Raw genomic sequence first — 111,086 nt, forward strand, 5'->3', positions numbered from 1 at the left:
CGCCGGCGCATCACCGTGCCGCTGCTGATGAAGCTCGCCGGCTATTTCGGCATCGAGCCGGGCGAGCTGGTGGAGAATGACGAGTCCCGTCTCGTCGGCGACCTGATGGAGCTGTTCAGCGACGAGGTGTTCGCCGAGCACGCCCTCACCAATCAGGACATACGCGACCTCGCCGCCTCCAACCCGACGGTCGGGCGTGCCGTGGTGCGCCTTTTCGACCAGTACAAGACGCTGCGCGACGCCCGCCGCACCGGTGCGCCGGCGGTCGAGGACGAGGAGACCGGCTATCACCCGGCGACCGACGCGGTGTCCGACTTCATCCAGGAGAACGGCAACTATTTCCCGACGCTGGAGGCGGCGGCCGAGCGGGTGCGCCACGACATCGACAGCGCCTCGGATTCCTTCGAGTACGGGCTGAAGACCTATCTCTTCAACGTGTTCGGCCTGAACTGGCACGCCGCCTCGCTGCCGGCGGGGATCGCCCGGCGCCACGACGCCAATGGGCGCGAGCTGATAACCGCCGAAGTGCTGCCGCCCGAATCCGCGCTCTTCGCCGTCGCCCACCAGCTCGGCCTGCTCGCCGCCTCGCGCGAGATCGAGCAGCTGATCGAGAGCGGCAACCTGTCGGCCGACGCGCCGGTGCTCACCCGCAACGCGCTGGCGAGCTACTTCGCCGCCGCGCTGGTGATGCCCTACGAGCCGTTCCTGCGCGCCTGCCAGGAGACGCGCTACGACATCGAGCGCATCCAGCGCCGCTTCCGCACCAGCTTCGAGCAGGTGTGCCACCGCATGACCACGTTGCAGCGCCCCGGGCTGAGCGGCGTTCCGCTGCACCTGGTCCGCACGGACATCGCCGGCAACATCTCCAAGCGCTTCTCGCTGTCGGGGATCCACATCTCGCGCCATTCCGGCGCCTGCCCGCGCTGGAACGTCTACTCGGCGTTCCTGCATCCCGAACGCATCAACGTGCAGATCAGCCAGATGCCCGAGGGCCAGCGTTATTTCTGCATCGCGCGTTCGATCACCAAGGGCGGATACCGCTACAACGCGCCGCGCCGGCACCTCTCCATCGGGCTCGGCTGCCACATCAGCCATGCCGGGGCGATGATCTATTCGGACGGAATGGACCTGTCGGACCCCTCGCAGGCGGTGCCGATCGGCGTGGGCTGCCGCATCTGCCCGCGGCTCGACTGCGGCCAGCGCGCCCAGCCGCCGACCGACCACCATTTCACGCTGAACGAGACCGACATGTCGGAGAGCTTCTACGCGCCAGCTCGGCGGGGTCTGTGAGGATGGGCGAAGTGTGAACGGTCGGACCGCCCGCCAAGGAGGCGTTCCTGCGCTGAATTCACATCATAAAAATGATATTTGACTTCTTATCCGAATGAATGTTGTGATACTGGCAATCCGCTGCGCTCGGAGTGCGGTCTGCGGATTTTGGTGACATTTCTACGGGCGGCTGCGGCGCATGTGCGAGGCAGAGGCTCGTCGGACCACGACGAAGTGTGAAGGCATGGACGTCCCCCTGACTGACGGCAAATCGCTGGACAGCCTCGTGCAGCTGGCGCTCGCGGCCGGACGGGTGGTGCTGGAGGTCTACGCCACCGACTTCGCCGCCTTCACGAAGGCGGATTCCTCTCCCGTGACCGAGGCCGACAGGTGCGCCGAGGCGGTCATCCTCGCGGGGCTCGCGACTCTCTGGCCGGATGTGCCGGTGATCGCCGAGGAAGAATGCGCGGCCGGGCGCATGCCGGCGACGGGGCGCACCTTCTTCCTGGTCGACCCGCTCGACGGCACCAAGGAATTCCTCGCCCGCAACGACGAGTTCACGGTGAACATCGCACTGATTGCCGATGGCGTGCCGGTGATGGGGGTCGTCTACGCTCCCGCGCTCGGCGTGCTCTATGCCGGCGGCCTGGAGGGGGCGTCCAAGGCGCGCGTCGTCGACGGCGAACTCGCGGAAGAGGCGCGGATCGACGTGCGCGACGCGCCGCCGGCGCTGAAGGCGGTGGGCAGCCGCTCGCACGGCTCGCAGGAGACCGTCGCCTGGCTCGCGCGCTTTCCGCAGGTTTCCTTCATCTCGGCCGGCTCCTCGCTGAAGTTTTGCCTGCTGGCGGAGGGCGCGGCCGACATCTATCCGCGCTTCGGCCGCACCATGGAGTGGGACACGGCGGCGGGCGACGCGGTGCTGCGCGCCGCCGGCGGGCTGGTGACCACCTGCGACGGCCGGCCCCTGACCTACAACAAGCGCGAGCAGGCGCACGACGCGCCCTTCGCAAACCCGCATTTCCTGGCCTTCGGCGACCGCCGGCTGATCGAGGCGGCGGTGGCGCCGGCGTCGCGAGCGGCGACGCTCTGAGAGCCCGCGTCCCCGCGACATTCACATAAGAGGCAGTCCCGTGTCGTCTGATCGTATGAGCCATCTCCGTCGTCTGGAGGCGGAGTCCATCTTCATCATCCGCGAGGTGGCCGCCGAGTTCAAAAAGCCGGTGATGCTGTATTCCATCGGCAAGGACTCCGCCGTGATGCTGCATCTGGCGATGAAGGCGTTCTATCCGTCCAAGCCGCCCTTCCCGTTGATGCACATCGACACGACGTGGAAGTTCCGGCAGATGATCGAGTTCCGCAACGAGATGGCGAAGAAGCTCGGCTTCGAGCTCATCGTGCACACCAATCAGGAAGGCGTCGCGCAGGGCATCAACCCGTTCGACCACGGCTCCTCCTTCTATACCAATGTGATGAAGACCGAGGCGCTGAAGGAGGCGCTGACGCTGCACGGCTTCGATGCCGCCTTCGGCGGGGCGCGCCGCGACGAGGAGAAGAGCCGCGCCAAGGAGCGCATCTTCTCCTTCCGCACCGAGACCCATGCCTGGGACCCCAAGAACCAGCGCCCCGAGCTGTGGAACCTCTACAATACGCGGGTGAAGCCGGGTGAATCGATCCGCGTCTTCCCGCTGTCCAACTGGACCGAGCTCGACATCTGGCAGTACATCCTGGCCGAGGACATCCCGATCGTGCCGCTCTACTTCGCCGCCAAGCGCCCGGTGGTGTGGCGCGACGGGCAGATGATCATGGTGGACGACGACCGCATTCCGCTGCATCCGGGCGAGACGCCGGAGGAGCGGGTGGTGCGCTTTCGCACGCTGGGCTGCTATCCGCTCACCGCCGCGATCGACAGCGACGCCGACACGCTGGAAGCGATCGTCCGCGAGATGCTGATCGCGCGCACCTCCGAGCGCGCCGGCCGCCTGATCGACCATGACGAGGCGGCCTCGATGGAGAAGAAGAAGCGCGAGGGATATTTCTGATGAGCCTCCCGGCCGAGATCGACACCTTCGCGGACTATCTTGCCGCGCACGAGAACAAGAGCCTGCTGCGCTTCCTCACCTGCGGCAGCGTGGACGACGGCAAGTCGACGCTGATCGGGCGTCTGCTGTTCGACACCAAGCTGCTGTTTGAGGACCAGCTCGCCACGCTGTCGAACGATTCCCGCAAGCATGGCACGGTGGGCGAGGACCTCGACTTCGCGCTGCTGGTGGACGGCCTCGCCGCCGAGCGCGAGCAGGGCATCACCATCGATGTCGCCTACCGCTTCTTCGCCACCGACAAGCGCAAGTTCATCGTCGCCGACACGCCCGGCCACGAGCAGTACACGCGCAACATGGCGACGGGCGCCTCCAACTCCGACCTCGCGGTGATCCTGGTCGACGCGCGCCAGGGCATCCTCACCCAGACCCGCCGGCACTCCTTCATCGTCTCGCTGCTCGGCATCCGCCACGTGGTGCTGGCGGTGAACAAGATCGACCTGGTCGACTTCTCGCAGGAGGTCTTCGACGCGATCGTGGCGGATTATACCGCTTTCGCGAAGGATCTCGGCTTTGAGACCCTGGTCCCGGTGCCGCTCTCCGCGCGCTTCGGCGACAACATGCTGGAGCGCAGCGAGCGCACCCCCTGGTACACCGGCCCGACGCTGGTCGAGCACCTCGAGAACGTGCCGGTGGCGGACGATGCGCTGGCGCGTCCGTTCCGCATGCCGGTGCAGTGGGTGAACCGGCCCAACCTCGATTTCCGCGGCTTCTCCGGCACGGTGGTCAGCGGCTCGGTCCGCCCGGGCGACCCGATCGTGGTCGCCGGCTCCGGCCGCACCTCGACCGTTAAGTCGATCGTCACCCAGGACGGCCTGCTCGCCAGGGCGGATGCTGGCGAGGCGGTGACCATCACGCTCGACGATGAGGTCGACATCTCGCGCGGCGACATCATCGCGGCGGCGGGCGCGCGCCCCGAGGTCGCGGACCAGTTCGCCGCGCATCTGATCTGGATGCATGACGACCACCTGCTGCCGGGCCGCTCCTACCTGATCAAGATCGGCACCCGCACGGTCAGCGCCAGCGTGACCGAGATCAAGCACAAGGTCGACGTCAACTCGTTCCAGAAGCTCGCGGCCAAGCAGCTCGGGCTGAACGAGGTGGGCGTGGTCAACTTCGCCACCCAGTATGCCGTCGCCTTCGATCCGTTCGCGCAGGTGCCGCAGACCGGCGCCTTCATCGTCATCGACCGGATGAGCAACCTCACCGTCGGCGCCGGCATGATCGACTTCGGGCTGAGGCGGGCGACCAACGTCCACTGGCAGGCGCTGGAGGTCGACAAGGCCTCGCGCGCGGCGATGAAGTTCCAGAAGCCGGTGGTGCTGTGGTTCACCGGCCTGTCGGGCGCCGGCAAGTCGACGGTCGCCAACATCGTCGAGAAGAAGCTGCAGGCGCTCACGCGCCACACCTACATGCTCGATGGCGACAATGTCCGCCACGGGCTGAACAAGGACCTGGGCTTCACCGAGGCCGATCGCGTGGAGAACATCCGGCGCGTGATCGAGGTGTCGAAGCTGTTCGTCGATGCCGGCATCATCGTGCTGACCTCGTTCATCTCGCCCTTCCGGGCCGAGCGGCGCCAGGCGCGCGACAGCTTCGAGGACGGCGAGTTCGTCGAGATCTTCGTAGACACGCCGCTCGCCGTCGCCGAGGAGCGCGATCCCAAGGGGCTCTACAAGCGCGCCCGCGAGGGCCTGATCAAGAACTTCACCGGCATCGACAGCCCCTATGAGCCGCCGGAGCAGGCCGAGATCCACCTCCAGGCCGGCACCGCGACGCCGGAGGAGATGGCCGAGGAGATCGTCTCCTACCTCACCGCCAACGGCTATCTGGAATAGCGGCATCGGCCGGGCGGCGCTTTGCCGGCGCCCGGCCGCACCGTCTCACAGCGGGGTCAGGCCGCCATAGGTCTTGCCGCGGAAGAACACCAGCGGGTCGCCCTCGCCGGCGGCATGCGCGCCGGCCACCCGGCCGATGATGATCGAGATGCTGCCGCGCTCGATCACGTCCTCCACCACGCAGTCGAACACGCCGAGCGCCGCCTTGAAGGTCGGCGCGCCGGTGGCGATCTCGCCCCATTCGCCTTCCTTGAAGCGGTCGGCGCCGGACAGGCCGGCCTTGCCGGAGAAGGCGTCCGCCACATGGGTCGCGCTCGCGGGCAGGTAGTTCACCGCGAAATGACGGCTGGCGAGGATGGCGGGCAGGGCGCTGGTCTTGGCGTCGACCGAAACCAGCATCGTCGCCGGATCGGCGGTGATGTGCGCGGCGGAGAGGCCGAGGAAGCCGGCCGGGCCGTCGGCGCCGCGGGCGGTGACCACCGTCATGCCGGTGGCGCGTTCGCCCAGCGTGCGCCAGAAGGTCTTCGCGTCGATCGCGGTGTCGCTCGTGCTCATCCTGTCCCCATCCGATCTGATTAAGCCGATTAGCTAGCCAGCAATAAGAGCTCGGCCCGCACAGGCCAAGCCGGCGCGGAGGTCTTTTCGCCCGCGCGCGGGACGCCTTCGCCGCCGGGGGACGGCGGGCCGCCCGTCAATGGTTGTCGCGCGGCAGCCCACGGCGCTGGGCGATGCGCTGGTACTTCACCGCCGGCTCCAGCACCGCGCCGGTCTCGAGCTGGCCGACCACGCCGCGCTGAAGCTCCTGCCAGGGCGTCTGGCTGGCCGGGTAGCGATAGCCCCCGTCCTCTTCGAGCGCGCGCCCGCGCGCCGCCAGCTCGTCCTCGGGCACCAGCATGTCGGCGGTGCCACGCTTCAGGTCGATGCGCACGCGGTCGCCGGTGCGCAGCAAGGCGAGCCCGCCGCCCGCCGCCGCCTCCGGCGAGGCGTTGAGGATGGAGGGCGAGCCGGAGGTGCCGGACTGGCGCCCGTCGCCGATGCAGGGCAGGGCGTGGATGCCGGCGCGGATCAGGTAGTCGGGCGCGCGCATGTTCACCACCTCGGCGGCGCCGGGATAGCCGACCGGGCCGGCGCCGCGCATGAACAGCACGGTGGTCCCGTCGATGGCGAGGGCGGGGTCGTCGATGCGGGCGTGGTAGTCCTCCGGCCCGTCGAACACGACCGCGGGCCCCTCGAAGGCATCGGGATCGTCCGGGTTGGAGAGATAGCGTTCGCGGAATTCGGGGCTGATGACGCTCAGCTTCATGATCGCGGTGTCGAACAGGTTGCCGCGCAGCACGCGGAAGCCGGCCTTCTCCTTGAGCGGGCGCTCGAAGGGGCGGATGACCGCCTCGTCGAGGATCGCCGCGTCGCGGCAGTTCTCGCCGAGTGTGCGCCCGTTGGCGGTCAGCGCGTCCTCGGCGATCAGGCCCTGCTTCATCAGCTCGGCGACCACCGCCGGCACGCCGCCGGCGCGGTAATAATCCTCGCCGAGATACTCGCCCGCGGGCTGCAGGTTCACCAGCAGCGGGATCTCCTCGCCATGGGCCTGCCAGTCGTCGAGGTCGAGCTCGACGCCGATATGGCGGGCGAGGGCGTTGAGGTGGATCGGCGCGTTGGTCGAGCCGCCGATGGCCGAATTGACGCGGATGGCGTTGAGGAAGGCGTCGCGGGTGAGGATGTCGGAGGGCTTGAGGTCCTCATGCACCATGCCGACGATGCGCAGCCCGGTGCGGTAGGCCATCTCCTGCCGGTCGCGATAGGGCGCGGGAATGGCGGCGGAGCCGGGAAGCTGCATGCCCAGCGCCTCGGCCAGCGAGTTCATGGTCGTCGCCGTGCCCATGGTATTGCAGAAGCCGGTGGAGGGGGCGGAGGAGGCGACCAGCTTCACGAAGCCGGCCTCGTCGATCTCGCCCGCCGCCAGCATCTCGCGGGCCTTCCACACGATGGTGCCCGAGCCGGTGCGCTCGCCGCGGAACCAGCCATTGAGCATCGGCCCGACCGAGAGCGCGATGGCGGGGATGTTCACCGTCGCCGCCGCCATCAGGCAGGCGGGGGTGGTCTTGTCGCAGCCTATGGTGAGTACGACGCCGTCGAGCGGATAGCCGTACAGCACCTCGACGAGGCCGAGATAGGCGAGGTTGCGGTCGAGCCCGGCGGTGGGGCGCTTGCCGGTCTCCTGGATCGGGTGGACCGGGAACTCGATGGCGATGCCGCCGGCCTCGCGTATGCCCTCGCGCACCCGTTTGGCGAGGTCGAGATGGTGGCGGTTGCAGGGAGAGAGGTCCGAGCCGGTCTGGGCGATGCCGATGATCGGCCGGCCGGACTGCAGCTCCTCCTGGCTGAGGCCGAAATTGAGGTAGCGCTCGAGATAGAGCGCGGTCATGTCGACATTGGCGGGGTTGTCGAACCAGGCGCGGGAGCGGAGCCGGCGGTTGGATGTGGGGGCGTTGCCGTGCATGGCGGGCTCCTGCGTGCGGGGTCGGAGGCGGGGTCAGATCGTGGAGAAGCGGTAGAGCGAGACGTGGCGGTAGGTCTCGCCCGGGTCGAGCCGCACGCCGGGATAGTCCGGGCGGTTCGGGGCGTCGGGCCAGCCCTGCGGTTCGAGGCAGAAGGCATCGGACTGGCGGTGCAGCCGGCCCGACTTTCCCGCCCCGGCGCCGTCGAGGAAGTTGCCGGAATAGAACTGCAGCCCCGGCTGGTCGGTCAGCAGCTCCATCATCCGGCCGGAGCCGGGATGCTCGACCCGCGCGGCGAGCCGGGGCGCCTCCGCCCGCCCGCCGGGCAGGCAGTAATTGTGATCGTAGCCGTGGCCGAGGCTAAGCTGCTCGTGCGGATCGCGGATGCGTGCGCCGATCGCCGCGCCGGCGCGGAAGTCGAACGGCGTGCCGTCGACCGGGGCCGGGCCGTCGAGCGGGATCGAGGCGGTGTCGACCGGCAGATACTGCTCTGCGTGCAGCGTGAGGTGATGGTCGAGCACGCTGCCGCCCGCCGCGACGCCGGCGAGATTGAAGAAGCCGTGATGGGTGAGGTTGGCGATGGTCGGCCGGTCCGTGGTCGCCTCGAAGGCGATGGAGAGCGTGCCCGGCGCCGGGAGCGCGTAGGTGAGGCGGACCTGCAGGTTGCCGGGAAAGCCCTCCTCGCCGTCCGGGCTGACATAGGACAGGCCGGCGCGCGGCACGGGGTCCTCTTCTGCCGCCTCGACCCGCCAGAGCCGGCGGTCGAAGCCCTGGAACCCGCCATGCAGGGCGTTGGCGCCCTCATTGGCGGGGACGCGGTAGGTCACGCCGTCGAGGGCGAAGGTGCCGTCGGCGATGCGGTTGGCGTAGCGCCCGATGGCGGCGCCGAAATAGCGCCGATGCGCGAGGTAGGGCGCGAGCGTGTCATGACCCAGCACCACGTCCGCCACCGCGCCGGCGCGGTCGGGCACGTGCAGCGCCTGTACCGCCGCGCCATAGGTGATGATCGCCGCCTCGAAGCCGCCTTCGCCGACGAGGCGCAGCCGTTCGACCGGCCGCCCGTCGGGCAGCGCGCCGAAGCTCTCGCGGATCAGCCGTCCGGTCATTGTGTCCATCCCTCGAATGCTGTCGCCACCCGATGGTCCCCGGCATGAAGACGCGCGCGGCAACGGGACTTGGCCGCAAGACGCGCACGACATCAAGCCCGGCACCGCCCGCGCGCGGACCATAGCATCGCCGGTTGGCGGCACGGCGACGTCTGCCGCAGGGCTTTTCGAAGGCGGCACGGGGCGTGCATCGTGCCTTCCACGGCCGCGGCGCGGATGCCGGTACGGCCCGACGAGGAGAATGGATGTGGACGAGCCGCGCGACGAGACCAACGAGCATGTCGGCTTCGACTTCCGCGCACTCGGCGAGCGCGAGCGCTACAAGCTGATGATCGGCACCATCGTGCCGCGGCCCATTGCGCTGGTGACGACGGTCGACCCGCAGGGGCGGGTCAACGCCGCCCCGTTCCGCTTCTTCAACTGCCTCTCCGCCGACCCGCCGATCCTCGCGCTGGGGGTCGAGAACCATGCCGACATGTCGTTCAAGGACACGGCGCTCAACATCCGCCTCACCGAGGTGTTCACGGTGAACATCGTCTCCCACTCCATCGCCGAGGCGATGCATGTGTGCGGGGTCGCCTTTCCGCCCGGCACGGACGAACTCGCCGCGGCGGGCCTCACCGCCCTGCCGGGTATCAAGGTCGCCGCGCCCTTCATCCGCGAGGCGCCGGCCGCGTTCGAGTGCCGCCGGCACCTCACGCTGGAGCTCGGCCGGTCGCGCCAGATCATCCTCGGCGAGATCGTCTATGCCCATTACCGCGCCGAGGTGGTGGACGCGGAGCGGCTGCGGATCGATCCGGCCCGGCTCGACGCCATCGCCCGGCTCGGCGGCTCGACCTGCGCCACCATTCGCGACCGCTTCGACATGCCGACGCCGACGCTGGCCGACATGCAGGCGGCGCTCGGCGACGTCGCTGAATGAGGAGGTGCGGAATGAGGAGGCTTGCCGCCCCCTTCGCGCGCTCTATTCTCGGGGAAAGCGCGCCGGACCGGACTGTCGGCGACGGGCGCGGTTCGAGAAAGGGCACAGCGATGCCTCAGCTCGTGCGTTTCCTGATCCGCCATGCCGCGATCGGCATCGGTGTCGCCGCCCTGTTCGTAGGCACGCTGCTCCTGCTCGACGTGGCCCGACTCGGCACGCTGGTGTGGGAATCGCCCTCGGGCTTCGTCGCGGTGGCGGCGCTCACCGCCGCGCTCGGCGTCACCTTCGGCAGCGTGCAGATGGGCTTCGCGGTCATGCTGCTCGGCCAGGAGGCGGATGGGTCCGGCGGTGGCACTCCGCGCCCGGCGCTGGGCCCGGTGCCGGTGCGGGTCGCTTCGCGTGCCGGCCGGCGCCCGACCCGGCATGACCACCGCTTCCAGGATACGCGCCGACCCTTCGACTGGGACTGACGGGCGTACCCTCGCGCACCGTCCCCTGCGCTCTCGTGCGCCCGGGCTTGCAGCGGGGGCGGGTTTCGCGCGGCTTCTGAATCAAGGCTTTCACAGCCGTTCCTCGCCGCCGCAGAGTCACGCCATTATCGTTCATCATAAACGAATGAAATGTCCGATATTTTGATCTGGATCGAATGTTTACATTCGTGGGATCAAGGGCCGTCACCCAAGGAGAGACGGCCATGGCGTCGCAGGCGGAGTCGGTTCAGCAGTCGGTTCACGAGCATCACACGGCGCTCGAGCGCTTCGGCATCCTGCCGGGCGTGGCGCTGACCGCGGCCATCGCGGCGGCGGCCTTCGGCCTGCGCCAGCTTCCCATGGTCGGGCTGCTCAGCCCGATGATCCTCGCCATCATGATCGGCATCGCCCTGCACAATCTGGTGGGCACCCCGCTCCGGGCGAAGCCGGGCGTCACCTTCTCGCTGCGCCGCATCTTGCGCTTCGCCATCATCCTGCTCGGCCTCCAGCTTACCGCCGCGCAGGTGGCGGAGGTCGGGGCGACGGGCGTCGGCGTCATCAGCCTCACCCTGGTCGCGACCTTCCTCTTCACCATCGGGCTCGGCCGGGTGATGGGGGTCGAGGGCAAGCTCGCTGAGCTGATCGCCGCCGGCACCTCGATCTGCGGCGCTTCGGCGGTGATCGCCACCAACACGGTGACGCGCGCCTCCGACGAGGATGTCGCCTATGCGGTGGCCTGCGTCACCGTCTTCGGCTCGATCGCCATGTTCCTCTACCCGCTGCTGCCCGGCGTGCTGGGGCTCGACGCCCATGCCTACGGGCTGTGGACCGGCTCCTCGGTGCACGAGATCGCGCAGGTGGTCGCGGCGGCCTACCAGCAGGGCCAGTCGGCCGGCGAGTTCGGCACCATCGCCAAGCTCTCCCGCGTGATGATGCTGGCGCCGGTGGTGATCGCGCTCGGCCTCGTCGCCACCCGCCGCGCCTCGCACCACGCCCATCACGGCGCGGCCCGGGCCAAGCCGCCGCTGCCCTGGTTCGTGCTCGGCTTCATCGCCCTGGTCGGCGTGAACAGCGTCATGACGGTGCCGCCGGAGGCCAAGAGCGTGATCGTGCTCGCCACCACCTTCATGCTTTCCATGGCGCTGGCGGCGATGGGGCTGGAGACCGACATCGCCAAGCTGCGCGCAAAGGGCGTGAAGCCCTTCATCCTCGGTCTCGCCGCCTTTGTGTTCATCGCCTCTTTCAGCCTAATGCTGGTGAAGATGACCACATGAGGCCCTGCTGAGGCCCGGCGACGAGGTGCCATGACACTCGAGCAGCTTCGCATCTTCGTCGCCGTCGCGGAACGCGAGCACCTCACCCGGGCGGCCGAGGCGCTCAACCTGACACCCTCGGCAACGAGCGCCGCCGTCGCGGCGCTCGAAGCGCGTCACGCCACCCGGCTGTTCGACCGCGTCGGCCGGCGCATCGCGCTCACCGAGGCGGGGCGCCTGTTCCTGGTCGAGGCCCGCGCCGTGCTGGCGCAGGCCGCCGCCGCCGAGCAGGTGCTGCTCGACCTCGCCGGGCTGGAGCGCGGAAGGCTTGAGCTGGCGGGCAGCCAGACCGTCGGCAATTACTGGCTGCCGGGCGTGATCGCCCGTTTCCGCGCGCTCTATCCCGGCATCACCGTGCGGGTGGAGATCGGCAATACCGACTTCGTCGCCGGAAGGGTGCAGGAGGGCGCGGCCGATCTCGGCTTCGTCGAGGGCGAGCTCGACGAGCCGGCGCTGGCGAAGCAGGCCGTCGCGCGCGACGAGATGGTGCTGGTGGCGCCGGTCACCCACCCCTGGACCTGGCGCCCCCCGCGCGCGGTCGAGGAGCTGAAAGCCGGCCCCTGGGTGCTGCGCGAGACCGGCTCGGGCACGCGGGCGATGCTGGAGGCGTTCGTCGGCGCGCGCGGGCTGGCGCCGGAGACTCTGAACGTGGTGCTGGAATATCCCTCCAACGAGGCGATCCGCGTCGCGGTCGAGGCCGGCAGCGGGGTGACGGTGATCTCGCGCCGCGTGGTCGACGGCGCCATCCGCGCCGGCACGCTGGCGCTGGTCGACTATGCGCTACCCGCCCGCGAGTTCCTCGCGCTCCGGCACAAGGAGCGCTACACGACCCGCGCCGCGCAGGCCTTCCTCGCCCTCGCCGGGCAGGAGTGAGGCGCGCGCGACCCGCCGCGTTCCGCGTCACGCCACCATCCGCCCGTCCTCGAAATGGACGATGCGGTCGAACAGGTCGGTCGAGCGCGGGTCGTGCGTGACCACGGCGATCGCCGCGCCCTGGGTGGCGGCGATGCGGCGGAACAGCTCCATCACCTGCCGCCCGCGCACGCTGTCGAGCGCGGCGGTCGGCTCGTCGGCGAGGATCAGCGGCGGGCCGTTGGCGAGCGCCCGCGCCACCGCGACCCGCTGCTGCTCGCCGCCCGACAGCCGGGTCGGCAGGTTGTCGGCGCGATGGGCGAGGTCGAGCGCCGCCAGCAGGCGCCGCGCATGGGCCATCGCGTCCGCCCCCGCGACATCGGCGATCTCGAGGCTGAGCGCGACGTTCTCGCTGGCGGAGAGGAACGGGATGAGGTTGGCGCGCTGGAACACGAAGCCGATCTGGCGCCGGCGCACCTCGCGCAGCCCGTCGACATCGGTGCCGGCATGGGAGACACGCTGCCCGGCGAGCCAGACCTCGCCGGCGGTCGGCGCCTCGAGCAGGCCGGCCATCATCAGGAAGGTGCTCTTGCCCGACCCGCTCGGCCCGAAGATGCCGACCAGCTCTCCCGCCGCGATCTCCAGCGAGACGTCGTCGAGCGCCCGCACCAGTCCGCTCGGGCTCGCATAATGGCGCGTCAGGCCGCGCACGCTGAGCACCGGGCCGCTCACGAGAGCACCTCGCGCGCGCTCACCTTGGAGGCACGGGCGATGCCCACCCAGGCCGCGACCGCGCAGATCAGCGCCAGCGCCAGGCCGAGCGCGGCGAGGTCGGGCGGGTCCATCACCACCCGGCGCGGGAACAGCGGGAACACCAGCCGCGCGATCAGCAGCGAGAGCGCGAAGCCGGCGAGGCCGATCATGCCGGCCTGCTGGCCGATCATCCCCGCCACCACGCTTTCGCGCGCGCCCATGAGCTTGAGCAGCGCGATCTCGTGCAGCTTCTCGATGGTCATGGTGTAGATGATCAGCGAGACCACGATGGCGGTGATGATCAGGATCAGCCCGGTGAAGGCGAGGATCTGCAGCCGCAGCTTCCACAGCCGCGCGTTGAGCATCAGGTCGCGCTGCTGGGCGGTGGTGAGCACGCGCACGTCGCCCCAGCGCTCCATCGCCGCGATCACCCGTGCGGGGTCCGCCGCCGGGTCGAGACGCACCAGCACCGCGGCGATCTTGCTCTCCTGCGCCACCGAGCTGCCGTCCGGCGAGGCGGCAAGCTCGCCATGGGCAGCGCGGGCGAGGTGGACCTCCTCCGAGGTGCGGCGCTGGGCGATGGCGGTGGCGTCGTTGATCGACACGAACATCAGCCCGTCGCCGGCGGAATCGACCATGTTCCGGGTCAGGCCGACGATGTCGTAATCGTCGAGCCCGAGCCGCACCCGGTCGCCGACATGAAGGCCGGTGCTGGCGTCGGCGATAGCCTCGTAGCGCCCGGCATGGAGCCAGCGCCCGGCTGTGAGCGAGAGCCAGTGCCCGTCGTCGCGGGGCACGTCGACGCCGGTGACGGTGGCCCGCCGCGTCGCGCCGTCGAAGGCGAATTGCTGGCTGAACTGGGTGAAGCGGCGCACATCGGCGACGCCGGGCACGCCCTCCACGCGCCGGTCCATGTCCTGCGCGACGGCGGAGCCTTCCGCGAACGGGCCGGCGCGCTCGCCCTGCACCACCCACAGATCGGCGTCGATGCGCTCGATGATCAGCAGCGCGTCCTCGACCACGCCGCGATAGAGCCCGGTCATGCCGATCATCGCCGTCATCAGGAAGGCGACCCCGAAGGCGGTGAGCGCGAAGCGGGTGGGGGAGTGGATGGCGTCCTTCAGCGCGAGGTTCATGGGCGGGTCTCCTCGACCCGTACCCGCATGCCGGCGAACACGCCGCCCGGGGCCAGCACCGTGTCGCCTGCCGCGAGGCCGCGCGTGACCTCGACCCGGCTCGCGCCGGCGGCGCCGAGGCCGACGTCGCGCCAGTGGGCGCGCCCGTTCCGCGCGACCCACAGGCCGGGCGTGCCGTCCCGCCGGGCGATGAAGGATTTCGGCACGGTCAGCACGCCGGTCCGGGTCTCGACCGCGAGCCGGGCGATGCCGCGCTGGCCCAGCGCCCAGTTCACCGGCAGCGTGTCGAGCGCGATGTCGAGCTCGAACTCGCGGGTTTCTTCGTCCACCTCGCGGTCGAGCCGCAGCACATGGCCGGTGATCGGCGTCTGAGCGGGACCGAAGGTAATGGTCGCCGTCTGTCCGGCCTGCACGGCGGCGATGGTGCTCTCGTCGAGCCGCGTGGTGAGGACGAGGCTTTTCGGGTCGACGATGTGCAGGAGCTCGGTGCCGGGCGTGAGCACCTCGCCGAGATAATGCGCGCGCGAGACCACCACGCCGTCGATCGGCGCGCGGATCACGCTGTCGTCGAGCTGGGCGCGGGCGACGGCGACGCGGGCCTTCGCGGCGTCGCGCTCGGCCTCCGCCTGCTCGATCGCCCGCTTGGTGCGCACGAGCTCGGCCTCGGCCTGGCGGCGGGCGGAGAGGGCGTCGTCCAGCGTCGCCTCGCTCACCACGCCCTTGGCGATCAGCGTCACCTGCCGCTCATGGGTCGCGCGCGCCTGCTCGAGCGCCGCGGCGGCGCGGTCGCGCTCGGCCTCGGCGGTGGCGACCGCGCGTCCGGAGGCATCGGCGCTCGCCTGCGCCGAGGTAAGCTCGCCGGCGAGGTCGTCGAAGCCGAGGCGGGCGAGAACCTCGCCCTTCGTCACCCTATCGTTGCGATCGACGGCAAGGCTGTCGATGCGGCCCTGGATCCGGCTGCCCACGCTCGCCTCCGAGAGCGCGGCGAGCGTGCCGGGACCCCGGAGCTCGACCGTGAGGCTGCCCGGGCGCACCGTCTCGCCCGCGACGGCGTGGGGATAGAGATAGCGCCCGCCGAGCAAGGCGGCGGCGAGCAGGGCGAGCGCCAGCCCGGCCAACCGCAGCCTGCCGCGCGGCCGCGCGCGCGGCGCCGGCGGACGCAGCGACTGGAACTGGTCGAGGTCGGGCTGGACGTTCATCGAAAGCGCGCCGGCCCGCCGTCACTGCGCCTGCGCGGCGCGGGCGGAGAGCAGCGCATCCTTGCAGGGCTGCGAGATCTTGTCCGGGTTGGCCTTCATGCATTCGAGGATGCGTCCGCCGCCCGGCTGGATGCCGGCGCAGGCCGAGCGGATGTCGGCCTCGCAGGCGGCGCGGATCGCCTGCCGCTGCGCCGTCGACAGGTTCTGCGCCATCGCCGGCGTCTGCGCGAAGGCGCTCCCGGTGAGGACGACACCGGCGATGCCGGCCAGGGCGAGCACGAGGGCGGCGCGAAGGTTCAGTCTGCGGATCATGGGATTCCATCCAGTGTGAAGGGGAGACGCGCGGCTGGCACGGCGTGCCGCTCCGCGGATCGGGCATGAAGCGATTGGGCATGGAGCCCGCCCAGTGGGGGCGGTCGGTGGACGGGCTCCATCGCCCCGGCCGGCCGCGAACGGCCCGCCTGCCGAGAGGACCGGGGTGTGGTGCGTCTCGGTACAGGGCGAGGATGGGCGCGCCGCTTTGCGCCGATGTCTCGGAAAGCCGGTTTTTCGTAACAGTTTGTATCGAGGCACCGGTCGCGGCTTGCCTCGCGGGCCGGCCGCTGTCATGCCGCTTCCATGACGGCGGAACGGCTACTCCTGGTCGAGGACGACCGAGACATACGCGGCCTGCTTTCCGATTTTCTCGGCGGCGAGGGCTATGCGGTCGAGGCGGTCGAGAGCGGCGCGCTGATGGACCGCGCGCTGATGCGCGGCATGCCGGATCTCGTCATTCTCGACATCATGCTGCCGGGCGAGGACGGGCTGTCGATCTGCCGGCGCCTGCGGGCGCGCTCGCGCGTGCCGATCCTCATGCTCACCGCCCGGCACGACGACATAGACCGCATCGTCGGGCTGGAGATCGGCGCCGACGACTATCTCGGCAAGCCGTTCAACCCGCGCGAATTGCTGGCCCGCATCCGCGCCCTGCTGCGCCGCTCGACCGGGGCGCTCTCGGCGGGGGCGCCCGAGCGCCGGCGCAAGCGCTTCGCCCGGCTGGTGGCCGATCTCGACGCCCGCGTGATCGAGGACGATGGCGGGCAGCGGGTGAACCTGACCACGGCGGAGTTCGACCTGCTCACCTGCTTCCTCGAGCGGCCGGGCCGCGTGCTCTCGCGCGACCAGCTCCTCGACTGGACGCGCGGGCGCTCGGCCGACCCGTTCGACCGGACCATCGACGTCACCGTCTCGCGGCTGCGCGCCAAGCTCGCCCAGTGCTTGCCGGAGGAAGAGCAGATCATCACCACTGTGCGCAATGCCGGCTATCTGTTCTCCGCCGACGTGCGCGACGCGTGAGGCGGCGATGCGCCTCGGCCTGCTCGCGCGCATCATCCTCATCGTGGCGATGGCGCTGCTCGCCATCCAGCTTCTGGCGCTGCTGTTCTATTTCGGCCTGAGCGACGGGCGCAGCCTGCTGGGCGAGGCCTCGCCCGCCCTGCCACGCCAGGTGGTCTCGCTGGTGCGCCTGGTCGAGCGGGCGCCGCCCGCGCTGCGGCCGGACCTGTTCACCGCGCTGTCCGAGAACGGGCGCAACGTCTCGCTGGTCGCCGCGCCGCCGGCGGACGCTGCCGGCTCCACCTCGCTGCACCGGGTGGAGCTCTCGATCCGCGCGGCGCTCGAGGCCTCGGGCGAATCCGGGCGCCGGGTGCTGGCGCGCTTCGACCCGCGCGACAAGGCGCATCCGGGCGAGACGTTCCGCGTCTATGTCCAGCTCGCCACCGGCGACTATCTCGTCCTCGACGTGAAGGACCGGGTGACCGTGCGCCTGCTCGGCATTCCCATCGGCTTCTTCGCGGGCGTGTTCGGCGTGCTGGTGGCGGTCGCCGCGCTCGCCGCCGTGGCGCGCGAGATGAAGCCGCTGACCCGGCTCGCCCGCGAGGTCGACCGCATCGGCGGCCAGCTCGACCCGGTGGCGATCCCCGAGAAGGGTGCGCCGGAGCTGCGCGCGCTGATCCGCGCCGTCAACGCCATGCAGGAACGCATCGCGACGCTGGTGAGGAACCGCACCCTTACCCTCGGGGCGATCTCGCACGACCTGCGCACCTATCTCACGCGGCTGCGGCTGCGGGTGGAGATGATGCCGGAGAGCCGACACCGCGCCGGCGCCGTCGCCGATGTCGAGGCGATGCAGGCGCTGGTGGAGGACACGCTCGACTTCGCGCAGAGCTCGTTCTCGTCCGCCGAGCCGGCGGTCGCGGATCTTGGCGCCGTGCTCACGCGCTTCCGCGCCGGCCATGCCGCGCCGGAGCCGATCCGTCTCGACCTGCCCGGCGAGCCCGCCCGGGTCGCGGTGGGCGAGAAGACGCTGGAGCGGCTATGCGCGAACCTCGTCGGCAACGCGCTGCGCTACGGCCATTGCGCGTTTCTCAGCGTGCGGGCGGAGGGGCCGCGCGTCATCCTGCAGGTGGAGGATGACGGCCCCGGCATTCCGCCCGACGAGCGCGCCCATGTGTTCGAGCCGTTCTACCGGATCGACGCTTCGCGCAACCGCGACAGCGGCGGCGCGGGGCTCGGCCTCACCATCGTCCGGCGCATCGTCGACCTGCATGGCGGCACGATCGAGCTCGGCGACAGCGCGCATGGCGGGCTGCGCGTCACGGTGGCGCTGCCCGCTGCCTGAGGCGCGGGGGCACTGAAACAAATCGACATGCGCGCGTAGGCCGGGGGAGACATTGCCGTCCCAGGGTGCGGTCCTCCTCAACGGCAAAGGATGACTGCCATGAGACTGCTTTCGGGAAAGGCACCGCTGCGGACCGTGCTTGGCGGGACGCTGGCCGCCGGCGCGCTCGCCGCCCTCGCGCTGCCCGCGCTCGGCGTCGTGCACCTGCGCGCCGACCCGCTCGACGGGGGCTTCCAGGAGGTCGGGCCTTGCGACGTGCCGGCTTTCGGGCCGGGCATGCCGGCCTTCGACGGAACGATGGCGCGCCTCGTCGCCGGCGCGCTGCTGTCGGCGCAGGAGACCGCGCTCGGCATCACGCCGGACCAGATGGAGGCCTGGCGGGCCTATACGGGCGCGCTGATCGCCTTCATCCCGACCGGCGAGCGTGTCGGGCGCTGGACCGACAGGAAGACGCGCGAGGAGGCCGCCGCCTTCGACCTCGTGGACGACATCACCTCGAGCGCCATCGAACGCGCCGACAAGGCGAAGACGCTGCAGGCGGCGGCGGACGCGCTGAAGGCCAAGCTCACGCCGGGCCAGCTCGACATGGTCAAGCAGATGCAGTCGCGGCTGGTCGAGCGCGTCGTCCGCTTCGTGGAATGGCGCCGCGGCGAGGGCCTGGGAGCGCCGCTCTGAACCGGCGGCATTCCGACGTGAAGAAGGCCGGGAGCGCGCTCCCGGCCTTTTCGTTTGCCCGGCGTGGCGGCGGCGCTACCAGCGGCTGAAGCTGCGCGTGCCGCCGAAGGTTCGTCCGCCGCCGGTCACGCCCGAGCGCGTCGCGGAGCAGCCGGAGCCATAGGCGCAGGAGCGGGTGCGGGTGGCGCTGCCGCCATAGGGCCCTTCGGTGTTGCGGGTCGAGCTGCAGCTTCCGTCGGCGCAGCTGCGGGTCTGCGAGGTCGAGCCGCCATAGCGGCCGGTGGTGCCGCTGGTGCCGGTGCACGAGCCGTTGGCGCAGGTCACGTCGCGGCTGTGCGAGGTGACGCGCGGCGCCGGATAGGGCCCATAGGCGCGCGGAGGCGGGTAGGCGGCCCAGCGGCCGTACCAGGGATAGGCGGTGTAGTAGCGATCCCAATAGGCGCGGTTGAAGGCGACCACGCCGATGCCGACCGCCGCCGCGACCGGCGCGGTTAGCACCACCGGCGCGCCGCCATAGACGAGCTGGATGTAGCTCGCCGCCACCCAGCCGCGATAGCCGGCGAAGGCGATGTCGCACCAGCTATAGCCGCTGACGCAGCCGAAGGTGGTGATCGGCGTGCCGGCGGGTACGACGGTCACGGCCGGATAGGCGGTCGAGGGCCCGGCCCGCAGATTGACGTTGGCGGTGGAGACGGCGGCCGTGGCGGCGTTGCCCGACGCGGTGCCGGCTAGCGTGGCGCCGGCGATCAGCGCGGCGGCGACGAAGAGCTTCTTCAGCATGCCAAATTCCCCCTGGCAGGATGACGGCACCCCGCCGCGAACCGGTGCGGACGGTATGCCCTGACCTTCTTGCTAGCTGCCGGGGATCACCAGCCTGTCTCGGCCGTGTTTCAATTTGTGACAGCACGCCGGTCGCCGGGGAGACGCAACGGCAACGAAGGACGGGGTCAGTCGAGCCGCTCGCCGGTGAGCTCGCTCAGCCGGCGGCCCATCTCGTCGCTGTAGCGCTTCACCGCGTGGGCTTCGCTGAGGATGCCGACGATGCGCCGCTCCGGCGTGGTCACGGCCAGCGCGTCGGCCTCGGCATGGGCGAAGGCCGAGAGCGCCTTGCGGATCGTCATCGACGGACGCAGCGTGTCGTCGACTTGGCGCAGCAGCGCGCGCACCGTGGCGGGCGGGGCGCCCGCGTCCTCCTCGCTCTCGCGCGCCTCGTAGAGCGCGGCGGGCGGTACCATGCCGGCATAGAAGCCCTCGGGCGTCGTCGCCACCAGATAGCTGGTGGAGCCGGGCGGATAGGCCCTGCGCGCCTCCTCGATCGTCATGTCGGCGCTGACCTGCGGCACCTCGCGGCGCATCATGGTCTCGACGGTGAGGTCGCGCACCCAGCCCACGTCATGGGCGCCGCGGATGTTCTCGCCGCGCAGGTGGAAGCGCCATGTGGTGAAGGAGAAGCCGAACAGGCGCCGCGTGATCAGCGAGGCCGCCGCCGCCGCCGCCAGCACCGCCAGCGTCAGGGTCAGGTCGTCGGTCATCTCCAGCGCCAGCAGCGTCATGGTCATCGGCCCGCCGACCACCGCCACCGCCAGCGCGCTCATGCCGATCAGCGCGTAGAGCGCGTGCGATTCCGCGACGCCCGGCACGAAGAGGTCGAGCCCGGCCGCATAGGCGCGCCCGGCGAGCACCCCCATCAGCACCGAGGCGAAGAACAGGCCGCCGCGGAACCCGGCGCCGATCGACACCGCCGAGGCGATCACCTTGGCGCCGAGCAGTATCAGCAGGAAGGTGAGCGTCGCGTCGGCGCCGATATAGTAGTAGACGGCGCCGTGCCCGGCCGACAAAACCGCCGGGCTCCACAGAGCCAGCGCCCCGACGATCAGCCCGCCGATCATCGGGCGCAGCGCCGCCGGCAGCGCCGAGCGCCGGAAGCCGGCCTCGACCAGCGTCACCCCGCGCATGATGACGATGCCGATCAGGGCGCACAGAATGCCCAGTAGCAGGATGGCGGGCAGGTCGCTCATCTGCGGCGCGCCGAGCGCGGGCAAGGGCGGGGGCATGTCCGGCAGCAGGGTCTGTCGCGTCAGCGTGGCGGTGAAGCTCGCCGTCATCATCGGCACGAAGGCCGGGATCGCATAGGTGCCGAGGATCAGCTCGAAACCGTAGAACGCGCCCATCAGCGGGGCGTTGAAGGCGGCGCCGATCGCCGCCCCGGCGCCGCAGCCGACCATCAGCCTGAGGTCGGCGCGGCGCAGATGGAAGATTTGCCCGAGGCGCGAGGCGACGCCGCTCGCTGCCTGGGTGTAGCCGGCCTCGAGCCCGACTGAGGCGCCCACCCCGCTGGAGGCGATGGTCTGCGCGCCGACGATCAGGCTGTCCTTCAGCGACATCCGCCCGCCATGCAGCGCATTGGCCTCGATCGGGTCGACCGGCTGGCCGAAGCCGCGCCGGCGCAGCAGCGCCGAGACGAGGCCGAAGGCGAGCCCGCCCAGCGCCGGGGCAAGCAGCACCAGCATCGCCGGCAGCCCGGTTGCGATCGAGAGATGGCCGTGCGGGTCGATGCCGAAGATCAGCACGTGCAGGCCCTGCATGGCCGAGCTCATGGCCACGACCACCAGCCCGGACAGCACGCCGACCACGGCGGCGGCGAGCACGAGCCCAAGCTCGCTCGCGCGGGCAAGCCGGCGCACCCGGTGCCAGAGGGTCTCCTGTTCCGAAGTCGAGCCGGTTGTCACGTCACGCCCGCCGCATGCTTTCCCGCGTGACTAGGCGCCCGCGCGCCCGTGTGCAAGCGCGATGGCGCCCGGGGGCCCTCATACGCATTAATACTTTCATAAAAACGATTGCATTTTTTTGAAATCAAATTAATTAAACAAATGGCAGGGACGAACCTGCCGCGCTCAAGGGGTGAGGACATGACCCGCAATATCGGACGCATCGACAGCGTGCTGCGCATCATCGTCGGTCTGGCGCTGCTGTCGCTGATCCTCCTGCTGCACGGGGCCGCGCGCTGGGTGGGGCTGGTCGGCCTTGTGCCGCTGCTCACCGGCATCGTCGGCACCTGCCCGCTCTATTCGATCCTCGGCATCTCCACCTGCCCGCTCGGCGCGCGCAGGTGAGCGCCGCAACGTCAGCCAGCAAGTCAAGGCGGAAGAGAAATGACCCAGAAACCCGAAGTGACCGGCTTCTTCGATCCGCGCACCTGGTCGGTCCAGTACGTCGTCGCCGACCCGGCGACGAAGAAGTGCGCCATCGTCGACCCGGTCTATGATTTCGACGAGAAGTCCGGCCAGACCGCCTCGCGCAATGCCGACCGCATTCTCGATTTCGTGCGGCAGAAGGGCTACGCGGTCGAGTGGATCCTCGACACCCATCCCCATGCCGACCATTTCTCGGCCGCCTTCTATCTCAAGCAGAAGACCGGCGCGCCCACCGCGATCGGCGAGAAGGTGAAGGACGTGCAGAAGCTCTGGAAGGGCTTCTACAACTGGCCGGACTTCCCCGCCGACGGCTCACAATGGGACCGGCTGTTCGCCGATGGCGACACCTTCAAGGTCGGTGACATCGACGCGAAGGTGATGTTCTCGCCCGGCCACACGCTGGCCTCGATCACCTATGTGATCGGCGACGCCGCCTTCGTGCACGACACGCTGTTCATGCCGGACAGCGGCACGGCGCGGGCGGATTTTCCCGGCGGCAGCGCCAGGGTGCTGTGGGAATCGATCAAGGCCATTCTCGCCCTGCCGGACGAGACCCGCATCTTCACCGGCCACGACTACCAGCCGGGCGGGCGCCAGCCGCTGTGGGAATCCACCGTCGCCGAGCAGAAGGCGGCCAACATCCACATGGCCAAGTGCAAGAGCGAAGCCGAGTTCGTCGCAATACGTGAGGCGCGCGACCGCTCCCTTCCCATGCCGAAGCTGATCCTGCATTCCTTGCAGATCAACACCAACGGAGGACGGCTGCCGGAGCCGGAATCGAACGGGACGCGTTATCTGAAGATCCCGCTCGATCTGCTCAAGGGCGCCAACTGGGGCTGAATATGGTCGATATGCTCTCCTGCGAGGCCATGGGAATGAAGGAAAGGGTCGGAGAAGCCTCCGCCTTCCTCAAGACCATGGCCAATCCCGACCGGCTGCTGGTCGCCTGCGCCCTCGTGGACGGCGAACGCTCGGTGCGCGAGCTGGAAGAGCTTCTCGGCATCCGGCAGCCCGGGCTGTCGCAGCAGATCGCGGGATTGCGCGAGGCGGGCCTGATCGCCGGTCGCAAGGAAGGCAAGCAGGTCTTCTACCGCCTCGCCGACCCACGGGTGCAGACCTTCATCTCCACCATGCACGCGCTGTTCTGCGCACCCGGCGCGTCCGGGGAGCGGCAGACGGCCGGACAGGAAGATCATGACTGAATTCACCCCCGTCGCCTCGCTCGTCGGCGGCATGCTGATCGGGCTCAGCGCCGTGCTGATGATGCTGCTGGAAGGGCGCATAGCCGGCATCAGCGGGATCGCGAGCCGGCTGTTCCCGCCCTATGGCGACGGCGGCCTCGCCGGCCGGCTGGCCTTCGTCGCCGGCCTCGTCGCCGCGCCGTTCGTCGTTGCCGCCACCGGCGCGCCGGTGATGCAGACGGTCTCCTCCAACCTCGCGCTGATGGTCGCCGCCGGGCTGCTGGTCGGCTTCGGCTCGGTGTGGGGCTCGGGTTGCACCTCGGGCCACGGCGTGTGCGGGCTGGCGCGGCTCTCGCGCCGCTCCTTCGTCGCCACCGGCGTATTCATGGCGACGGGCTTCGCGACCGTCTTCGTGATGCGCCACCTGATCGGAGGCTGAGAAGATGTCCGGCAAGTTCGTCTCCATAGCCGTCAATCTCGGCCTCGGCCTCCTGTTCGGCGTCGGTCTCGTCGTCTCCGGCATGAGCAATCCGGCCAAGGTGCTGAATTTCCTCGACCTGTTCGGCACCTTCGACCCCTCGCTCGCCTTCGTCATGGGCGGCGCGGTGGTGGTGGCCTTCTTCGGCTTCCGCCTCGCCACCGCCCGGCCGGCGCCGCTCCTCGCCGAGCGGTTCCGCATGCCGACCCGCACCGACGTCGACGCCCGGCTGATCGTCGGGCCGGCGCTGTTCGGCATCGGCTGGGGATTGGGCGGTTTCTGCCCCGGCCCCGCCTTGACCGCGATCGGCCTCGCCGCGCCGGGCACGCTCGCCTTCGTCCCCGCCATGCTCGCGGGCATGTGGGCGGCGCGCTCCCTCGCCGCCCGGCAGGGCTGAGAAAGCCGGCGTCGTCAAGGTTTCGCGGCCGCTCCGGCCGCCGCAGGGCGTTCGGAAAATCGGCGCGGTTGACGTCGCGCGATACGGGAAGAGCCGGATTTGTAGCCGCTCAGAATGGCGTACAGCCGAACTCGGATTTCAGGAATTTCTGAAATTACCGTAGGGAAAGACGCCGTGAACCTGCCGCCGCTCATCCAGTCCTTCGTGCTGCATTTCGGCGAGATGGGAAGCCGCTGGGGCATCAACCGCACGGTCGGCCAGATCTACGCGCTGCTCTACGTCTCGCCCGAGCCGCTCTGCGCGGAGGACATCGTCGAGGCGCTCGGCCTGTCGCGCTCCAACGTCTCGATGGGGCTGCGCGAACTGCAGGCGTGGAACCTCGTCGTGCACAAGCATCTGCCGGACGACCGGCGCGACTTCTTCACCACCCCGGACGATGTGTGGCAGATCCTTCGCACGCTCGCCGAGGAGCGCAAGAAGCGCGAGGTCGACCCCACGCTCTCGGTGCTGCGCGAGATCCTGATGCAGCCGGCGGGCAGCGACGAAGAACGCTTCGCCCAGGGCCGCATTGCCGAGATGCACGGCCTGATCGACCAGCTCACCACCTGGTATGACGACGTGAAGCGGCTGGAGACCGAGCGTCTCGCCAATCTGCTGAGCCTCGGCGCCAAGATCACCCGACTGCTGGAAGCCAAGGACCGTGTCGTCACGCTCGGCTGCCGCCGGCCGAAGGCCGCGCGCGAGGCCGGGGACACTCGGACCGACGTGGCCCGGGCGGGGGGCGAGTGAGATGGGCCTCGCCACCGCCATACGCACCGCTCCCGGCGCCGTCCCCGCTTCCGAATCTGCTGTTCCCGACGCCCCCCGCGGCGCGAAGGCCCGCTCCGCCGCCGGGGCCCGCGCGCTTCGCCCGGCGATTGCGCTCCAGATCGCCGGCGCCCTGCTGTGGCTGCCGCAAGCCGGCCTTCTCGCGCTTGCCGTCGCCGGGCTGGTGCGGGGCGAGGGGCTGGCCGACATGGTTCTGCCCGCCGGCGGTTTCGCGCTGCTCGGCGTCGTCCGCGCGCTCCTGGAGGCGGCCGGCTCGCGCCTTGCCTTCCGTGCCGCGCGGGGCGAGCTGACGCGGCTGCGTGCGGCGGCCGCCGAGGCGCTCGCGCTCGGCTCGCCACTCGACACGCGCCGGCCCGCCTCCGGCCTCGTCGCCAGCGCGCTGGCCGAGCAGGCGGAGGCGGTGGTACCCTATCTCTCCCGCTTCGTCCCGGCGCGCCGGCGCGCGACCTTGGTGCCGCTCGCCATTCTCGCCTGCGTGCTGCCCTTCTCCTGGGTGGCGGCGCTCATCCTCGCCGTCGCCGCGCCGCTAATCCCGCTCTTCATGGCGCTGATCGGCTGGCGCGCCAAGGCGGCGAGCGAGGCCCAGCACGTCGAGCTGGGCGGCATGAACGCCTTCCTGCTCGACCGGCTGCGCGGACTGTCGACCATCCGCTCCTTCGGCGCGGTGGAGGCGACGGCGACCCGGCTGAGGGCGGACGCGGAGAGCCTGCGCCAGCGCACCATGGCGGTGCTGCGCATCGCCTTCCTCTCCTCGGCGGTGCTGGAGCTGTTCTCGGCGCTCGGCGTCGCCATGGTGGCGGTCTATGTCGGCTTCCACCTGCTCGGCACCATCGGCTTCGGAAGCTGGGGCCGGGATTTCGGCCTCGGCGAGGGGCTGTTCATCCTTCTGGTGGCGCCCGCCTTCTTCGAGCCGCTGCGCGAGCTCTCCGCCGCCTGGCACGACCGCGCGGCCGGGCAGGCGGCGCTGGAGGCGATCGAGGCGCTTGCCGGCGACGGGGCGCGGATCGTCGGCACCGACGCGGCCGTGCCGGCCCGCGGCGGGCATGCCCCGGCGGTGCGGCTGGACCATGTGCGCTTCCGCCATGCCGGCCAGCCGGCGCTGCTGTTCGACGACCTCTCGCTCGACATCGCGCCCGGCGAGCATGTGGCGCTGTTCGCCCCGAGCGGGGCCGGCAAGTCGAGCGTGCTGGCGCTCATCGCCGGGCTCGTCGCGCACGAGGGCGGGCGGGTGAGCGTCGATGGCGCGGCGATGGATGCGGGCAGCGCGGCGCGGCTGCGCGCGCCCATGGCCTATATCGGCCAGCAGCCGCACATCTTCGCCGGCACGCTGCGCAGCAATGTGAGCCTCGGCCGCGCCGGGGTGGACGCCGGCGCGGCCGGTCGCGCGCTTGTCGCCGCCCGGCTCGGCAAGGTGGCGGGCGTGCGCGGCCCGGCGCCGATCGGCGAGGGCGGGCGTGGCCTGTCCGGGGGGGAGGCGCTGCGCCTCGCTCTGGCGCGGCTTGCCGCGACGCCGCAGGCCCGCCTCGTGCTGGCAGACGAGCCGACCGCGCATCTCGACAGCGGCACCGCGCGCGAGGTCGGCGACGCGCTGATCGAGCTGGCGCAGGGGCGCACGCTGATCGTCGCCACCCATGATCCTGCGCTGGCGGCGCGCATGGACCGCGTCATCCGCCTCGACCACGCTGCACAACAGCAGGACGTGCAGGAGCAGGACGCATGAGCACCGGCCCGCACGTCACCCCCCATATCGGCCCCTCCCGTCATGCGGAGCCGCGCGGCGGCCTTGCGCGCGACCTCAGGGCGATGGGCGCGATCCTGCGCCTGTTCCTCGCCGAGCGGCGGGGCGCCTTCTTCGCCGGTGCGGCGCTGGCGGCGCTGACGCTGCTCGCCGGGGCGTGCCTGCTGGCGCTCTCGGGCTGGTTCATCACCGCGACCGCGATCGCAGGCATGTCGGTGACGGCGGCGCTCGCCTTCGACGTGTTCGCCCCCTCCGCCGGCATCCGGCTCGCCGCGCTGACCCGCACCGCGGCGCGCTATGGCGAGCGGCTGGTGACGCATGACGCGGCGCTCGCCGTGCTGGCCGGGCTGCGCGAACGGCTGTTCCGCGGCTGGGCCGCGCCCGAGGCGGCGGGGCGGCTCGCCGACCGGCCGGCCCGCCTGCTGTTCCGCCTGACGCTCGACATCGACGCGCTGGATTCGCTCTATCTGCGGGTGCTGGTCCCCGTCATCGCGGCGCTGGCGACGACGCTCGGCGTGGCGTTCCTGATCGGCCTCTTCGACGCCCGCCTCGCGCTCGCCTTCGCGTTTATCGTGCTCGGCGTCGGCTCGCTCGTTCCGCTCATCGCGCTGCGGGCCGCGCGGCGGCCGTCACGGCGCCGCGCCCATGCGCTGGAGGTGCTGCGCGCCCGCGCGGTCGACCTCGTCGCCGGGCAGACCGAACTCATCATGACCGGCCGTCTCGCCGCTGCCCGCGAGGGGCTCGCCGCCGCCGACCGGCGCCTCGCCGAGGCGGACGACGCGCTCAACCGGGTCGAGACCCGCATCTCCGCCGGCTTCGCGATGGCCGGCACGCTGCTGCTGGCGCTGGCGCTGCTGGCGGTGGCGGCGCTGAACGGGGCCGGCACGATCGACGCGCCGGCCGCCGCTCTGGTGCTGCTGCTGGCGCTCGCCGCCTTCGATCCCTTCGCTGCGCTGCGTCGCGGGGTGGTGGAGCTGGAGCGTGCGCTGATCGCCGCCCGCCGCGTCGCCCCGCGCCTTGCGCCCGCCGCCGCGCCTCCCGCCATTCCCCGGGCGACGCCCGGCGCGGGCGAGGCGGTGCGGCTGCGGGATGTCGAGGTCCGGCGCGAGGGCGCGCCGCTGCCGGCGCTCACGGATATCGACCTCGCCATCGCCCTGGGCGAGCGCATCGCACTGGTCGGCATGAGCGGGGCGGGCAAGTCGACCCTGCTCGCCGCCATCGCCGGCGAGATCCGGCCCGCGCGCGGCGAGGTCGCTGCCCTGCCGTCCGTGCTGCTCACCCAACGCACCGAACTCTTCCGCGACACGCTGCGCGGCAACCTGTTGATCGCCGATCCCGAGGCTGACGATGAACGCCTGCTGGCGGCGCTGGAGGCGGCCGGGCTCGGCGCGGTCGTGGCCAGCCTTCCCGGCGGGCTCGACACCCGGCTCGGCGAAGGCGGCCTCGGCCTTTCCGGCGGGCAGGCGCGCCGGCTGGCGCTCGCCCGGCTGGTGCTCGCCCCCGCGCCGCTGTGGCTGCTCGACGAGCCGACCGAAGGGCTCGACGGGGCGACCGCGCGCGATGTGCTGGCAAAGCTGGCGCAGGCGGCGGGCCCGCGCAGCCTCGTCCTCGCCACCCATCTGCGGCGCGAGGCGGAAATCGCCGACCGCCTGATCGTGATTGCCGAAGGTCGCGTGACCGGCACCAGCCGGCGCGGCGATCCCGGCTTCGCAGCGGCGCTCGAGGCGCTGCGACCTGACTGAGACGACCCCCGGCGTCGCCCCGGCGGCGCGTCAAAAGGAGACCGGACGCAACCGGAACCGACCATGACACTCGATGTTGTCGACCTTTCGCGCCTGCAATTCGCAATGACGGCGCTCTACCACTTCCTGTTCGTGCCGCTCACGCTGGGGCTCTCCGTGCTCCTCGCCATCATGGAGACGGTCTACGTCATGACCGGGCGGCGGATCTGGCGCCAGATGACCAAGTTCTGGGGCACGCTGTTCGGCATCAACTTCGTGCTCGGCGTCGCCACCGGCATCGTCATGGAGTTCCAGTTCGGCATGAACTGGAGCTACTACAGCCACTATGTCGGCGACATCTTCGGCGCCCCGCTGGCGATCGAAGGGCTGATGGCCTTCTTCCTGGAGGCGACCTTCGTCGGCCTGTTCTTCTTCGGCTGGGACAAGCTTTCCAAGGTCGGGCACCTCGTCACCACCTGGGCGGTGGCGCTGGGCTCGAACCTGTCGGCGCTGTGGATCCTGGTCGCGAACGGCTGGATGCAGAACCCGACCGGCGCGGCCTTCAACCCGCAGACCATGCGCATGGAGATCACCGACTTCTTCGAGGTGGTCACAAACCCGGTGGCGCAGGCGAAGTTCGTGCACACGGTCTCGGCCGGCTACGTCACGGCCTCGGTCTTCGTGCTCGGCGTCGCCGCCTGGTACCTGCTGAAGGGCCGGCACATCGAGATCGCCAAGCGCTCGATGACGGTCGCCGCCTCGTTCGGCCTAGCCGCCTCGCTGTCGGTCGTCGTGCTGGGCGACGAGAGCGGCTACCTCACCACCGAGCATCAGAAGATGAAGCTCGCCGCCATGGAGGCGATGTGGGAGACCGAGCCAGCGCCGGCCGCCTTCACCCTGTTCGGCCTGCCGAGCCAGACCGACCGCGAGACCCATTTCGCGGTGCGCGTTCCCTGGGTGCTGGGCCTGATCGCCACCCGCTCGCTCGACACGGTGGTGCCGGGCATCAACGAGCTCGTCGGCCATGCGCAGGACCGGATCAAGAGCGGGGTGATCGCCTTCGATGCGCTGCAGAAGATCCGCGCCGCCGGCTCGGACGCCGCCATCCCGCCGGATGTGCGCCAGGCCTTCGAGGACCACGGCACCGACCTCGGCTACGCGCTGCTGCTCAAGCGCTACGTCGACGATCCGCGCGCCGCGACGCCCGAGCAGATCGCGCAGGCGGCCTGGGACACGGTGCCGAGCGTGCCGACCCTGTTCTGGTCGTTCCGCATCATGGTCGGCCTCGGCCTGTCCTTCATCGCGCTGACCTCGGTGTTCTTCTTCCTGTCGGCGCGGCGGATGCTGGACCGCTACCGGCCGCTGCTGTGGGTGGCGGTGATCGCAATCCCGCTGCCCTGGGTCGCCGTCGAGCTCGGCTGGGTGGTGGCGGAATTCGGCCGCCAGCCCTGGATCATCGAGGGCGTGCTGCCCACCGCCGCCGCGGTGTCGAGCCTCGGCGCGGCGACCGTGCTCACCACGATCGTCGGCTTCGCGCTGATCTACACCGTGCTGATCATCATCGAGATGACGCTGATGGTGCGCGCCATCCGACAGGGACCGGAGCCGGACGACGAGCCTGACGCCGAACTCATCCCCGCTCACCTCGTCGCCGCGGAGTAGGAACCATGATCCTCCACACGCTCATCGACTACGACGTCCTGCGCGTCATCTGGTGGCTGCTGCTCGGCGTGCTGCTGATCGGCTTCGCCGTCATGGACGGCTTCGACCTCGGCACCGACATCCTGTTGCCCTTCGTCGCGCAGACCGACCTCGAACGGCGCGTCGTCATCAACGCCATCGGCCCGACCTGGGAAGGCAACCAGGTGTGGCTGATCCTCGGCGGCGGCGCGATCTTCGCCGCCTGGCCGCCGCTCTACGCGGTGTCCTTCTCCGGCTTCTACCTCGCCATGTTCGCGATCCTGTTCGCGCTCATCCTGCGCCCGGTCGGCTTCAAGTACCGCTCGAAGCGCGAGGGCTCGATGTGGCGCACGGCGTGGGACTGGGCGCTGTTCGTCGGCGGGCTGGTGCCGGCGCTGGTGATGGGGGTCGCGGTCGGCAACGTGCTGCAGGGCGTGCCCTTCCACCTGAACGGCGACCTGCGCATCTTCTATGACGGCACCACGCTGTTCGAGCTGCTGAACCCCTACGGCCTGCTGTGCGGCCTGCTCTCGGTGGCGATGGTGGTGATGCACGGTGCCGGCTGGCTGGCGCTGAAGACGCAGGGCAATGTCGACCGTCGCGCGCGGGCCATCGGCAGCTACGCGGCGCTGGCGACGCTGGTGCTGTTCGTGCTCGGCGGGCTTTGGCTCTATTTCGGCGTCGACGGCTACCGCATCACCAGCGCGCTCGTCCCCGACGGCCCGTCCAACCCGCTGGCCAAGACGGTGGAGATCGCGCCGGGCGCATGGTTCGCCAACTACGCTGCCCATCCCTGGATGATGGCGGGGCCTGCGCTCGGCATCCTCGGCGCGCTGGCGAGCCTGATCCTGCTGCGCACCCGGGCCGAGTTCACAGCGCTGCTGGCGAGCACGGTGTCGATCTTCGGCATCATCTCGACGGTGGGGGTGTCGATGTTCCCCTTCATCCTGCCCTCGACAGTCGACCCGCGCTCCAGCCTCACCGTGTGGGACGCCTCGTCGAGCCATCTCACCCTGTTCATCATGCTGGTCTGCACCGTGATCTTCATGCCGATCATCATCGCCTACACCACCTGGGTCTACCGGGTGCTGTGGGGCAAGGTCGATACGGCCGAGATCCAGCGCGACAACAGCCACGCCTACTGAGAAGGAGACCGATCATGTGGTACTTCGCCTGGCTGCTCGGCCTGCCGCTGGCCGCCGCCTTCGCGGTGCTCAACGCCATGTGGTACGAGCTGATGGACGACGTCGCCCGCACCAAGGCGCAGCCCGCGCCGGTGCCGGTGCGCGGCCGGCACTGACGTCGCCGCCGCACCTCTCGCGGCGTCGGCCCTGCTTGACAGGCCCGTGCCCTTGGGTGCGTGCTGAGGGCGTGCATGGTGTCCGGGCGGGGTGACTCGCCCGGATGAAACGGGAACGGGGAAGGGCGAGAGCGCCGCAAGGCCGATCGCCCCAGCCCCGACCGCCCCCGCGACTGTGAGCGGCGAGCGGCCTTCCACGATGCCACTGGATGCCATCCGCGAGGATGGCTCCGGGAAGGCGGAAGGCAGCCGTGACCCGCGAGTCAGGAGACCGGCCATGCATGAGCGTCCACCCTCACGCCGCCGGGAGAGGCGGCAAAGGAGCATCCCATGCATATCGAACCCGGCCTCGTCGCCGAAGGAAAGATCTGGCTCAGCTACGTGACCGCCGCCGGCGCGGGCACCTATGCGCTCAAGACCGCCTATGAGGCGGTGCGCGAGCGCGGCCTGGGCTCGCTGCTGGTGCGCAGCGCGGCGACTACCGCGCTCGTATTCTCGTTCTTCGAGATTCTGCCGCATTATCCGGTCGGCGTGTCCGAGGTGCACCTCATCCTCGGCTCGACGCTGTTCCTGATCTTCGGTCTTGCGCCGGCCGCGATCGGCCTCGCGCTCGGCCTGCTGATCCAGGGGCTGTTCTTCGCCCCGTTCGACCTGCCGCAATACGGCATGAACGTCACTACGCTGCTGGTGCCGCTGTTCGCGCTGACCGGGCTCGCGCATCGCATCATCGCGCCGGGCACGCCCTATGTGGAGCTGAAGTACCGGCAGGCGCTGGCGCTCTCCACCACCTACCAGGCGGGCATTGTCGTCTGGGTGGCGTTCTGGGCCTTCTACGGCCAGGGTTTCACGCTCGCCAACGCGGCCTCGATTGCCTCCTTCGGCGGCGCCTATATGCTGGTGATCATCATCGAGCCGCTGGTCGACCTCGCCGTGCTCGCCGGCGCCAAGGCGCTCAACGGTCTGAAGGGTAGCGCGCTGCTCGAGCGCCGGCTCTACGACCCGGCCTGACGGCCGGCCCATCTGCGGTGCGGTTCGAGCCCGGGAGCCTTGCGGCCTCCCGGGCTTTTTCATGCGCGCGGACTCAGCCCGCCAGCCAGCCGGGCAGAGCGGTGTCGAATATCCCGGTAGAGGCCGCCTCCACGCATTGGGTGAGGCTTCCCAGCATCACGCGGCGCCCGGAAAGGCCGGGGCCGTAATGGGCGTATTTGCCCGAGCTGGTGAGGATGGCGCGAGCCGCAGGCGGGATGACCGGCTCGCCGATCATGCACCAGCAGGTGTCGTTGACGAAGGAGACGCCGAAGCGCTCAAGCGCCGCCGTCAGCCCCGCCGCCTGCGCGCGGGCAAAAACGTCCCGTCCGCAGGTGACGACGAGCGCAACATCAGCCGCTTTCCGCCGGCCGGCGCATAGGGCCGCGAGGCGTTCGATCTCGGTGAAGGAAAAATGCGGGTTGCCGAGCGCGACGAGGTCGATGCGGGCCGCGCCCTCCTCGCCCGCACCCTCCTCGCCATTGATGCGCCGCCAGCTTTCGGCAAGGTCTGCGCGCGAGACCGAGAGCCTCGGCAGCGTTTCCGCCAGCGCGTGCGCGGCGGCGATTTCCCGCGCTTCGGGTGTGATGCCGGCGATGTGGAACATCGGCGCGCCCGAGGTGGTGGCGAAGGCGGCGGCGAAGGCCTTGAGGTCGTCGTCCGTCATCGCCGCGTCCTCCAGCCCGAGCACAAGCGGGATCGCCTCCGGCGACATTTCGCCCAGATGATGGCCGAGCAGCGCGAAGAAGGCATCGTTGGGCGCCGAAATAGGCGCCACCTCGATCGCCACGGCGGGGCGCCTTCCGGCGTCGAGATGGCAGCCCGCCAGCGGCGCCCGGCCGGTGATGGCGACGCATATGTCGAGATAGTCGGGATATTTCATCGTCCGCGCGCCGAGCACGCTGTTCGCATAGGCGACGGCGTTGGATTCGGCCCAGACGATCTGCTCGCCGAGGGCGGGCGGCGCGTCGAGCAGATAGGGCGCGCAGGTGAAGCTCGTCCGCGCGCCCATGGCGAGATAGGCCTCGGCCAGCCGCCAGGCCGGTTCGCCGAGGCTGGCGTCGACCCCCAGTGCGCGCCAGCGCCGCCCGTCGACCGAGACGGCGTTCAGCGTCGTCGGCACGCGCACCCGTGCGCCGAGATCGCGCAGCCTTTCGGCGAAGCGCAGGCTCGCCTCGCCCGTGTAGATGCAGCCGTCGATATGGGCGCGGGTGACGTCGATCAGCTCGCGCGCGCCGTAGAGCCCCGCCATCTCCACCACCACCTCCATGGCGAAGCGGGTGGCCTCCCCGTGCTCGCCGCGCAGCATGGCGCGGTCGGCGGGGCTCAGCGCCGTCGCCGCGCGTCCCGCCGGGGCGTCACGATGCGCGGCGGCGGGCGCGCCTTCGGCGATGAGCGTGTCGCCGGAAATCTCGGCCCGTCCGGCCTCGGCGAGCCGCGCCATGTCGTCGCCGGCGAGCCGCAGCACCGGCACCGAAACCCCGAACATCCTGCGGGCGATGATGACGCCGAGGGTGACGATCTCCTCTTCCTCGGTGAAGACGAAGGCCGCCGGCGCACGCCCGTTCATGAGGAGCTGCAACGCGACGCTGCTGCCCGTGCACGAGCCCCGGCTGCCGGGCATGACGAGCACGGTGCCGGCGAGGCTGCGGCCGTGCAGCGGGTGGTAGCGGTCGACCACGATGCCGGTCTGCGGGTCGACGCCGCCCCAGAACGACAGCGGCACGGGCGCGGCGACGACCGGCCCGCCGGCATGGCCCTCGACGATCTGTCTGCCCGTCAGTCGCACTTTGGAATCCTTCGATATTTCAAATCACTATAGTGCTTCATCGCGTCGCATCGCCTGAAAATCGCCGCCGATCGGTATTATGTTCGCGGGCATGATGAAGGCCGCCTTTCCCCTCGCCGTCGCGACCTCCATGCTCGCGGGCCTGCTGGCGGTCGCGGGTGCGCAGGACCGTTCGGCCGACGCGCCCGGTCTGGAGAAGCTCGGCGAGACGCTGTTCTTCGACACCGACCTCTCGCGCGAGCGCACGCAGTCCTGCGCCACCTGCCACGACCCTTCGACCGGCTTCGCCGATCCGCGCGGCGGGCCGGTCTCGATCGGCGACGACGGCACCTCGCTTGGCGTGCGCAATGCGCCCACGGTCAGCTATGCCACCTTCAGCCCGCGCTTCGGCAAGGACAGCGAAGGGCATTATGTCGGCGGCCAGTTCCATGACGGGCGCGCCGACACGCTGGAGGACCAGGCCGGCCAGCCGCTGCTCAACCCGATCGAGATGGCGATGCCCGACCGGGCGAGCGTGGTCGCCCGGCTGAAGGAGAAGCCGGCCTATCTCGAGGCCTTCCGCAAGCAGTTCGGGCCGGACGTGTTCGACAGCGACGAGCGCGCCTTCGCCGCCCTGACCGAGGCGCTGGCGGCCTATGAGCGCAGCCCCGCCGTCTCGCCCTTCGATTCCAGATATGACCGCTACCTGCGCGGCGAATACAAGATGACCCCGCAGGAAGAACTCGGCCGGGTGCTGTTCTTCTCCAACCAGTTCACGAGTTGCGGCCAGTGCCACAAGCTGCACCCTTCCGGCGGCAGGGACGAGACCTTCACCGATTATCGCTTCCACAATATCGGCGTGCCGCGCAATCCCGAGCTGGAGGCTCCGCTCGACCACGGCCTGCTGGCGCGCGAGGACGTGACGGACCCGGCCCATGATGGCCAGTTCAAGGTGCCGACCCTGCGCAACGTGGCGGTGACGGCGCCCTACATGCACAATGGCGTCTTCAAGGACCTGAGGACCGTCATCCTCTTCTACAACAAGTACAATTCCTCCTCTCCCAAGCGGCAGATCGACCCCGAGACGGGACGCGAGTGGGACCCGCCGGAGGTCGCCGGCACGCTGTCGATGAAGGAGCTGGAGACCGGCCCGGCGCTCGACGACCGGCGCATCAACGCGCTGGTCGCCTTCCTCAAGACGCTGACCGACGCGCGCTACGAGCCGCTGCTCGGCGAGTAGCGAGGCGGCGCCGGCCGGACGCTCGCCCGCACACCGAGCCGTGACACGCGGGCCGCCTGTAACGATGTAACCTTGCGACGCGTAGAGGAGGGGAGCGCCTCCCGTGACCCGGGTGGCGATGCCCCTTCAGCGGAGCACGCGCATGATGACACGACGTCTCCTCACATTCTCCGGCCTCGCCGCGCTCGGCGCTCTCGCGCTGCGCTACGGGCAAGGCGCGCGGGCGGAGACGGCCAAGGCGCCGTTTCCGGTGACCCACACCGATGCCGAATGGCGCCAGCGTCTGACCCCTTCGCAATATGCGGTGCTGCGGCGCGCGGCCACCGAGCGGCCCTTCTCCAGCCCGCTCAACGACGAGCACCGGCCCGGCGTCTTCGCCTGCGCCGGCTGCGAAAGCGACCTGTTCTCCTCCGACACCAAGTTCGACAGCGGCACCGGCTGGCCGAGCTTCTGGAAGCCGCTGGACGGCGCGGTCAGCGAGCGCCGCGACTTCTCCTTCGCCATGCTGCGCACGGAGGTGCTCTGCGCGCATTGCGGCGGGCATCTCGGCCACGTGTTCGAGGACGGGCCGAAGCCCACGGGCCTGCGCTACTGCATGAACGGGGTCGCCATGACCTTCAAGCCGATGGTCGGGTGAGGGGGCGATGCCTCCCGCCCCTTCGTCGCATCCGAATCCCGGAGAAACCCGATGAAATCCGCTCCCCTCGTCCTGGCCGGCGCGGCGCTGCTCGCCCTTGCCGCCTTCGCCTTCGATTCCTCGTCCTCCTCGGCGCAGGAGGGTATCGCCATTCCCGCGCCGGCGGTCGACGAGGCCGCCGCCTCCAGTCGCGAGGTCGCCGTGCTCGCGGGTGGCTGCTTCTGGGGCGTGCAGGGCGTGTTCCAGCATGTCGACGGCGTGACCAGCGCGGTCTCCGGCTATGCCGGCGGCTCGGCGCCCAGCGCCAGCTACGAGACCGTGAGCAGCGGCAGCACCGGCCACGCGGAGTCCGTGCAGGTGACCTTCGACCCGCACCGCATCTCCTATGGCCGGATCCTGCAGATCTACTTCTCCGTCGCCCATGATCCGACCCAGCTCAACCGGCAGGGGCCGGACCACGGCACGCAGTACCGCTCGGCCGTGTTCCCGACCAGCGACGAGCAGGCGCGCATCGCCAAGGCCTATATCGTCCAGCTCGACGCGGCGAAGGTCTATGACCGGCCGATCGCCACCAGGATCGAGCCCGGCCGCGCCTTCTACCCGGCGGAGGGGTACCATCAGGACTTCCTGACCCGGAATCCGACCTATCCCTACATCGTCATCAACGACCTGCCGAAGATCGAGAATCTGAAGCGGCTCTACCCTCAAGCCTATCGCGCCAAGCCCGTGCTGGTGGCCGAGAGCGGGCTCGGCCAGTAGCGGCGCGGCGCGTTCCTGCCGGCGACGGGCGGAGGCGCCGTCACGTCGTTGCGCGGCCGGGTTGTGCGGGCCTGCCCCTGATGCGAGAAGATGAACGGACCCGATGAACCGCCGGCGGGACGCGACGGGAAATGGCCGTTCTTTCGATCCGCATTGACCTCGAGCCGAAGGGCCGCGTCGGCCCCGGCAAGATCGAGCTGCTCGAGGCCATCGCCCGCACCGGCTCGATCTCGGCCGCCGGGCGGGCGCTGAAGATGTCCTATCGCCGGGCCTGGGATCTCGTCGACGAGCTCGGGCGGATCTTCGGCCAGCCGGTGGTCGTCTCGCAGACCGGCGGCCGGCATGGGGGAGGGGCGAAGCTCACTCCCTTCGGCCAGGAACTGGTCGCGCGCTATCGCCTCATCGAGGAGATCACCGCCGCCACCGCGAGGCCCCATCTCGACGCGCTGCAGGCGCGAGCCGCGGAACGGCCGGCGGAGGGCGAATGACCCCGGCTGGCGGCGCCCGTCACGCATCGACGAGCGCCAGCGCTCACCCGTAATCGACGGCGAAGCTCAGCTCCGGGTCCCGGTGCAGATCCCAGTAGGCCTCCCAGATGGTGCGCGTGACCGGCCCGACCTGCCCGCCGCCGACTGGTGCGCCGTCGAGCCGGGTGACCGGCATGACGCCGCCCGCCGTGGTGCAGAAGAACATCTCGTCGCACGAATAGGCGAGCTCGACCGGCACCGGTGCGAGCCGGACCTCGATTCCCCTCGCGGCGGCGATCTCCATCACCGTCCGGCGCGTCACGCCTTCGAGCACGCCGCGATCGGGCGTGTGCAGCACGCCATCCTTGATCAGCACGATGTTGTAGCCGGCGCCCTCGGTGATGTTGCCGTCGCCGTCCGGCAGGATCGGGTAGACCGCGTCGCGCTCGCGCGCCTCGAACAGGCCGCGGATGAAGTCACCCCATTGCAGGTTCTTCACCGTCGGGTCGATGGCGCCGGGCGGCACGCGCCGCACCGTGCGGGTGACCACCGCGCTCGCGCCGGTCTTCTGCATCTCCGGTGGCACCACCCAAACATAGGGTACGAGATACATGTAGAGGCAGTTGACGAGGTCCTCGGCCCGGTTGCCGCGGACATATTTCAGGCCGCGCGTCACGATGATGCAGACATAGGCGTCGCGTATGCCGCTTCGCGCCGCCATCTCCACCAGCGTCGCGGTGAGCGTCGCCCGGTCGAGCGGGCAGTGCAGCTTCAGCCGGGCGCAGCCCCTCTCCAGCCGGTCGAGATGGTCGTCGAGGCGGAAGAAGCGCCCGTCCCAGATCGCCGGCACGTCATAGGTCAGGTCGGAGTGCAGGAAGCCCTGGTCCATCAGCGGGATGCGGGCCTCGGCCACCGGCACCAGCTCGCCGCCGACATAGGCGATACCCTCGGCGAACGGGCCGGGGCTGGACTTCAGCGCTTCGAGGCGCCGCTCGTAACCCTCGAAGACGCAGCTCATGGCACTCACCGGACGGCTCCTTGCGGCGTGGGTCGGTTGGGTCGGGCGGGCGGTCACGCCAGCCGGTGGAAGCGGCGGTCGAAATAGACCAGCCCCTGCGCGGCGGCGCCCTCGCCGGAGGAACCCTCATGCAGCGCCAGCACCTCGCAGATCAGCACGTCATGCGTGCCGACCTCGTGAAACGCCTTGACCCGGCAGTCGAAGGCGACGGCTGCGTCAGCGAGGACAGGGGCGCCGGTCGCGAGCGTGGTCCATTCGCCGTGGCGGAAGCGCTCGGCCATGCTGGCCGTGCTGGCCCCGCCGGCGAAGGCCATGGACAGCTCCTCATGCGGGCCGGACAGCGTGTTCACGCACAGGATGCGGCTCGCGGCGATGACGGGATGGGTGCGGTTGGTCCGGTTCACGCAGACGAGCAGCGTGGGCGGCGTGTCGGTGACGCTGCACACGGCCGAGGCAGTGAAGCCGTAGGGCTCGCCGTCGCGGATGGTGGTGATGATGTTTACGGCGGCCGCGAGCCGCGCCATGCCGTTCCTGAAGCTTCGGGCGTCGAGATCGGCGAGCGCGGGGGCGGGGATCATGCGGGTCGTCGGCTGGTGCATGCGGGGATTTCCGGGTCAGTCGTCGGCGATGGTGACCGCCATGGTCGCGTCCCATCCGACATCCACGCTGCTGCCGGGCGCGAGCAGCTCGATGCCGGGATGGGAGGGCACGCGCACGGTGAGCACGCTGTCGCTGCCGGGCAGGCGCACGCGGTAGCGCAGCGAGCCGGTGGTGAAGACGGCCTCCTCGACCACGCCGAGGAAGTGGTTGTCGCGCTCGCGCGCCGCCGGGCCGAGGACGATGTTCTCCGGCCGCAGGCACACCGCGCGGCGCTCGCTCACCCGGCTTGGCGCCAGCGCGCGGATGACGAGCCCGCCGGGCGTGCGCACCCGCACCTCGCGCCCGTCGCGGGCGAGCAATTCCTCCACCGGCAGCAGGCTCGCCTCGCCGAGGAAGCTGGCGACGAAATGGGTGCCGGGCATCTCGTAGAGCTGGCGCGGCGTGCCGATCTGCTCGAGCATGCCCGCGCGCATCACCGCCAGCCGGTCGGCGAGGAAGGCGGCCTCCTGCTGGTCGTGGGTGACGTAGATCACCGTCGCGCCGAGCGCGCGCTGGAGGCGCTTGATCTCCTCCTGCATCTCCTCGCGCAGATTCTTGTCGAGCGCGCCGAGCGGCTCGTCCATCAGCAGCAGGCGCGGGTCGTAGACGGCGGCGCGGGCGAGGGCGACGCGCTGCTGCTGGCCGCCCGAGAGCTGGGCGGGACGGCGCTCGCCCATGGAGTCGAGCCGCACCATGGCGAGCGCCCGCTTCACCCGCTCGGCGATCTCGCCCCGCGAGCAGCCGCGCATCTTCAGGGGAAAGCCGATGTTCTCGGCGACGCTCATATGCGGGAACAGCGCGTAGTTCTGGAACACCATGCCGATGTTGCGCCGGTAGGGCGGCACGGCGACGATGTCGGTGCCGTCGACGCGGATCGCGCCGTAGCTCGGCGGCACGAAGCCCGCGAGCATGCCGAGCAGGGTCGACTTGCCCGAGCCCGACGGGCCGATCATCGCGAACAGCTCGCCCGGCTCGATCCGCAGCGAGGTCTCGTGCAGCACGGTGAGGTCGCCGTAATCCTTGCTGATGTGGTCGAACTCGACCGCCGCCCCGCGCCCGGCCGGCGCGGCGTGCAGGCTTCCATGGAAGTCCGGGTTCGACATGTTCACGGCTGCACTCCCTTGGCGCCGCCGGACAGATGGCGGGAGCGGGTGGCGGCGAAGGCGGCGAGGCACAGGAGCGCGATGGTCGCGCCGAGCAGCACCACGGTGGCGGCGGCGATGATCGGGGTCATCTGGTAGTTCAGCTGCTCCCACAGCAGGCGCGGCACGGTGCGCGTGGTCGGGCTGGTCAGGAACATGGCCAGGATCAGCTCGTCGAAGGAGAAGGTCAGCGCGAAGATGAAGCCGACCACGACGCCCGCCCGGATCATCGGGAAGGTGACGTGGACGAAGGTGCGCCAGGGATTGGCACCGAGCGTCATCGCCGCCAGCTCGAAGGAGGGCGTGTAGGTCCTCAGCGCCGCCGAGACGGTGATGAAGACGAGCGGCATCGTCACCACGGCGTGGGCGAGCACGATGCCCGGATAGGTGCCTACCAGCCCGACCTTGGCCATCAGCGGGAACAGGCCGATCGCCAGCACGATCTGCGGCAGGATCAGCGGGGCGATGAGCAGGGCCGCGAGCGTGCGCCGGAAGGGAACCGCGCCGCGCACCACGGCGAGCGCCGCCATCACCCCGCAGACCGTGGCGAGCGCGGCGGCGGGAATGCCGATCTTCAGGCTGTTCAGGATGGCGAGCTGGTAGTCGATGCTGTGCGCGAAGGCCTCGTACCAGCGCAGCGAGACCCCGGGCGGGGGAAAGCGCAGGAACGGGTCCGGGCTCAGCGAGAGCGGCACGATGGCGAGCGTCGGCGCCACCAGATAGACGAGCACCAGGACGGCGAAGCCCGTGAGGCCGAGCCCGACGATGCGCCACAGCGGCTCGCTCGCGCTGGCCCGCATCACGCGCCTCCCCTTGAGGCGAGGCGGCTGTTGAGCCGCTCGTAGAGCAGGAACATGAGGCAGGTGAGCACAAGCAGCACGGTGGCGAGCGCGGAGGCGAGCGGCCAGTCGAGCAGGCGCGAGACCTGCTGCTCGATGGCGACCGCAACCATGGTGCTCGAGCCGCCGAGCAGCGCCGGGGTGATGTAGAAGCCGAGCGTCGAGATGAACACCAGCGCGCAGCCCGCGCCCACCCCCGGCAGGGTGAGCGGGAAGTAGACATGGGCGAACTGGCGCGCCGGATTGGCGCCGAGGATTGCCGCCGCTCGGAGCACGCTCGGGTCGATCGCGCGCATCGAGCTGAGCAGCGGCAGGATCATGAAGGGCAGCATGATCTGCACCATCGCCACATGGGTGCCGATGTCGGTGTTGGACAGGCGTAGCGGGCGGTCGACCAGGCCGAGGGTCAGCAGCGCCTCGTTGATGATACCGCGCCGCTGCAGCAGCACCAGCCAGGCATAGGAGCGGATGACGGCGCTGGTCCAGAACGGCACCAGCACCAGCGTCATCGCCACGAGCTGCCAGCGCCCGCGCGCGCGGCTGATGAGGAATGCGACCGGATAGCTCAGCACCAGTGCGCAGGCGGTGACGATCGCCGCGGTGCGGAAGGTGTAGATCAGCGGGTAGTGCAGCGAGGTCTCGCGGGCGATCCGCACATAGGTGTCGAACGGCCCCTTCGGCGCCGAGCCGCTCTGGATCAGCACATAGGCGAGCGGCAGCACGAAGAAGAGGCCGAGCAGCAGAAGCGGCGGCACCAGCAGCCAGATGCCGCGCCGCGCCGGCGACCAGGCCCGCGCCGGCGTGCGCTGCGTGCGCGCGCCCGTTCCGGCGCGCGCATCGCCCATTGCGGCATCGCTCACCCGACGAGCCACTTGTTGAACTTGGCGAACAGCTCGTCGCCGTGCTCGGCCCAGTAGGGCACGTTCTGCAGCACGGCGGTCTTGCCGTTCTCCGGCGAGTTCGGCAGCAGCGCCTTGGTCTTGGCGTCGAGCATATCGAACGCCTTCGGGTTGGTCGGCCCGTAGGGGATGTGCTGGGCGAACACCGCCTGGTTCTTGGCCTCGATCAGGTTGGCGAGGAACTCCATCGCCCGCTTCTTGTCCTTCACGCCCTTGGGCACGATGAAGGCGTCGCAGGTGAAGATGCACTGGTCGAAGGTGTAGTCGATCGGCGCGCCGTCGACCTTGGGCTTGTAGAGGCGCCCGTTCCACGAGGTGCCGACGTCCACCTCGTTGCTGATGAGGAGCTGCGCGCTCTGCGCGCCGGAGGTCCACCAGGTGAGGTTCGGCTTGATCTTGTCGAGCGAGGAGAAGACCGCGTCGAGGTCGAGCGGGTAGAGCTTGTCGGGCGAGACGCCCGCGCCCAGGGCGGCGATCTCCATCGTCTGCGGCGCCAGCTTCCACAGGCTGCGCTGGCCCGGCTTGGCGCTGGCGTCGAAGAACTCCACCCAGCCCCTGGGCCGGGTCTCCTCGGTGAAGGCCTGGGTGTTCCAGCCCATCACCGTGCCGGCGACGTCGGAGACGATGTAATGGTCGTCCGCGGCCCAGGGCAGCAGCGCCTTGCGATCGACGATGTCGTAGTCGATCGGCTCCAGCAGGCCGAGCTTGGCGAGCACGGCGGCCTCGGCGAAGTCGATATTGGCGACGTCGATGTCGACCGCGTTGGCGTCCACCATCGCCTTGATGCGGGCGGTGTCCATATAGGGCGCGCCGAGGATCTTGACGCCGGTCTTCTCGGTGAAGGTGTCGAAATAGGCGGCCTTGTAGGCGGCCTCCAGCGCGCCGCCCGAATTGGGCACGGTCATGGTGGCGTCGGCGGCGCGCACGATGCCCGGACGCGCGACGCCGGCCGCGGTCAGGGCGGCCGCGCCGGCCAGGAAGGTTCGGCGGGACACGCCGGGCAGAATGCCGGATCCGGCGCTGTGGTTCTTCTGGTCAGTGCGGTCAGTCATGGCGGACATCCTGATCTCGAAGGGAAGACCTGAGGCACAGAGCCGGCGATGCCGGCGAGGGATAGGCACGTGCTGTGCCACCCCCGCCACGGGCCGGGGCGGCGGGGGCCTTAGCTGCGCAGGTTCTCGCGGAAGGTGCGGCCGGCATATTCGGTGCGGTAGATGCCGCGGCGCTGCAGCTCCGGCACCACCGAGCGCACGAACTGCACATAGCCGGTGGGCGATAGCGTCGGCACCACGACGAAGCCGTCGCAGGCCTCGGATTCGAACAGGTCCTGCATGTAGTCGGCGATCATCTGCGGCGTGCCGACGATCTGCGGGGTGATCTCGTTGACGCCATAGGCATGGCCCGCCTCGCGCAGGGTCATGTTCTTGTTCTGGCTGGCGCGCAGGATATGGTCGAACACGCCGCGCGAGCCCTGCGTGATCTCCATGTCGACCAGCGGCTGGTCGAGCGGGTAGCCGGCGAGGTCGATGCCCATGGCGTTGGAGATTTCCGCGACGCCGAGTTCGTCGCTGACCAGCGATTCCAGATAGGCGGCCTTCTCGCGGGCAATCGATTCCGTCTCGCCGACGATGATGTCCACCGCCGGCAGGATGGCGCATTCGTTGGGCGCGCGGCCATGCGCGGCCATGCGGGACTTGATGTCGCGATAGAAGTCCTGCATCCGCGCCTTGTCCGGCTGCAGCGTGAACAGCACTTCGGCCCAGCGCCCGGCGAATTCGCGCCCGCGCTCGGAGGAGCCCGCCTGCATCAGCACCGGGCTGGTCTGCGGTGAGCGCGGCGTCTGCAGCGGGCCGCGGGTCTTCACCCACCGGCCCTCGAAATTCACGTAATGGACCTTGTCCGGGTCGGCGAACACGCCGTTCTTGCGGTCGAGCACCAGCGCGTCCTCGTCCCAGCTCCGCCACAGCGCCTGGCAGGCTTCCACCACCTCCTCGGCGTGGTCGTAGCGCAGGCCGCGCTCCATCAGCCGGTCCATGCCGAAATTCTGCGCCTCGCGGTCATTGGCGGAAGTGACGACGTTCCAGGCCGCGCGCCCGCCGCTGATGTGGTCGAGCGTCGCCATGGAGCGGGCGATGTGGAACGGGTGGTAGAAGGCCGTCGACATGGTGGCGGCGAGGCCGAGATGGGTGGTCGCGCGCGCCATGCAGGCGAGGAGCTGCAGCGGCTCCAGCAGGAACATCTGGCCGGGCTGGCGCAGATTGGCGGCGAAGCTGCCGCCGAAGGTGTCGAACAGCGTCAGCACGTCGACGAAGAACAGGCCGTCGAACTTTCCCTCCTCGAGGATGCGGGCGATGTTCTCGTAGCGGGCCGGGTTCAGGAAATCGGTGCCGTCGCTCTCATCGTGCCGCCAGGCGCCGTTGTGGTGCCAGTTGGGTCCCGCGATGCAGAAACCGATGAAGTGCATTTGCCTCGGCACGACCACCACCCCTGAGGATCGACATGGCACGGCACCGGCGAGCCGCCCCCGGAAAGGGCGGGTTCGTTCGATGCAGGCGCTCGTCACGTTCGCGATGGCGACGACGCTAGTGATGGAAAAATCGAATATCAATATCAAAAACGGGCACGCCGGGCTTTTGGCGGGCGAATTGTGACGTTTCTGTAGGCTGAGCCCAAATATTGCGCAATTGCCTAGCACGGTCGGGAATATTCCGAGCAATCGCAAGCAATTCGAGCGGTAATGCCGGAAAGGGTCGCCGCCGCTGCCGGCGTGCCTAGCTGCGACGTCTCGCGCCGCGCGCTTTCGTCAAGCGGAGCGGGAAGCGCGAAATATTCGATATTTATTCGCTAAAGATCGGTTCAGCCTATGCGTGGTTCGATCCATTCGGGCAGGAAGCAGCGCAGATAGGCGATCGCGGCGCGCAGGCTCTCCTCGATCGATTCCTGGGTGATGTGCCCGTGCTGGCTATAGGAAAGCGCCCAGATGCCGTCGGCGATGGCGAGCGAATTGGCGAGCTTCGCGGTCCAGCCGGGGATGGCGGGCATCACGAAATAGCGCGCCAGCAGGTCCGCGCGCCCCTGGGCGATGGCGAGCGTGCCGGCCATGTCGCGCTTGCGCACCTCGGCCCCGATACTGGCACCGAGGAACAGCTTCATCAGCGGCGGATGGCTGTTGTAATAGGCACCCGAGGCGCGCACGCGGGCGGCGATCAGCTCCTGCCAGCTCGCCGGGCGCGGCTCGATCTCGCGCCGCGTATTGGCGAGCATGATGCCGAGATGCTCCTCCGCCAGGGCGATGAGCGCGGCTTCCTTGTTGGGGAAGAAATGGTAGATCGAAGCCGGCGGCACGCCCGCCTTCTCGGCGATCTGGTAGAGCCCGACCTCGCTGACGTCATGATCCACGAGCAGCGCGTCGGTCGCCTCGATCAGCGCCTTGAGCCGGAGTTGGCCGCGTCGGCGGCGCACCGGCGCCTTGCGCGGCGCGTGCTCCTCGTCGCCGTCCGCCATCCCGTCCGCTTCCACCTCGCTCGCCTTCTGCATGTCCGTCATCTGCGCCTGCCCGGTCACTCCAGCGGCAAGGCTAGACGCGCCGTTCCGGCAGGGCAAACGCGCGGCGGCGCGCGTCTCAGTTTTCCGTTGATAATCGATAAATTCATCAATATCGTTTTGCGAGATAGTCGTCTCCGTCCCCATCAGCATTGCGGTCGTCGCCTCGTTTCCGAAGCGGAAGGGCGGGGTTGGCGCCATGAATCCCCGGAATCCCATCGATGAGCTGGACCAATTCGCGTAACGCCGAACTCAAGGAGCGGGCTGCAAAAGTCATTCCCGGCGGCATGTACGGGCACGAATCCACCGCTCTCCTGCCGGCCGACTTTCCGCAGTTCTTCCGGCGTGCCGACGGCACCCGGCTGTGGGACGCCGATGATAATGAATATATCGACTATATGTGCGCCTATGGCCCCAATCTTCTGGGCTATCGCCACGCCGCCGTCGACGCGGCCGCGCGTGCCCAGATGGAGCTCGGCGACACGCTGACCGGCCCCTCGGAGATCATGGTGACGCTCGCCGAGGACCTGGTCGGCATGCTCAGCCACGCCGAATGGGCGATGTTCTGCAAGAACGGCACCGACGCCACCTCGATGGCGACGGTGGTCGCCCGGGCGCACACCGGCAAGCGCAAGATATTGGTGGGCCGGGGCGTCTATCACGGTGCCGCGCCCTGGTGCACGCCGGGGCCGGCGGGCATTCTCTCCGACGACCGCGCCCATATCGCCTATTACCGCGACCAGGACCCGCAGAGCCTCGCCGACGCGATGAAGGAGCACGCCGGCGACGTCGCCGCGGTGTTCGCGACGCCGTTCCGGCACGAGACCTTCCGCGATCAGGCGCCGCCCGACGCCACCTTCGCGCGCGAGGCGCGCCGGCTGTGCGATGCGGAGGGCGCGATGCTGGTGCTCGACGAGGTGCGCACCAGCTTCCGCCTGTCGCGCGACCATGCCTGGGCGGCGCTCGGCGTGGCGCCGGACCTTTCCTCCTGCGGCAAGGTGATCGGCAACGGCCAGCCGATCTCCGCGCTGGTGGGCGGGGAGCATCTGCGCAAGGCGGCGGGCAGCGTGTTCGTCACCGGCTCGTTCTGGTTCTCGGCGGTGCCGATGGCGGCGGCGATCGCCACGCTGAAGATCGTCCGCGAGAGCGACTATCTGGAGCGCATTACGCGCACCGGCACGCTGCTGCGCGAAGGGCTGGCCCGGCAGGCGGCCGATCACGGCTTCGCGCTGCGCCAGACCGGGCCGGTACAGATGCCGCAGATCCTGTTCGAGGACGACCCGGAGATGCGGCTCGGCTATTTCTGGACCGCGGCGGCGGTACGGCGCGGCATCTACCTGCATCCCTACCACAACATGTTCATCAACGCGGCGCTGAGCGAGGCCGACGTGGCCGCGACGCTGGAGGCGACGGACGGCGCCTTCGCGGCGCTGAAGGCGCAGGACCTCAAGCACCTGCCGCTGGAGCGGCCGGCGGTACGCGAGCGCCTGGAGCGCGCGGCGGCGCTGTCGGCTTAAGGACGTTTCTGCGGGGGAAGGGGAGGGGCTGCGGCGGCCCGCACCGAGCAGGCGGCGCGGATGCGCCGTCGCTCAGATCCCGGGCAACACCGGGCTCAGGCAGGGGGAGCGCCCGGATCGGTCCGGGGCGTCCGGCCTGCGTGAGCGAGCCTGCCTGGCTGCGTCCGGCTTACTTGGCAGCGTCCGTCGAGGCGGACGGCGCGGACTGGCCCGGCCGGGGCGCATGGCGCGCGGGGGCGGGCTTCTTCTTCGGGCCGGCGATGAGACCGTCGCGGATCGCCTGCTTGCGCGCGGCCTTGCGCGCCCGGCGAACAGCCTCGGCTTCCTCGCGGTTGCGCCGCTCGGACGGCTTCTCATAGGCGCGGCGGGCCTTCATCTCCCGGAACACGCCCTCACGCTGCATCTTCTTCTTCAGCACTCGCAGAGCTTGGTCGACGTTATTATCGCGAACGAGAACCTGCAATTCGTATCCAATCACATGCGGCCGGCGAGCCGGCTGCGCCTTCAAGATGTCGACCGGGATTGGCCGGCATGCGCCTTCATATAAGGGAATGGGCGCGAATTGGAAGACACGGCGGCGTTTCGCGACGTCCATCCGAATGGCAGGGGTCGATCGGCCCGCGCACGGAAAATCCGGGATCGACTTCATCGCGTACGCGAATACTCACCTAGTCTTGGCGTTTTACGCGCGGCGCGTTGTCCACAGGCCGCGGCCCGCCGCGCCTTCAGGAGGCCGTGACCTGCTCGCGAACGCTGCGATAGGCCGCCTGCAGCGTCTCGAAGGCGTGGAAGCGGCGCTCGTGCCAGTCGCGGGTGGCGGCGCTCGGCCCGTAGATGACCTCGATCCGCGACATGGACGCCATCGCCGAGTCGAAGCTGTCATGGCGCCCGGCGGCCACCGCGCCGAGTATGGCCGAGCCGAGCAGCACCGGCTCGGGCGCGCTCACCGCGGCGATCTTCACATTGGCCGCGTCCGCCAGCACCTGGCGCACCAGCGGGCTCTGCCCGGCGCCGCCGGAGACGAGCACGGTGTCGGTCTTCGCGCCCTTCGCCGCCTGCGCGTTGAGGATCTGGCGCAGGCCGTAGCCGATGCCCGCAAGCCCGGCCATGTAGAGCCCGGTGAGGCTGTCGAGCCCCTCGTCCATGCCGAGCCCGGCGATGATGCCGCGCGCGAGATGGTCGGCGAAGGGCGCCCGGTTGCCGAGGAATTCGGGCACCACATGCAGCGTGCCGACGAGTTCGCCGATCGCTTGCGCGCCGCCGGCGGCCTCGGCCTGCCCGGCGAGCCAGACGCTGAGATTCTGGTCCGCGGCGCGCGCCTGCTCGCGCGCCTGAGGCGCCGCCGGGTGCAGACGCACCAGCCGGTCGATCGCCGCGCCGGCCGCCGACTGGCCGCCCTCGTTCAGCCAGAAGTTCGGGACCATGGCGGAGAAATAGGGGCCCCAGACGCCCGGCACGAAGGCGGGCTCCGTGGTGGTGAGCAGGGTGCAGGCCGAGGTGCCGAACACATAGGCCATGCGATTCAGCACGCCGTCCTCACCGCCGCGCGCGCCGACCGTGCCGATGCCGCCCGCATGGGCGTCGATCAGCCCCGCCGCCACCGCGGTGCCGGGGGAGAGGCCGAGCTCGGCCGCGGCCGCCGGTGTCAGTCCGCTGCCGAGCGGCGAGCCGGGTGCGACGATCTCCGTGCCGATGCGCGTGAAGCCCTCATCGGCCAGCGCGCCGAGGCCGATGCGGCGGAAATAGCCCTCGTCCCAGCGCTGCTCATGGGCGAGATAGGTCCATTTGCAGGTGACCGTGCAGACCGAGCGGGCGAGGCTCCCGCTCGCCTTCCAGGTGAGGAAGTCGGCGAGGTCGAGGAATTGCCAGGCGCCGGCGAAGCTGTCGGGCAGCTCCTCGCTGAGCCAGAGCAGCTTGGGCGTCTCCATCTCCGGCGAGATGGTGCCGCCGACATAGTCGAGCACCGGGCTGCCGAGGGCGTTGATCCGGTCCGCCTGCCCGGTGGCGCGGTGGTCCATCCACACGATGACGTTGCGCTCGGGGTCGCCATGGCGCCCGACCGGCAGCGGGCGCCCCTCGGGGCCGAGCACCACCAGCGAGCAGGTCGCGTCGAAGCCGATGCCCTCGATCGCCCCGGGGGCGATGCCGGCATTGCCGACGGCCTCCTTCACGCAGGCGCACACGCAGGCCCAGATGTCGTCGCTCGACTGCTCGATGACGTCGCCCGCTTCCTTCCAGATGCGGATGTCGCGCTTGGCGACGGCGAGCTGCCGACCCTCGCCATCGAAGATGCCGGCGCGCACGCTTCCCGTGCCGACGTCGATTCCCGCGAAGCATCCGCTCATGGTCTACAGGTCCGTCCCGTTCGGCAGGATCACCAGATCGCGTATCGTGACGTTGCGCGGACGCGTCAGCATGAAGACGACGCAGTCCGCCACCTCCTTTGCTTCCATCAGCGCCCCTGACGCAAGGGCTTCCTCAAGCTTCGCCTGCGGCCAGTCCTTGATCAGCGCGGTGACGACGGGGCCGGGAAGCACCGCGCCGACGCGCACGCCGTGCCTGGCCACCTGCCGGCGAACGGTGTGGACAAAGGCCTGCACGGCGAATTTCGAGGCGGTGTAGACCGGCTCCCAGACCACCGGCACGACGCCCGCGACGGAGGAGGTAAAGATCACGTCACCGGAGCCGCGCTCCACCATGTGCGGCAGCACGGCGTGCACGGTGCGGAAGGCGGCGTTGACGTTGAGGTTGAGCACGCGGTCCCACACGTCGGGGTCGCCCTCGACCACGTCGCCGCCGATATAGGCGCCGGCATTGGCGTGGAAGATGTCGAGCCGGCCGCACGCATCCAGAATCTGCGGCAGCATGGTGTCGACGCTGGCCGGGTCGAGCAGGTCGACCACCACCGGCACCGCCTTGGGGCCGAGCTCGGCGCAGATGCTCTCCAGTGCATCCGCGGCGCGGTCGACGAGGGCGACGCTCGCCCCTTCCTCGAGCATCGCGCGGGCGCATTCGAGGCCGATGCCCGACGCCGCGCCGGTGATGGCGGCGACCTTGCCCTGAAGCCTGCTAGCCATGTCAGTCCTCATTTTCCGGTTCGCAAATGTGAGGAACCCCGACCCGCGCGGGGCGGGCCGGGGTCGGGAGCGGCACGATGGCGGGTGCTCAGCCCGGCATGGCGATCTGCAGCTTCACGTCGGTCGGCAGGCCCTTGGCCGCGCGCTCGAACGCCTCGATGCTGCGCGCGAAGTCGAAGGTCTCGGAGATCAGCGGCTTCAGGTCGACCTTGCCGGAGGCGATGAGGTTGACCGCGCGGTCGAAATTGTTGGCGTAGCGGAACACGGTCTCGACCCGCGCTTCCTTGATGATCGCCGCCGCGACGTCGAACTTCGTCGGCTCGACCGGCATGCCGATCAGCACCAGCGTGCCGCCGGGGCGCACGATGTCGAAGATGCCCTCATAGGCGCGCGGCGAGCCGCTGGCCTCGAACACCACGTCCGCGCCCCAGCCCTCGGTCTCCTGCGCGATCACCTCGGCGAGCGGGCGCTCGGTGATGTTGACCGGGTGGACGCCCGCATACTGGCCGGCGATGGCGAGCTTCGGCGCCGACAGGTCGGAGATGTAGACTCGCGCGCAGCCGCCCGCGAGCGCGGCCAGCGCCGTCATGATGCCGATCGGCCCGCAGCCGATCACGACCGCGACGTCGCCCGGCGTGATGTGCGCGCGCGTCGCCGCCTGCAGGCCGACGGCGAAGGGCTCGACCATCGCGCCCTCGGCGAAGCTGACATTGTCCGGCAGCTTGTAGGTGAAGGCGGCGGGGTGGACGACCTCGGGGGTCAGCACGCCGTGGATCGGCGGGGTGGCCCAGAAGCGCACGTCGGGGTCGACATTGTAGATGCCGAGCTTGGTGGCGCGCGAATTCATGTTCGGCACGCCGGGCTCCATGCAGACCCGGTCGCCGACCTTGAGGTTCTTCACCCGGGCGCCCACCGCCGTCACCGTGCCGGCGGCCTCGTGGCCGAGCACCATGGGCTCGCGCACAACGAAGGAGCCGATGGCGCCGTGCGTGTAGTAGTGGACGTCGCTGCCGCAGACGCCGACCGTGTGGATGGCGATCTTCACGTCGTCGGGTCCGACCTCGAGCGGAAGCTCGATGTCGCGAAGGGAAAGCTCGCCCTTCTTCTCGAGAACCAGTGCCTGCACCATGGGCTTTTCCTGTTGAACTGCCGTCGTCGGCGAGGCTCAGAGAGCGAGGCCGGCGGCGCTGAAGAGATAGATATGCGCCGGGTCGATGCCGAGATTGAGGGCATCGCCCGGCTTGAGGTCGGGCCGGCCGGAGGTGAGCGCGATCACCGGATCGCCCTCGCCGCTGGCGTAGAGCTGCGTCGAGCCGCCGAGGCTCTCGGCGAAGTCGAGCGTCAGCGCCAGCACCGGCGCGGCCGGGGCGACCGTGAGGTGCTCGGGCCGCATGCCGACGATCACCGTGTCGCCCGCCTTCACGCCCGATGCGGAGGGACGATCGAGCGCAAGCTTGCCGCCGGCGAAGCTCGGGTGCTCCAGCACGAGGCCGTTGCCGGAGACGGAGGCCACGCGGGCATTGGTGAAGTTCATCTTCGGCGAGCCGATGAAGCCGGCGACGAAGGTGTTGGCGGGCTTGTCGTAGAGCTCGGTCGGCGTGCCGATCTGCTCGACGAGGCCGGCGCGCAGCACGACGATGCGGTCGGCGAGCGTCATCGCCTCCACCTGGTCGTGGGTCACGTAGACCATGGTGGCGCCGAGGCTGCGGTGCAGCTTGGCGATCTCCACGCGCATCTGCGAGCGCAGCTCGGCGTCGAGGTTCGACAGCGGCTCGTCGAACAGGAACAGCTTGGGGTGGCGCACGATCGAACGCCCGATGGCGACGCGCTGGCGCTGGCCGCCGGAGAGGGCGCGCGGCTTGCGCTCCAGCAGCGCCTCGAGCTGCAGGATGCGCGCGGCCTCGGCCACCTGCGCCTTGATCTCGGCTTCCGGGCGCTTGGCCATGCGCAGGCCGAACGCCATGTTCTCGAACACGCTCATATGCGGGTAGAGCGCATACGACTGGAACACCATCGACACCTCGCGCTTGGCGGGCTCCTCGTAGGTGACCTCGCGTTCGTCGATGTAGAGATGGCCCGAGCTGACGTCCTCGAGGCCCGCGATCATGCGCAGCAGCGTGGACTTGCCGCAGCCGGATGGACCGACGAAAACGACGAACTCGCCCTTGGTGGCGGCGAAGCTAACGCCCTTGATGACGGGAACGTCACCATAGGTCTTCTTGATGTTGTCCAGTCGCAAGAAAGTCATCGGTTCAAAACTCCAGATAGGGCCGGCCCCGGCGGACCGGGCCGCCGTCCGTCAGCCTTCCAGCAGCGCGGCGGCGCATCGTTCGTCGGTCACAAGTCGCTTCACATATCCGGCCCGGAGGATCGCCCGCACGATCGGCACCTTGTAGAGGCCGCCCGAGGCGAGGATCGAATGGCGCACCGGGTTCAGCTCGTGTGGCGCCAGCGAGAGCACGCGCTCGTTGAGCGGGTGGTCGACCGGCCGTCCCTCGGCGTCGAGGAACACGCCGAGCAGGTCCCCGACCGCCCCGGCCGCGCGCAGCGCGTCGAGGTTCTCGGAGACGGTCTGGGTCTGCACCAGCAGCGAGCGGGTCGTCATGTCGCCGCAGGAGAGCAGCGCCATGTCGACCGACCGCGCCCGGCGCATGGTCTCGCTGATGCCGTGGTGAGAAAGCAGCATGGTGCGGCTCTCGGCGGTCGGGAAATAGAGCGGCGCGGCGAGATAGTAGCACTCGGCGGAGATGGCGCGGGCATAGCCGGTGGCGACCTCGAAGGTGCTGGAGCCGGAGCCGCGCGTGAGCCCGCCCATCACCGAGGTCACCCAGCTCTGCGCCATGGGGCGGACGGTGACGCGCTTCAGCCCGGCCGCCAGCGTCTTGCCCCAGCCGACGCCGAGCCCCATGCCGTTCTCGAACAGGCGGTCGAGCATCGCGCCCGCCGCCTCGCCGATCACGCGCTGCTGCTCGGTCTCGTCCGGCAGGGCAGGCACGACGGTCGCCTCCTCGAGCCCGTAGCGCTGGCGCAGCTTCTCCTCGGCCTCGATGCAGTCGGCCATGGGCAGGCGGATGTCGATGAACACGGAGCCGTCGGAGCGCACCTGGCCGAGGATCTTGTTGGTGCGCAGCCGCGTGAGCCCGAGCTGGTCGGCGATGTCCTGCTGCGTGAGCCCGCCCACGAAGTAGAGCCAGGCGACGCGGGCGCGGATCTGCGCCGCCTCGATCTCCTGGGCCGCCGTGAGCCTGCGTTCGCGCGTACCGCCGTTCATCCGTGCTCTCCCCTCAGGCGAAGGCCTTCCTGAGGAGCGCCGAGGAGGTCTCGAGCGCCGTCAGGATCGACCCGCTGTCGTGTTCGAAGGGATAGAACACTTCGAGGAAGACCGGGGCCGGCGCGATGCCGGTCCGGCGCAGCTTGGCGGCGACGTCCACAGGATCGACCCTGCCCGGCACGGTGAAGTCCCAGTGCCGGTCGAGCACGAAGTCGGTCTGCTGGACGTGGACCGCGGTGATGACGCCCTTCAGCTCGCGGAACCAGGGCTCCATCTCGCCGTGATCGGGCCCGTAGAGCGGCTCGAAGGTGCCGTGCCCCCAGTCGGGGCAGAGCCGCCAGGGCACCGCGCTGCCGGCGACGTCGGCCATCATCCGGCGCGCCTGGGCGATGGTCCACGGCCATTCGCGGCGCAGCGGGGTGGGCTCGATATAGAGCTCGCTCAGCCCCTCGGCGGCGGCCCGCTTGGCGAGGCGGTGCATGCGCGCGATCAGATCGGCATAGTCGGCCTCGTCGATCGCCTCCGCCTCGCTGCCGTCGAGCCGCGCGGCAATGGCGCCGAGCGGGCCGCCGACGCGCGGAATGCCGGCCATCGCGGCGAAGCGGTAGGCGCGCACGAGCCACGCCTCGGCATAGTCGCGCACCGCCGGGTCGGGATGCAGGAGCTGGTTGAAGGTGTAGTGGGCGAGACCGATGAAGGCGCTGTGGACGGTGATCCCGCGCGCCTGCGTCTCGCGCCGGACCGCCTCCGCATGGCGGTCGAGCACCGCGTCCGGCCACATCGGGTCGACGAGGTCGTAGGAGAACTGCGCCAGCTCGAAGCTCAGCCGCTCGCGCACGATCCGCGTCCACAGCTCCGGCGTCACCCAGCGCTTCACGCAGAAGCCAAGATTGATGCCGAACGGGATCGGCACGGGAGCCTCGGTGCCGCCCGCGCTCACTTGGTCGCTCCCATGGTCAGGCCGCGCACCATGTGGCGCGAGACGATAAGCGCGAAGATCGTCACCGGCAGCACGATCACCGTGCCGGTGGCCATGATCTTGCCCCAGGGCAGCTCGTAGCCGGACATGAAGCTGGTGGCGACGACCGGCGCGGTCTGCACGTTGCGGCGCGTCAGCACCAGCGCGTAGAGCAGCTCGTTCCAGGAGAAGATGAAGGAGAAGATCGCCGACACCGCGATTCCCGGCGCGCCGAGCGGCAGGTAGATCTTGCGGAAGATGGTGAACTGGTCGGCGCCGTCGAGCCGCGCGGCCTGCTCGAGGTCGGCCGGGATCGACTTGAACTGGTCGGTGCAGATCCACACCACGATCGGCAGGTTGAAGGTGAGGTAGATCAGGATCAGCACCAGATGGGTGTCGAGCAGGCCCACCTGGATCGCCAGCAGGTACACCGGCAGCGCCAGCACGATCGGGCTGATCATGCGGTTGGAGATGAACCAGAACCACAGGTCCGACTTGCCGCGGAACTCGTAGCGGGCGAGCGCGAAGGCCGCCGGCGCACCGAGCGCCACCGCGAGCACGGTCGAGGAGGTCGCCACGATCAGCGAGTTGATGATCGCCCCGCTCACCTTCGCGTCGGCGAAGATGTCGGCGTAGTTCTGCAGCGTCGGGGTGAAGAACCACACCGGCGGGGAGGCGAGGATATCGGGCTGGGTTTTGAAGCTCGCCGCCACCATCCAGTAGAACGGGAACAGCGAGAACACGATCACCGCGGTCAGGCCGAGGGCGTGGAACAGCTTGCCGGACGTTCTGCGCATCAGTGCACCTCCCGGTAGAACAGCCGGATATAGAGGCGGCTGATGATGATGGTGATGATCAGCAGGAGGATCGCCTGCGCCGAGGCGGTGCCGAGATCGAAGATGCGGAAACCCACGCGCTGGATGTAGATCGAGATCAGGTCGGTGGCCGAGCCCGGGCCGCCGCGCGTCATCACGAACACCATGTCGAACAGCTTCAGCACGTCCGCCGAGCGCAGGATCATGACCGCGGTCAGGCCCGGCAGCAGGTAGGGGAGCTGGACGTAGCGCAGCAGGGCGAGCTTGGAGGAGGTCTCCAGCCTTGCCGCCTCCTCGATCTCGCCGGGCACCATGGACAGGCCGGCGAGAAAGATCAGCGCGCAGAACGGCGTCCACTGCCATATGTCCATGACCGCGATGGCGGCGAAGGCGCCCGTCTGCGAGCTCAGCCAGTCGATGCGCCCGATGCCGATCGCCTCGAAGAGCTGGTTGGCGACGCCGAAGTCGAGGTTGAAGATCAGCCGCCCGATCAGGCCGACCACCGCATAGGTGGTGGCGAGCGGCACCACCAGGGTGACGCGGGCGAGCGACTTCAGCAGCCCCATGCCCGGCTTGTGCAGCAGCAGCGCGATGGCGAGGCCGAGCACGATCTGGATCGGCAGCACCGTGACGTAGAACTTCGCGGTCAGGAACAGCGAGGACCAGAAGGTGCTGTCGGTGAGCACGCCGACATAATTGTCGAAGCCGATGAAGGGGAAGCCCTCGCGCGGGCGGGTGATGTTGTAGCGCCGGAACGAGGTGACCAGCGCGAACAAGGTCGGGTAGATGCCGATCAGCAGCAGCGTGATCACGGAGGGCGCCAGGAACCAGAGCGGCGTCCAGCGGCCGTAACCTCGGTTGGGCTTCGCGGGGGCTTGGGTCGCGGAGGCTCTCATGGCGTCGTCCTAGTGGCGTTGGCGGGAGCCGGAGGGCAGGGGCGCCGCAAGCGGCGCGGGCCCGGTCGGGCTCACTCCAGATTCGTGTGGTTGGCGCGCATCTGCGCGGGCGACACGCCCAGCCGCTCGCGCAGGCTGAGTATGAGAAGTTCGAACAGGACGTACAGCGCGCCCTCATAGAGCGAGCCCATCGGCAGCACCGAGCGCGCCGCCGCGCCCTGGTCGCTCGCCATGGTCTGCGCCGGCACGGCGAGCACGAGGTCGGCGCGCGCGGCAGCCGCTCCCGCAGGCTCGGCGGTGACCAGCAGTATCTTCGCCCCGGCGGCCCGCGCCACGCCCATCAGCGCGGCGACGGTGGAGAAGTCGCCCGGTCCGGCGGAGACGACGAGCAGGTCGCCGGCGCCGACCGGAGGCGTGGTCATGTCGCCCACCACCGCGGCTTTGAGCCCGAGATGGAACAGGCGCATGGCGAGGCCCTTGATCTGCAGGCCCTCGCGGCCGACCCCGTAGAGCGCGATGCGCCCGGCACCGGCTATCGCGGCGACGGCGGCGTCGAATTCCTCGCCCCGCACCTTGTCGAGGCAGGCCCGGATTTCGTCCAGCGCCTGGCCATGGAGAGTGGTCATGTCGTCGGATCCCGGCACGGTTCGGGGAAGAAGAGGGCGGACACCGGATTGCGGGGTTCCGGTGCCCGCCCGCAAAGTCCGGCGGTGCCAACCAGGCGCACCGCCGGGCTCAACTCACTGGAGAAGCTTCTTCTTCCCGTCGTAGTAGCCCTCCTTCTGGAGGACTTCCTCCATCCGGGTGCCGATCTCCTTCGAGCCGCCTTCCACGCTGACCTCGCCCAGCATCATCTTCGAGCCCCACTCGGCGATGATCTCGGAGATGGCCGGCCAGGCCGGGAAGCGGGGACGGTACTCGGGAACGCCCGACTGCCAGGAGGCGACCATCGGCTCGACGAACTGGTACTTCTCCTTGATCGCCGGGTCGTCATAGACCGCCATGCGGCCCGACACGCCGCCGGCGTCGACATAGGCCTTGGCGATGTCCTCGGAGGTCGCCCACTGGATGAACAGCCAGGTCGCCTTCTGCTGCTCGGGCGAGGCCTGGGCGGCGACGGCGAGCGAGAAGCCGCCCAGCGCGGGCAGGCGGCCGGCGGGGCCGGCGGGCTCGGGAGCGACGGCGAGGCAGTCGCCGATCTTGGAGGTCTTCGGATCGGCCAGCGTCGGGTAGAAGGCCGACCACTCGGTGATCATCGCCACCTGGCCCTGCGCCAGCGCGTTGACCGCCTCGGCATGGTCGAAGCTGACGTCGCCCGGCGGCATATACTTCATCAGGTCCTGACGGAACTGGAGGCCCTTCTGGCTCTCCGGGCTCATCAGGTTGGACTTGAACTCGGCGTTCAGCAGCGAGCCGCCGAACGGCCACAGGAAGCGCATGAAGCTGTCGGCCGACTGGGTCTCGCCGCGGCGCGACTGCAGGGCGTAGGCATACTGGTTCTTGGAGGCGTCGGTGAGCTTGGGCCCGTAGACGTTCATCACCTCGTCCCAGGTCGCCGGCGGCTTGTCGAAGCCCGCGTCCTTGAGCATGCACTTGTTGTAGAACAGCAGGCCGGAATAATTGTCGAAGGGCAGGCCGTAGACCTTGCCGTCCCAGGTGCCGAAGGCGTCCAGAAGCAGCGGGAAGAAGCCCTTCAGGTTGAGGTTCGGATCGGTGATCGACTTGTCCTTGGCGAGGTCCTCGACCGGCACCAGCCAGCCGTTCTCGGCGAACTCGCCGATCCACACCAGGTCGACCAGCGCCATGGTGAGGTCACCCTGCGAGGTGAAGTTCAGCACTTCCTTCTCGCGCGTGTTCTCGTAGGGGACGATCTCGTAATTGACCTTGATGCCGGTCTTCTTCTCGAACTCGGGCAGCAGCTTGATGATGGCGCGGTAGCCGGGGCGATCGAGGAAGATGCCGTTGATCTCGGTACCCTTCAGCGGCTTGGCGGCGTCTTCGAGCCAGTCGGCCATGGCGGCGACCGGCATGGTTGCGGTCGCGGCCGCCAGGGCCACGACGCTGGCGCAGATTCTCAATGCACGCTTCATTTTTTCCTCCTGAGATGGCGCAGCGCCACGGTTCTGGGCGAGGCCGACATCCGGACGGCTCAAGCCGCCTCTCATCGTTGGCGGAGGCCGCGGCGGCGGACACGCCGCGCTTCTCCGCTTTTCCGCGAGACGTGCCAGCCACATCCCGGCGCCGGCGCTTTCGAGAAAGCCCGGTCCCGTTCTCTCGATGGGCCCGTCGTTCGACGCTGAAATCGATACATTTGTAATCTCAAATATGCAATAGCATCGTCCAACAGCTAAAGTGGCCAACGAGCCGCGGTTCAAGAATGTGGAGGCGCGTTAAGGATGGAAACGGGACAGAACGGCGAGACCGACCCGCTCCACGCCCGGCGGGAACTGGCCGAGGCGCTGGCGCGCAGGGCGGGGAGCAGGGCACGCGCCTTCTTCCTCAACCGCGACACCCTGCACCCGGAGCTGAAATCGGCCTCGCAGGACCTCGTCAGCGAGGCGGACCGCACCATCGAGGCCTGGCTGCGCCGGGCGATTCGCAAGCGTTTTCCGGAAGATGGCATCGTCGGCGAGGAAGAGGCGCCGACCGGGGGGAGTTCGGGCTTCGTGTGGGTGATCGACCCGATCGACGGCACCATGCCGTTCCTCGTGGGCCAGCCGAACTGGACCGTCTCGATCGGCATCGCCCGCGAGGGGCGCCCGGTCGCGGGGGTCATCTTCGCCCCCATGATGCGCGAACTCTACAGCGCGGTGGAGGGCGGCGGGGCGTGGCTGAACGGTGCCCGGCTCGTCATGAATCAGGCGTGGACAATCGCCTCCACCACCATCGGCTTCGGCGCCACCCAGAAGGCGACGCCCGCCGAGGTCGGCGCCTTCACCGAGGCGCTCTACCGCGAGGGCGGGGTGGTGTTCCGGGTCGGATCGGGCGCGCTGATGCTGGCCTATGTCGCGGCCAACCGGCTCGCTGGCTACTACGATCCGGCGCTGTTCTGTTGGGACTGCTGGGCCGGCATCGTGCTGGTACGCGAGGCCGGCGGCGTCGTGACCTTTGAGGGCGCGCTCGACCGCCCCGGTGCCCTGTGGGCCGGCAACGGGCACGTCCATGCCGAGCTGGTCCGGCTCAGCCGGGAGACTCGCTGACCGCGCACCTCCCGGCCGCTCATTCGCGCCGGCGTGCGCCGCTCGATCCGCTCAGGGCGCCTTCGCGGTCGTCCGGCGGCGATCCCGGGCCGCGCCGGCTGGCCGGGACCTCCAGCGTCCGGCGGATGGTGTCGATCTCGCTGACAGGCTCGTACTCGCCGCCATCCATCCGCACATTCGGGTCGACCTCGGGCGGATAGGGCACGCCGGGATGCGCGTTTCCGTCGGTGGACGGATAGGCACCGGCCGCTGGCTGCTTCGTCTGCGCGGCGTCGATCGGCGTCATGGCGGCATCGACCGGCCGGTAGACCTCGTGATGGCCCTCCCGCAAGGCCGCCGCCTCGTCGGAGCGGAACACCGGCTGGTCGGGGGCGGCATCGCGGGCATCCGCGCGCGCCTGCGATTTCGCTCGTGCCGGAGCCTTGGCCCGCGCCGGCGATTTGGCACCCGGCGATGTCGCGAGGGATTGCGATGTCGGGAGAGAGTGCTTGCTGTCCATTCTCGCCTCCTGTGTGCTGCGAGGACAACGCGGGGCGGGCGAAGATGTTCGTCCCGATCTCGCGGGGGAGAGCCCGCGCGCCGGCCCTCGCCATGCGGAAGGCGCATGAGCGCCGCCCGCCCGCGCGTCGATTATTGCGCCTCCGGCACTTGAACCCGCGATGCTGCGCTGCGAGAAGCGGCGGTGCCGTCCCCGGGACGGCGGAGCGGCACCCAACCCTGCCTTGCCGCTTCCCGTCCAGCCTCGCCCTGCCAGCATGTTCCGATCGCTCACCCGCCTTCTCATCCTCGTCATGTGCCTCGCCACCGTCGCCGCGGCGGTGAGCGGGCGTGCGGCGGTTGGGAACGTCGCGATCGCCGCAGGGCTCGGCGTCGTCGTCCTGCAATGGCTGCGCGTGAGCACGCTGGCGCGCCTCTTCACGCTGGTCGCGGTGGCGGCCGGCGCCTTCATCGTTGTCGCCTATCCCGGCGAGCGCGAGCAGCTGCGCACCGCGCTGCTGCAGGGCGTGAGCTTCGCCTCCTTCATGTCGGTGCTCGGCCTGATGCGCTACCCGGTGCGGACGTCGGCGATCATCAAGCGGGCGGCGGGCAGCCTGCTGTCGTTTCCCGCCAGCCGGCGCTACGCCGCCGTCAATATCGGCAGCCACTTCCTCAGCCTGCTGTTCAATGTCGGCATCATCCGCATGATCGGCGACCTGCTGTCCCATGCCGACCACACCGCCGAGATGCGCCTCCAGCGCCGCGACCTGCTGCTGGCGGGCATGCGCGGCGCGGTGCTGATGACCATCTGGTCGCCGATGGGGCTCGGCTTCGCCATCGTCACCACCTCGGTGGTCGGGCTCAACGCGGTGCCGTTCCTCGCGCTCGCCTGCGCCACCGCGCTCACCATCCTGCTGGTGACCTGCGTGGTCGCCGGACGAGCGGGCACGCTGCCGCTCGGCGTCGCCGCGCCGGGCACGGGCACCGATCCGGTGCCGCTGCTGGTGGTGATGGGCGCGAGCGGGCTGCTGCTCGCCCTCACCGTCGGGCTGCATGTGTCGAGCGGGCTCTCCTCCACCATCTCCACCATCATCGTGCTGCCGCTGTTCGCACTGTTCTGGCTGGTGGTCGAGCCGCCGGCGTCCGCGCCGCCGCTGCTGCGGCGCATATGGGAGATGACGCACGGCATCGAGGACATGCGCACCGAGGCGACGGTGCTGATGAGCGCCAATGTGATCGGCGCGGCGATCAGCATCGTTGTGCGCCACCAGTCGTTCTGGGACGCGCTTCAGCACGGGCACTACCCGCCGAGCCTGCTGCTCATCCTGTGCCTGGTGCTGATCCCGCTCGCCGGGGCGGCGTTCATTCCCCACACCATACTGGTGGTGCTGCTGGCCCAGCTTCTCGGGCCGAGCACGCTCGGGCTGGAGCATCCCATGATGGTGGGTCTGACGCTCACGCTCGGCTGGGCGCTCGGCACCAGCGCCTCGCCGATCAGCGTGATGTCGCTGACCACCGGCGCGCTGACCGGCACGCCCTCCTATGTCGTCGGCTTCATCTGGAACCGCGGCTTCGTCATGACCGTGTTCGGCTGCGCGGTGCTGGCCCTTTCGGCGCTCTACATGCTCGGCGGCTGAGGGGCGGCACTGCCGCCAGCGCTCAGGCCGGCATCGGCCCGGCGCCGGCGAGGAAGGCGCGGATCGCCTCGGCCGGGGCGGCGATGTCGAGCCCGCGCGCGGCGAGCCAGCCATCGTCGAACAGGCTAGAGGCGTAGCGCTCGCCGGCATCGCACAGGATGGTGACGATCGAGCCTTCCTCGCCGCAGGCGGCCATCTCCCCGGCGAGCGTGAGCGCGGCGTAGACGTTCGTGCCGGTCGAGCCGCCGCAGCGCCGCCCGAGCACCTCGCTGATGACCCGCATGGCGGCGAGCGAGAGCACGTCCGGCACGGCGATCATCCGGTCCACCACCTCCGGGATGAAGGAGGGCTCGACGCGCGGGCGGCCGATTCCCTCGATCACCGATCCGTAGCGCTCGATCTCGGTGACGGAGCGGTCGGCGTGGTAGCGGTGGAAAACGGACCCCGCCGGGTCCGCCACGCACAGCCGGGTGTCGTGGCGGCGGTAGCGGATGTAGCGCCCGATGGTGGCCGAGGTGCCGCCGGTGCCGGCGCCGGTGACGACCCAGCGCGGCACGGGCGCAGGCTCCTCGCGCATCTGGGCGAAGATGGATTCGGCGATGTTGTTGTTGCCGCGCCAGTCGGTCGCCCGCTCGGCGAAGGTGAACTGGTCGAGATAGAGGCCGCCGGCCTCGCGGGCGAGCGCGGCCGCCTCGCCATAGACCGAGCGCGGATCGTCGACGAGATGGCAGCGCCCGCCCTGGAACTCGATGGCGGCGATCTTCTCGCGCGAGGTGGTGCGCGGCATCACGGCGACGAAGTCGAGCCCGAGCAGTCGGGCGAAATAGGCCTCCGACACCGCCGTCGACCCGCTCGACGCCTCGACGATCAGCGTGTCCGGCCCGATCCAGCCATTGCACAGCGCGTAGAGGAACAGCGAGCGCGCGAGGCGATGCTTCAGGCTGCCGGTCGGATGGCTCGATTCGTCCTTGAGGTAGAGCGTGATGCCGGGCTGGGCGGCGAGCGGCACGCGTATGAGGTGGGTGTCGGCGGAACGGTTGATGTCGGCCTCGATCCGCCGGATCGCCGTCAACAGCCAGTCGCGCGGCTGCGGGCGGCAGGCGCGGCCGGTCTCGTTCGCGGAGGAGGAGGGGTCGGTCATCGGCGGTTCCTGGGCGGGTTCCCGGTGGCGGGAAACCGGCTGACGGCCGATTGGTAGCATGATTGTGCGCGCGAAATCCCCGGCGCCGACGCTGGCCACGACGGTATGCCAGCGCCGGCGCCAGGGAGCGGGCGCTTGATTCCAACTGCCGCCACCGTCAGGTCAGGGACGACCAGGGCGTCTCGTCCGTATCCTCACCGCCCAGCAGGCTCTCGCCTCTCCGTACGCCCGGCACCACGATCACCACCTCGTGGCCGTTGCGAATGGCGTTGGAGGCCGCCGCGACCGCCGCCTCGAAGGCCGCTTCCTTGGTGGCATAGGGGATACTGGTCTCGCCGTTGCGCTCGACGTGCCACTCCGCCTCGCTGCCGCTGATGCGAAAGATGTCGGGTCGTGACTGCGTCGCCGTTTGCATGGTGTCTCCCTTCGTCGAAACAAACGCCCGGTGGTGAAAGGCACGGCAAGGCGCGGCGGCTACAGCATCGGCCAGTCGCCAGCGATATCGCGCCGGAGCGTTTCAGTGCCGGCTCGGTAAGCTGGCCGGGCCGGACAACATCTCCATCGGTGCGACCGGGCAGGGCTGCTGCGGCCGGAAACCGCGGCAAAGGTGAAGCCCGAGCATTGGCCGGTCTCCTGTCGCCACGGGTTTCCCGTCCAACAGGCCGGATGAACGATGGTTCCTCCTCGACGCGGGCGGTGCCGCCGGAACCTGCCGCACAGCTTGCGGATTGGTCCGGGCAAGCGCCCGGCCCATCGGCTCTCCTTGGGAGCGGCGGCGCGATCTCACGAAACCGGGATGTCCGACATGGCACGGCACCAGGGCGAGATAAGGATCGGCGTTTCGGGGTGGACCTACGCCCCCTGGCGCGGGCACTTCTACCCGAAGGGTTTAACCCACAAGCGCGAGCTGGCTTATGCCGCCTCGCGCTTCCCGGCGCTCGAGATCAACGGCACCTTCTACGGCCTGCAGAAGCCGGATGTATTCGCCCGCTGGGCCGAGGAGACGCCGGAGGACTTCGTGTTCGCGGTGAAGGGCTCGCGCTACATCACCCATACCGGGCGCCTGCGCGAGATCGAGACGCCGCTCGCCAACTTCCTCGCCTCCGGCCTGTTGCGGCTCGGGCCGAAGCTGGGGCCGGTGCTCTGGCAGTTCCCGCCCAATTTCCGCTTCGATGCCGGAATGATGCGCGATTTCCTCGCCCTGCTGCCGAAGGACACCCGCGCCGCCGCGCGCCTCGCCCGGCGGCATGACGAGCGCCTCGACGGCCGGTCGGCGACGTCCACCGACAAGCGCCGGCCGCTGCGCCACGCGCTGGAGATCCGGCACGAGAGCTTCAAAGACCGCGCCTTCCTCGACCTGCTGGCCGAACACGGCGTGGCGCTGGTCTGCGCCGACACGGTCGAATGGCCGCGGCTGATGGATCTGACGGCGGACTTCGTCTACTGCCGGCTGCACGGCTCGTCCGAACTCTACCGCTCGCGCTATGACGAGAAGGCGCTGGCGCGCTGGTCGAAGCGGGTGGCGGCCTGGGCGCATGGCCGGACCATGAAGGATGGCGACTTCATCGGCGCGCCGGACAGCCACGCGAAGCCGCGCGACGTATTCGTCTTCTTCGACAATACCGACAAGTTGCACGCCCCCGACGACGCGGCGCGGCTGATGGAGATGCTGCACGTCGACTGGCGGGCCGAGGCCCGGGAGGCGGCATGAGTGCGAAGCGCGACCCGGGCGACATGCCCGACCTGTTCGACACCCCCGCGCCGGAGGAGGAGCGCTCCTTCCGCACGCTCGATGAATTCAACGCGGCGCTGCGGGCCAGCGAACCCTCGGTACCCGGCGGCACGAAGGCGGTGCCGGGCGAGGGGCCGGTCGGCGCCGCCATCGCCTTCGTCGGCGAGCAGCCGGGAGACGAGGAAGATCGGCAGGGCAGGCCGTTCGTCGGGCCGGCCGGGCGCCTGTTCGACGAGGCGCTGGAGGCGGCGGGCATCGAGCGGGCTGAAAGCTACGTCACCAATGCCGTCAAGCGCTTCAAGTTCATCCAGCGCGGCAAACGGCGCATCCATCAGAAGCCGACCGCGGGCGAGATCTCGCACGAGCGCTGGTGGCTCGAGCGTGAGCTCGGCCTCGTCCATCCCCGGCTCGTCGTGGCGCTGGGCGGGACGGCGGGGCAGGCGCTCGCCGGGCGGAAGGTGGCGGTGATGCGCGAGCGCGGGCCGCTCTCCTTCGGCAACCGGCGCGGCTATCTCACCGTGCATCCCTCCTCGGTGCTGCGGGTGCCGGACGAGGAGGCGAGGCGCGCCGCCTATGATGCCTTCGTCGCCGATCTGCGCGCGGTGCGCGCCCTCGTCGCCTGAACCCGTCGACCCCTCGGACGGACCTTACGAGGGCACCGTGAATCGTCCGCCGGCCGGAACCAGCCGCGTGCGGCGGCGTTTGCCTGTGCGGTTTCATAAGGGGGTGTCGAATGGCGCTCAACAGCACGCGGGCGGGTCAGCCAAAGCGTTCCTTCTTCACGCGTTTCTCGCAATATATCGCCGTTCAGGCCGGCCGGCCGGTCACCTTCGTCGGCGCCGTCGCGCTGATCGTGATCTGGGCCGCGACCGGCCCCTTCGCCGGCTTCGGCGACACCTGGCAGCTCATCATCAACACCTCGACCACGATCATCACCTTCCTGATGGTGTTCGTGATCCAGAACAGCCAGAACCGCGACACGGCGGCGCTTCACATCAAGATCGACGAACTCATAGCCCGCACCGAGGGCACGCGACGGGTACTGCTCGATCTCGAGGAACTCGACGACAAGGCGATCGAGGACATCCGCTCCGAATATGAGCTGATGGCGCGCCACGAGCGCGAGGGCGGAGTGGAGGAGGGCAAAAACGACGAGGTGACGAAGGGCGAGGCGAGCGATGCCGAGCCGGCCGACCTCATGGCGGCGACGGAGCGGACCAGCCGCAAGCCGGCCTCCGGCCCGAAGCGCCGCACGGCGCGGCGCAAAACATCGGCCGGGACGTCGGGGGCCGGGAGGAAGGCCGGGAGCTGAGGCGACCGGCGCGCCGCCCCGTCAGTCCTTCTTCTTGTCCGCCTTCCGCTCGTCGCGCTTGCGCTCGCCCCCCTTGCCTTCGCCCGCCTTGCCCCGGGCGCGATTGGTGAAGCGGGCATTGCCGAGCCCGGTGCCGATGGTCAGCACGCCCCAGCGCTCGACATCCTGCATGAAGGGCACCTCGCTGAGGCCCTGGACCACCGCGTCGTTGTGCATCACCACCGCGGTCTCGTGCCCGCCGATGGAGGGAATGGCTTGCCACAGCGCGGCGGGCAGGTTGAAGCGCGAGCTTTCCCAGTTGCCGGGAAGGTTCTGCGCGCCGTTCTCGATGGTGCCGTCATTGGCGATGGAGCCGGGGCAGCCGACGCCGATGAACGGGGCGAGGCGCAGATCGTCCTTGTCCGCCTCGTGGATCAGCTTTTGCAGCATGTCGATCAGCCGCTCGACCACCTGCTCGCGGGTCACCTCCTCGTCGCCGTGACGCCACAGCTCGGTGCTGCGCACGCGTGCCTTGGAGAGGTCGTCGGCCTTGTCGAGATTGAGCCGCACGATGCCGCAGCGCATGTTGGTGCCGCCGATGTCGACGGCGAGGATGTCCTCGAAGCTGGCGAACATCCAGCTCGGCGCGAGATGGGCGGCGCCGATCAGCCCGGCCTCGTCCGGGTCGTGCCGGATCGGCCGCAATTCGACGTCCATGTCGTGGGCGCGGGCCAGCAGTTCGGTGCGCGCGACCGCGATCTCCGCGAAGCGGCCGCCTCTCAGCCCGCCGCCAACGACGATGCGCTGGGTCTCGCGCCAGTCTTTCGTGCGCATCAGGTGCCGGATGACGGCGAGCAGCTTGCAGGCATATTCCTCGATGGCGCTGTGAATGAGCGCCTGCTCGTGCGGGCGGCCGTCGGCGAGCGCCTCGTCGATCTGCGACTTGGAGAGCTCGGCGGTGGGCGTTTCGCCCAGCACCGAGAGCTTGCGGTCGCCGAGCGCGCGCCAGCGGTCGAAGATCTCGAAGAAGGCGGCCCGGCGCACGCTGTCGCCGATGAAGCCGTTCTCGTCGCGAAGCTGCGCGTTGAAGCTGTCGACCGTCACCGCGGTCAGGGTGGTGCCGCCATGGGCGGCGACGTCGGGAGGCGTTTCCTTGGTCTTCGGCTCGGCACTGGCCATGGGGGGAAACGCCTCCTCGTTCGTGTTCGTTTTCGCATTGCGCTCCCGAGAACGTACGAGACGAACCGGACGTTCCACGCTGCCGGCGCGAGGAAGCGCCCCACGCCGTGCCCGTCGGGCCGGAGCGCGGGGGGCACCGCCGCTAGACGTCGCGGCGATTGGCGGAGTGATCCTTGAACTGGTCGGTCTGCACCGCCTTCGAATCGAGGCCCCGCTCTTCCGGGTGGCGCTTGGTGGCGCGGTTGGACAGCGGCGCGTTCTCGGGCAGCGCGTCCCGGGGCAGGTCGGTCATCGCGCCGCCGCCGGTCTTCTTGCCGGAGTTGCCGACGCCGATGTGCTTGCGGCTCGCATTGGCCATCACATTCTCCCTGTGCGGACGGGCTGCGCCGTCCGCCTTCCTGTGGATGGGTCTGGTGTCTGTCCCGCCGCTGCGGGCGGGGCGGGGAGCGCGGCTGCCGCGCCGCGCTGCCGGAGCCCGATCGAAGGCTTTCCGGTCCCCGTATCGGTCAACGGCCGGCCGGCGGGCGAGGTTCCGGGCGGAAGGCAGGAAGTCGGGATAAGGCGGCGCAAGGCCTCGTCGCCACCAGATGGACATGTCCGGCGGCGGATGGGTCGGCAGATGAGGTTTTGGGAGGTGAGGATAAGGTGACGCGGCGGCGTGGGCGCGCGTCTTGCGCTCGCGAGGGCAGCGAGAGCGGGCAGGCGGGAAGGCGGGGCTCGCTGTACGTCGCGGCTCCCGCGGGGGCCGCGCTTGGGCCCCCTTGGGCCGGCTACGCGTCGAGGTGGCGCGGGCTGGCCGGATGGAGGCGTCCGAAGGCGCTGGGCAGCGAAGGCAGCGTGAAGAGGGCGAAGGCGACGATCTTGTCCGCGTCGCCGGCGAAGATCTCGGCACCCTCGATCACGGCATGGGCGAGCTTGAGCCGGAGTTCACGCGGGTTCACCGCGCCGTAGGTTTCCTTGATCTCCGGAGGAATCTGCTTCCATGCCTGGCACATGCACAGGTCGAGTAACGCCACGTCCAGTTCGTCGGTCATCGTGTTCGGGCTCCTTCAGGTGGCGGTACAGTGGGCCACCTCGGTAGGGCGCGAAACCACGTAAGTTAGTCTCGGCCCCTTAATGTGCCACCACGCCATAGGACGGGCGGAACAGCGCGGCCGACTTCAGCGCCTCGAGATTGCGGATGAACAGGCGCTTGTTGGTGAGCGTGATGAGATCGGCCGCGCGCAGGTCCTGCAGCGTGCGGTTGACATGCACCGAGGACAAGCCGGTCGCGTCGCCGATATCGCCCTGCGTCGGCGGGAAGTCGCACCAGTTGTCCTCGGCGATGCCCGTCATGTTGAGGCGCAGATAGATGTCGCAGAACAGGTGGGCGAGGCGCTGGAAGGCGACACGCTGGCCGAGGCTCGCCGTCCATTCGCGCTCGACGCCGATCTCGAACATGGTCTGGATCCACAAAGCGCGGGCGACTGCGGGGTGGTCGCGCACCAGGCGCTCGGACTCCTCGCGGCCCAGCTGGGCATAGGTGACCGGCGTGAGCGCGGCCAGCGAATGGTCCATGCGGGCGAGGAGGTGCATGTAGGGATCGCACAATTCGCCCGGCAGCACGAAGCTGAGCAGCTGGCGCCGGCCGTTCACCAGCATCTTGTAGCGGCAGGCCCACCCGCTCAGCATCATCCGGATGCCGGCCGACGATTCGCCCTCGCGGACGAGATCGGCATGGGCCGGGGCCTCCTGCGCACGCTGGCAGATCAGGCGTTCGAGCACGGCGAAGTCGGCCAGCGGCTGGGCGCTCAGCGTCGCCAGTCGTTCCGTGACCATTCTCGCCTTCAGTTCGATGCGGTCTTCGCGAGCCATGGCTTGCTCCTCGTCCCGGGAGGGATCGTGGTCGAGCACATATAAGAACGCTTCCGTAAAATGTAACCGCTGGCGAAACGTATCTTCGACTATTCATTCCGCTCGACGGATATAACTTACCACTCCGTCAGGATTAATTACGCTTCATCAGGCGCAGCGGCGTTCGATGCGGCCGCCGCAATCGTTTTATTGAGCTTTCGCCCGTGGCGGCGAAGGCGATCGCCATGGCCGCATAGGCAAGCGCGATGTCGCGCCAACCGACCACGTCCTCCCAGCCCGGCGTGAGGCGCTTCGGCACCACCGCATAGTCGACGAAGGCCGCGAGCGCCGCCACGCCGGCCGTATCGCCCACTAGAGGCCGGCGCGGGCCACGGCGCCGCGCGGCCTCGAACACGCCGGCCCAGAATATCGAGGCGGCGAGATGGGTGGCGACGCCGGGAAGCGTGTGGGCGAGGTCGACCTGCCGCGTGCGCGCAGCGCGCCCGCCGTCGAGCCAGTGGCTCGTCGCGTTGAGCGGCTGCACGGCCGTATATCCCTTGCGGCGCGCGCATCCCGCCAGCACCGCCGCCATCAGCAGGCCGGCGGTCGTTCCGGAAAGAAGTACCCGCCCGGCAAAGTGGGGCATGGCGGCGCCTCCAGAATGCGTTTGTCGGTCCGATCGCGCCGCGGCGCGTGCTCCCGTTCAAGGAGCCTTCGCGGGCCCGGGCCTGCGCGGGGCGGCCTCCGGCCCGGAATCTACCAAGGTTAATGCCCGCGCACGCACGGCGTTCCACCGGCGGGCGGTATGGAGCCTGGTTCGTACCCGGACGGAGGTAGCGTGATGATGTCGATCTATCATGCCATCGCTCACCGGCCGCGCTGCGCCGCCGCCTTCGCGAAGCCGGCTCCCGTCAGGATGAGGCGACGGCCGGGACGGTGAGCGCGACCGGAATCGGCGTGTCGAGGCTGGTGCGCGGGTTCTCGTCCTGCAGCACGAAGAACGAGCTGATGAACCAGACGATCGCGACCGCGGTGATCAGCGCCAGCGCGATGGTGAGAAGGGTCCGGGCATGCATGATGGCCTCCATGATGCTGCGGTTCGCCCCGCCGCCCCCGGGCGGCATCATCCCCTGCCTCGCGGAGAACGATGCCGCGTGGGCTTCGTTCCCTTCCGTCACAGGGCCCGCGCGGCCACCTGCTCGACCAGCTCGCGCGTGGTGACGAGGCCGAGCTGCTCGGCGAAGCGGCTGCGATAGATGGTCAGCGCCGCCTCGTGCCCGGGGTCGGAGGAGGAGCACACCGCGTCCTCGACCACCAGCACGCGATAGCCGCGGTCGATCGCCTCCAGCACCGTCGCCAGCACGCACATGTCGGTCTCCCCGCCGGTGACGACGAGCGTGCCGGTGCGCGCGCCATTGAGGATCGGCGCCAGCGCTGGCGCGGCGAAGGCGGAGAAGCGCCGCTTGTCGGCGACCGGCGCGCGCGCGGCATAGGGGCGGAGTTCGTCGACGATGGCGAGCTCGTCGGCATCGATCTCCTCGAGCGTCAGCGTCGACCAGCGCCGGTAATAGCCGCGCCAGGTGCCGATCTCGGCATCGGGGTGCGGCGCGGGAATGAAGCGGGTGAAGACCGTCCGGCCGGCAAAGCTCTCGCAGATGGCGGCGATGTTGGGCAGCACCCCGGCCATCCACGCATTCGCCCACGCGCCGTGCGGCGAGAACAGCCTCTGCATGTCGAGGCAGAGGTGGAAGGCCGATGCGCGTCGTTCCGTCATCGCGTGGCTCGGTTCGTCCGGTGGTGCCGGGCGGCGGGGCTCCCCGCAGTCGGGTGGGGCGTACCCCGCGGCCGGGCGCCCTCGTTCCTCGCGTGCATTGCCTCCTCCTCGTCATGGCCGGCAGGACAATGTGGCGTCCCATCAACGTGGGCCTCCATCCGCCGTTCCGCCCGTCCGCCGCTCCTCCGGGAACGCGGCGCGGCGGGGCGCGTTCTAGCGCCGGTGACGACGACACGGTGACGCGATGAGCGAGAGGACCGAACTGAGGCGGCTGGCACGGCGGTTCGGCCTGCGCCTCGTCTCCTGCGGCGAGCTGACGATCCGGCGCGTCCCGCGCGGGCGCGGCTTCTCCTATCTCGACCCGGACGGCGCGGTGCTGAAGGACGCCGAAACGCTCGCCCGCTTCAGGAGCCTCGCGGTGCCGCCGGCCTACCGCAATGTGCGCCTCTCGGCCGACCCGCAGGCGCATCTGCAGGCGGTCGGCGAGGACGCCGCCGGCCGGCTGCAATACCGCTACCATCCCGACTGGACCCAGGCGCGCGAGGCGATGAAGGCGCAGCGCCTCGCCGCGCTCGCCGGCGCGCTCGTCTCCATCGGCCAGGCGGTCCGGCGGGCGCTGCGCCGGCCCGAGCCCGACCGCCAGCTCGCCCTCGCGGCGGTGGTCCACCTCGTCGAGCTGACCGCCATCCGCGCCGGCGGCGAGCAATATGCCGAGGAGAACGGCACCCGGGGCGCGACCACGCTGCTGAAGTCGCATGTCCGGACGGAGGGGAAGGAGATCGCGCTCGCCTTCAAGGGCAAGGGCGGCAAGATGATCCGCAAGAGCGCGCGCGACGCCCGCCTCGCCGAGGCGCTCACCCTGCTCCGCACGCTGCCGGGCAGCCGGCTGTTCAAATATCGCGACGCGGAGGGCCGCATCCATCCGGTCCGCACCAACGAGGTGAACGACTTCCTCAAGGCCATCAGCGGCCAGCGGATCTCGCTGAAGGACTTCCGTACCCTGACCGCCTCGCTCGGCGTGCTCGACCAGCTCGGCCGCGTCACGCCCGAGACCAGCGAGCGCGGCCGGCGGCGGCAGATCCGCGAGGCGGTCGCCCCGCTCGCCGAGCAACTCGCCAACACATTGTCGGTCTGCCGCACCAGCTATGTGCATGACAGCGTGATCGCCGCCTTTGAAAGCGGCCGGCTCGGCATTGGTGCCGCATCCGTGCGCTCCTCCGCCGGCCGCGCGCAGATGCTTACCCGCCTGCTCCACAGCCGCCATTGCGGCGCCGGGCGGTGCGCCGCCCCGCGCCACTGATCCGGCGCGCCGGTCCGCGCGAACCCGGCGCGACATTCGCGCCCCGGTGGCGGGAACGGCGTTCCGGCCGGAACGTTAACCCGGCAGACGCGGAGCGCCCGGCCGGCGGAATCGGCCGGCCTGATGGACAGCCGGCCAAGGCCGGCGGGGCTCCTAGTCACTGTCACAGCCACAGGAGATGGGCATGGGCCGTCTTCCACTCGCCGTCGCGGCGCTCTGCCTCGCCGCCGCGCCCGGCTTCGCGCAAACGCCTAAACCAGCCGCCCGCGCGACCGCTACCGCCACCGCGAGCATCATTAACACCGAGGGCGCGCAGATCGGCACCGCCACGCTGAGGCAGACCCTGCACGGCGTCCTCATCGCCGTCGAGGTGAGCGGGCTCCCGCAGGGCGAGCACGGCTTCCACATCCACCAGACCGGCCGCTGCGACCCGAAGGACGGCTTCAAGACCGCCGGCGGGCACTACGCGCCGCGCCAGAAGCGCCACGGCCTGATGGACCCGGACGGGCCGCATGCGGGCGACATGCCGAACCAGCTCGTCGGCGCCGCCGGCACGATGAGCGTGCAGGTGCTCGACACCGCGGTGACGCTCGAGCCCGGCAAGGCCACGCTGTTCGACGACGACGGCTCGGCCATCGTGATCCATTCCGGCCCGGACGACTATGTGAGCCAGCCGGCCGGCAATGCGGGCGACCGGATCGCTTGCGGCGTGATCAAGAAGTCCTGACGCCCACCGCCCGCCCGAGTCCGGCGGCCGCCCCGCTGGCACGCGTTACCGGGCGAAACTTTCGACCTCGATCGATGGAGACAGAATGACCCGGCCCGTATCCCGTCCGCGCGGCCTCTCCGATACGGCCGCGCTCGTGCGGGGTGCCTTCATCGTTGTCGGCGTGGTCGTGCTCACGCTGCTGGCGTGGCAGCTCGTCAGCGTCGCGCTGCTGTTCTTCGGGGCCATTCTGGTCGCCATCATGCTGCGCAGCGTCGCCGCGCTGATCGAGCGCGCGCTGCCGCTGTCGACCCGCTGGTCGCTGGTCGCGGCGTGTCTGCTGATACTGGCCCTCGGCGTCGGTGTCTCGGTGCTGCTCGGCGCCCAGCTCATCGGGCAGATGACCACTCTGGTCGAGGAGTTTCCCCAGCAGATCGACGCGCTGGGCGACCGGCTCGGCATTGTCGATCTCGGCTCGAGGCTCGCCGAACAGGCGCAGAGCTTCGCCAGCCGGGGCAATGTGCTCCAGAGCGTGGCGGGCTACACGTCGGGGCTGCTGGGGGTCCTCACCAACATCGTGCTGGTGCTGGTCGGCGGTGTCTATCTCGCCGCGCGGCCGGACTTCTACCTGAAGGGATGCCTTCGGGTGTTCCCGGCCTCGATCCGCGACAACGTCGCCAGCGCGACCGAGAATGCCGGGCGCGCGCTGCAGCTATGGCTGCTCGGTCAGCTCGTCTCGATGCTGCTGATCGGACTGTTCACCACCGCCGGGCTGTACTTCATCGGCATGCCGTCGGCCTTCGTTCTCGGCCTCATCGCGGGGCTCGCCGAGTTCGTGCCGGTGGTCGGACCCATCGTCGGGGCGGTGCCGGCGCTGGTCATTGCGCTCTCCCAGGGCGGCAGCGCGGTGTTCTGGGTGCTCGGCCTCTATGTCGTGGTGCAGCAGGTGGAGAGCAACCTCATCATGCCGCTGGTGCAGCGGCGCACGGTGCATCTGCCGCCGGTGCTGGCGCTGTTCGCCCTGCTGCCCTTGGCGGTCCTGTTCGGCCCGGTCGGGGTCGTGCTCGGCACGCCGCTCACCGTGGTGTTCTACGTCGCGCTGAAGCAGCTCTATCTGCGCGACACGCTGCACCAGAAGACCGAGGTGCCGGGCGAGGAGACGAGCTGAACGCGACGGACCCCGCGCCGCCCCTCAGCGGTCGAAGAAGGTCGCGACGAAGGTGAAGAGCGCGAAGCCGCCGATGAACAGGGCCGAGGACAGATGCGTGTCGTCGGCCGATTCATGCGCCTCCTTCATCATCTCCTCGATCGCCGCGAGCAGCAGGATGCCGGCGGTGAAGGCGAGGGCGGCGTATTTCATCGTGTCGCTGAGGTCGCGCAGCAGTACGTAGGTGCCCGCCGCACCGATCAGGCAGGGCACGACGAAGCCGGCCGCCAGCAGGAGCCGCCGGCGTCGCGGCTGGCCGCCATTCTTGAAGTTGGCGATGGTGGCGAAGCCTTCGGGCACGTCCGCCATCACCTGGCCGAGGGCGAGCACCAGGGCGAGCTCCAGCGAGACCGAGGAGCCGGCGCCGATCATCAGCCCGTCGCTGAACAGGTCGAACGAGACGGCGGCGTAGATGAGCCAGGCGCCGGCCATCGAGCCCTCGGCGCCGCCCTCCGCCCCGCCGTCGCGCGGCTGCAGACGGTCGATCACCGTTTCCAGCAGGATGTAGAAGCCGCCGCCCAGGCACAGGCCGAGCAGCACGATCCAGGGCGGCGCGCCCGCCAGCGCCTCCGGCATCAGCTCCACCGCCACCACGGCGAGGATGATGCCGGCCGCCAGATGCAGCGCGCCGCTCAGCAGGCGGGGCGTGGCCGGCACGACTTCGGCGAGCAGCCCGCCGGCGAAATTGCCCAGCGCCGGCATGAGGGCGAGGGCGAGAACGGTCAGGTGCGATTCCATCCGGATTCCAGGCGCGCAAGCGGGCGGCCAGCAGAACGCGTGCGCCGTCCGGGGAGGGCGGCGATCAGGCCTCCCCTACATCTTCTCCTTGATGCCACGATGAAGCAGCCACCAGTTCACCGGGTAGCTTGTGATGAAGCCGGCGATCATCGCAAGCTGCATCATGAACCAGAACTCCATCGAGGCGACCTCGAGCGGCGTGCCGAGCAGGCGCCGGAACAGGATGAACTGCGCGATCGCCATGAAGCCGTACATGCCGACCTGCCACGCGGTCAGCGACAGGGTGTCGGCCTTCACCGCCTGTACGAGGCCCTGGCCGACGCTGAGCTGGCGCATCGGCTTGATGGTGAAGTACTGGAACGCGACGCCGATGACGAAGGCGAAGATAAAGTCGAGTATCCAGACCGCGAACATCTTCTCCGCGAACACGGTGTGCCAGCCGAACCACACGGCGACCACCGGCACGAAATAGGCGAGCCATTCCGCCAGCAGATCACCGAGCGTGCAGCCGCTGCCGCAATGGCTCGCGCCCTTCGCCACCATCACCGGGAACGGCGTCTCGCCCTCGCCCTCCTCCTTCATCGCCATCATGTGGCTGCGGCTGGCGAGGCGCCCGTAGCGCAGATAGCCGGCCAGCGCGATCACCGTGCCGAACAGGGCGGTGATCGGCCAGACGACGTTCATGATCCACATATGCTGGGGGTCGTGCCATTCGTCCCAGGCGATCCAGCCGGCGATGAGGAAGCCGGTCGCGAGCGACAGGCCGGCGACGAGATGCAGCCAGGAAGGTACCATCGGTCATCCTCGGGAGGTTGGTGCCCGCGCGCAGCGCCGGCGCGGACGGCGCGGCGGCCCGCGGGGATCGCCGTGGGTCAGTGCGTGGCGTCGAGGTTGGCGGCGAAGTCGGCGGCGAGGCGCTCGAACGCCTCACGCACGCTGTCGAGGGTCGGCAGGTCCAGCGCGGTGAGCTCGCGGTCGATCCTGCGCGCGGGCTCGCAGACGAGGTCGTCGCGGAACATCCGGTAGACCTCGCGGGCGGAATCGTCGCCGTGGCAGCGCCGCTTCTCGTTCTCGGTCGCCCGCTGGACGTCCTGCAGCTTCGCGTGCCGGCTGCGGGGATAGTCCCCGGCGCTGGCGCGCAGGATGGGATCGAAGGCTTCGTGGCCGAGGAAATCGACCAGCCGGGACTTGGCATCGCTGGCCATGGCGGCTCTCCTTCTCGATCGTTTGCTGACGGGGCGCGCTCGGCGCTCGATGCGCGGCGGCCTGTCGGGTGAACGGATCGCCGGGGGGAGGGTTCCGCCCCCGGGGCGGTGCGGTGCGTCAGCTCTCGCGCAGAGCCGTGCGCCGCACCACGCGGTCGAGGGTCAGTCCCTGCACGATGATGGTGAACAGCACCACGGCATAGGTCGCCGCCAGTATCGGCGCGCGCGCGTCCGTCCCCGTCAGCGAGAGCGCCAGCGCGACCGATATGCCCCCGCGCACCCCGCCCCAGGTCAGCACCGGGATCGTGCCGCGCGCGAAGCTCTGCCAGCGGGCGAGCAGCGTCACCGAGCCCGCCACCGCCAGGAACCGCGCCACCACCACCAGCGGCACCGCCAGCAGGCCGACCCAGGCGAAGCTCGGGTCGAAGCGCAGCACCAGCACCTCCAGCCCGATCAGCAGGAACAGCACGGCGTTGAGGATGTCGTCGACCAGGGTCCAGAAGCCGAACACGTAGCGCTTGGTGGTGTCGCTCATGCCGTGCGAGGCGCCGCGATTGCCGATCAGCACCCCCGCGACCACGACCGCGATCGGCCCGCTCATGTGCATGGCGTTGGCGAGCGCGTAGGTCGCGGTGACCAGCGCAAGCGAGATCATCACCTCGATCGAGTAGTCATCGAGCGCGCGCATCGCCCGGTAGGCGATGAAGCCGGTAACGAAGCCGAGCAGCGCGCCCCCGCCCGCCTCGACCACGATGAGGCGCAGCACGTGTGAGACGTCGAAATCGTCCCCGCCTCCGGTCGCCATCTGCAGGGTGATGGTGAACAGCACCACGGCGATGCCGTCATTGAAGAGCGCTTCGCCGCTCATGTCGGTCTTGAGCTTCTCCGGCACGTCGACCGAGCGCAGCGTCGAAAGCACCGCCACCGGGTCGGTCGGGGCGATCAACGCGCCGAATACCAGCGCCCAGGAAAAGGCGAAGTGGACGCCGGCGAGCTGGGTGCCGAACCATAGTCCGGTGGCGATGATGAGGGTCGACAGCGCGACCCCCAGCGTCGCCAGCGCCCCCACCACGGCGGCCCGTCGGCGCAGCCGGTCGAGGTCGACATGCAGCGCGCCCGCGAACAGCAGGAAGGCCAGCATGCCGTTCATGACCGCCTCGTAGAAGTCGATCTGGCGCAGGCTGTCGGCGAGCGTGGCGTAGATGTGGGTGTCGGTGAACAGGACCTCGATGCCGATCAGGGCCAGCGAGGCGCCAAGCCCCATCACCAGCAGTCCGATATTGGCCGGCAGCCTCAGGAACTGGTGGTTGAGCCAGGCGAAGGTCGCGGTGGCCGTGAGCAGGCCGGCGACGAGTTCGAACAGCGAGAGCATCTTCAATCCTGCGCGCGATCCGCCGCGGCGGCTGGCGGCGGCGGATCGGCCTCGGTGCGAAACGAACGGGCGGTGTTACCGTCGCCAACCGTCCGGCGGGCGCCCGGTTCCCTGCGAAGTCATCATGCGAGCTTGTGCGGCGCGTGGCGGCCGTAAAGCATCGCGGCCGGCGCATGGGCCGGCCGCGACAGGTTTCTTCCAGCGGTGGAGAAGGGCGGCGCCTACAGCCCGGCGGCGCTGGCGGTGGCGCCAGAGGATGTGACCCGCCACACCGTGTTGCCGACATCGTCGGCGATCAGCAGCGCACCGCTCTTGTCGACGGCGACGCCGACCGGGCGGCCATGGGCCTTGCCGTCCTTGGTCAGGAAGCCGGTGACCACGTCCTCGGCCTTGCCGCTCGGCTTGCCGTCCTTGAACGGCACGAACACGACCTTGTAGCCGTTGAAGTGGTCGCGGTTCCAGCTTCCGTGCTCGCCGACGAACGCGCCGCCGTGATACTTCTGCGGCAGGGCGTTGGCGGTGTAGAAGGTGAGGCCCAGCGGGGCGACGTGCGAGCTCAGCGCGTAGTCCGGCGGGATCGCCTTCTCCACCAGGTCCGGGCGCTGCGGCTGGACGCGCGGGTCGACATGCTGGCCGTAATAGCTGTAGGGCCAGCCATAGAAGGCGCCTTCCTTGACCGAGGTCATATAATCGGGAACGAGGTTCGGGCCGAGCTCGTCACGCTCATTCACCACCGCCCACAGCGCGCCGGTCTGCGGCTCGAAGGTCAGGCCGTTCGGGTTGCGCAGGCCGCTGGCGAAGATGCGCTTGGCGCCGGTCGCCCGGTCGACCTCCATGATCGCGGCGCGGTTCTTCTCGGCCTCGAGGCCGTTCTCGCCGATATTGCTGTTTGAGCCGACGCCGACATAGAGCTTGGTCCCGTCCGGGCTCGCCACCAGGCTCTTGGTCCAGTGATGGTCGATCGGCCCGCCCGGCAGCGGCGTCAGCACCGTGGGCTTGGCGGTGATCTTGGTGTCGCCGGTCTGGTAGGGATAGCGCAGGATCGCGTCGGTATCGGCGACATAGAGGTCGTTGCCGACCAGCGCCACGCCGAAGGGCGAGTTCAGGTGGTCGAGGAAGACCGAGCGGACCTCGGGCTTGCCGTCGCCATCCGCGTCGCGCAGCAGGGTGATGCGGTTGCTGGTGCCGGTATCGCCGCCGGAGGTCACCCAGCCCTCGATCCAGTTCATCACGATGCCCTTGGGGCGCGTGACCGGGTCGGTGCCGGGCGACTTCGATTCGATCACCAGGACGTCGCCGTTCGGCAGCACGAAGATGTTGCGCGGGTGCTCGAAGCCGGAGGCCAGCGCCGTGACCTTCAGGCCGGGGGCGGCGGCCGGGGTCTGGTTGTCCTTCCACCCGACCACCTCGGCGAGGTGCATGGTGGGAAAGAGCCCTTCATGCGGCTCGGGCAGCGTCGGGTTGGGCCCGATCTGCGCCTGCGGATCGATGTTTTCCTGCGCGAGGCCGGGCACCGCCAGCGCGGTGACCGACAGCAGGACGACCGCCGCCCCGCGGCCGGCGGAGATGAGGGTGCGGGTCATTGGTAATCAACTCCGTGGCGAGGGCGATAGACGAGGAGCGCGCCGGCGAAGGCCGTGCCGACGAGTACCAGCACGGTTAGCGCCGACAGGACGAGCCCGGAGGGCACGACGGACGTCCACGCATCGCGCGAATGAATGAGCATGTTGAAGGTCGCGAGCGCGAGCGCGACCAGGTAGCCGAGCACATAGGGGACCATCCCCGAGCGTTCCCGCAGCGAGGGACGCACGATCATCTCGACCAGCCCGACGATAGCGAACAGCAGGGCGAGCACCACGCCGGCGCTGATCAGCCATGCCGAGAAATCGGCCCACATCATCTGCGCCGAGCCCCAATAGGCGAGGTCGGTCAGCAGCGCGCCCGTGAAGCAGGTGGCCGGGATGAGGGCGAGGAAGGGGTGGATCGGAGGGGAGGCGATGCGCATCACGCGCGCGTCTTCAACAGTCATGGGTGTGACTCCCGATAAGTTCCAGCTTGTCCGGAACGGGCTTCACGGCCCGCCATCAGGATCTGGGCGGCATTCCGACGGCGGCCGGTCAGTCGGCGGCCGGTCGGTGCGGGCGGGGATTGGAGCGCTGGGGTGCCAGTCATTGCCCGCCACCTTTTCAATCCACGGCGGCCGCAAAAGGTTCAGCGCGTCCGCCAGAAAAATGCCAAGATTATCAAAGGTTAAAGTCGTTCCGCTGGCTTCCGCAGCGGCATTCGGTGGCCGCCGAGCCGTCCCCATGCAGCGCGCGCCTCTCGCACGCCGCCGCACCGGGGCTGTCCGGGGGGCTCTAGCCGGTGTGGCTGTAAATCCCGCCGGGACGGGAAATGCCGGCCAGCGCCACGCCCGCCGCGCCGTCGGTCGCGGCGGTGGCGACGTCGGCGAGAGAGAGGATGCCGATGAGCTGCTTGTCGGTATCCACCACCGGCAAGCGGCGGATCTGCAGGTCGCCCATGTTGCGGCTGACCTCTTCGATCTCCTGTTCGGCGAAGCAGTACTTCACGTCGGGCGTCATCACCTCGTGCACCTTGGTCTCCGGCCCCTTGCCGGCCGCCACGGCGCGCATGACGATGTCGCGGTCGGTGATCATGCCGACCAGCCGGTTGTCCTTGCCGACCGGCAGACTGCCGGCGTCGAGGCCGGCCATCAGCCGCGCCGCCTGCTCGATGGTCTCGTCGGCATTGGCGACGCGCACGTCGCGGGTCATTACTTCCCACACCTGCATCGCTCTCTCCATTGTTGGGATCAGGGCGACCTCGGGACCCGTGCCGCTGCCGCTACGTCCTGTCCGGGGAACGGTTCGTCGGTGGCGGAGTTCCCACTAAAGTTTCTCAGTCCCGGTGCCCGGAAGCCGGCCGTCGCAGGCGCCGCGACGCTGCCACCCGCAAGTTGCCGCCCGCAGGTCGCCGCCGATCCGATACATGCCCCAAGGGATGCCCAACGAAGGAGAAGCGTGATGTCCCTCGACGTCCTCGCGCTCAACTGCACGCTGAAGCACTGCGACACCGCCTCATCGACCGGTCGGCTGCTCGACGAGGTGATGGAGGCGTTCAAGGCGCACGACGCCTCGGGCTGCACGATCCGCGTGGTCGACCTCGACGTTAAGCCCGGCGTCAGCGCCGACGAGGGCCCGGGCGACGACTGGCCGGACCTGGGCGCGCGCATCTTCGCGGCGGACATCGTCGTCATCGGCACGCCGGTGTGGATGGGTCAGCCCTCCTCCGTCGCCAAGCGGGTGCTGGAGCGGATGGACGCCTTCATTTCCGAGGCCGACGAGCACAGCCGCATGCCCACCCATGGCAAGGTCGCCGTGGTGGCGGTGGTGGGCAACGAGGACGGCGCGCATCACTGCCACGCCGAGATCTTCCAGGCGCTCAACGACATCGGCTTCACCATTCCCATGGGCGGGGGCACCTACTGGGTCGGCGAGGCGATGGGCGCCACCGACTACAAGGACCTGCCCGAGCCCGCCGGGAAGACGCGCCACACCACGCGCGTCCTGGCCGCCAACGCGGCCCATCTCGCCCGGCTGCTGAAGGACGCGCCCTATCGGGGCGTCGCGAACTGACGCCCGGCGCGCCGGCGCCGGACGTTTCGGGGACACTTATTCGGGGAGAGGGCGCCATGCGCAGCCAGACCCATTTTCTTTTCGATCTCGACGGCACGCTGGTCGACAGCGTGTACCAGCACGTCGCCGCCTGGAAGGAGGCGCTGGACGAGGAGGGCATCGAGCTCTCCTTCTGGCGCATCCACCGCAAGATCGGCATGAGCGGCGGGCTGTTCACCAACCAGCTCCTGCGCGAGACCGGCCTGACCATCGATCCCGAGCGAGGCGAGCGGCTGCGCCGCGCCCATGCGGCGGCCTACCGGCGCCTTTCCGCCACCGTGCGGCCGCTGCCGGGCGCGCGCGAGCTTCTGGCGGCGCTGACCGGGAACGGCATCGGCTGGGCCATCGCCACCAGCGGGCGCATGGAGACGGCCGCGCCCAACATCGAGGCGCTCGGCGTCGATCCGTCCGCCGTGCCGGTCGTCACGCGCGACATGGTCAAATACGCCAAGCCCGACCCGGACCTGTTCCTCGCCGCCGCCGACCGGCTCGGCGCGCCGATCGGCTCGTCCGTGGTGGTCGGCGACAGCATCTGGGACATGCTGGCGGCGGTGCGCTGCGGCGCGCTCGGCATCGGCCTGCTGTCGGGCGGCTATGGCGAGGCGGAGCTGCGCACCGCCGGTGCCTATCGCGTGTTCGAGGATCCCGCCGACGTGCTCGGCCACCTCGACGAGGTCGGCGGCCGGCTCTGAGGCGCGCCGGCGGCCGGTGATCCTGCCGGGACGGAACACTAGGCGCGCATCGAACGTTCGGGTTCTGCCCCGGGCCACTCCAAGCCTTCAACGCCCGGGTCGTGCTCTCGAGCGTGCTGGACCCGCCCATGCTGGAACGTGCCGTCTGTTCCGATTTCGCCGCCCGGCTCCATGAGGTGGAGCCCCCCTGCGTCCGGTCGCCGCGCGCGGTGGTGGCGATCCCCGCCCGCGACGAGGAGGAGCGGATCGAGGCGTGCCTGTCGGCGCTGCTGGCGCAGCGGCGCGAGCATGGAGCGGCCGATGTCGGCCTTGTCCTGCTCGCCAACAATTGCCGCGACGCCACGGTCCGGCGCGCCTGGCGGCTGCTCGCCTCGAGCGACATGCCGCACCGCGTGCTGTCGGTCAGCCTGCCGTCCGAGCGGGCCAGTGCCGGCGCCGCGCGGGCGCTGGCGCTCGATCTCGCCAGCTTATGGATCGGGCGCGGGGAGGGCTCTCTGCTGACGACGGACGCCGACAGCCGCGTCGGGCCGGACTGGATCGCGCGCAACCTCGCGGGGCTGCGCGGTGCCTGCGGGGCGGTGGCCGGCCGCTTCGTGTTCGATCCGGCCGAGGCCGCCCTGCTGCCCCGCCATCTGGCGCGGCGCCGGCGCGTCGAGGCGGCCTATGAGGCGGCGCTGCTCGGGCTCGCCGCGCGGCTCGACCCGCAGCTGCACGACCCGTGGCCGAACCACTGGACCGCTTCCGGCGCCAGCTTCGCGCTCACCCTGTCGGCCTATCGCCGGATCGGCGGCCTGCCCGCCGTCGCCTGTGGCGAGGACCGGGCGCTCGCCGCCGCGCTGGCGCGCCACGACATTCCGATCCGCCACGATCCCGACATCGTCGTCACTACCTCGGCTCGGCTCGAGGGGCGGGCCGCACGCGGCTGCGCGGCGACGCTGCGCGAGCGCTGCGATGACCGGGCGACGCCCGGCGACGAGCGGCTGGAGGCGTTGCCCGTCGCGTTGCGCCGCATGGGGCTGCGCGCGCACCTGCGCCGCGCCTTCGGCACCGGCTTTCGCCCCGGCGAGTGGGAGCGCCGGCTGGGTCTGAGGGCGGGCATGCTCTCAGGCGCCGCCTCACTGCGCTTCGGCGAGGCGTGGGCGCGGGTCGAGGCGCTGAGCCCCTTGCTGCGGCCGCAGCCGCTTCGCCCGGAGGAGATGGAACACCACCTAGCCGCCGCGCACCGGCTGCTGGCGCGCCTGCCGGCGCCCGGCGAGGCGCTAGCGCGCGACCAGCAGGTCTAGCCGGTAGTCGCCGGTGCGCTGTTGCGTGTGGACGCGCAGCGCACCGTCCGTCTCGCGGATGAACAGCTCGGCCGCCGCGTCGCCGGTGAGCGGATAGTCGGTCTCGCCCAGCCAGTGCACCAGCTCGACATGCCCCGCCGGGGCGAGCGCGCCCGTGACCCGCGCCGCGAGGCGGGCGACGTCCTCGGGCCCGAGATAATAGACCACCTCCGACAGCACGATGAGGTCGAAGCGCCCGTCGGCCCAGTCGCGCGGGGCGTAGCCCTCCATGAAGCGGACCTGCGCCAGCCCTGCGCAGCGCGCCCGCGCCCGTTCCAGAGCGAGTGGCGCGGGGTCGATCGCGATCAGCTCGTCGCAGCGGGCGGCCAGCCCATGGGTGAGCACGCCGATCGAGCAGCCGACCTCCAGCGCCCGCCGGTAGCGCGGGCGCGGCAGGGCGTCGAGCGTCGCCGCGTATTTCGCGCGCTCATAGGCGCTGGTCTCGAACGACCAGGGGTCGGGCGAACGCTGGTAGAGCGCGTCGAAATAGGTGGGGGGAAGGCTCGCGCTCATGCGCCGGCCTCGAAATAGGTCTCGAACCGGGTATCGAACAGCGCGATCAGCGAGGGTGTCAGGCGGAAGCCCTTCGGGTCGTCATGGATCAGGTTGGTGGTCTGCGACGCATGGGCGGCGATCGCCCGCCGCTTCGCCGGCAGGAAGGCCTCCACCTCGACCCGGCAGCCCTTCGGCGCCGGCCCGTCCAGCGGCTCCAGCGGCGACAGGGTCAGGCCCCAGACCGGGTATTCGAACAGCCGCGCGCCGTCGAGCCGCCGCACCGCCTGCCGCGCCAGCTCGAAGCTCGCCTGGTGGTCGCAATGGGGATCGTGACGCCAGGAAACGAGGACGACGTCCGCCCCCTCGCCGAGCCCGGCGATGCGCGCGATCGCCTCTTCGGCGAGGGGGCCGCGGGTCGGCACCTCCCGGTCGGGCAGGTCGATGAAATGCACGTGGCTCTCCTCGACGCCGAGCTGGTGCGCGGCGGCCATCGCCTCCTCGCGGCGCAGGGCGGCGAGGCGCGGCGGGGGGAAGGCGCGGGAATGGGGATGCGAGCCGGCGCCGTCGCTGACGAACACGATGGTCACCGGCAGGCCGTTGCCGCGGCAGGCGGCGATCAGCCCGCCGCAGCCGAGGCTCTCGTCGTCGGGATGGGGCGCCACCACCAGCAGCCCGTGACGCACGAACGCGGCCGGCTCGACGACCGGGAAGTCCTCGATCGCGCGCAGCGCCTCGCCGGCGGTCAGCGTCATCGCCACATCTCCCGCAGCGGCTGGCCGGTCGCCAGCACATGGGCCGCGCCCTCGCACAACGCCCGGTCCGGCGCTGGCTGCCGCAGATAGGTGGCGAGGTCGCGGCACAGGCGCTCCAGTGGATCGGGCCGCAGGAAGGCGGAAAGCCCGACCGAGCGCTGCACGAACTCCATGATGTCGAGCCCGGCCCGCTCCACCGCCCCGCGCGCGAGGTTCACATAGGCGACCGCGCCGGCGCCGGCCTCGGCGCTCGCGTCGAGATCCTCTGCCTCCGCCATGCGGGCGGCGCGCTCCACCCACAGCCGCGCCGTCTCCGCCGCCGTGACGGCCTCGCCCATGCGGGCCCGCTGATGCGGGTCGCCCTCGCGGCCCCGCGCGCGCAGGGCGTCCCGCGCCTCGTCGACGATCCGCTCCATGCCGCCGAGCTGCACCGCGCAGAAGCGCCAGGCGCCGGCGGAGAAATTCGGCTGGCGATGATAGTCGCCGGCGCGGCCGATGATGTCGCCCTCGTCCACCGCCAGCCCGTCGAAGCGGAAGCTGCCGGTCGCCGAGGCGCGCATGCCGTGCGCCCGCCAGTCCGACAGGTCGGCGCGCGGCGCGCCGTCGAGGCGCGGCAGCACCAGCACCCATTCGTCCCGCTCGTCCTGCGCCGTGATCAGCGGGCGCGCCACGTACCCGGCGCCGGAGGCGAAGGTCTTGGCGCCGGCGAGCTCCAGCCGGCCGGACCGGCGCACCAGCCGCACGCCGTCCTGCGGCGCCTGCGTGTTCCAGATCCCGAACAGCGCGCCGTCCTGCGCGTCGCGCCACGCGGCGAGCCTCTGCGCGGGCGTGCCGTAGCGGGCGATCAGGCCGGCGGCGTTGACGTGCCCCTCATAGAGCCGGCCCAGCGGCAGGCTCGCATGGCCGACAAGGCGCAGCACCTCCATCAGCTCCTCCGGCGCGCCGATGGCGAGCCCGTCCTCGCCTCGCGGCCCGGGGGAGGCCGCAGCGAGCGCGCCGGCCGCGGCAAGGACGCCGATATCGTCGACCGGGAAGCTGCCATCCTCGTCGAGGGAGGCGGCACGCGCGGCGACGGGGCGCAGGTCGTCGGCAAGGGAAGGACTGAGGCGGCACGCATGGCCGGCACGGATGTCGAGCATTCGCTACCCCCGGGTTGGTCTGGGAACAAATGAGCCCGGGACGGCAAAGTTCCGGCCTTCATGGCCGCCGGAACGGACGGGGCGGTAGCGGGTTGACCGGATGGAGCGCGGCGGAGGAGGCGCGGATGGCGCAGCACAGTTTCTGGAAGGGCTATCTCAAGCTCTCGCTCGTCACCTGCCCGGTGGCGATGATGCCGGCCACCTCGGAGGCCGAGAAGGTCCGCTTCCACACCCTCAACCGCGCCACCGGCAACCGGGTCGAAGGCATCTATGTCGACAGCGGCAGCGGCAAGCCGGTCGAGGACGACGACCAGGTGCGCGGCTACGAGCGCGGGCCCGACGACTATGTGATGCTGGACGACGATGAGCTGCGCTCGGTGGCGCTGGAGAGCACGCGCACAATCGACATCGAGATGTTCGCGCCCGCCGACAGCGTCGAGTGGATCTGGTACGACCGCCCGCATTTCCTGATGCCGGACGATCCCGTCGGCGAGGAAGCCTTCGCGGTGATCCGCGAGGCGATGGCCGCCACCGGCACGGTCGGGCTCTCGCGCCTCGTGCTCTACCGCCGCGAGCGGCCGGTGATGCTGGAGCCGCGCGGGCGCGGCATCGTGGTGTGGACGCTGCACTATGCCGACGAGCTGCGCCGGCCGGAGGACTATTTCGAGGGCATCGACGGCGATGTCGAGCCGGATCTCGTGAAGCTGGTCGGCAGGCTCATCGACAGGCGCACGCGCGACTGGGACGGGGCGCTGGTCCATGACCCGATGCAGGACGAATTGCGCGCGCTGATCGAGGCGAAGAAGAAGCACCGGCGCCCGCCCAAGGCGAAGAAGGGCGCGGAGCAGGAGACGCCGACCAACGTCGTCAACATCATGGATGCGCTGAAGCGCAGCCTCGCCGCCGAGACCAAGGGGCGCGGCAAGGGCCGCTGAGGCGGGCGCCCTTGGCGGAAATCCCTCAGCGCGTGCGGCGGCGGCGCCCGGTCGGCTCCGGCAGGGGCGTTGCCGCCGCGCGGAAATCCGCCCACGGGTCGTCCGTCAGGTTGGCGAGCCGGGCCGGCGCATTGTCGAGCGTGAACTGCGCCGCGCCGGCGAGGCCCTCGATCTCCTCCCAGCCGAGCGGCATCGAGACCGCCGCGCCGGGCCGCGCGCGGGTGCCATAGGCGACCACGGCGGTGGCGCCGCGCCCGTTGCGCAGGTAGTCGACGAAGATCCGCCCGCTGCGCCGGCTCTTGGTGGCGACGGCGACATAGCGGTCCGGGCTGTCGGCGGCCATGGCGTCGGCCAGCCCCTTGGCGAAGTCCTTGGCCGCGTCCCAGCGGGCCTGCGGCTTCAGCGGCGCGACCACGTGCAGCCCCTTGCCGCCGGATGTCTTGACGAAGGCGGCAAGGCCCGCCGCCTCCAGTCGCTCGCGCACCTCGCGCGCGCCCTCCACGATGTCGGACCAGCCGAGGCCCTCGCCGGGATCGAGATCGAAGATCAGCGTGTCGGGCGTCTCGATCTCGGCCAGCGTCGCGCCCCAGGGGTGGATCTCCAGCGCGCCCGCCTGCACCAGCGCGATCAGCCCGTCGAAATCGTCGATCGACAGCAATTCCTCGCCGTCGGCGTCGTGCGAGACGCGAATGGCGCGGTTGATGCCGCGCCAGGCGTGCTTCTGGAAGAAGCAGGCCTTGGCGATGCCATCCGGGCAGCGCAGCAGCGCCAGCGGCCGGGCAACGAGGAACGGCGCGATGAAGCGCCAGACCTCGGCGTAATATTCGGCGAGACCCTGCTTGGTGACGCCGTCCTCCGGCCAGTAGATGCGGTCGGGATGGGTCAGCTTGACCCGCGTGCGCGGCGCCGGCGATGTCTTCCCGGCCTTGTCCGTCTCGCCCGGCGTCGAGGCGTCCTCGCGCACGATCTCGCGCGCCGGCTTGTCCTCGCGCAGGCCGCGAAAGGCCGCCTGGCGGATATTGGCGTCGCCGGTCCAGCCGCGGAACTCGATCTCGGCGACGAGCTCCGGCTTCACGAAGGTGACGCCGCGCGCGGCCTCGGTGGCCAGCCGGCCCGCGAACGGGCTGCGCGGGCGCTCGATTGCGGACAATTGCCTGAACAGGTCCTGCGCCACCTTGCGGGAAAAGCCGGTGCCCACGCGCCCCACATGGCGCAGACGGTCATCCTCATAGACGCCGAGAACCAGCGAGCCGACCGCCTTCGCCATGGCGGTGGAGGGCACGAAGCCGCCGACCACGAATTCCTGCCGGTGGGTGCATTTGGACTTCACCCAGTCCTTGCCGCGCCCGGAGCGATAGGGCGCGTCGGCGCGCTTGGAGACGAGGCCCTCGAGGCTCAGCCGGCAGGCGTGGCGCAGCATGGTGGCGCCGTCGACTTCAAAATGCTCGCTGTAGCGCAGCGGCGCGGCGGCGTCCGCGAGGAGGCCGGCCAGCGCGCTTTTGCGCTCGATCAGCGGCACCTCGCGCAGGTCCCGCCCGTCGAGATAGAGCAGGTCGAAGGCGTAGAGCACGAAACGGTCGGTGCGCCCCTCGGAGAGGTCCTGCTGCAGGCTGGCGAAGTGCGAGGCGCCGGATTCGGCCTCCACTACCAGCTCGCCATCGATGATGGCGCTCTCCACCGGCAGGTCGGCGAGCGCGTGCACCAGCGCCGGGCCGAAGCGGTCGGTCCAGTCGAGGCCGGAACGGGTGAGCAGGCGTATCCTTTTCTTCGGGCTGGCCGATCGGTCGATCCGCACCTGCAGCCGGTACCCGTCGAACTTGATCTCGTGGATCCAGTTGCGCCCGGCGGGCGCCTTGGCGGCGAGGGTCGCGAGCTCGGGCGCGACGAAGTCCGGTATCGGCCCGGCCTTGCCGAGGCTGCCTCCGGCCGGGGCGGCCTTGCCGGAGCTGCCCGACCGGCGGGCGGGGGAGGGGGCGGCGCGGGCCTTGGCACGGGAGCCCTTGGCCAGGCTGGCGGTCTTCGCTTTCGGCGTGGCCTTCGCCTTGCCCGCGTGCTCCGCGCCGTCATGCTTGGGCGCGCCTTCGGCGATCTCGTCCATGGTGCGGCCGGTCTTCACCGAATCCGGCTGCTCGTCGAGCACGTCGGGCGCGCCGTCGGGCCGGGCCGCCGCGTCGTCGCCCTTGATCAGCAGCCAGTTGTCGGCCTTCTCGCCGCGGCGCGGATGCATGCGCACCAGATGCCAGCGCCCGTCGAGCTTCTCGCCATGCAGCTCGAAATCGAGATGGCCCTTGGCGTAGCCCGTGTGCGGATCGCCGATCGGGCTCCAGCTTCCGGTGTCCCAGAGCATGACCGTGCCGCCCCCATACTCGCCCTTGGGGATCGTGCCCTCGAAGCTGCCATAGTCGAGCGGATGGTCCTCGACATGGACCGCAAGGCGCTTCTCGCCGGGCACCAGGCTCGGCCCGCGCGTCACCGCCCAGCTCTTTAGCACGCCGTCCATCTCCAGCCGCAGGTCGTAATGAAGCCGGCGCGCGGCATGCTTCTGGATCAGATAGGCATGGCCTTGCTCGGCGGCCGACTTGCCGCGCGGCTCGGAGGTGACGTCGAAATTGCGCTTGCGGCGGTAGGTTTCGAGCGCCATGGCCTAGCTCGCCCTGCGCTGTGCGGACCCGCGCCCGCCGCCGGAGGGGGACTTGCTCGAGGCCGACTTGCTTGAGGTCGACTTGCTGCGGGCCGATTTGCCGCCGGTCCCCTTCGCGCCCGCCTTCTTGCCCTCGCCCTCCATGCCGGCGCTGCGGCGCAGGGCGTCCATCAGGTCGACCACCTTGCCGCGCGGGGTCTCCTTCGGCGGACGGATCTTGCGGCCTTCCATCTTCGCGCGCACCAGCTCGACCAGCGCCGCCTCGTAGCGGTCCTCATAGGCTTCGGGGCGGAAGGTGCCGGCCTTGGTGTCGATGATGTGCCGGGCGAGGTCGAGCATCTCGTCCTCGATCTTCACCTCGCCGATATCGGCGAAGGCGTCCTCGGCCGAGCGCACCTCGTAGTCGAAGGAGAGCATGGTGGCGATAAGCCCGTCGTCATGGGCGCGCAGCAGCAGCGTGTGCGGGCGGCGGAAAAGTACGCCGCTGATGAGGGCGGCGACCTTGCTCGCGCGCAGGCCTTCGCGGATCACCGCATAGGTCGCCTGCGAGGCCTCGTCGGCGGGGCGCAGATAATAGGGGCGGTCGAAATAGAGGTCGTCCACCTGCCCGCAGGGGATGAAGCCCTCCACCGAAAGCGTCTTGTCGTTCTCCGGCGTGGCCGCCGCGACCTCCTCGGGGTCGAGCATCACATAGTCGCCCGAGCCGACCTCGTAGCCCTTCACCTGCTGGTCGCGCTCGACCGTCTCGCCGGTGTCGGGGTCAATGAAGCGCCGCTGCAGCCGGTGGCCGGTGCGCCTATTCAGCATGTGCAGGCTCACCCGCTCGCTGGCGGTGACTGCCGTGTACAGCGCGACGCCGCACACCACCTCGTCGAGCTTGAGAAAGCCTTTCCATGTCGCGCGTGGAGCCATGATCGTCCCCCTTCAGACCCGCACCGTGCCTATGCGGCGCCGCCGGCCCGGGCCCGCCGCCACCCGGCGGCCCGGCCGGATGGCGTCGAGGACGGAGATCACCCAGAAGGCGGTCTCCGCATCGTCCCAGCCGGCCTCACGCGGATGGAGCCGTCGGCACGGGCCCTTGCGGCCCACCACCTCGAAGTCGGCGTCCGACATGACCCTTCTCCCGCTCCAGCCGGTCGCTCACGCCGCCTTGCGGCGCTCGTGACGGCCTTCGCCGATCTCCTCGGTGATCTTGGCGACGAACGCGTCGAGGTCGGCGGGCGAGCGGCTGGTGACGATGCCCTGGTCGGTCGCCACCTCGCGGTCCACCCAGTTGCCGCCGGCGTTCTTCACGTCGGTGCGGATCGACGTGTAGGAGGTAACGGTGCGCCCGCGCACCGCGTCCGCCTCCACCAGCAGCCACGGCCCGTGGCAGATAGCGGCCACCGTGCGCCCGCTGTCGAGGAAGCGGCGCACCAGCTTCATCGCGTCGGCATTGACCCGCAGCAGGTCCGGATTGATCTGCCCGCCGGGAATGACCAGCGCGTCATAGTCCTCCACCCGGGCGGCGGGAATGGCGAGGTCGGCGGGCACGGTGTCGCCCCAGTCCGTCTTGTCCCAGCCGCGGATCGGCTTGCCGTCCGGGCTTGCAACCTCGACGCGAGCGCCGGCGCTCCTCAGCTGGTCGCGCGGCACCGTCAGTTCCGCCTGCTCGAAGCCTTTGGCGGAGATGACGAGAATTCGGGCGTCGTGAATGTTCGGCATGGGATGTTCCTTCTGGCTTCCCCCGTTTCCGGTCTCCCGGAGTCGAACGCCTACCCGAAGGTGCAGTTCCAACCGTCCCGCGACGGCCCGTCGCACCGCCCACCGTCCTCTACGGCAGGTGCGACGGTAACATCAGGTTACCGTCCAGTAGGTCGGTGAAATTTTACCCGCCCCGCCAATCGATGCCTGGATTCCTCGGTGAGGAACGTCAGTTCACGTGTAAAAAAGGTAAGATTTCCGACTTTAAAATACCTCCAAGTGTATGAAAACATGAAAAATTTTCTGACCGTCGAGCGGCTGAGGAGAATTCGGAATCAAAACGGCGGGACCCTGCCGGCCTCGCGATTTTCCCTATTCGTACTCTGCCGAAGGTGTATTTGTTTTTCGAAAGCGCCACCAAAATAGGTATGATTTCGGGATAGGCCATCTGATATATTGAACTAGGCATCAACTTGCGGTTAGTAGTTGGGGCAGGGGGCACCGTCCCGATTATCTAGATCGCCGGCTTCTCTAGATCGTAAAATCCATCGTCCTGCCTAATAAGAAAGGTCGGTTCGGAATGAATGCGGATAGTGAAACTACCACCCGACACAACGATCTGATTCCTTTTGCGGAAACTAGCCTGTCCACAAAACCCGGTGACTCTACCCTCCACAACTCGGCGACCAGACCTCTTATAGTTCTGATCGACAGTCGTACTTTTGTGCGCGACTGTCTGTCGTCGTCGCTGACGACAGCTGATCCGAGGAGTGACTATCTGCTGTTCGACTCCATCCAAATATGGCGCAAGAGCGGCCTCGTGGAGCAGACGTCATTGGTGGTTTTCTGGGCGAACAACCTGAACTCGATGTCGGAACTCAAGCAGCAGCTGTCGGAACTGCGGGCTTTGTCTTCCGGCATCCCATTTGCCGTCATGTCTGACGAGGAGCGTCCTGCGGCGCTCAACGAGCTGATCGCCAGCGGCGCGCGCGCCTTCCTGCCGACCACGCTCAGCCTCGACGCCATCCTCAAGGCGCTCTATCTCGTTCAGCGCGGCGGTTTTTTCATTCCCGCTCAATGTCTTCTTTCGTTGCCGAGCGGGGGTGTCGTCAATGCGCCCGCCGACCTGTCGGAGCTGTTCTCGCCCCGTCAGCTCGCGGTTATCAAGGCCATGCGCAAGGGCATGTCCAACAAGGTCATCGCCTATGAACTGACCATGTGCGAAAGCACGGTGAAGGTTCATGTGCGCAACATCATGAAGAAGCTGAAGGCGAAGAACCGGACCGAGGTTGCGTTCGTCACGCAGCAGATGTTTCCGGACTGACGGATGTTGCCGCCTCGGGTGGGCGGTCTTGAGGTAACGGGGGCGGTTATCAAATTACATCACCAAGTTGTGATCGACCGTAGCGGCTGACCGCCCGGCGGGCCTCCGGAAATGGATCGCGCCCGTGTCGGACACATGCCGCCGGCGACGGATGGCCGGCGTTTCGCGGGCTGGATCCGCCGCGCGTCGCACCCGGCCGAGGCCAATCGCCGGCTCCGCCGCGGGTACCCCGACGACACGCCCCGAAGAGGGAGCGCTGCGAGCTGTTCGGACGAAAGCAACGTAGCCGATACCTCGGGCCTTGTGGCAGCAGAATGGGCGTGGCTGCCTGACATACCGACATCTGATTCACTGCATGTGCCGACTGTCTATGTTTCAATCGTAGATTGACGTAGGCGGTTAGTAGAATTCTGCACCGTATTGGAATTTCGACATACGAATATTTACGCCTCTCGTCACGCGAAGGGAGTATATTTTCAGGTCAGCGGGCGGTGCTAGAGTTGCCGTGTTCGTGACGTAGCGCTTCGAAGCCGGCCATGCCGCATGAGCGGCGGCGCCGGGGGAGAGGGCACCCCGTCCATCGACACCCGGCGTTCCGCTGCACTCGTCGCGGCGGCTGCCGGCCCGACCTCCATCTGCGGCGAGGCCCTTGCGACGCGCTCGGGCGCTGTCCTCGAAGGGTTCCGCGCCGCCCCTTGCCGGGCGGGCGGTACCGTACTGGCGGGGACCGTCGGCCCCCGCTTCGGAAACCGGCCCCGCGCCACTGGGGCCGCCCCGTCCCGCGCTCCCCCGGAGCCGCGCCCGGGCCTCTCCGGCCCGATCATTCTGGCCGTTCGGAAGGCTGCCCGTTCCAGGGCGGGCCGCTCAGAGGGAATGTCATCTTGACCGCCGACATACGTGCGCTCACCGGCGTTGCCATCGAGGAAGAGGTCGCGGCTCCCCAGGCCGATGCGCGGCGCGCGGACCAGCGCGGCGTGGGCCATGCCGTGGTGCACGGCATGCTCTGGTTCTTCAGCCAGAACGCCGCCTCGCGCGTTGTCCAGGCTGGCTCGCAATTCGTGCTCGCCTGGCTGCTGGTGCCGGCCGATTTCGGGCTCATCAGCCTGGCTCTGACGGTGTCGGGCATCGTCAGCTCGGCCTTCCAGCTCGGCCTCGACGACGTGGTGCTGCAGCGCCGGCACCGTATGTCGATCTGGTTCGGCACGCTGTTCTGGCTCAGCGTCGGCCCGGCAATGCTCTGCCTGGTGGTGCTCGTGTGCGCCGCGCCGGTGGCGGCCCGCATCTATGGTCATCCGCAGCTCGCGGGTCTCTTGATGGTGGTGGCGCTCGGCGTGCCGCTGCGCTCCTTCAGCGTCATCCCGGTCACCGTCATCCGCGCCCGGCTGGACTTCCGGCTGCTGTCCATGCTCGGCTTTGCCGAGGTGGTCGTCGTCAACCTGGCGACCATCGCCCTCGCGGCCGCCGATTTCGGCGCCTACAGCTTCGCCCTGCCGATCCCGCTCGGGGCGGCCGTCTTCAGCGCCGCCGCCTGGGCGATCACGCGCACCGCCATGCCGCGGCGACGGGCGCACTTCCACTGGACGGCGCTGCTGCCGAAATCGCTGGCGGTTTCCGGCACGCGCCTGATCACTTCGCTCATCGGCCAGGGCGACGCCATGGTGCTGGGCCTCGTCGCCAGCGACGTGCGCGTGGGCCTCTATTTCTTCGCCTACCGCATCGCCGCGCAGCCGGTGCGGCTGATGGGAAGCAGCGTCGGCAGCGTCCTTTTCCCCGCGCTCATCCATCTGAGCAGGGAGCCTCTACGCCAGCGCGACGCCGCGATGGTTGCCTCGCAGGTGCTGGCGATCGTGGTGATGCCGATCTGCTTTCTCCAGGCGGCGCTGGCGCAGCCCTTCATCGGCCTCGTCTTCCACGACGACTGGGCCGGGGCCGCCATCTACATCCAGATCCTCAGCGTCGGCCTCGCCTTCGACGCGGTGTCGTGGGTCATCGGCCCGCTGCTGCCGGCAAACGGCCGGTTCCGAAGCCTCATACGCTACGCCATGCTGAATGCGTGCGTGTTCCTCCTCCTCATCACCATCGGCGCCACGTTCAGTGCCGATTACGGGGTCGCGCTCGGCGTCGCGGTCTACTTCACGCTGTTCACGCCCTGCGTCTGCTACACGGTGCTGAACCGGGTCGCCCCGGTCTCGATCCGGCAATACGCCGCCATCTACCTCGTGCCGGCGGTGCCGTCGGCGATCGGTGCCTTCGGCAGCGCCTATCTGCTGGCGCCGCTCGGGGCTCCCGTGCAGCTCGTCCTCGCGCCGGTCCTGGCGCTCTCCTTCTACGCAGCGTGCATATGGCACCTCGCTCCCGGGCCGGTGGGCTACATGCTGACCCGCCTTCGGGCGCTGCGCAGCCGCTCCAGCTGAGGCCGGGCGTCATGCGCGTGCCGACGGTCACGGGATCGAGGGGGTGGTCGGGTGGGGTGTTGCACGTTCTCGTTGCATACCGGCAGTGCCTGCCCGTCGGCGACCTGCTGCCAACGGCCACAACAGAAGGACCGCGGTTCTGAGATCCGCCCTGGGGGATACCTGATGAGCACGCCCGAACCCATGCGGCCGGCGACGTCTCCTCCTTCACCCTCGCGGAAGCTCAGGATTCTCTACATCCAGCCGGGCACGACGCTGTTCGCCGGCATCGAGCGGGTGGTGGACAGCATCTGCACCGAGCTCGTCGTCCAGTACGGCTCGGAATTCGACATCGACGTCCTCTACACGTCGCAGCACGAGAACTTTCCCACCGAGACGAGGAAGTACAACCGGATATTGCGGCTGGCCCCGACGCCGCTGGCGCGCTTCCACACCTATCGCGAGCTCATAAAGGCCAACCGCTACGACCTCGTCGTCGTGCCGCAGGTCGAGCCGCTGGTGTTCTGCTGGCTGTCCTGCCTCGGGCTGAAGACGCGCTTCGCCCTGCACCTGCACGGCAATCCGGCCCATGAGCGGACCCATTTCAAGGCGCGCATCATGTTCCTGATCGCCGAGACGGTGGTGCTCCGCCGCATCCCCTACATATTCGGCACCTCGCCAAAGCAGCTCAACGCCTTCGTCAAACGCTACAAGACCCGGTCGCGGACGGTCTGGCTGCCCAACCCGGTGCGGGCCTTTGCGGTGCGGGGAACCGGCGGCAACGACAATGCGCGGCCGGTCACCTTCGTCAATGTCGGCCGGTTCGCCTACCAGAAGGGCCAGGACATCCTCCTCGATGCCTTCGCCCGGCTTCGCGCGCAGCGCCCGAACGTGCGCCTCAAGCTGGTCGGGCATGGCCGCGACGAGCCGGCGCTGCGGGCGCAGATCGAGCGGCTGGGGCTGCACGACGTGGTCGACGTCGAATATCACCCGACCGACCCGCACGCCGCCTTCGAGGCCAGCGATATCTATGTCTCGACGTCGCGCTGGGAGGGATGGTCCCTCGTCATATGCGAGGCGCTGCGGTTCGGACTGCCGGTGGTGGCCATCGACTGCGACTTCGGGCCGAGCGACATCCTGACCGACAGGCGGTTGGGCGAACTGGTGCCGCCCGGCGACGAGGCGGCGCTGGTGGAGGCCATGCGCTACTACCACGACAATCTCGGCTATGAGCGCGGCTTCTCCGGCTATCGCAAGGACTATGTCGACCAGTTCAGCCTGGAGAACGTGGTCCATCGCCATGCCGAGGCGCTGCGCGCGGCGGCGAGGAGCGAATAGGCGGCTGCCGTCCCGTCGGGCTACCGGCCGGTCCGGCCGGCTTCAGATCCGGTTGCGCTCGCCGAGGCGCATCTCCCAGGAGAGCGCGTGCGCAACGATCAGGTCCAGGTCGGCGAGCTTGGGCGACCAGCCGAGGTCGCGCTTGATGCAGTGCGCACCGGCCACGATCGCCGCCGGGTCGCCGGCCCGGCGCTGGGCGACGCGGACCGGGAAGTCGACCCCCGAGACCCGCTTCACCGTGTCGACCACCTCGCGCACCGAATAGCCCCAGCCATAGCCGCAATTGAGCACGCGGCTCGCCCCGCCGGCGCGCAGGTAGCGCAGCGCGTCGAGATGGGCGGCGACGAGGTCGGTGACGTGGATATAGTCGCGCAGGCAGGTGCCGTCGGGCGTGGGGTAGTCGGTGCCGAAGATCTCGATGCCCGCGCGCTTGCCGAGCGCCGCCTCGGCGGCGACCTTGATGAGGTGCGTGGCCCGGCGGGTCGACTGGCCGGCGCGGCCGGCCGGGTCCGCCCCCGCGACGTTGAAATAGCGCAGCGCGACGTATCTCAGCGAATGCGCGACGGCGGCGTCGAACAGCATCCATTCGGTCATCAGCTTGGAGCGCCCATAGGGCGAGATCGGCGCCAGCGCCGCCTCTTCCGACACCGGGTCGTTGCCGACCATGCCGTAGACGGCGGCGGTGGAGGAGAAGATGAAGTTGCTCACCCCCAAGGCGATCAGCGTCTCGAGGAAGCTGCGCGACTTGGCGGTGTTGGCGAGGTAGTAGCCGAGCGGATCGGCCACCGATTCCGGCACCACGATCCGCGCCGCGAAGTGCACCACGGCGTCGACCTCGTGCTCCCTGACGACGCGCCGCACCAGGGCGGCATCGGCGACGTCGCCGCGCACGAAGGTCGCCTCGGGGTGGACCAGCCAGTCGAAGCCGGTGGACAGGTCGTCCAGCACGACGACGTCGAAACCTGCGTCGATGAGCGCCAGAACCATGTGGCTGCCGATATAGCCCGCCCCGCCCGAGACCAGCACCGCCATGAAAGAGCACTCCGCCAAACCGAGCTGAGGGGGCAGCGCCGCGATGCGCATGATGGCGGCGCGATGGACGAGCGGAGGGGAGGGCGGGGCAGCATCCCGTCCAGAAGATCCTCCATTTGCGACACATCGTCTTGGCCGTCGTCGGAGCGCGTAAATAATAATACGTGTTTAGAGCGTCGGGCCGCGTCGAATGCCTAGTCTAAACAAATGATAAGGCGAAGTTATCTGGATTAATCATCCGTCAATATTGAGTAGGCGGGAGAACGTTCGGCGTATTGCCTGCTGCGCAGATGGCTTATGCCGGGGGGAGTGCGGGCCTCGCGCCGTGCAGTGGTGCGGACGGCAGAAGACGTAGGAGAAGGCGCGCCGGGTTATCTCCTGGCGGGAACCAGGACGGGGCGGGTATGGGGCGCACGATGCCGGTTCGACGCGCGCTGCCGGCCGTGCGCTGCCGGCACGTGCCGAGGGCCACGCGCCGGCAAAAGCCGGGCGATGGGATCTGTTGTCAGGGGGAAGGATTTTCGGGAAACGGCACGGCGCACCGGCCGCGGAAATCCGCGGCGCGTCGCTCGCGCGTCAGCCGGCGCAGCTCAGGCGCGGCCGGCTATGTAACAGGGGGGCGTGTCGGCCAGCCCACCGCTCCAGAACTCGCCGGCGATGCAGGTGATGATGTGGATCGGCAGGCACCACAGGCCCATCTCGTCTTCCCAGACGACGCTATCCTCACGCAGATGCAGTCTGTCCGTGGGGACTACGAACTCCATGCCGTCGTGACACATGATCCGCAGCGAAGTCGGACTGCCGACATGCGCTTCGTAGCTCCGGCCCGGTGGGGGGATATACGGTATTCGCCCGAACATCCTGCACTCGCTCATGTCTAGCCGGCACCAGAATCAACTGGCGCGAGCTTCGTCGATTCCAATGCAGAACACAGAAAAAAGCCTAAGTACGGATAACAAATGAGATGCAGCACTATTGGCAATCCGGAGCCGGCGTCAATGCTGATCTCACGTCGCTGTGGCTTGACCGTGTACGCGACGTTCCGGGCGGATGGCGGCGAGCCAATGATTCCAGCCCTCTTCATCGATGGGATGTTCATGGATGGGCCCGTGCGCAACAGGCGCGCCGCTGCCGCGCGCGGGGCATGGATCCACGCGTGGCAACGGTTTGCGGGCGACAGATTGTCTGCAAGGGGCACGCGACTCAGTTGGCGGCGCTGACCGCGCTCGAGGCGGAGGGCGGGGTGGGACCGACGGCGGCCTCGCCCGGAATCATCTGTGGAAGACCTTGCGGGCGCGGCTCGGCGAGCTCGGGCAGAGAGGCGATCACCGTGTCGCCGGGCAGGACGGCGTCGGTGTCCTTCACCACCACCGGGTCGGTGCCGGGCTGCCCGGCGCGCATGATCATGAAGACGGGCGTCGCGCGCCCGCGCGCCAGCGAGAGCGGCGATATCTGCCGCAGCAGGCCCTGCGCCACATTGCCCCGGTTCGCCAACTCCTGCAACTCCTGCTCGGTCTGGCGGATGTCGAGGGCGATGTCGCCCTCGCGCTTGTTCTTCAGCTCCAGCAGGCTGAGGTCGGCCTTGCTGATCTCCTGCCGGGCCCGCAGCATGCCGGCCTCGAGGCGCAGCCGGTCGCCCTGGATCTCCGCCTTGGTCCGCTCCAGCGCATATTGGCGCGGCGCCGCGGCCAGCCCCTTGGCGACCAGCGAGGAAACCCCGTCGAGCTCCTTGTTCAGGAGGTCGGTCTGGGTCATCTCCGCGCCCATCTGCGCCTCGAGCGAGGAGACCTCCTTCTCGAGATAGTCCTTGAGGTCGTTCAGCGCCTCGGTCTGGGTGCGGTAGGCTTCCGCCCGCGTCTTGAAGATCAGCGTCTCCTGCTGCATCAGCGCGGCGATCGCCGGCGCCGTCTGGCGGGTCAGCAGGGTGGCGGGGAAGGCGATCGAGCCGCTGCCCGCCGCTTCCGATTCCAGCCGCGCCTTGCGCGCGATCAGGGCGTCCCGCCGCAGGGAGATCTGCCCCATTTCGCCCTGCACCGTCACCATGTCGCGCGCCTGGCTGGGCGTGCGCAGCAGGCCCTCGGCCAGCGACACGGCCTGGATGACGATCATGCCGGGGCGGAAGGGAAACGCGCCGGGCTTCATCACGTCGCCGACCACATAGATCGGCCGGTACTGCGCGACCTCGACGCTGGTGTCGGGCGGGGCGATCAGGTTCATGCGCCGCTGCAGCCGGCCGGCGATGTCCTGCGCCACCGCCGTCGGCGTCTTGTCGAGCGCCGGCACCACGCCGACCAGCGGCAGGCTGACCGTGCCGTCGGCCGAGACCGTGAACTCGTCGTTCAGTCCCTCCCACTGCACGACCCGGTCCTGCGAGCGGCGCCATTCGAACACCCGGATGCGCAGCTTGTCCTGGGGCCCCAGCAGATAGGGCTCCGAGGCGTGCGCGGCGCTCGTGAATGTCAGGACCGGCAGCGTCATCGCCGCGATCAGGAGGAGGGTCTTTCGGTGCATGGCCGTCATGGTCCAATGCTCACAGCTTGAGGATGTGTTCAGTGTCGGCACGCCGCGTGAGGAGGTGGACGAAGCCGATCAAATTGCCCTTCAGCCGGCCGCGGCGGTCGATATAGGGTTCCGGCCGCAGGCTCTTCACCAGGTTCGCCGCGAGGTTGCGGCAGATCAGGCGCAGCCCGTACCAGCGCTTCATCGTGCCCTTTCCGATGAGGTAGACCGGGTTCACGATCTGCGAGTAGCCGAGGCGCACCCCGCTCACCCGCCCGCCCTTGGTGCCGAGATGCACCCCGAGCAGGTTCTCGAGGAACACGATCTGCCCGTGCGCGCGAAGCTGGCTGGTGAAATCCGTGTCCTCCTGCCAGCCATAGAGCGGCAGCCGCTCGTCGAAGCGCCGCTCGCCGATGATGCGGGCGCGGATCGACATGTTGCAGCCATAGGCGCTCTCGCGGTCCTCGACGCGCGGCGGCGAGGCGAGGGAGATGCGCGGGTTCGCGAGCAGGGCGAGCGCCTCGTCGTAGCCGAGGCCCGGCCCGCAGGCGCCGTCCGCCAGCACGTTGCCGGTGATCACGACGTAATCCGGGTGCTCCTCGAAGGCCTGCGCCAGCCGCTCCAGATAGCTGCCGGCCGGCACGAAGTCGTCATCGAAGAACACGACGATGTCGGTCTGCGGGTCGCGCAGCGACAGGCCGCGATTGCGCTGGGCGCACAGGCCCGGCTCGCCATAGACGCACGACACCTTGAAGCCGAGATCGCCGATATCGCCGATGTCGCGCGGCGAGGTCGCCGAGACGATCACATGGTCGGGCTGCCGGGTCTGGCGCTCGAGAAGCGACAGCAGCCGCGCAACCACGGCAGGGCGCCCGCTGGTGGGGACGATGATTGTAATGTTCATGAATTCTCCGCGCAATCAGGGTAGATGAAACGATGAATAGAAGTATATCTGTAATCATGTCTGGGCCGAGTACCAATTTAATCGATGACGGTGCCGCCGAAATTTTATTCTCTACACCCAAATGAGTAGCATGCGGCGCGTCCGCTGCAGCATTGGTTTGCGGTGCCTTCGCCGAATTGGTGCCTTGGTGCAACGCACTACCCATCGGAGACTACGTCGGTCGGGCTGTGCGGTGCCCGGGGCGGGGAGCCGGCCATGTATCAGTTTGCAGATGCGCCGGTGGAGCGCGCGCGTGTCGAGGGCATGCGGGCCGAGCCCCTGGCGTCCGGTATCGCCGGCTTCGACGGCTCGCTCGCGCTGGTTCACGACTGGTGCCCCTCGTTCCGCGGCGGCGAGCGCGTGCTGGCGGAGCTGAAGAAGGTATTCGGTGCCGACGACATCTTCACCTTGTTCCAGTTTCTCGAGCCCGAGGTGCTCGAGACCCATTTCGGCGGGGCGAAGTTCCATACCAGCGCCATTAATGACTGGCCCGGCATGCGGCGTTTCTATCGCCATCTCTTTCCGCTGTGCCCGTTCTTGATCGAGCAGTTCGACGTCACCGGCTTCGATGCGGTCATCAGTTCCTCGGCCGCGTTCGCGCGTGGCGTCATCACGCGGCCGGACCAGCCGCATCTGTGCTACGTCCACAGCCCGATGCGCTACGCCTGGGACGAGCAATTCTCCTATGCCGAGCAGATGCGCATGGGTCGGCTCGGCCGCCTGCTCTTCAGCGTCGTGCTGCACCACATGCGCATGTGGGACACCCGCACCGCGCACGCGCCGGACGTGATGGTGGCGAACTCCAACTTCGTGCGCGCGCGCATCCGGCGCATCTACGGGCGCGACGCGCAGGTGGTGTTCCCCCCGGTCGAGGTCGCCCCCGAGGCGTTCAGCGCCGAGAAGGACGACTATTACGTCACCGCCTCGTTCCTCGCGCCCTACAAGCGCACCGACCTCGTCATCCGGGCGTTCAACGCCATGCCCTCCCGCCGGCTGCTGGTGGTCGGCGAGGGCCAGCAGTCGCGCGCGCTGCGCTCGATCGCCGGGCCCAACGTCACCTTCACCGGCTTCCTGCCGCGTGGCGACTATCTGGGCACGGTGGCCCGCGCGCAGGCGCTGGTGTTCGCCGGCTGCGAGGATTTCGGCATCGCGCTTGCCGAGGCGCAGGCGCTCGGCACGCCGCTGATCGCCTTCGCCCGCGGCGGGGCCCGCGACATCGTCGCGCCACCCGGAGCGGGGCACGAGCCGACCGGCCTGCTGTTCGAGCGGCAGGAGGAGGCGACGGTGATTGATGCGATCGCCGCCTTCGAGGCCGACCGCAGCCGCTTTTCCGCCGATGCCTGCCGCGAGCGCGCCGGCCGCTTCTCGACCGAGCGCTTCCACCGCGGCATCCGCCGGGCCTTCGACAGGGCGATCGACATCCACCGGCCCGCCGACCGGCGGCGCAGGGACCGATCGCCGGCGGAGCCGCTGCCGGCCGCGACGACGTCCGAACGAACCTGACCGTCCTCGCGGGAGGCGGCGCGCGCCGGAGTGTGCCATGAGCGCAGGACCGCAGCTCGCGGTGATCATCGCCTGCCATAATTACGAGCGGTTCGTCGAGCGCGCGATCCGCAGCGTCCTCGACCAGGCCCACCCCTCATGCGAGCTGGTGGTGGTCGACGACGGGTCGACCGACCGCTCCTGGGAGGTGATCGGCCGCACCGGGGCCACCGCGTGGCGGATCGCCAACAGCGGCCAGCTCGGCGCCTGCCGCTACGGGCTGGAGCGGACCAGCGCGCCCTTCGTCCTGTTCCTCGACGCCGATGACGAGCTCAAGCCCGGCTCGCTCGACAGGATCATCGGCATGCTCGATCCCGGTGTCGCCAAGCTGCAGTTCTCGCTGGCGCGGATCGACGGGGACGGCCACGAGCTCGACTGCGGCCCGGCCATCTTCGACACCTTCCGCGGCCGCGAGGCGACCGCCCGGCAGGTGCTGCGCAGCGGCGTCTACAAGACGCCGTCGACCTCGGGAAACGTGTTCCGCCGCGACCTGTGCGAGGTGCTGCGCGACGTCGACTACGAGCCCTCGATCGACGGTGTCATCCTGTTCGCGGCGCCTTTCTTCGGCGACGTGGTGAGCACCTCGGAGGAACTCGGGCGCTACCGGATCCACGAAGCCAACGATTCAGCCCTGCATCTGCCGCCCGAGCCGCGCATCATCGAGCGCGAGATTGCCCGCTTCCTGACGCGCATGCGGCACCTGCGCGAGATCGTGCGGGCCCGTGCGCCGGGTCGTGAGCTCGCCGACCCTCGCAAGACCTTCTTCTTCCGCGAGCGCTCCTTCTATCTCGACGTCGCCTCAGGGCGCCGCCCGCCCGCCGCCTCGCTGCCGGGGCTGCTGGTCAAGCTTCTGGGCGAGCAGCATTCGCTCAAGCACAAGGCCGGGCTCGCGGCGTTCTTCCTGCTCGCCGGGCTGTCCTCGCCCGAGCGGGCCAAGGTGCTGCTCGCCTATCGCGGGCAGAGCCTGCACAGGCGCTCGGCGCTCGGCTTCGCCCGGGTGATCCTGGCGGGCCGGCCGCCGGCCGCGGATCGATAGCCGGATCGGTGCCGCCGCCGTTGCGCCCGCTGAAGGATGTAGGCCGGGGCTCGTCTTCCGGGACCAAAGGAAGATCGCCGCCGGCGGGAGCTAAGCCGAAAGGGGAGGACCGCGTAAGCCCTATTAGCCGGACCACCTAAATATATTTGGCCCTAACGTTTCCACGTAGCCGGTGACGCTGGCGGGCGGGCATGGGTCCCCCCGCAGATGGCCGGCGACCTCCATGCGCATTCCCTCTCTCCGCTCGGATCAGGGACGTTCGGACATGGCCTCCGTTCCGCTCGTTGCCATAGCGACACCGGTCTACAACGGTGCCAGGTTTCTCGACGAGACCATGGCGTGCGTGCAGGCGCAGACCTATCCGCGGCTGGTGCATTGCGTGCTCGACAATGCCAGCACCGACGCCACCCCGCAGATCATCGAGAAATATCGCAACGGCCCGGTGCCGCTGATCGTGGCGCGCAACGCCGAGACGCTGCTCCAGCTCGAGAACTGGAACGCCGCGCTCGCCATGGTCCCGCAGGGGGCGAGCTATTTCCGCATCCTTCCCGCCGACGACCTGATGGTGCCGGACTGCATCGGCAAGATGGTCGCGCTCGGCGAGCAATACCCGCAGGCCAGCGTCATCGGCTGCCGTGGCTGGAACAACGACGCGCTGTTCGGCGGCGACATGCCGACCGACAGGAGTCTCTTCAGCGGCCGGGCGATCGCGCGCCACAAGCTGCGCAAGGAGATCCACGGCCCGCCCTACCAGCATTGCCTCTACCGGAAGCCGAGGGGCCCGATGACGCGGCACTTCTACGATATCGAACACTACGGCACGCCGCTGCTCGACGTCGACCTCGACGCGGCGATCCGGGCGCTGTCGCGCGGCGACTATGCCTGCGTGCACGAGCCGCTGGTGGTCTCGCGCATGCACGACGGGTCGATCACCTCGACCTACAAGGAGGGAAACTTCGTCGACTTCTGGTCGATCCTGCAGATCATCGATCGCTGGGGCCCGACCGTGTTCGAAACCCGCGCGGAGTATCTCGCCTGCCGGCGCCGTCACCTGCGGTATTACTATCGCTGGCTGCTCTACTGGCGCGTCACCGGCCGGCACGAGATGCGCGCCCGGCATCTGGCCTGGCTGCGCAAGGCCTCCGCCCTGCCGACCGCGGGCGCCTATCTCCACGCGGTGCTGGAATGGCCGTTCCTGCGCGCGGCCTGGCAGGCGCGCCGGACCGCCGTGCGGCTGGGCCTGAAGTCGCCGGTCTTCCCCATCATCGAGCCGGCCGGCGTGCCGGCCTAGGCGTCCCGTGCGGCACCGGCCGCGATCGGGTCATTCGAGCTGTGGGATGCTCGACCTGGGAACATGGAAGCAGTGTACGCGTCGCTGCCTGTCCCGGTCGGGCATCCCCAACCAACCTGGAGCCGCTTCATGAAAGTGCTTGTCACGGGGGATACCGGCTACATCGGCTCCGTCATGGTCCCGATGCTGGTGGAGGAGGGGTTCGACGTCGTCGGCGTCGATGCGGACCTGTTCGAGGACTGCATCTTCATGCCGCCGCAGCGGGCGGCGCGGCACATGCGCGCCCATGTCGGCGACCTGACGCCGCGCGACCTCGAGGGCTTCGACGCGGTGTTCCATCTCGCCGCGCTCTCCAACGACCCGCTGGGCGACCTCAACCCGAACCTGACCTACGAGCTCAACCACGCCGCGACCGTGCATCTCGCCATGGTGGCCAAGCAGGCGGGCGTCGGGCGCTTCCTGTTCTCCTCTTCCTGCAGCCTCTACGGCGCCTCGGGCGACGGCGCGGTGACCGAGGAGGCGCCGTTCGCCCCGATCACCCCCTATGCGCGCTCCAAGGCAATGGTGGAGTGGAGCCTGTCGGCGATGGCGGACCGGGACTTCAGCCCGGTCTTCCTGCGCAACGCCACCGCCTACGGCCTGTCGCCGCGCCTGCGCTTCGACCTCGTGCTCAACAACCTCACCGCCTGGGCGGTCGCCAAGGGGCGGGTGCTGATCAAGAGCGACGGCACGCCCTGGCGCCCGATCGTCCATATCGAAGACATCACCCGCGCCTTCATCGCCGCGGCCCGCGCGCCGCGCGAGCGGGTGCACAACGAGGCGTTCAACATCGGGCGCGACGAGGAGAACTACCAGATCCGCGACATCGCCGACATGGTCGAGCAGGTCGTGCCCGACTGCGTGATCGAGTACGCGCCCGGCGGCGAGCCGGACAAGCGCTCCTACAGCGTGAGCTTCGCCAAGGTGCGCCGCCAGCTCCCCGAATTCCAGCCCCAATGGACCGCCCGGCGCGGCGTCGAGCAGCTCTACGAGGCCTACCGGCAGGTGGGCGTGAGCGTCGAGGACTTCGAGGGTCCGCGCTTCCGGCGCATCGACACGCTCAAGCGGCTGATCGCCGAGGGCCGGCTCGACGCCTCGCTGCGCTGGACCAGCCCCGCCCGCGAGCGCGGCCCGGTCGAGGTCGCCGCGGCGGGCTGAACCGGGAGCCGATCCGCCGGACCGGCGTCAATCTTCAACGAGCGAGGCTGACATGATCTTCAAGGAAACGAATCTCGCCGGCGCGTTCATCATCGATCTGGAACGGCGCGAGGACGAGCGCGGCTTCTTCGCCCGCACCTTCTGCCAGAAGGAGTTCGCCGCGCACGGTCTGAAGCCGGCCATCGCCCAGACCAACGTGGCGTTCAACCGGCACCGCGGCACGCTGCGCGGCATGCACTTCCAGTATCCGCCCGCCGCCGAGACCAAGCTGGTGCGCTGCACGCGCGGGGCGATCCTCGACATCATCGTCGATCTGCGGCCCGAGAGCCGGACCTATCTCCAGCACACCGCCGTCGAGCTCACCGCGGACAACCACCGGGCGCTGTTCGTGCCCGAGCGCTTCGCCCACGGCTACCAGGTGCTCGAGGACTGCACCGAGACAAGCTACCAGGTCGGCGAGTTCTACATGCCGGCCGCCGAGGGCGGGCTGCGCTACGACGACCCGCGCCTCGGCCTCTCCTGGCCGCTTCCCGTCACCGAGATGTCGGCCAAGGACCGGGTGTGGCCGCTGCTCGAGGAGGCCGAGCGCGAGGTGCGCCTTCGCATGCAGTTCGGCATGATCGGGACGGTCCAGGGAGCGTTGCTGTGATCATCGTCGACAACGCCTTGAAGGCGCGCGAGGCCGCCGGGCGGCCGATCCGCGTCGGCATGGTGGGCGCCGGCTTCATGGGGCAGGGGCTCACCAACCAGATCGTCAACAGCGTGCCGGGCATGCGGATGTCGGCGATCTACAACCGCAACCCCGAGCGGGCCGTGCAGGTCTACCACTATGCGCGCCTCGGCGACGTGGTGCGCGCCGGCACGGTCGCCGCGCTCGACGAGGCCATCCGGGCGGGGCGCCCGGTGGTCGCCGACGACCCCTCGCTGATCTGCCGCTCGACGCTGATCGACGTCATCGTCGACGTCACCGGATCGGTCGAGTTCGGCGCCAACGTGTTCATGGACGCGTTCCAGCACGGCAAGCACGTGGTGATGATGAACGCCGAAGTGGACGCGACCATCGGCCCGATCCTGCAGGTCTATGCCCGCCGGCACGGCGTCATCCTCTCCGCCTGCGACGGCGACGAGCCCGGCCTGCAGATGAACCTCTTCCGCTGGGTGAGGGGGCTCGGGCTGACCCCGCGCGTCATCGGCAACGTCAAGGGCCTCCAGGACCCCTATCGCACCCCCACGACCCAGCGCGCCTGGGCCGAGCGGTGGGAGCAGAACGCGGCCATGGTCACCTCCTTCGCCGACGGCTCGAAGATCAGCTTCGAGCAGACGATCGTGGCCAACGCGACCGGCTTCAAGGTCCGCAGCCGGGGCATGAGCCGCGGCGTGGCCTATAACGGCTCGGTCATGGACATCCACCAGCTCTACGACCTCGACGAGCTGCGCGATCTTGGCGGCATCGTCGACTACACGGTGGGCCCGTCCGGCGTGAAGGCCTTCATCCTGGCCGAGCACCCCGATCCCAAGCAGCGGCACTACCTCAACCTCTACAAGCTGGGCGAGGGGCCGCTCTACCCGTTCTGGGTGCCCTATCATCTCGTGCATTTCGAGACGCCGAACGCCATCGCGCGGGTCGCGCTGTTCGGCGACAACCTCGCCCCGCCGATGGACGGCCCGGTGGTCGAGGTGTGCGCCGTTGCCAAGCGCGATCTCGAGGCCGGCGAGGTGCTCGACGAGTACGGCATGTACATGACCTATGGCGAGGCCGCCAACGCCGACGAGATGAGCCGGGGGCGCTACCTGCCCGAGGGGCTGGTGCAGGGCTGCCGGCTGCTGCGCGCGGTGCCGAAGGACGCCGTCCTCACCTATGACGACGTCGCGCTTCCTCCCGGCCGCCTCGCCGACCGGCTGCGCGCCGAGCAGTATGAGCGCTTCCGCGGCGAGACCTGGCTCAGCGAGCACCTCGCCGCCAGCCCGGCGGCCCTCACCCCCGCCTGAGCGGCGTCTGCCGCGGCACCCGTCTTCGCCTGCGGACGGGGCGGGGCGGGCGCGCGGACGGATCGCCCGGCGTTTCCCTCCGATGGGGAAGGTAGTGACGTATTCGATGTAATCGTATCATTCCAATTTGGTAGTCTATGTAAATAAAGCCGAACTGGACATTCGTAACGCCAAGTTCATAGTTGAAATAGAATATTTAATTTTTGGATTCGCGCCATGAAAGTTGTTCTTTTCTGTGGTGGCCTTGGAACCCGTATCCGCGAATACTCGGAGGCGGTGCCGAAGCCGATGATCCCGCTCGGCGGGCAGCCCATTCTCTGGCATGTGATGGACTACTACAGCCGGTTCGGGCACCGGGACTTCGTGCTCTGCCTCGGCTACAAGGCCAATGTGGTCAAGGAGTTCTTCCTCAACCACCGGCCCGAGATCTACAGCGATGTCGTGGTGTCGAACGGCGGCGCGACGGTCGACATCCTCGGCGACAAGCCGGTCGACTGGCGCATGGCGCTGGTGGACACCGGCGTGTGGCGCAACATCGGCTCGCGCCTGTGGGCGGTGCGCCATCTGGTCGAGGGCGAGGAGATGTTCCTCGCCAACTATTCCGACGGCCTGTCCGACGCGCCGCTCGACGACATGATTGAGACCTTCGCGCGCAGCGGCAAGGTGGCGTGCTTCCTCGCCATCCACCCCATGCTGACCTTCCATCTGGCGCAGATCGACGCGGCGGGGCGGGTCCAGGGCATGCAGGCCTCCGACGCCGCCGACATGTGGATCAACGGCGGATACTTCATCTTCCGCAAGGAGATCTTCGACTATATGCGCGACGGCGAGGAACTGGTGGTTGAGCCGTTCGCGCGGCTGATCGAGGCCGACCAACTGCTCGCCTACAAGTACGAAGGCTTCTGGCGGGCGATGGACACGCTCAGGGATCGCCAGAGCCTGGAGGACATGATCGAGAAGGGCCAGATGCCCTGGCGCAAATGCGGGCCGGTCCCGCAGGTCCTCGCGTCGAGGGCCTGAGCCTATGCACCCTCTCGCCCTCGCGCGCCCCGGCAAGGGGCTCAGGATCCTGTGTCTTGGTGCGCATTCGGACGACATGGAGATCGGCGCCGGGGGGACGATCCTGAACTGGATCGCCGCCGGTGCCGTACTCGAGGTGCACTGGTGCGTGGCGAGCGCCGCCGGGCCGCGCGAGAGCGAGGCGCGCGCGAGCGCGGCGGACTTCCTGAAGGGCGTCGCCACGGTCGAGGTCCACATAGGCGGGTTCCGCGACGGCTATCTGCCCGCCGAGCGCGCGGCGGTGAAGGACTGGGTGGAAGGGTTCAAGCGCCGGCTCGACCCGGACGTGGTGCTGACCCACCGGCGCGACGACGCGCATCAGGACCATCGCCTGCTGTGCGAGCTCGCCTGGAACGCGTTCCGCGATCACCTGGTGCTGGAGGTCGAGATCCCGAAATGGGACGGCGACCTCGGCCAGCCGAACCTCTACGTGCCGCTGCCGGACGAGATCCTGCTGCGCAAGGTCGAGCTGCTGCAGCGCCATTTCGGCACCCAGCGCTCCAAGGCGTGGTTCGACGCCGAGACGTTCATGGCGCTGGCGCGCCTGCGCGGCGTGGAATGCCGCGCCCGCTACGCCGAAGGTTTCTTTGCCCGCAAATTGCTGCTGACGGATTGAGGAGGTGTGATGGCCCGCATCGGTGAAGGCCCCGTGGCCGGCGACGACACCTCGACGGAAGCGGGCCTGGCGAGGACGGCCGGCCCGCTGGCGCCGGCGCCCGAGCGCGCGCCCGGCCGCTCTCCCGGCGAGGCCCGTTCGCATCCGATCGCCATCCGCTCCTGCGCCGGCGACTGGGTCGAGGTGCGCAGCAAGGAGGAGATCCTCGCCACGCTCGACGAGAACGGCCGGCTCGACGGCATGCCCTTCATGCCCGAGATGTTCGACTATTGCGGCAAGCGCATCCGCGTCGCCAAGCGCGGCCACAAGAGTTGCGACACCATCCATCCGCTGAGCAGCCGCACGCTGAAGGACGGCGTGCTGCTGGAAGGGGTGCGGTGCGACGGTGCCGGCCATGGCGGCTGCCAGGCGTTATGCAGCGTGTTCTGGAAGGAGGCGTGGCTGCGGCGGGTCGATGCCGACGGCGCCGAGCTGGCGCCGGCCTCCGTCCCGGTTCCGTTCCCCGCTTCGGGCGGGCGCGAACGGTGCACGGAAGAGGATGTCGAGAGGGCGGCGCGCAACGGTGTCTCGGCCTCGGGCAAGCCGCGCTGGCAGTGCCAGGCGACCGATTTTCCGCTTTACACCAAGCTCATGGGCCGCTGGAACTTCAGCCAGTTCGCCGAGGACCTCGCCTCGCGCAATGTCGGGCTCGGCACCATGGCGATGAGCGCGGTCTATTTCGCCTATGAGAATCTGGCACGGCCGCGCTCGCGCTTCGGGGCGCCGGGGCGCTGGTTCTACAACGTGTTCCAGTCGCTGTGGGGCGGCGTGCCCTATCCGCGGATGTGGGGGCATCTCGAGGATTCGACGCATGCGCCGATCTACCCGCTCGACCTGCAGCCGGGCGAGTTCGTGCGCGTGAAGCCCTACGAGCAGATCATGGCGACCCTCGATGCCCGCAATCACCATCGCGGCCTCTATTTCGACGGCGAGATGGTGCCCTATTGCGGCGGCGTCTATCGCGTGCGCGCCCGGGTCGACCACTTCCTCGACGAGAAGTCCGGCGTGATGCGGACCATGAAGACACCCGCCGTCATTCTCGAGAACGTCTGGTGCCGTGGGCGGATCAGCGGCAAGCGCGTCTTCTGCCCGCGCGCCATCTATTGCTGGTGGCGCGAGGCCTGGCTCGAGCGCGCGCCGGAAGCCACGGCACCCACGGTCGACACCGCGCTCGGCGCGCGGGCCTACCTCCGGGAGATGCGCGAGGAACTGGGCTGAGCGGGCCCGCTCGCACGGCGCCACCCTTCCGATCCGGCGCGGGCGGCCACTACCCGGCCAGACCACGCCTCCCGCGCCGCGACGTACCGCCTCCTGCATTTCTTTGTCCCGAGCCGGCGGCCCGGATCCGGCCGATGCGGCAGACGTGCGGCGGAACATGAGGTCCTTTTAGGTATTCGCGCTACCGCTTCCGGCGATGTTACTGCAGCACGGGGAGCGTATTACAATTTGATATTGCCGAGTCACAATTGTCGTGGGGGTGACGCGGCGCGTTCGCGAGCTTTTCCACTCCTGAGGTCTTGGGTCCGGTCATGAAGCTTACCAGGCAAGATGCGCGTCACGTCGTGGCGAACACTAGCGGCGGCTCGCGGACCGATTGGGGGGATATTGAATTTCCGCCCGATACGGTCACCGTTCCCGAACTGTCGGTCTTCGTCCTCCGGCACTTCCTGATCGTCTTTGTCGCCGTCGCGATCGCCGGCGCCGCCGCCTTCGCCTATGTGAAGACGGCGACGCCGCTGTATACCGCGCGCGCCCAGCTTCTGGTCGACCCGAAATCCTCCCAGCCCACGCGCGAGGAACTGCAGTCGAGCGCGATCGACGCGGCGCAGATCGAAAGCCAGCTCGTTGTGCTGCGCTCCGAACGGATCGCCCGGGCGGTGATCGAGCAGCTCGGCCTGCTCGACAATCCGGCCTTCATGAAGCCGCCCGGCCCCGACGTGCCCCGGCCCATCGCGCTGCAGCGGGCGCTGGGCGTGTTCAGCGGCCGTCTCGATGCGCGCCGCTCGGGCTTCTCCTACGTGATCGATCTCAGCTTCTCCTCGCCGGACCCGAAGCTGGCGGCGCTGGTCGCCAATACCACGGCCGACATCTACATCCGCGACCAGCTCGAATCGCGCACGCTCACCGCCCGCGCAGGCTCCGACTGGCTCGAGAGCCGGGTGGCGAAGCTGCGCGAGCAGATGAACGCGGCCGCGCTCGCCCTTCAGGAGTTCAAGGCTGGCCGCAGCTACGCCGCCTATCGCCCCTCGGACGCGGGCGGCGATCCCGCCCTCGACGGCCCGGCGGCGGGGCAGGGCGGGGCGGATCCGGGTGCGGTGGGGCAGGGATCGGCCGGCCAGCTGGCGGACGACCGCAACACGCTCGAGGAGCTGGAGAGCACCGCGCTCGCCTACAAGAAGATCTATGAGAGCGCCCTTCAGGGCTATGCCGAGGTGCTCCAGCGCCAGTCCAACCCGCTGGTCGAGACGCGCCTGCTCACCCCGGCGACGATCCCGCTCGACAAGAGCCACCCGCGCTCCAAGTTGATCCTGGCCTTCGGCCTGCTGCTGGGCGGCGTGGTCGGGGTCGGCGCCGCCGTGCTGAGGGAGAACCTCGACACCAGCATCCGCTCGGTGCGCCACGCCAACCAGAAGCTGGGCCGGCTCTGCCTCGGCGCCCTGCCGCGCATCCATCGCAGCGGGAGCGCCCGCTGGTCGCCGCGCCACTCCTTCGACCGTGGCCTCGGCACCCTTCTCGCAGGGCTCAAGCGACGATACGGCCGGCCCTCGCTCGAATGCTTCACCGCGAACGAGGAGCTGGGCGGCGACCCCTTTCTCAACGCCCTCGCCAATGTGAGCACGACCCTGGTCGCC

109 protein-coding genes, 1 pseudogene and 1 riboswitch (2 of these 111 cut by a window edge) are annotated in these 111,086 nt (G+C 69.5%); of the genes and pseudogenes, 53 read left to right on the plus strand and 57 right to left on the minus strand.

The window, feature by feature from the left end; translation table 11 throughout:
- The 4 genes from NVS83_RS02050 to cysN all read left to right on the plus strand — a co-directional run.
- Nucleotides 1–1,290: the 3' portion of a helix-turn-helix domain-containing protein gene (locus NVS83_RS02050; protein WP_258737834.1), read on the plus strand. It extends 129 nt beyond the left edge of the window; 1,290 of the gene's 1,419 nt are visible here — the last part of the coding sequence; its start codon lies off the left edge, out of view; the stop codon is at nt 1,288–1,290.
- A 223-nt stretch (nt 1,291–1,513) separates the two neighbouring features.
- Nucleotides 1,514–2,359 carry a 3'(2'),5'-bisphosphate nucleotidase CysQ gene (gene cysQ, locus NVS83_RS02055; RefSeq protein ID WP_258737835.1) on the plus strand — a complete coding sequence of 282 codons (846 nt, stop codon included), beginning with the start codon at nt 1,514–1,516 and terminating at the stop codon, nt 2,357–2,359.
- A 55-nt stretch (nt 2,360–2,414) separates the two neighbouring features.
- Nucleotides 2,415–3,308, plus strand: coding sequence for a sulfate adenylyltransferase subunit CysD (gene cysD, locus NVS83_RS02060; RefSeq protein ID WP_258738465.1), 894 nt, complete (start codon nt 2,415–2,417; stop codon nt 3,306–3,308).
- On the plus strand, nt 3,308–5,203 hold the full coding sequence (cysN, locus tag NVS83_RS02065) for a sulfate adenylyltransferase subunit CysN (RefSeq protein WP_258737836.1): 1,896 nt from the start codon (nt 3,308–3,310) through the stop codon (nt 5,201–5,203). Before cysD ends, cysN begins: the two co-directional genes overlap by 1 nt.
- A gap of 45 nt (nt 5,204–5,248) precedes the next feature.
- On the opposite strand, the gene NVS83_RS02070 is transcribed toward cysN, so the two are convergent.
- From NVS83_RS02070 to NVS83_RS02080, 3 genes are all read right to left on the minus strand, one after another.
- Nucleotides 5,249–5,758 (minus strand): flavin reductase family protein, encoded by a 510-nt coding sequence (locus NVS83_RS02070; RefSeq protein ID WP_258737837.1) that lies wholly within the window; start codon nt 5,756–5,758, stop codon nt 5,249–5,251.
- A gap of 136 nt (nt 5,759–5,894) precedes the next feature.
- Nucleotides 5,895–7,700 carry an IlvD/Edd family dehydratase gene (locus NVS83_RS02075; RefSeq protein WP_258737838.1) on the minus strand — a complete coding sequence of 602 codons (1,806 nt, stop codon included), beginning with the start codon at nt 7,698–7,700 and terminating at the stop codon, nt 5,895–5,897.
- Between the two features lie 33 nt (nt 7,701–7,733).
- Nucleotides 7,734–8,804 (minus strand): aldose epimerase family protein, encoded by a 1,071-nt coding sequence (locus NVS83_RS02080; RefSeq protein WP_258737839.1) that lies wholly within the window; start codon nt 8,802–8,804, stop codon nt 7,734–7,736.
- Between the two features lie 241 nt (nt 8,805–9,045).
- On the opposite strand from NVS83_RS02080, the gene NVS83_RS02085 reads away from it, so the two are divergent.
- The 4 genes from NVS83_RS02085 (at nt 9,046) to NVS83_RS02100 (ending at nt 12,382) form a co-directional block, all read left to right on the plus strand.
- Entirely contained in the window at nt 9,046–9,726 is a 681-nt protein-coding gene (locus tag NVS83_RS02085) for a flavin reductase family protein (RefSeq protein ID WP_374115005.1), read from the plus strand.
- Between the two features lie 110 nt (nt 9,727–9,836).
- Nucleotides 9,837–10,196, plus strand: a complete 360-nt coding sequence (locus NVS83_RS02090; RefSeq protein ID WP_258737840.1) for a hypothetical protein — start codon at nt 9,837–9,839, stop codon at nt 10,194–10,196.
- 224 nt (nt 10,197–10,420) lie between these two features.
- Nucleotides 10,421–11,470, plus strand: coding sequence for a YeiH family protein (locus NVS83_RS02095; protein ID WP_258737841.1), 1,050 nt, complete (start codon nt 10,421–10,423; stop codon nt 11,468–11,470).
- 30 nt (nt 11,471–11,500) lie between these two features.
- Nucleotides 11,501–12,382: a LysR family transcriptional regulator gene (locus NVS83_RS02100; protein WP_258737842.1), complete on the plus strand. Its 882-nt coding sequence runs from the start codon at nt 11,501–11,503 to the stop codon at nt 12,380–12,382.
- A 27-nt stretch (nt 12,383–12,409) separates the two neighbouring features.
- Here NVS83_RS02100 and NVS83_RS02105 read toward each other — a convergent pair whose 3' ends face one another.
- From NVS83_RS02105 to NVS83_RS02120, 4 genes are read right to left on the minus strand one after another with little or no spacing between them, the layout of a single operon-like run.
- Nucleotides 12,410–13,093: an ABC transporter ATP-binding protein gene (locus NVS83_RS02105; protein ID WP_258737843.1), complete on the minus strand. Its 684-nt coding sequence runs from the start codon at nt 13,091–13,093 to the stop codon at nt 12,410–12,412.
- Complete coding sequence (locus tag NVS83_RS02110; protein WP_258737844.1) at nt 13,090–14,250, minus strand: ABC transporter permease; 1,161 nt, start codon at nt 14,248–14,250, stop codon at nt 13,090–13,092. Before NVS83_RS02110 ends, NVS83_RS02105 begins: the two co-directional genes overlap by 4 nt.
- Nucleotides 14,247–15,449, minus strand: coding sequence for an efflux RND transporter periplasmic adaptor subunit (locus tag NVS83_RS02115; RefSeq protein WP_258737845.1), 1,203 nt, complete (start codon nt 15,447–15,449; stop codon nt 14,247–14,249). The genes NVS83_RS02110 and NVS83_RS02115 overlap by 4 nt, the downstream gene beginning before the upstream one ends.
- A 21-nt stretch (nt 15,450–15,470) precedes the next feature.
- Complete coding sequence (locus tag NVS83_RS02120) at nt 15,471–15,761, minus strand: cysteine rich repeat-containing protein (protein ID WP_258737846.1); 291 nt, start codon at nt 15,759–15,761, stop codon at nt 15,471–15,473.
- A 306-nt stretch (nt 15,762–16,067) separates the two neighbouring features.
- Here NVS83_RS02120 and NVS83_RS02125 point away from each other — a divergent pair, with 306 nt between their 5' ends.
- The 3 genes from NVS83_RS02125 to NVS83_RS02135 all read left to right on the plus strand — a co-directional run bounded on the left by NVS83_RS02125 (nt 16,068) and on the right by NVS83_RS02135 (nt 18,783).
- Nucleotides 16,068–16,784: a response regulator gene (locus NVS83_RS02125; protein ID WP_258731007.1), complete on the plus strand. Its 717-nt coding sequence runs from the start codon at nt 16,068–16,070 to the stop codon at nt 16,782–16,784.
- Nucleotides 16,785–16,791: 7 nt separating this feature from the next.
- A complete protein-coding gene (locus NVS83_RS02130; protein WP_258737847.1) occupies nt 16,792–18,108 on the plus strand; it encodes an ATP-binding protein in 1,317 nt (438 codons plus the stop codon).
- 99 nt (nt 18,109–18,207) lie between these two features.
- Nucleotides 18,208–18,783, plus strand: a complete 576-nt coding sequence (locus NVS83_RS02135) for a hypothetical protein (protein ID WP_258737849.1) — start codon at nt 18,208–18,210, stop codon at nt 18,781–18,783.
- A 75-nt stretch (nt 18,784–18,858) separates the two neighbouring features.
- On the opposite strand, the gene NVS83_RS02140 is transcribed toward NVS83_RS02135, so the two are convergent.
- Complete coding sequence (locus tag NVS83_RS02140; protein WP_258737850.1) at nt 18,859–19,563, minus strand: SH3 domain-containing protein; 705 nt, start codon at nt 19,561–19,563, stop codon at nt 18,859–18,861.
- Nucleotides 19,564–19,730: 167 nt separating this feature from the next.
- On the minus strand, nt 19,731–21,512 hold the full coding sequence (locus tag NVS83_RS02145) for a chloride channel protein (protein ID WP_258737851.1): 1,782 nt from the start codon (nt 21,510–21,512) through the stop codon (nt 19,731–19,733).
- Nucleotides 21,513–21,692: 180 nt separating this feature from the next.
- Here NVS83_RS02145 and NVS83_RS02150 point away from each other — a divergent pair, with 180 nt between their 5' ends.
- From NVS83_RS02150 to NVS83_RS02205, 12 genes are all read left to right on the plus strand, one after another.
- A complete protein-coding gene (locus NVS83_RS02150; RefSeq protein WP_258737852.1) occupies nt 21,693–21,896 on the plus strand; it encodes a YgaP family membrane protein in 204 nt (67 codons plus the stop codon).
- Nucleotides 21,897–21,935: 39 nt separating this feature from the next.
- The gene (locus tag NVS83_RS02155; protein ID WP_258737853.1) at nt 21,936–22,817 is read left to right on the plus strand and encodes an MBL fold metallo-hydrolase; all 882 of its coding nucleotides are present in this window, start codon (nt 21,936–21,938) and stop codon (nt 22,815–22,817) included.
- 2 nt (nt 22,818–22,819) lie between these two features.
- Nucleotides 22,820–23,179 (plus strand): ArsR/SmtB family transcription factor, encoded by a 360-nt coding sequence (locus NVS83_RS02160; RefSeq protein ID WP_258737855.1) that lies wholly within the window; start codon nt 22,820–22,822, stop codon nt 23,177–23,179.
- Complete coding sequence (locus NVS83_RS02165) at nt 23,172–23,597, plus strand: YeeE/YedE family protein (protein WP_258737856.1); 426 nt, start codon at nt 23,172–23,174, stop codon at nt 23,595–23,597. Before NVS83_RS02160 ends, NVS83_RS02165 begins: the two co-directional genes overlap by 8 nt.
- Before the next feature lie 4 nt (nt 23,598–23,601).
- A complete protein-coding gene (locus NVS83_RS02170) occupies nt 23,602–24,033 on the plus strand; it encodes a DUF6691 family protein (protein ID WP_258737857.1) in 432 nt (143 codons plus the stop codon).
- Between the two features lie 174 nt (nt 24,034–24,207).
- Nucleotides 24,208–24,822 (plus strand): GbsR/MarR family transcriptional regulator, encoded by a 615-nt coding sequence (locus NVS83_RS02175; protein WP_258737858.1) that lies wholly within the window; start codon nt 24,208–24,210, stop codon nt 24,820–24,822.
- A gap of 1 nt (nt 24,823) precedes the next feature.
- Nucleotides 24,824–26,581, plus strand: a complete 1,758-nt coding sequence (cydD, locus tag NVS83_RS02180; protein ID WP_258737859.1) for a thiol reductant ABC exporter subunit CydD — start codon at nt 24,824–24,826, stop codon at nt 26,579–26,581.
- 83 nt (nt 26,582–26,664) lie between these two features.
- Nucleotides 26,665–28,341 (plus strand): thiol reductant ABC exporter subunit CydC, encoded by a 1,677-nt coding sequence (gene cydC, locus NVS83_RS02185; protein ID WP_258738467.1) that lies wholly within the window; start codon nt 26,665–26,667, stop codon nt 28,339–28,341.
- A gap of 63 nt (nt 28,342–28,404) precedes the next feature.
- Nucleotides 28,405–29,982, plus strand: a complete 1,578-nt coding sequence (locus tag NVS83_RS02190; RefSeq protein ID WP_258737860.1) for a cytochrome ubiquinol oxidase subunit I — start codon at nt 28,405–28,407, stop codon at nt 29,980–29,982.
- A gap of 5 nt (nt 29,983–29,987) precedes the next feature.
- Complete coding sequence (gene cydB, locus NVS83_RS02195; protein ID WP_258737861.1) at nt 29,988–31,145, plus strand: cytochrome d ubiquinol oxidase subunit II; 1,158 nt, start codon at nt 29,988–29,990, stop codon at nt 31,143–31,145.
- Nucleotides 31,146–31,159: 14 nt separating this feature from the next.
- Nucleotides 31,160–31,300: a cytochrome bd-I oxidase subunit CydX gene (gene cydX / locus NVS83_RS02200; RefSeq protein ID WP_258737862.1), complete on the plus strand. Its 141-nt coding sequence runs from the start codon at nt 31,160–31,162 to the stop codon at nt 31,298–31,300.
- A gap of 59 nt (nt 31,301–31,359) precedes the next feature.
- Nucleotides 31,360–31,594, plus strand: a riboswitch (cobalamin riboswitch).
- A 36-nt stretch (nt 31,595–31,630) separates the two neighbouring features.
- Nucleotides 31,631–32,308, plus strand: coding sequence for an energy-coupling factor ABC transporter permease (locus tag NVS83_RS02205; RefSeq protein ID WP_258737863.1), 678 nt, complete (start codon nt 31,631–31,633; stop codon nt 32,306–32,308).
- 73 nt (nt 32,309–32,381) lie between these two features.
- On the opposite strand, the gene lhpI is transcribed toward NVS83_RS02205, so the two are convergent.
- Entirely contained in the window at nt 32,382–34,115 is a 1,734-nt protein-coding gene (gene lhpI, locus NVS83_RS02210; RefSeq protein WP_258737864.1) for a cis-3-hydroxy-L-proline dehydratase, read from the minus strand.
- A 79-nt stretch (nt 34,116–34,194) separates the two neighbouring features.
- Here lhpI and NVS83_RS02215 point away from each other — a divergent pair, with 79 nt between their 5' ends.
- From NVS83_RS02215 to NVS83_RS02230, 4 genes are all read left to right on the plus strand, one after another.
- A complete protein-coding gene (locus NVS83_RS02215) occupies nt 34,195–35,334 on the plus strand; it encodes a cytochrome-c peroxidase (protein ID WP_374115006.1) in 1,140 nt (379 codons plus the stop codon).
- A gap of 142 nt (nt 35,335–35,476) precedes the next feature.
- Complete coding sequence (gene msrB, locus NVS83_RS02220; RefSeq protein WP_258730990.1) at nt 35,477–35,971, plus strand: peptide-methionine (R)-S-oxide reductase MsrB; 495 nt, start codon at nt 35,477–35,479, stop codon at nt 35,969–35,971.
- A 51-nt stretch (nt 35,972–36,022) separates the two neighbouring features.
- Nucleotides 36,023–36,730: a peptide-methionine (S)-S-oxide reductase MsrA gene (gene msrA / locus NVS83_RS02225; RefSeq protein ID WP_258737865.1), complete on the plus strand. Its 708-nt coding sequence runs from the start codon at nt 36,023–36,025 to the stop codon at nt 36,728–36,730.
- A gap of 131 nt (nt 36,731–36,861) precedes the next feature.
- Nucleotides 36,862–37,218, plus strand: coding sequence for a winged helix-turn-helix domain-containing protein (locus NVS83_RS02230; RefSeq protein WP_258737866.1), 357 nt, complete (start codon nt 36,862–36,864; stop codon nt 37,216–37,218).
- Between the two features lie 43 nt (nt 37,219–37,261).
- Here the strand turns inward: NVS83_RS02230 and NVS83_RS02235 are convergent, their stop codons facing one another.
- The 8 genes from NVS83_RS02235 to NVS83_RS02270 form a co-directional block, all read right to left on the minus strand.
- Nucleotides 37,262–38,215 carry an aminotransferase class IV gene (locus NVS83_RS02235; protein WP_258738469.1) on the minus strand — a complete coding sequence of 318 codons (954 nt, stop codon included), beginning with the start codon at nt 38,213–38,215 and terminating at the stop codon, nt 37,262–37,264.
- Nucleotides 38,216–38,268: 53 nt separating this feature from the next.
- Complete coding sequence (locus tag NVS83_RS02240; protein WP_258737867.1) at nt 38,269–38,814, minus strand: flavin reductase; 546 nt, start codon at nt 38,812–38,814, stop codon at nt 38,269–38,271.
- A gap of 15 nt (nt 38,815–38,829) precedes the next feature.
- The gene (locus NVS83_RS02245) at nt 38,830–39,957 is read right to left on the minus strand and encodes an ABC transporter ATP-binding protein (protein WP_258738470.1); all 1,128 of its coding nucleotides are present in this window, start codon (nt 39,955–39,957) and stop codon (nt 38,830–38,832) included.
- Nucleotides 39,958–39,959: 2 nt separating this feature from the next.
- Nucleotides 39,960–40,796, minus strand: coding sequence for an ABC transporter permease (locus tag NVS83_RS02250; RefSeq protein ID WP_258737868.1), 837 nt, complete (start codon nt 40,794–40,796; stop codon nt 39,960–39,962).
- A complete protein-coding gene (locus NVS83_RS02255) occupies nt 40,796–41,695 on the minus strand; it encodes an ABC transporter permease (protein WP_258737869.1) in 900 nt (299 codons plus the stop codon). Before NVS83_RS02255 ends, NVS83_RS02250 begins: the two co-directional genes overlap by 1 nt.
- Nucleotides 41,692–42,786, minus strand: coding sequence for an ABC transporter substrate-binding protein (locus NVS83_RS02260; RefSeq protein ID WP_258737870.1), 1,095 nt, complete (start codon nt 42,784–42,786; stop codon nt 41,692–41,694). The genes NVS83_RS02255 and NVS83_RS02260 overlap by 4 nt, the downstream gene beginning before the upstream one ends.
- 110 nt (nt 42,787–42,896) lie before the next feature.
- Nucleotides 42,897–44,198 (minus strand): LLM class flavin-dependent oxidoreductase, encoded by a 1,302-nt coding sequence (locus tag NVS83_RS02265; protein ID WP_258737871.1) that lies wholly within the window; start codon nt 44,196–44,198, stop codon nt 42,897–42,899.
- Between the two features lie 392 nt (nt 44,199–44,590).
- Nucleotides 44,591–45,280, minus strand: a complete 690-nt coding sequence (locus tag NVS83_RS02270) for a TetR/AcrR family transcriptional regulator (RefSeq protein WP_258737872.1) — start codon at nt 45,278–45,280, stop codon at nt 44,591–44,593.
- A 218-nt stretch (nt 45,281–45,498) separates the two neighbouring features.
- Between NVS83_RS02270 and NVS83_RS02275 the strand changes: the two genes are divergently transcribed.
- Nucleotides 45,499–46,794: an aminotransferase class III-fold pyridoxal phosphate-dependent enzyme gene (locus tag NVS83_RS02275; RefSeq protein WP_258737874.1), complete on the plus strand. Its 1,296-nt coding sequence runs from the start codon at nt 45,499–45,501 to the stop codon at nt 46,792–46,794.
- Nucleotides 46,795–46,963: 169 nt separating this feature from the next.
- Here NVS83_RS02275 and rpsU read toward each other — a convergent pair whose 3' ends face one another.
- The 11 genes from rpsU to NVS83_RS02330 form a co-directional block, all read right to left on the minus strand.
- On the minus strand, nt 46,964–47,257 hold the full coding sequence (rpsU, locus tag NVS83_RS02280) for a 30S ribosomal protein S21 (RefSeq protein ID WP_258738471.1): 294 nt from the start codon (nt 47,255–47,257) through the stop codon (nt 46,964–46,966).
- A 262-nt stretch (nt 47,258–47,519) separates the two neighbouring features.
- Nucleotides 47,520–49,139, minus strand: coding sequence for an FGGY-family carbohydrate kinase (locus NVS83_RS02285; protein ID WP_258737875.1), 1,620 nt, complete (start codon nt 49,137–49,139; stop codon nt 47,520–47,522).
- Nucleotides 49,140–49,142: 3 nt separating this feature from the next.
- Nucleotides 49,143–49,871 (minus strand): SDR family oxidoreductase, encoded by a 729-nt coding sequence (locus NVS83_RS02290; RefSeq protein WP_258737876.1) that lies wholly within the window; start codon nt 49,869–49,871, stop codon nt 49,143–49,145.
- A gap of 88 nt (nt 49,872–49,959) precedes the next feature.
- Nucleotides 49,960–50,997: an NAD(P)-dependent alcohol dehydrogenase gene (locus NVS83_RS02295; RefSeq protein WP_258731510.1), complete on the minus strand. Its 1,038-nt coding sequence runs from the start codon at nt 50,995–50,997 to the stop codon at nt 49,960–49,962.
- Between the two features lie 39 nt (nt 50,998–51,036).
- Complete coding sequence (locus NVS83_RS02300; RefSeq protein ID WP_258737877.1) at nt 51,037–52,119, minus strand: ABC transporter ATP-binding protein; 1,083 nt, start codon at nt 52,117–52,119, stop codon at nt 51,037–51,039.
- A 51-nt stretch (nt 52,120–52,170) separates the two neighbouring features.
- Complete coding sequence (locus NVS83_RS02305; protein ID WP_258737878.1) at nt 52,171–53,142, minus strand: sugar-binding transcriptional regulator; 972 nt, start codon at nt 53,140–53,142, stop codon at nt 52,171–52,173.
- Nucleotides 53,143–53,155: 13 nt separating this feature from the next.
- A complete protein-coding gene (locus tag NVS83_RS02310; RefSeq protein WP_258737879.1) occupies nt 53,156–54,082 on the minus strand; it encodes a sugar phosphate isomerase/epimerase family protein in 927 nt (308 codons plus the stop codon).
- Complete coding sequence (locus NVS83_RS02315) at nt 54,079–54,897, minus strand: carbohydrate ABC transporter permease (RefSeq protein ID WP_258737880.1); 819 nt, start codon at nt 54,895–54,897, stop codon at nt 54,079–54,081. Before NVS83_RS02315 ends, NVS83_RS02310 begins: the two co-directional genes overlap by 4 nt.
- A complete protein-coding gene (locus NVS83_RS02320; protein ID WP_258737881.1) occupies nt 54,897–55,811 on the minus strand; it encodes a carbohydrate ABC transporter permease in 915 nt (304 codons plus the stop codon). Before NVS83_RS02320 ends, NVS83_RS02315 begins: the two co-directional genes overlap by 1 nt.
- 71 nt (nt 55,812–55,882) lie before the next feature.
- The gene (locus tag NVS83_RS02325) at nt 55,883–56,437 is read right to left on the minus strand and encodes an SIS domain-containing protein (protein WP_258737882.1); all 555 of its coding nucleotides are present in this window, start codon (nt 56,435–56,437) and stop codon (nt 55,883–55,885) included.
- Nucleotides 56,438–56,551: 114 nt separating this feature from the next.
- A complete protein-coding gene (locus NVS83_RS02330) occupies nt 56,552–57,901 on the minus strand; it encodes an ABC transporter substrate-binding protein (protein ID WP_258730969.1) in 1,350 nt (449 codons plus the stop codon).
- Nucleotides 57,902–58,207: 306 nt separating this feature from the next.
- Between NVS83_RS02330 and NVS83_RS02335 the strand changes: the two genes are divergently transcribed.
- Nucleotides 58,208–59,011: an inositol monophosphatase family protein gene (locus tag NVS83_RS02335; protein ID WP_258737883.1), complete on the plus strand. Its 804-nt coding sequence runs from the start codon at nt 58,208–58,210 to the stop codon at nt 59,009–59,011.
- A gap of 19 nt (nt 59,012–59,030) precedes the next feature.
- On the opposite strand, the gene NVS83_RS02340 is transcribed toward NVS83_RS02335, so the two are convergent.
- Nucleotides 59,031–59,510: a DUF2934 domain-containing protein gene (locus tag NVS83_RS02340; protein WP_258737884.1), complete on the minus strand. Its 480-nt coding sequence runs from the start codon at nt 59,508–59,510 to the stop codon at nt 59,031–59,033.
- A gap of 256 nt (nt 59,511–59,766) precedes the next feature.
- Here NVS83_RS02340 and NVS83_RS02345 point away from each other — a divergent pair, with 256 nt between their 5' ends.
- Nucleotides 59,767–61,125, plus strand: coding sequence for a hypothetical protein (locus tag NVS83_RS02345; protein ID WP_258737885.1), 1,359 nt, complete (start codon nt 59,767–59,769; stop codon nt 61,123–61,125).
- Between the two features lie 22 nt (nt 61,126–61,147).
- Here the strand turns inward: NVS83_RS02345 and NVS83_RS02350 are convergent, their stop codons facing one another.
- Together NVS83_RS02350 and NVS83_RS02355 are read right to left on the minus strand one after the other, a co-directional pair.
- A complete protein-coding gene (locus tag NVS83_RS02350; protein ID WP_258737886.1) occupies nt 61,148–62,266 on the minus strand; it encodes a PLP-dependent cysteine synthase family protein in 1,119 nt (372 codons plus the stop codon).
- A 157-nt stretch (nt 62,267–62,423) separates the two neighbouring features.
- The gene (locus NVS83_RS02355) at nt 62,424–62,681 is read right to left on the minus strand and encodes a DUF2188 domain-containing protein (protein ID WP_258737887.1); all 258 of its coding nucleotides are present in this window, start codon (nt 62,679–62,681) and stop codon (nt 62,424–62,426) included.
- Nucleotides 62,682–63,062: 381 nt separating this feature from the next.
- On the opposite strand from NVS83_RS02355, the gene NVS83_RS02360 reads away from it, so the two are divergent.
- The 3 genes and pseudogenes from NVS83_RS02360 (at nt 63,063) to NVS83_RS02370 (ending at nt 65,310) form a co-directional block, all read left to right on the plus strand.
- Nucleotides 63,063–63,977: a DUF72 domain-containing protein gene (locus NVS83_RS02360; RefSeq protein ID WP_374115007.1), complete on the plus strand. Its 915-nt coding sequence runs from the start codon at nt 63,063–63,065 to the stop codon at nt 63,975–63,977.
- Between the two features lie 71 nt (nt 63,978–64,048).
- A pseudogene (locus NVS83_RS02365) lies at nt 64,049–64,621 on the plus strand (UdgX family uracil-DNA binding protein); the annotation flags it as partial.
- A gap of 110 nt (nt 64,622–64,731) precedes the next feature.
- Nucleotides 64,732–65,310 (plus strand): low affinity iron permease family protein, encoded by a 579-nt coding sequence (locus tag NVS83_RS02370; RefSeq protein ID WP_258737888.1) that lies wholly within the window; start codon nt 64,732–64,734, stop codon nt 65,308–65,310.
- Between the two features lie 21 nt (nt 65,311–65,331).
- On the opposite strand, the gene NVS83_RS02375 is transcribed toward NVS83_RS02370, so the two are convergent.
- From NVS83_RS02375 to NVS83_RS02405, 7 genes are all read right to left on the minus strand, one after another.
- Nucleotides 65,332–66,468 carry an ROK family protein gene (locus NVS83_RS02375; protein ID WP_258737889.1) on the minus strand — a complete coding sequence of 379 codons (1,137 nt, stop codon included), beginning with the start codon at nt 66,466–66,468 and terminating at the stop codon, nt 65,332–65,334.
- A 142-nt stretch (nt 66,469–66,610) separates the two neighbouring features.
- Entirely contained in the window at nt 66,611–66,826 is a 216-nt protein-coding gene (locus NVS83_RS02380) for a hypothetical protein (protein WP_258737890.1), read from the minus strand.
- A 412-nt stretch (nt 66,827–67,238) separates the two neighbouring features.
- The gene (locus NVS83_RS02385; protein ID WP_258737891.1) at nt 67,239–67,502 is read right to left on the minus strand and encodes a hypothetical protein; all 264 of its coding nucleotides are present in this window, start codon (nt 67,500–67,502) and stop codon (nt 67,239–67,241) included.
- Between the two features lie 79 nt (nt 67,503–67,581).
- Nucleotides 67,582–68,322 carry a Crp/Fnr family transcriptional regulator gene (locus NVS83_RS02390; RefSeq protein WP_258737892.1) on the minus strand — a complete coding sequence of 247 codons (741 nt, stop codon included), beginning with the start codon at nt 68,320–68,322 and terminating at the stop codon, nt 67,582–67,584.
- A gap of 133 nt (nt 68,323–68,455) precedes the next feature.
- Nucleotides 68,456–68,947, minus strand: a complete 492-nt coding sequence (locus NVS83_RS02395; protein ID WP_258737893.1) for a hypothetical protein — start codon at nt 68,945–68,947, stop codon at nt 68,456–68,458.
- 265 nt (nt 68,948–69,212) lie between these two features.
- Entirely contained in the window at nt 69,213–69,377 is a 165-nt protein-coding gene (locus tag NVS83_RS02400) for a hypothetical protein (RefSeq protein ID WP_258737894.1), read from the minus strand.
- A 98-nt stretch (nt 69,378–69,475) separates the two neighbouring features.
- On the minus strand, nt 69,476–70,075 hold the full coding sequence (locus NVS83_RS02405) for a cysteine hydrolase family protein (protein WP_258737895.1): 600 nt from the start codon (nt 70,073–70,075) through the stop codon (nt 69,476–69,478).
- 244 nt (nt 70,076–70,319) lie between these two features.
- On the opposite strand from NVS83_RS02405, the gene NVS83_RS02410 reads away from it, so the two are divergent.
- The 3 genes from NVS83_RS02410 to NVS83_RS02420 all read left to right on the plus strand — a co-directional run bounded on the left by NVS83_RS02410 (nt 70,320) and on the right by NVS83_RS02420 (nt 73,249).
- Nucleotides 70,320–71,375: a DNA topoisomerase IB gene (locus NVS83_RS02410; protein WP_258737896.1), complete on the plus strand. Its 1,056-nt coding sequence runs from the start codon at nt 70,320–70,322 to the stop codon at nt 71,373–71,375.
- Between the two features lie 184 nt (nt 71,376–71,559).
- Entirely contained in the window at nt 71,560–72,102 is a 543-nt protein-coding gene (locus NVS83_RS02415) for a superoxide dismutase family protein (RefSeq protein WP_258737897.1), read from the plus strand.
- Nucleotides 72,103–72,187: 85 nt separating this feature from the next.
- Nucleotides 72,188–73,249, plus strand: coding sequence for an AI-2E family transporter (locus tag NVS83_RS02420; protein ID WP_258737898.1), 1,062 nt, complete (start codon nt 72,188–72,190; stop codon nt 73,247–73,249).
- A gap of 24 nt (nt 73,250–73,273) precedes the next feature.
- Here the strand turns inward: NVS83_RS02420 and NVS83_RS02425 are convergent, their stop codons facing one another.
- From NVS83_RS02425 to NVS83_RS02455, 7 genes are all read right to left on the minus strand, one after another.
- On the minus strand, nt 73,274–74,026 hold the full coding sequence (locus NVS83_RS02425; RefSeq protein WP_258737899.1) for a ZIP family metal transporter: 753 nt from the start codon (nt 74,024–74,026) through the stop codon (nt 73,274–73,276).
- A 75-nt stretch (nt 74,027–74,101) separates the two neighbouring features.
- Nucleotides 74,102–74,821 carry a DUF4396 domain-containing protein gene (locus tag NVS83_RS02430; protein ID WP_258737900.1) on the minus strand — a complete coding sequence of 240 codons (720 nt, stop codon included), beginning with the start codon at nt 74,819–74,821 and terminating at the stop codon, nt 74,102–74,104.
- 77 nt (nt 74,822–74,898) lie between these two features.
- Nucleotides 74,899–75,231, minus strand: a complete 333-nt coding sequence (locus NVS83_RS02435) for a hypothetical protein (protein ID WP_258737901.1) — start codon at nt 75,229–75,231, stop codon at nt 74,899–74,901.
- 118 nt (nt 75,232–75,349) lie between these two features.
- Entirely contained in the window at nt 75,350–76,603 is a 1,254-nt protein-coding gene (locus tag NVS83_RS02440) for a cation:proton antiporter (protein WP_258737902.1), read from the minus strand.
- A gap of 221 nt (nt 76,604–76,824) precedes the next feature.
- The gene (locus NVS83_RS02445; RefSeq protein WP_258737903.1) at nt 76,825–78,186 is read right to left on the minus strand and encodes a PQQ-dependent sugar dehydrogenase; all 1,362 of its coding nucleotides are present in this window, start codon (nt 78,184–78,186) and stop codon (nt 76,825–76,827) included.
- Nucleotides 78,183–78,632 carry a DUF2231 domain-containing protein gene (locus NVS83_RS02450; protein ID WP_258737904.1) on the minus strand — a complete coding sequence of 150 codons (450 nt, stop codon included), beginning with the start codon at nt 78,630–78,632 and terminating at the stop codon, nt 78,183–78,185. Before NVS83_RS02450 ends, NVS83_RS02445 begins: the two co-directional genes overlap by 4 nt.
- A 328-nt stretch (nt 78,633–78,960) precedes the next feature.
- Nucleotides 78,961–79,395 carry a CBS domain-containing protein gene (locus tag NVS83_RS02455; protein ID WP_258737905.1) on the minus strand — a complete coding sequence of 145 codons (435 nt, stop codon included), beginning with the start codon at nt 79,393–79,395 and terminating at the stop codon, nt 78,961–78,963.
- 231 nt (nt 79,396–79,626) lie between these two features.
- Between NVS83_RS02455 and NVS83_RS02460 the strand changes: the two genes are divergently transcribed.
- The 3 genes from NVS83_RS02460 to NVS83_RS02470 all read left to right on the plus strand — a co-directional run bounded on the left by NVS83_RS02460 (nt 79,627) and on the right by NVS83_RS02470 (nt 82,252).
- Nucleotides 79,627–80,238 (plus strand): flavodoxin family protein, encoded by a 612-nt coding sequence (locus NVS83_RS02460; RefSeq protein ID WP_258737906.1) that lies wholly within the window; start codon nt 79,627–79,629, stop codon nt 80,236–80,238.
- A gap of 56 nt (nt 80,239–80,294) precedes the next feature.
- Complete coding sequence (locus NVS83_RS02465) at nt 80,295–80,969, plus strand: HAD family hydrolase (RefSeq protein ID WP_258737907.1); 675 nt, start codon at nt 80,295–80,297, stop codon at nt 80,967–80,969.
- Between the two features lie 128 nt (nt 80,970–81,097).
- On the plus strand, nt 81,098–82,252 hold the full coding sequence (locus tag NVS83_RS02470; protein ID WP_258737908.1) for a glycosyltransferase family protein: 1,155 nt from the start codon (nt 81,098–81,100) through the stop codon (nt 82,250–82,252).
- On the opposite strand, the gene NVS83_RS02475 is transcribed toward NVS83_RS02470, so the two are convergent.
- From NVS83_RS02475 to NVS83_RS02485, 3 genes are read right to left on the minus strand one after another with little or no spacing between them, the layout of a single operon-like run.
- Nucleotides 82,229–82,804: a class I SAM-dependent DNA methyltransferase gene (locus tag NVS83_RS02475; protein WP_258737909.1), complete on the minus strand. Its 576-nt coding sequence runs from the start codon at nt 82,802–82,804 to the stop codon at nt 82,229–82,231. The genes NVS83_RS02470 and NVS83_RS02475 overlap by 24 nt on opposite strands.
- Nucleotides 82,801–83,532: a PIG-L deacetylase family protein gene (locus NVS83_RS02480; protein WP_374115019.1), complete on the minus strand. Its 732-nt coding sequence runs from the start codon at nt 83,530–83,532 to the stop codon at nt 82,801–82,803. Before NVS83_RS02480 ends, NVS83_RS02475 begins: the two co-directional genes overlap by 4 nt.
- A gap of 2 nt (nt 83,533–83,534) precedes the next feature.
- Nucleotides 83,535–84,677, minus strand: a complete 1,143-nt coding sequence (locus tag NVS83_RS02485; RefSeq protein ID WP_258737911.1) for an acyl-CoA dehydrogenase family protein — start codon at nt 84,675–84,677, stop codon at nt 83,535–83,537.
- 125 nt (nt 84,678–84,802) lie between these two features.
- Here NVS83_RS02485 and ku (NVS83_RS02490) point away from each other — a divergent pair, with 125 nt between their 5' ends.
- Nucleotides 84,803–85,612: a non-homologous end joining protein Ku gene (gene ku, locus NVS83_RS02490; protein ID WP_258737912.1), complete on the plus strand. Its 810-nt coding sequence runs from the start codon at nt 84,803–84,805 to the stop codon at nt 85,610–85,612.
- A 25-nt stretch (nt 85,613–85,637) separates the two neighbouring features.
- Here ku (NVS83_RS02490) and ligD read toward each other — a convergent pair whose 3' ends face one another.
- The 4 genes from ligD to NVS83_RS02510 are packed head-to-tail and all read right to left on the minus strand — an operon-like array spanning nt 85,638 to nt 89,957.
- Nucleotides 85,638–88,253, minus strand: coding sequence for a DNA ligase D (ligD, locus tag NVS83_RS02495; RefSeq protein ID WP_258737913.1), 2,616 nt, complete (start codon nt 88,251–88,253; stop codon nt 85,638–85,640).
- A gap of 3 nt (nt 88,254–88,256) precedes the next feature.
- A complete protein-coding gene (ku, locus tag NVS83_RS02500) occupies nt 88,257–89,165 on the minus strand; it encodes a non-homologous end joining protein Ku (RefSeq protein ID WP_258737914.1) in 909 nt (302 codons plus the stop codon).
- Nucleotides 89,166–89,177: 12 nt separating this feature from the next.
- Nucleotides 89,178–89,366 (minus strand): hypothetical protein, encoded by a 189-nt coding sequence (locus tag NVS83_RS02505; protein WP_258737915.1) that lies wholly within the window; start codon nt 89,364–89,366, stop codon nt 89,178–89,180.
- Nucleotides 89,367–89,393: 27 nt separating this feature from the next.
- Complete coding sequence (locus NVS83_RS02510) at nt 89,394–89,957, minus strand: type 1 glutamine amidotransferase domain-containing protein (protein ID WP_258737916.1); 564 nt, start codon at nt 89,955–89,957, stop codon at nt 89,394–89,396.
- A 703-nt stretch (nt 89,958–90,660) separates the two neighbouring features.
- Here NVS83_RS02510 and NVS83_RS02515 point away from each other — a divergent pair.
- The 3 genes from NVS83_RS02515 (at nt 90,661) to NVS83_RS02525 (ending at nt 94,991) form a co-directional block, all read left to right on the plus strand.
- A complete protein-coding gene (locus tag NVS83_RS02515; RefSeq protein WP_258737917.1) occupies nt 90,661–91,260 on the plus strand; it encodes a response regulator transcription factor in 600 nt (199 codons plus the stop codon).
- An 881-nt stretch (nt 91,261–92,141) separates the two neighbouring features.
- A complete protein-coding gene (locus NVS83_RS02520; protein ID WP_258737918.1) occupies nt 92,142–93,674 on the plus strand; it encodes an oligosaccharide flippase family protein in 1,533 nt (510 codons plus the stop codon).
- Nucleotides 93,675–93,839: 165 nt separating this feature from the next.
- Nucleotides 93,840–94,991: a glycosyltransferase gene (locus NVS83_RS02525; protein ID WP_258737919.1), complete on the plus strand. Its 1,152-nt coding sequence runs from the start codon at nt 93,840–93,842 to the stop codon at nt 94,989–94,991.
- Nucleotides 94,992–95,033: 42 nt separating this feature from the next.
- On the opposite strand, the gene galE is transcribed toward NVS83_RS02525, so the two are convergent.
- From galE to NVS83_RS02545, 4 genes are all read right to left on the minus strand, one after another.
- Nucleotides 95,034–96,023: a UDP-glucose 4-epimerase GalE gene (gene galE, locus NVS83_RS02530; RefSeq protein ID WP_258737921.1), complete on the minus strand. Its 990-nt coding sequence runs from the start codon at nt 96,021–96,023 to the stop codon at nt 95,034–95,036.
- A 590-nt stretch (nt 96,024–96,613) separates the two neighbouring features.
- On the minus strand, nt 96,614–96,787 hold the full coding sequence (locus tag NVS83_RS02535) for a hypothetical protein (RefSeq protein WP_258737922.1): 174 nt from the start codon (nt 96,785–96,787) through the stop codon (nt 96,614–96,616).
- A gap of 439 nt (nt 96,788–97,226) precedes the next feature.
- A complete protein-coding gene (locus NVS83_RS02540) occupies nt 97,227–98,543 on the minus strand; it encodes a polysaccharide biosynthesis/export family protein (RefSeq protein ID WP_258737923.1) in 1,317 nt (438 codons plus the stop codon).
- A gap of 10 nt (nt 98,544–98,553) precedes the next feature.
- Nucleotides 98,554–99,426, minus strand: coding sequence for a glycosyltransferase family 2 protein (locus tag NVS83_RS02545; RefSeq protein WP_258737924.1), 873 nt, complete (start codon nt 99,424–99,426; stop codon nt 98,554–98,556).
- A 255-nt stretch (nt 99,427–99,681) separates the two neighbouring features.
- On the opposite strand from NVS83_RS02545, the gene NVS83_RS02550 reads away from it, so the two are divergent.
- The 10 genes from NVS83_RS02550 to NVS83_RS02595 form a co-directional block, all read left to right on the plus strand.
- Nucleotides 99,682–100,968, plus strand: a complete 1,287-nt coding sequence (locus NVS83_RS02550) for a glycosyltransferase (protein ID WP_374115008.1) — start codon at nt 99,682–99,684, stop codon at nt 100,966–100,968.
- A 37-nt stretch (nt 100,969–101,005) separates the two neighbouring features.
- Nucleotides 101,006–102,043 carry a glycosyltransferase family 2 protein gene (locus NVS83_RS02555; RefSeq protein WP_258737925.1) on the plus strand — a complete coding sequence of 346 codons (1,038 nt, stop codon included), beginning with the start codon at nt 101,006–101,008 and terminating at the stop codon, nt 102,041–102,043.
- 265 nt (nt 102,044–102,308) lie between these two features.
- Nucleotides 102,309–103,334, plus strand: a complete 1,026-nt coding sequence (locus NVS83_RS02560) for a glycosyltransferase family 2 protein (RefSeq protein ID WP_258737926.1) — start codon at nt 102,309–102,311, stop codon at nt 103,332–103,334.
- Between the two features lie 129 nt (nt 103,335–103,463).
- Nucleotides 103,464–104,531, plus strand: coding sequence for an NAD-dependent epimerase/dehydratase family protein (locus NVS83_RS02565; RefSeq protein WP_258737927.1), 1,068 nt, complete (start codon nt 103,464–103,466; stop codon nt 104,529–104,531).
- Nucleotides 104,532–104,583: 52 nt separating this feature from the next.
- Nucleotides 104,584–105,180, plus strand: a complete 597-nt coding sequence (gene rfbC / locus NVS83_RS02570) for a dTDP-4-dehydrorhamnose 3,5-epimerase (RefSeq protein WP_258730906.1) — start codon at nt 104,584–104,586, stop codon at nt 105,178–105,180.
- Complete coding sequence (locus tag NVS83_RS02575) at nt 105,177–106,520, plus strand: NAD(P)H-dependent oxidoreductase (protein ID WP_258737928.1); 1,344 nt, start codon at nt 105,177–105,179, stop codon at nt 106,518–106,520. The genes rfbC and NVS83_RS02575 overlap by 4 nt, the downstream gene beginning before the upstream one ends.
- A 216-nt stretch (nt 106,521–106,736) precedes the next feature.
- On the plus strand, nt 106,737–107,540 hold the full coding sequence (locus tag NVS83_RS02580) for a sugar phosphate nucleotidyltransferase (protein WP_258730904.1): 804 nt from the start codon (nt 106,737–106,739) through the stop codon (nt 107,538–107,540).
- A gap of 4 nt (nt 107,541–107,544) precedes the next feature.
- Nucleotides 107,545–108,195 (plus strand): PIG-L deacetylase family protein, encoded by a 651-nt coding sequence (locus NVS83_RS02585; RefSeq protein WP_258730903.1) that lies wholly within the window; start codon nt 107,545–107,547, stop codon nt 108,193–108,195.
- A gap of 9 nt (nt 108,196–108,204) precedes the next feature.
- Nucleotides 108,205–109,452: a hypothetical protein gene (locus NVS83_RS02590; protein WP_258737929.1), complete on the plus strand. Its 1,248-nt coding sequence runs from the start codon at nt 108,205–108,207 to the stop codon at nt 109,450–109,452.
- 344 nt (nt 109,453–109,796) lie between these two features.
- Nucleotides 109,797–111,086, plus strand: partial view of an AAA family ATPase gene (locus tag NVS83_RS02595; RefSeq protein ID WP_258737930.1) — the 5' portion only. 555 nt of this gene lie beyond the right edge of the window; only the first 1,290 of its 1,845 coding nucleotides appear in the window; the start codon lies at nt 109,797–109,799; its stop codon lies beyond the right edge, outside the window.

Origin of the sequence: Ancylobacter mangrovi (assembly GCF_024752335.1) — a bacterium.
Taxonomy (GTDB): domain Bacteria; phylum Pseudomonadota; class Alphaproteobacteria; order Rhizobiales; family Xanthobacteraceae; genus Ancylobacter; species Ancylobacter mangrovi.

Bases quoted from the DNA above. Each gene is read 5' to 3' on its own strand.
- cysQ (WP_258737835.1), top strand. From the start codon at position 1,514: ATGGACGTCCCCCTGACTGACGGCAAATCGCTGGACAGCCTCGTGCAG.
- cysD (WP_258738465.1), top strand. From the start codon at position 2,415: ATGAGCCATCTCCGTCGTCTGGAGGCGGAGTCCATCTTCATCATCCGC.
- cysN (WP_258737836.1), top strand. From the start codon at position 3,308: ATGAGCCTCCCGGCCGAGATCGACACCTTCGCGGACTATCTTGCCGCG.
- NVS83_RS02070 (WP_258737837.1), bottom strand. From the start codon at position 5,758: ATGAGCACGAGCGACACCGCGATCGACGCGAAGACCTTCTGGCGCACG.
- NVS83_RS02075 (WP_258737838.1), bottom strand. From the start codon at position 7,700: ATGCACGGCAACGCCCCCACATCCAACCGCCGGCTCCGCTCCCGCGCC.
- NVS83_RS02080 (WP_258737839.1), bottom strand. From the start codon at position 8,804: ATGACCGGACGGCTGATCCGCGAGAGCTTCGGCGCGCTGCCCGACGGG.
- NVS83_RS02085 (WP_374115005.1), top strand. From the start codon at position 9,046: ATGGATGTGGACGAGCCGCGCGACGAGACCAACGAGCATGTCGGCTTC.
- NVS83_RS02090 (WP_258737840.1), top strand. From the start codon at position 9,837: ATGCCTCAGCTCGTGCGTTTCCTGATCCGCCATGCCGCGATCGGCATC.
- NVS83_RS02095 (WP_258737841.1), top strand. From the start codon at position 10,421: ATGGCGTCGCAGGCGGAGTCGGTTCAGCAGTCGGTTCACGAGCATCAC.
- NVS83_RS02100 (WP_258737842.1), top strand. From the start codon at position 11,501: ATGACACTCGAGCAGCTTCGCATCTTCGTCGCCGTCGCGGAACGCGAG.
- NVS83_RS02110 (WP_258737844.1), bottom strand. From the start codon at position 14,250: ATGAACCTCGCGCTGAAGGACGCCATCCACTCCCCCACCCGCTTCGCG.
- NVS83_RS02115 (WP_258737845.1), bottom strand. From the start codon at position 15,449: ATGAACGTCCAGCCCGACCTCGACCAGTTCCAGTCGCTGCGTCCGCCG.
- NVS83_RS02120 (WP_258737846.1), bottom strand. From the start codon at position 15,761: ATGATCCGCAGACTGAACCTTCGCGCCGCCCTCGTGCTCGCCCTGGCC.
- NVS83_RS02125 (WP_258731007.1), top strand. From the start codon at position 16,068: ATGACGGCGGAACGGCTACTCCTGGTCGAGGACGACCGAGACATACGC.
- NVS83_RS02130 (WP_258737847.1), top strand. From the start codon at position 16,792: ATGCGCCTCGGCCTGCTCGCGCGCATCATCCTCATCGTGGCGATGGCG.
- NVS83_RS02135 (WP_258737849.1), top strand. From the start codon at position 18,208: ATGAGACTGCTTTCGGGAAAGGCACCGCTGCGGACCGTGCTTGGCGGG.
- NVS83_RS02140 (WP_258737850.1), bottom strand. From the start codon at position 19,563: ATGCTGAAGAAGCTCTTCGTCGCCGCCGCGCTGATCGCCGGCGCCACG.
- NVS83_RS02150 (WP_258737852.1), top strand. From the start codon at position 21,693: ATGACCCGCAATATCGGACGCATCGACAGCGTGCTGCGCATCATCGTC.
- NVS83_RS02155 (WP_258737853.1), top strand. From the start codon at position 21,936: ATGACCCAGAAACCCGAAGTGACCGGCTTCTTCGATCCGCGCACCTGG.
- NVS83_RS02160 (WP_258737855.1), top strand. From the start codon at position 22,820: ATGGTCGATATGCTCTCCTGCGAGGCCATGGGAATGAAGGAAAGGGTC.
- NVS83_RS02165 (WP_258737856.1), top strand. From the start codon at position 23,172: ATGACTGAATTCACCCCCGTCGCCTCGCTCGTCGGCGGCATGCTGATC.
- NVS83_RS02170 (WP_258737857.1), top strand. From the start codon at position 23,602: ATGTCCGGCAAGTTCGTCTCCATAGCCGTCAATCTCGGCCTCGGCCTC.
- cydD (WP_258737859.1), top strand. From the start codon at position 24,824: ATGGGCCTCGCCACCGCCATACGCACCGCTCCCGGCGCCGTCCCCGCT.
- cydC (WP_258738467.1), top strand. From the start codon at position 26,665: ATGGGCGCGATCCTGCGCCTGTTCCTCGCCGAGCGGCGGGGCGCCTTC.
- NVS83_RS02190 (WP_258737860.1), top strand. From the start codon at position 28,405: ATGACACTCGATGTTGTCGACCTTTCGCGCCTGCAATTCGCAATGACG.
- cydB (WP_258737861.1), top strand. From the start codon at position 29,988: ATGATCCTCCACACGCTCATCGACTACGACGTCCTGCGCGTCATCTGG.
- cydX (WP_258737862.1), top strand. From the start codon at position 31,160: ATGTGGTACTTCGCCTGGCTGCTCGGCCTGCCGCTGGCCGCCGCCTTC.
- NVS83_RS02205 (WP_258737863.1), top strand. From the start codon at position 31,631: ATGCATATCGAACCCGGCCTCGTCGCCGAAGGAAAGATCTGGCTCAGC.
- NVS83_RS02215 (WP_374115006.1), top strand. From the start codon at position 34,195: ATGTTCGCGGGCATGATGAAGGCCGCCTTTCCCCTCGCCGTCGCGACC.
- msrB (WP_258730990.1), top strand. From the start codon at position 35,477: ATGATGACACGACGTCTCCTCACATTCTCCGGCCTCGCCGCGCTCGGC.
- msrA (WP_258737865.1), top strand. From the start codon at position 36,023: ATGAAATCCGCTCCCCTCGTCCTGGCCGGCGCGGCGCTGCTCGCCCTT.
- NVS83_RS02230 (WP_258737866.1), top strand. From the start codon at position 36,862: ATGGCCGTTCTTTCGATCCGCATTGACCTCGAGCCGAAGGGCCGCGTC.
- NVS83_RS02235 (WP_258738469.1), bottom strand. From the start codon at position 38,215: ATGAGCTGCGTCTTCGAGGGTTACGAGCGGCGCCTCGAAGCGCTGAAG.
- NVS83_RS02240 (WP_258737867.1), bottom strand. From the start codon at position 38,814: ATGCACCAGCCGACGACCCGCATGATCCCCGCCCCCGCGCTCGCCGAT.
- NVS83_RS02245 (WP_258738470.1), bottom strand. From the start codon at position 39,957: ATGTCGAACCCGGACTTCCATGGAAGCCTGCACGCCGCGCCGGCCGGG.
- NVS83_RS02250 (WP_258737868.1), bottom strand. From the start codon at position 40,796: ATGCGGGCCAGCGCGAGCGAGCCGCTGTGGCGCATCGTCGGGCTCGGC.
- NVS83_RS02260 (WP_258737870.1), bottom strand. From the start codon at position 42,786: ATGACTGACCGCACTGACCAGAAGAACCACAGCGCCGGATCCGGCATT.
- NVS83_RS02265 (WP_258737871.1), bottom strand. From the start codon at position 44,198: ATGCACTTCATCGGTTTCTGCATCGCGGGACCCAACTGGCACCACAAC.
- NVS83_RS02270 (WP_258737872.1), bottom strand. From the start codon at position 45,280: ATGACGGACATGCAGAAGGCGAGCGAGGTGGAAGCGGACGGGATGGCG.
- NVS83_RS02275 (WP_258737874.1), top strand. From the start codon at position 45,499: ATGAGCTGGACCAATTCGCGTAACGCCGAACTCAAGGAGCGGGCTGCA.
- NVS83_RS02285 (WP_258737875.1), bottom strand. From the start codon at position 49,139: ATGAGCGGATGCTTCGCGGGAATCGACGTCGGCACGGGAAGCGTGCGC.
- NVS83_RS02290 (WP_258737876.1), bottom strand. From the start codon at position 49,871: ATGGCTAGCAGGCTTCAGGGCAAGGTCGCCGCCATCACCGGCGCGGCG.
- NVS83_RS02300 (WP_258737877.1), bottom strand. From the start codon at position 52,119: ATGACTTTCTTGCGACTGGACAACATCAAGAAGACCTATGGTGACGTT.
- NVS83_RS02305 (WP_258737878.1), bottom strand. From the start codon at position 53,142: ATGAACGGCGGTACGCGCGAACGCAGGCTCACGGCGGCCCAGGAGATC.
- NVS83_RS02315 (WP_258737880.1), bottom strand. From the start codon at position 54,897: ATGCGCAGAACGTCCGGCAAGCTGTTCCACGCCCTCGGCCTGACCGCG.
- NVS83_RS02320 (WP_258737881.1), bottom strand. From the start codon at position 55,811: ATGAGAGCCTCCGCGACCCAAGCCCCCGCGAAGCCCAACCGAGGTTAC.
- NVS83_RS02325 (WP_258737882.1), bottom strand. From the start codon at position 56,437: ATGACCACTCTCCATGGCCAGGCGCTGGACGAAATCCGGGCCTGCCTC.
- NVS83_RS02330 (WP_258730969.1), bottom strand. From the start codon at position 57,901: ATGAAGCGTGCATTGAGAATCTGCGCCAGCGTCGTGGCCCTGGCGGCC.
- NVS83_RS02335 (WP_258737883.1), top strand. From the start codon at position 58,208: ATGGAAACGGGACAGAACGGCGAGACCGACCCGCTCCACGCCCGGCGG.
- NVS83_RS02340 (WP_258737884.1), bottom strand. From the start codon at position 59,510: ATGGACAGCAAGCACTCTCTCCCGACATCGCAATCCCTCGCGACATCG.
- NVS83_RS02345 (WP_258737885.1), top strand. From the start codon at position 59,767: ATGTTCCGATCGCTCACCCGCCTTCTCATCCTCGTCATGTGCCTCGCC.
- NVS83_RS02350 (WP_258737886.1), bottom strand. From the start codon at position 62,266: ATGACCGACCCCTCCTCCTCCGCGAACGAGACCGGCCGCGCCTGCCGC.
- NVS83_RS02355 (WP_258737887.1), bottom strand. From the start codon at position 62,681: ATGCAAACGGCGACGCAGTCACGACCCGACATCTTTCGCATCAGCGGC.
- NVS83_RS02360 (WP_374115007.1), top strand. From the start codon at position 63,063: ATGTCCGACATGGCACGGCACCAGGGCGAGATAAGGATCGGCGTTTCG.
- NVS83_RS02370 (WP_258737888.1), top strand. From the start codon at position 64,732: ATGGCGCTCAACAGCACGCGGGCGGGTCAGCCAAAGCGTTCCTTCTTC.
- NVS83_RS02375 (WP_258737889.1), bottom strand. From the start codon at position 66,468: ATGGCCAGTGCCGAGCCGAAGACCAAGGAAACGCCTCCCGACGTCGCC.
- NVS83_RS02380 (WP_258737890.1), bottom strand. From the start codon at position 66,826: ATGGCCAATGCGAGCCGCAAGCACATCGGCGTCGGCAACTCCGGCAAG.
- NVS83_RS02385 (WP_258737891.1), bottom strand. From the start codon at position 67,502: ATGACCGACGAACTGGACGTGGCGTTACTCGACCTGTGCATGTGCCAG.
- NVS83_RS02390 (WP_258737892.1), bottom strand. From the start codon at position 68,322: ATGGCTCGCGAAGACCGCATCGAACTGAAGGCGAGAATGGTCACGGAA.
- NVS83_RS02395 (WP_258737893.1), bottom strand. From the start codon at position 68,947: ATGCCCCACTTTGCCGGGCGGGTACTTCTTTCCGGAACGACCGCCGGC.
- NVS83_RS02400 (WP_258737894.1), bottom strand. From the start codon at position 69,377: ATGCATGCCCGGACCCTTCTCACCATCGCGCTGGCGCTGATCACCGCG.
- NVS83_RS02405 (WP_258737895.1), bottom strand. From the start codon at position 70,075: ATGACGGAACGACGCGCATCGGCCTTCCACCTCTGCCTCGACATGCAG.
- NVS83_RS02410 (WP_258737896.1), top strand. From the start codon at position 70,320: ATGAGCGAGAGGACCGAACTGAGGCGGCTGGCACGGCGGTTCGGCCTG.
- NVS83_RS02415 (WP_258737897.1), top strand. From the start codon at position 71,560: ATGGGCCGTCTTCCACTCGCCGTCGCGGCGCTCTGCCTCGCCGCCGCG.
- NVS83_RS02420 (WP_258737898.1), top strand. From the start codon at position 72,188: ATGACCCGGCCCGTATCCCGTCCGCGCGGCCTCTCCGATACGGCCGCG.
- NVS83_RS02425 (WP_258737899.1), bottom strand. From the start codon at position 74,026: ATGGAATCGCACCTGACCGTTCTCGCCCTCGCCCTCATGCCGGCGCTG.
- NVS83_RS02430 (WP_258737900.1), bottom strand. From the start codon at position 74,821: ATGGTACCTTCCTGGCTGCATCTCGTCGCCGGCCTGTCGCTCGCGACC.
- NVS83_RS02435 (WP_258737901.1), bottom strand. From the start codon at position 75,231: ATGGCCAGCGATGCCAAGTCCCGGCTGGTCGATTTCCTCGGCCACGAA.
- NVS83_RS02440 (WP_258737902.1), bottom strand. From the start codon at position 76,603: ATGCTCTCGCTGTTCGAACTCGTCGCCGGCCTGCTCACGGCCACCGCG.
- NVS83_RS02445 (WP_258737903.1), bottom strand. From the start codon at position 78,186: ATGACCCGCACCCTCATCTCCGCCGGCCGCGGGGCGGCGGTCGTCCTG.
- NVS83_RS02450 (WP_258737904.1), bottom strand. From the start codon at position 78,632: ATGACTGTTGAAGACGCGCGCGTGATGCGCATCGCCTCCCCTCCGATC.
- NVS83_RS02455 (WP_258737905.1), bottom strand. From the start codon at position 79,395: ATGCAGGTGTGGGAAGTAATGACCCGCGACGTGCGCGTCGCCAATGCC.
- NVS83_RS02460 (WP_258737906.1), top strand. From the start codon at position 79,627: ATGTCCCTCGACGTCCTCGCGCTCAACTGCACGCTGAAGCACTGCGAC.
- NVS83_RS02465 (WP_258737907.1), top strand. From the start codon at position 80,295: ATGCGCAGCCAGACCCATTTTCTTTTCGATCTCGACGGCACGCTGGTC.
- NVS83_RS02470 (WP_258737908.1), top strand. From the start codon at position 81,098: ATGCTGGAACGTGCCGTCTGTTCCGATTTCGCCGCCCGGCTCCATGAG.
- NVS83_RS02475 (WP_258737909.1), bottom strand. From the start codon at position 82,804: ATGAGCGCGAGCCTTCCCCCCACCTATTTCGACGCGCTCTACCAGCGT.
- NVS83_RS02485 (WP_258737911.1), bottom strand. From the start codon at position 84,677: ATGCTCGACATCCGTGCCGGCCATGCGTGCCGCCTCAGTCCTTCCCTT.
- ku (WP_258737912.1), top strand. From the start codon at position 84,803: ATGGCGCAGCACAGTTTCTGGAAGGGCTATCTCAAGCTCTCGCTCGTC.
- ligD (WP_258737913.1), bottom strand. From the start codon at position 88,253: ATGGCGCTCGAAACCTACCGCCGCAAGCGCAATTTCGACGTCACCTCC.
- ku (WP_258737914.1), bottom strand. From the start codon at position 89,165: ATGGCTCCACGCGCGACATGGAAAGGCTTTCTCAAGCTCGACGAGGTG.
- NVS83_RS02505 (WP_258737915.1), bottom strand. From the start codon at position 89,366: ATGTCGGACGCCGACTTCGAGGTGGTGGGCCGCAAGGGCCCGTGCCGA.
- NVS83_RS02510 (WP_258737916.1), bottom strand. From the start codon at position 89,957: ATGCCGAACATTCACGACGCCCGAATTCTCGTCATCTCCGCCAAAGGC.
- NVS83_RS02525 (WP_258737919.1), top strand. From the start codon at position 93,840: ATGAGCACGCCCGAACCCATGCGGCCGGCGACGTCTCCTCCTTCACCC.
- galE (WP_258737921.1), bottom strand. From the start codon at position 96,023: ATGGCGGTGCTGGTCTCGGGCGGGGCGGGCTATATCGGCAGCCACATG.
- NVS83_RS02535 (WP_258737922.1), bottom strand. From the start codon at position 96,787: ATGGAGTTCGTAGTCCCCACGGACAGACTGCATCTGCGTGAGGATAGC.
- NVS83_RS02540 (WP_258737923.1), bottom strand. From the start codon at position 98,543: ATGACGGCCATGCACCGAAAGACCCTCCTCCTGATCGCGGCGATGACG.
- NVS83_RS02545 (WP_258737924.1), bottom strand. From the start codon at position 99,426: ATGAACATTACAATCATCGTCCCCACCAGCGGGCGCCCTGCCGTGGTT.
- NVS83_RS02550 (WP_374115008.1), top strand. From the start codon at position 99,682: ATGTATCAGTTTGCAGATGCGCCGGTGGAGCGCGCGCGTGTCGAGGGC.
- NVS83_RS02555 (WP_258737925.1), top strand. From the start codon at position 101,006: ATGAGCGCAGGACCGCAGCTCGCGGTGATCATCGCCTGCCATAATTAC.
- NVS83_RS02560 (WP_258737926.1), top strand. From the start codon at position 102,309: ATGGCCTCCGTTCCGCTCGTTGCCATAGCGACACCGGTCTACAACGGT.
- NVS83_RS02565 (WP_258737927.1), top strand. From the start codon at position 103,464: ATGAAAGTGCTTGTCACGGGGGATACCGGCTACATCGGCTCCGTCATG.
- rfbC (WP_258730906.1), top strand. From the start codon at position 104,584: ATGATCTTCAAGGAAACGAATCTCGCCGGCGCGTTCATCATCGATCTG.
- NVS83_RS02580 (WP_258730904.1), top strand. From the start codon at position 106,737: ATGAAAGTTGTTCTTTTCTGTGGTGGCCTTGGAACCCGTATCCGCGAA.
- NVS83_RS02585 (WP_258730903.1), top strand. From the start codon at position 107,545: ATGCACCCTCTCGCCCTCGCGCGCCCCGGCAAGGGGCTCAGGATCCTG.
- NVS83_RS02590 (WP_258737929.1), top strand. From the start codon at position 108,205: ATGGCCCGCATCGGTGAAGGCCCCGTGGCCGGCGACGACACCTCGACG.